Raw genomic sequence first — 108933 nt, 5'->3', positions numbered from 1 at the left:
CGTCAATCTTATTCTTGGCGTCAGTAGCGGCACTATCAATTGCACCGATTGCATCATCATGCGCTTTCTGTGCATTCTTCTGCTGTTCTGGCGTTAATGCCTTAAAGTCGTCTTCAACCTTTTGCTTGGCATCGGCAGCAGCAGAGTCGATATTTTCCTTACTAATTTCCTTAGCAGCTTCAATCTTCGCTTTTTCGGAATTTGCGCCGTCGTTTGCGGCTACAATCGCAGCAATATCACTCTTGGCCTTTTCTCTGATAGTTACCACACTGGTAGTGTCGCCGGCAGCGGTAATATCGGTCTTGGCCTTGTTTACTATGTTGTTAACCTTCGCCTGGTCAGCTGCATCTAATTTCTTATTGGCGTCATTACCAGCTGTAGTAACCTCATCGACTGCTACTACCTTGGCAATATCCAAGTGGCCCTGGGTCTCTGCGGTAGCAATGCTGCTGTTAGCTTCTGCTTCTGCCTGAATAATTGTAGCCTTATTTGTGGCACCAGTGACTTTAGACTTAGCGTCAGTAGCAGCCTTATCAATCGCGTCGACAGCCTGCTTATACTTCGGTCCAACGGTATCCTGCTCAGCAACCGTTAGCTTGTCGTAGTCATCCTGCAAGCGCTTCTTGGCAGCTGCTGCATTCGTGTCGATTGTAGCCGTCTGCTCTTTCTTGGCCTGATCTAAGTCACTGGCACTTGCCGTAGTTACAACGCTATTAATGGCGTTGATACCATCAGCAGCATCCTTATCAGCCTCTGACACAGTAGCTGCCCCGTCAATATTTCCTTTGGCAGCATCTGCAGCAGTAGCAACATCAGTCTTGGCCTTAGTCTTAGCTGCGTCTGTCAAATCGGAATTATCAATTCGCTTATTAGCATCTGTGACGGCGTCATCAACCTTCTTCTTGTCATTGACAATCGCCGTATCCAGTGCTTGGGCCTTGGCTAAGACGTCATCCATCTTCTTGATGCCATCTTTCTTGGCAGCATCAACGTCAGCGAGTGCCTTGGACGGATCAATAATTAGAGCAATTGCGTCATTATAGTACCCATTGACCTCATTGTGCATGCCTTTCTTGACATTGGCACTGACATTGGTCAGGCCGTCAATGGCAGTATTAACCGTGGTCTGCTCAGTCTGCAGAGCAGCCTTGGCGTCATCTCTATATGCATTTACGACGTTGGTCTTACCTGTTGCAATGTCATTCTTAATGTCGCCAGCGACAGTATGACCATCGATGGCGGTATTAGCGTTCGTAACGGCATCATCAATATCCTTGTCCGTCATGACGCCTAAGTAGCCCTTGGCTTCATCAGCAACGGATTGCACCTGCTTCTTAGCGGCAGCCTTGAGCGAATCCTGGACATTCTTCTTACCCGTGGTTAAACCGGTAGTAACGCCAACAATGTCAATGGCATTGTCAATGGCAGTGTTAGCCATGCTTACGGCACGATCAATGTCGCCATCGCTAGTAACGCCCAGGGCGTCCTTGGCCGTCTGCGCAACGTCTGCCAGACTAGCCTTGGCTGTCTTGCGGTAAGCGTCGAGGATGGCTTTGTTAGCGTTAGTAACGTCCTTCTTTAAATCTGCAACCGCGTCGTGGCCGTCGATGACAGTGCCGGCGGCAGTGACAGCGTCGTCAATAGCCTTATCTGTCGTGACCCCGATTGCGGCTTTAGCCTCGGTTGCAGCCGCATTAATCACACCCTTGATAGTAGTATGAACTGCGTCCAGGATGTTCTTCTTAGCGTTGCCCTCATAACCAGTTATGCTGGATGACAAGTCATTGGCAGAGTCAGCGACACTATTAATTAACGACAGACCATTAGTGACTATATTGTTTACATTATTAGCATCAACTGGCGACAGACCCAGGCCATCGATGTAGCCCTTAGCGTAGCCCTCAACCTCAGCCTTGGCTGCAGCTTTATTAAACTTATTGTTTGCCCTTATTATAATGTCCTTAATTTCTCCATCAGTCATACTACCAGAGCCGGTACTGCTCAGGACATTGTTCGCAGAACTGGCTACAGCGTCGATTTCATCCAGGTATTGTCGCTGCTTGGTGTAATCCAGGCCAGCCTGAAGCACCCGGTTCTTTGCGGCATCGGCATTTGCGGTAATGGTTTTAAGGGCTTTATCCTTCTCCTTATTACCATGGATATTGTTGATTATGTTGGTGGCTTTGGAACCATCATCGATACCCGTCAGAATCTCGTGAACACCGTCGTTGAGGGCATTCTTGATATCATCCGCGTCATCGCTGTGACTACTGATTTGGTTAGTGGCAAGCTCTTCCAGTTTTTTGATGGCATCAAGCTTATTCTTGACGGCAGTAATTTTGCCCATAGCCTTATTTTTGTCACCTTCAACGGTGGCTGTTTCTGTGGCCGAACCTTCCTTGGCATCGTTATCAATCGGACCACCATCCTTGGCGATATCCGTGACAGCATCAAGCGCATCCTCAAGAACTTGGTGAATTTCAGTTTTTTCCTTATTGGTAATATTGGCGTCATTGGCTGCAGCATCAATAGTCGGAAGCAAGCCATTGGCAGCATCGTTAATTTCTTTCTTGACGCCGTTCTTGTAGTCCGTGACAACCTGGTCAACCTTGGCAATTCCCGCATTAGTGACTTCATCTAGCTTAGTGGAATCTTGGACATTCTCAATATCATCATATGCCAAGTCGCGAGCTTTATTAATATTATTCGCAAGCGTTGGATAAGAAGTTACCTGCTTTACAGCTTCCAACCTTATCTTTTCTTTTGCACTTTGCTTTGCAGTTCCCAATTGACTATTTCTGATAGCCGATGCTAAAGCAGCTTCAACAAGTTTAAGAGCGATATCTCTACGCCTATTGACTTCTTTAACTGCACCAACGGTATTTTTAGGACCATATACTGATTGTGTTTCATCATAGTCGGTAGATCCTGGCTTCGAAGCAATAGCAGCCGCTTTAGCCAAATCTCTATCAAAAATTGTAGTTTGTTCCGGAGTTAATCCAGTTGGTACTTTTATCTTAGCATCGGCAATTTTATCCTTAATTGCTTTGGCTGCAGCATCCTGTACATCAATTAAAGGAATAATATTTAAGTCTAATCTTGGACGCTCATCATCTTCAGGATTATACCCAACAAAGTTAGCATCAGGTACCAAAGAAATTTCATCGCCCTTGGCTAACTTAACTACTTCATCAGCAGGGATTGTAAAAGTAAAATTACCGCTGGCGTCTACTTCAGCTGCAAACTGTTTAGGCAGTAAATCATCATTTGTTTCACTATAAGGCCCATCAATTCCCGTAACAGGTTGACCTTCTTTAGAGCCATGATATATTGCTTCAACGTAGGCACTTGTTCCAACCGGAAGAAGTTTATGAAACATATTTTGGGGATTATCACCATCAATATCAGGGTTGTAATTCTTTATATGTCCCGTAATAGTACGTGAACCATCATCGTTAGTTGCTACATGAGCATCAGTAATATCCAAAAATCCACTAGGGTTCGCTGGGATCAAATCAATGTCATTGTAACCTACATTTTCTGGGTCTGAAAAAGCACTAGTAATTACATCAGTAAAAATTTGATCATAAGATTTACCAATATATTTGCTTAGATCCAGCTTAGTGAGACTTAAAATAGCTTTTACCGTACCGTCTTGCGCCAATTCATTATATTTGGTCTGCGTAAATTGTCTCGTACCATTCAGCAAAACTAAATTGCTAGGCACAATAGAGTTGCCAGATTTGCTTACCGTCAACCTATGAAATGGGGGTAGCGTCAATTTATACTTGCCTAATGACAGAACTTGCCGAACATTAGTAATTTGAATTGTGTTATTTCCGATAAGACTGGCCTGTTTGTTCAAATGGGCATCTAAGACCAGAGAATTGGGGTTATTAACTAACAAATTACCGCCAGCGGCAGCATCAACTAGCGTGATAGCACCTGTTCCTGCGCCATGTCCTGTACCATCATCTAATAGTTTAATGCTAAAGCTACCATTTTCAATGTCTACCTTACCATTAATTAGGACCATGGTATTTGCATAATTCCCCATCGTCTTGCCAACAACATTCACACTAGCATTAGGATTAATAGTAAAATTACCACCAACATAAATCAAATTATTATTAGCAATGTCACCATTAGTCGTGATGTTCACTGCAGCACCGTCGCCAACATTGACTGACGAAGAAGCCGAATCCAAGCGGATCGCTGTAGCCTGCTTATTATCAAAACTACCATTATAATCAGACTGGCCAACGTTAATATTCAACGTACCCTGAACGTCTACTTTTTGGTTACTTCCAGACATGTAAATGCCATACATGTAAGAGGTATGCTCAGCACCATTGGTACTCGTTAAGGCATCAGAATTTCCTCCCGGTACTAGGGTAACCGTAGCACCATGAGCAATCCTGACAGTATTACCATCACCTTGCATTTCAATTACGTTACCGCCATAGCTAGCACCTGTAAAATTACCGGTAAAGTCAATAGAATTATCTTGTCCACTAAATTCAAACAACTGTTGAGTGTTAAAGCCACCATTATAATAAACAGTACTACAATGGTTAGTCCCCTCAAATTTAATGTGAGTATGCGCAGATGTCCAAACCATTTGCGAACCATTAAAATCAATATCTCTAAAAGTAATGTTTGCACGCTGTGTAGAAACTGCTGGTATATTAGTTCTTATGACACCATAGTAGTCACTACTCTTTAGTGATAAATTTTCATAAGTCAAATCTAAATTGTCAGACGCAGAAGATGGGTGCCAACCTCCAAAGTTAAGGGAGTACTTGCCACCAGCAGCTGACTTAATCAATAACTTTCTGCCTGGTACAATAAATTCATTAGTACCTACAGCAGGTGCAGAGGCAGTGATATCAGCTGCAATATCAATCTCGTCGACTGTGCTATCACTAAGAGCGGCCCTGAAATCCCTCCAACTAGCCACCGTCCGAGAATTAGCTGCATCCCGAGCCTGGAGTCTAGGCTTGTTCATGTCGACCATTGTCTGCTGGTTGACATCATTAACGCCCGTTTGTCCCGGCACATTAATGTCGCTAGCCGAACTTGCCAACCGCTCGACGGTATTAGCCGCAGCAGCAGTCGGCACCGCACCGGTCTCACTGGTCGTTTGGCCAGCATCAGTAATGTTGGTATTAATGTGATCATAGTTAGAGCTTGCACCAGTATCCGAACCCACCTGATTGCTGCTCGAAATACCTGGCGCCGTCGGTGCAACTGGTTGGACAGCATCAGCAGCCTTAGCCTTAAGTGCCGGCGTTGGGTCATTTTTCTTGGCCTTGGCCTTCTTAGCAGCTGCCTCTTCATCGGCGGACTTCAAAAACTGCTTCAACCCTGAATAGGTTGACAACTTATCCTGCTTGCGCGCGTTAGCTGCTACAGTTGGCGGCGTGCTATCTTGGGCAGATTTCTGCTGATTTGCAGCCGGCGCCTTAGTGGGAGTTTCATTCTCTGCAGCTGGCGCAGTCTTGGACATCGTTGGCCGCTCGCTGGCACTTGCGGGTGCTGTGTCCGCTTGGGCAGTTGCTGCCGGCTTAATTACGAGCGTATTCTTATTTTGCAAATCATTTTGCCCGTTTGCCTCATTTTGTTCTTCATTCTTAGGACCAGCAGCTGATGCGTCCGCAGCCTTGACTGCATGTGCGTTCAAACCAAAAAAAGTGAACCCCAGCAACACGGAAGTTGCCCCAATACTTAGTTTACGGATTGAGAAACGGTCCTGCTTAGCCTGCATTTCCATTTTCCGTAAACGTTCATTATAATTATTTTTTCCTAACATATATTTTCACCCCATCGTATTGCTTTTATTAGAAGCAACCATTATAGCTATATCCGTATAGGTAATAGATATAGAGATTTTCTTATAGCCTAAGTATAGTACGCAGGTCCTAATTGTCAATAAAAAAAAGAGCTTATATTAATAAATTAATTATTATCAATTTATAATAATTAATTACGGGATAGTCCAAAACACCATCAAGACAGCGCTTACCCGTCAACCAATAACATAACTAGCCCTTTATGCCGATAAAAATTACCCTTGACCACTTTTATTTAATTTATCCGCTACGGGTCTTCTTAAATCATACATTTGGGAAAAACCAGGGAACATAACTGCGTTAAATATTCACTTAAAAAATAACAGCTTAAAATTTACCTCCGGATTTTACCAAATTACGTCACGTTATTTTATTGTGTCCATTCATGGTTTTGTATGTTGTTTTGTATTAATTTATATCCAGTTACTTGTCAGCTGCCACTGCAGGTAATATATATCCAGCTATAATAAAACCCTTCAGACTGCTCTTACTAGTCTGAAGGGTTTAACTTCATTTTTTTATTTATCTGCTAGTCCGGGTAAGCAGGATTATCTGCTAGCTGCCAGCGGTTCTCACCCAGCTTTTACTAGTCTGTAACATCCTGACACTAGCAATTATTTAAAATTAGCTGCCTTAACAAATTCATGAGGACTAATCGCATAATACCGCTTGCCCGCGATATTAATCCGGCCGCCATATGTTCGGACTGTTTTTCCACGGCTTAGCTTAAAGTCGTTAGCGCGCAGTCCGGCTGTATTATAAATATAGGCATTATGCTTCAACGTGCGCACCCGACCAATCACATTGCTGGCCACAACATACTCGTTACTACCAAAGCGCAGAAACTTTCGGTTGTTGATGGTTACCATTTCTTGAATGTTGATTCTGGTACCAGCGGTTTTCAATGCAGCATTCGTCCGCTGCCCCTGTTGGTCATAAGTATAAGCGTCGTGCATCAGGGTGGTTTCACCCAGTGCAACTACGTCAGCAGTGCCCGTCCCGACCTGCGGCGAATTACCCGGTGTCGACGGCGCGGCATTCGTGTCCCCCGCAGCATCGGCTACTGCACTGGCAGTTTCGCTGGCATCACTGGCCGAAGTCCCTGTAGCCGGTATATCACTGGTGGTACTATTGACAACATTGTCATTCACCACATCAGCGGCAGTTTCACCTGCCTGCAGGTTGTAGTAGTACTTGAGCAGGGCAAAGAAATCATTCATTGAGTAGCCCCACTTGGCAAAGTAGCCATCGGGATCCGTATGGTTGGTTCCACCTAAGAACTTGGAAACGGCATGGTGGGACCAAATGCTGCCCTTACCGGTATTAGAAGCATTGGTTGGCTTGATATTGTAACGGTGCAGGAGTTTGGCAGCGTAGATTGCATCATTGTTGACGCTCTTCGCAAATTTATTACGGGTATTTTCTTGGCAGAGTTCAATCTGAATGAAGCGATTATTAGCCACGGCCCCGGCACCCCAGACCCCATATTGCGGAGTCATCATCTGGATAACTTGCTTATGGTCAACGAAGGCATGCACATAGGAGTACATGTTCATCCAGGCCCGGTTGAAGTAGATTGCCTCATTGTGAGCCGATGCCCCAGGCGTTGCCGTCTCGTGGATAACAATACCCTCGGGACTGCCTTTGCGGTACTTAATCTTATTACCGTGCGCATAAAACTTGTTGTACCGAATGCCCTGTGTTTGCAGCATTTTATACAAATAGGTTATACCGACGTAACTATTCTGCTTGGCTATTTCGTTAATTGATGCAGCCTCAACTACTTGAGCCTGACGCTTAACCCCTATAGGCGCAACTAATCCTACTCCGATAGCAACAGTAGCCATTAGTTTCGTTATTTTCATTTGATGTATTCATTCCTTTAAGTATTCATTTTTAACTATATTTACTTTCTATCAAAAATCAAATACGTTTAAAAATTACCCTTCTTAACGTACTGGTGAATGCCAATCCGGTAATACTTGTGGCCTAATATTGTGATGGCGGAACCAAAGGTAGCAACTGAAGTGCTCTTTTTCAAAACCTTCTTGTTGTCACGGTTACCATAATCATTATAAACGTAAGCATTATGCTTGAGTGACTTGATGGTACCATCGATATTGCTGGCAACAATATATTGATCATCTCCAATACGATAGTAGCGCTTGCCATTAATGGTCATCTGCCCATAAGTGGTAATTACCTGACCGCTAGAACCGGACTTAATGGTCTTTAGTCCCGTGATTCGCTTGCCCTGAGCGTCATACACGAAAGAATTATGCATCAAGGTCTTATTAACTTTTTGTTTTCCGATAGGCTTCTTAGAAGCTGGCGGCAAGGCACCTCCTTCATTGAGAAGGGTATCGTTAACCCAACCCTTGCCGTCGATGTACAACCGCTGCCTGCCATTATAAAAAGTGATGATCTTAGTAACGGTGACTGACTCGCCGCTTACCACCGATCCCGACTTAGCCGAAACAGAATGGTCGGTTGGCCAAGCATAGGTAGGGCCACTCTGCTTAACTAGGTAGGACTTAGTGGTCGACAGCACCTGGGGGTCATACTGGGTCAAATTATAATTATGAATGCGGTTGTTTAAAGTCTTATTGTAGTTGCTATCCGTGGCGTAGGTGCCAGTCAGGGCCTTAGTCGCATCCGTGTAGGAAGCGGCATTCTCCAACCAGGCACCCTGGTAACGATCAGGCTGCCAGGACACACCATTGCGCAGCTTTTTACCGTTATCATCAAAAGACTCTTGAAAGCTTGGATATTTCCTGAACTTAGCAACCACATAGTAGCTCTTGCCGTTCTTATCTTCTTCCCGCGTCTTGGCTGCATAGATTGCACCCGGCCAATTATCATTAGCCTTCATGCCAAAGAGATTGTGGGCACTAACGGCCAGCGTGGACTGTCCCCAATTCGATTCCACAATGGCTTGGGCAATCATTACAGACGGATAAAGACCATATTTTTTCGCCATTTTCTGTGCCTGCTTGGCCGCAGTATCTAGAAAGGCCGTTTGGACCGTGGCTGCTTCTACCCGGTCAGTGGGTATGGGGACAGCCGCACTTAAGTTCGTAATTGGGGCAAGGGTCGTCCCAGCCAGAATAGTCGCCGCAAGTCCCGTGATAAGTCTTCTCTTCATACGTTAAAATTCCTCCTTAACCAACACTTTCATTGTATCGAGCGGTGTGAGTATTCACAAGAGCTTGATCTCAATTGTAGCCAAAAAGTAATATTGTCGGTTTTATATTACAAAAAGTAATCTATCTTGCGAAAATTTTACGCAGGTGGACTAGCAGCAGGTGCTTGCTGCGCTGCAAGTGGCCCCGGCTTATTCCGGTCTTATGCGCAAGTGCCGTGATCGTTTGACCGCAGATAAAATGATCATAAAATAACATCTGGACCAAATGCGACTGGTGGTGCACCTCTTCCTTGACTGCAAGCCAGTCTATGCGGTCATTATCACCTTCATAGTCAATTTTAACTGTTTCGAGGAATTTGACCTGGTGGTCATGGACATTTTGGTCACGCCGCAACAGGTCAAGCGTGTGCCAAATAATCTTGCGAAAACTACGCCGATCAACGACCGCTGGCGACAAATCCCCTGCCCGTGACAGCAATGCAGCGTAAACAATCAGTCCTTCTTGCAATAAGTCTTCATAGTTGCGATAATCGGGGCGCACGTGGGCAGCCTTTAGCGCGCCCTTAACCAGCCGCCGGTTTGTCCATGCTCTTTGCCAGGCTGCTTCACTAATATTCAACTGTAACTTCCTCCTTTTGGTGGTGTCACAAGCGCTTGTGCAACTATAGGTTAACAGTTTGACCTTCATTAAAAAAACCATACCTTAATGCGTTCAAGGCCTAAGGCCAGTGGAACTGTCATTAACAACTACAAGTGCAATTGCCCGAACCGTCAGCCTGCACGGTGACTAAACTCCGGCTTAAAAAACTCCGCAATACCAAAAGCACGAATTGCTAGATTCGTGCTTGGGGTTGGCAAGGCAGCCGATTCAATACAATGAATCCGGGCGCTGACAGAGCCGGTAGATCAGCTGCTGCAGGGCGATAGGCAAGTGCGGCAAGTCGAGGTAGTCAGCCAGACGGTGAACATACCGAATATGCTTTTGTTCCAGCATATCCCGGATAATTTGCTTTAGGGAGAGACGACCAAGTGCCTGGCATGGTTGGTAGTAGTCCGCCTGATCAATCAGAGACCGGCCGCTGGTGCGTTTGATCTGCCAGCCCATTACTTGTTCGAGGTGAGCTAGGCTGAGCTGGTGCAGAACGTGGTTATAAATCAAACTGGAAACGACCCGGCGATGAAGATAACGACTACAGTTATCAAATAAAAAATTGTAACTGGTTTGGCCCCCAGCCAGCGACTTAAAGATGGTGGTAGAAAGATTCACCCGGTGAAAACCCGTCATCTGATGCAGGGCCACCCAGTCAATGTTGCCAACGTTATAGCTCCGAGTGGAAAAATACGCCAGCCGGCCCGTTGCAATGACGTTACACCCCGACTGCTTGATCTTTCGCGCAAAGACTCGTTGAAACTCCAACCCCGCAAGAAGGCAGTTCTTAGAAAAGGCGGTGAAGAGTGCACAGCTACTGTGCAAACTTAAAACAATACCCCGGTGCGAGTCAAAAATCACGCTTTTGTAACGCCCCAGCAAAGGCTCGTGCTGAAACTCATAGAGGGCAATTGTATGCGGGTTGATGCAATAATCACGGTCCACAGTCAGGTAATTGTTAAGCACGGCATCCCGGCCAATCCGTTCACGCAGCAATTTTTTCGACCACACGTGATATTCGGCTTGCGGGGGTAAATTCCACTTTTTACATTTCTGATGTGTCATTTGCTCTTCCTCCTTTTTATTGAGCTGTCACCTTTATTATACGCAAGTGCAAGCGATTACATTTAAAAAGATTACCGGTATCAAAAAAACGGAAGCGATTACTCGTTTCCGTTTCTATTATTAATTATTAACGCGGCTATTAACTAAAAATTAGCTACCTTAACGTATTGCTTAGCCGGGCCGCCAATCCGGTAGTACTTCTTGCCGTTCTTGAACTTGAACGGTGAACCGTAAGTGGTAACAGTTTCGCCCTTTCTCAGGAGGGTGCTGTTGGCACGCTTCTTACCGGTCTTGTAAACGTATGCGTTATGCGTTAACGTCCGCTCAGTACCGTCAATGTTGTCCGCCATGACGTATTGGTTGTCACCAATCTGGTAAACCAGGCTGCCATCAGCAAGCGTAGTAGCCTTGCCAATTACGTCAACAGTAGTGTAAGACATCAGCTTGTTAGTGCCAACACGCTTGTGATCCTTGTCGTAGACGTATGAGTTGTGCATAACCATCTTGCTCTCGGTTGCAGCTGGCTTCATCGAGCCGTCAACGTACTTGGTTTCAACGTACAGGTTTGAGGTAGCACTGTTGATGTGGGTGTATGACTTGTCGCCAACCTTGACCGGGTCGCCGAACGTAGCAATCTGGTCGCCGTTCTTAACCGTTGTCTTAGAGGTGGTTACCGTGTTGCCGGTGATTTCGTAAACCGGAACATCGGTAATATCGGCCTGAATCGTCTTGTAAGTTGCGCCCTTTTCGCCAACAGTCAGCATGAAGGTAACCTTGGTCGTCTTGTTCTCAGCATTGGTTGCAGAAACAACTACCGGGTACTTGCCGGCAACAGCAGTGTTAACCTTGCTGATGTCAACGCTAGGAACCATGACTGTCTTGTCGGTTCCACTAACCGTCGTCTTGAACGCATCTTGGATAGCCTTCGTGTTAACGACGCCATTAACTGGAACGTAGTTGAAGTTAACGCTGTCTGGAAGGTCCTTGATGGTAGCCGAAACGCTCATTGCCTTGCCACCGTTGTAGCCGTCAAGCGTGATGGCCGGGTAGGTTGGGTCACTGGTGTCGGTGCTTGGGGTTGCCGTAACAGTGAACGTGCCCGTCCTGCCGTTAGTGGCAATCAGGTTGATTGTCACTGGGAATGAAGCTACCGGCTTGTCAAACGAGCCATCGGCCTTGACCGTGATGCCCGCTGCCTTCAGGCTGTCCCGAACGTCTTTGTCCAGGTTTGTAAATGATGCAGTTGCAGCCCCAGTGCTTGCAGGAGTATAAGCAGCCTTAATCTTGTTTACAATCGCATTAACGTTGTATTCAGTCGAGGCCAGGTCAATTGCACCTGAAGTTACGACAACGTTGGCCTTAGCGTCCTTAACAAACGGAGCGCCGGTCAGGCTAGCATCAAACAGCTTGAAGCCTTCGCTTGCAACACCCAGGCCAGTAATTGAACCTGTAGGATCTGCAGCAACATTATATACTTTGCCATTAATGGTGATAGCGTATGTCTTATTCGCTTCCAAGCCCATAATGGTTACAGTTGCTGCCAAGTAGTAGGTATCAGTGGTTGAGTCAAGCTGCGGCTTTTCGGTATTTGCAGTTCCAACTGGACCCTTAGCACCAGTAGTATCAAGGCCAGTGTAAACCTTAGCAGCTGAAACGGAAACCGTAGCACCTGTTGGCATAGTTGGCGTTGCAAGTGATGCTTGCACCTTAGATGCAGGATCACCCTTGACCAGACTGGCAACGTTGTTAACGTTCAAGCCCATTGCAATCGTGGCTGCTGAAGCTGGGGTTGTATTCCCGCCAACAACCGTTACATTCGAGTCAGCAAAAACCGTTGACACGCCAGAAGCAGCGACTGGAGCCACAGCCAATAAGGCGGCAGCAGCAGCACTAGCAATTCTTGAATTTTTCTTCATGTGGATTTCCTCCTTGGGTAATATAAAAATAGTAATAGGCTATAGGTCCAGTTGTATGAGCCTACATTGTTACAATACCCTTCAAACTTGAATTCATAAGTCTATAACTCCTATGAGGTAGTCTCCAAATTGAAGAATACACATGCATACAGGATATCGAACTTGAAGCATAGCTATTACTTCCCACATTTAAAATTGTACTTACCTTTGACTTGAATTGCAAGATATGCAGTGTTTATTAAGAAATGTTTACTTTTTCGAAAACAAAATATGTCGTAAGCAAAAAGAGAAAACGAATCATTCGTTTTCTCTTCTAACACTAATTATGCGTTAACAAATCAATTAAAAGTTGACAGCTTTAACGTATTGCTTGTCTGGACCACCGATCCGGTAGTATTTCATACCATTCTTAAACGTGTATGGGTTCCCGTAGGTAACAATCGTTTCACCCCTGTGCAGTACAACGCTGTTGGCACGCTTCCGAGAAGTTCTGTAAACGTAGGAATTGTGCGTCAATACCCGCTTAGTGCCATCGATGTTGTCAGCCATTACGTATTGGTTGTCGCCAATCTTGTAAACCAGGCTGCCATCGGCAAGCTTAGTGGCTTCACCGTACACTTGAATGGTAGTGTAGGACAGCAGCTTGCTGGTGCCAACACGCTTGTGGTCTTTGTCGTAGATGTACGAGTTGTGCATAACCTTCTTGGCAACCTTCTCGGCCGTCTTAATGGAACCGTCAATGTACTTGGTCTCAACGTATTGGGTTGAGTCAGCACTGTTAATGTGGGTGTAAGTCTTGTCGCCAATCTTGACCGGGTCACCAAAGGTAGCGATTTGGTCACCGTTCTTGACCGTCGTCTTCGAAGTGGTTACCGCGTTGCCGACAATGTCGTAAACCGGCACTTCAGCGATGTCGGCCTGAACAACCTTGTAGGTTGCACCCTTGACGCCAACCGTAAACATGAAGGTAACCTTGGTAGTCTTGTTGTCGGCATTAGTTGCAGAAACAGTAACCGGGTACTTGCCCGCAACCTTGGTGTTAACCTTGCTGATATCAACGCTAGGAACCATGTATGCATCAACAAGAATTTTCTTATCCTTGTTATTTGGATCTACCCCAGTCTTACCGCTTACCCGCGCAGTAAATGCACTCTTAATTGCGTCGGTGTTGACAACGCCGTTAACCGGTACGGAGTCCCAAGTGGCCGAAGCAGGCACAGCATCGATAGTCCTCGTACCCTTATAGACGTCTTTTGAGTCTGGTTCGTTGGTACTGCCCAAGATAATGACCGGATAAGTATCATCGGCAGTATTTACGGTCGAGGCGCCAGCCGTAGCATGTACAACAAAGGTCGAGGTTCTGCCGTTATCTGCCTGCAAGTTCAGCGTAATCGGGAATTGGGTTGCCGGCTTGTCAAATGATTCATTGGCATCAGACTTGATGGTAACGCCAGCGTTCTTGAGCGCTTCACGGATATCTTGCTTGATGTCCTTAAATTCTGCACTTGCAACACCCGTAGTCGTAGGCACATACTTATTCATAATTTCAGTGGCAATGCCCTGTACGGTGTATGTACTAAAGCTAATTGAGCCGGCGTCGACAGCGGTGTGATTGCTCTTGTCAACAACATAAGGTGCACCGCCCTTAGTAGTGTCGAAGAGGGTAAAGCCCGGACTCACTACACCGAACTGGCTAATCGTACCAGTGACATCCGACCTAGTTTTGCACTTCGTGCCGTTAACTTCAATTGTATAATCCGTATTTGCCTTCAAGCCTGAGATGGTAACATATGCGGCTAGATAATAAGTTGGGGCTTCTTTACCATCTTTAGGAACCTGATTGCTGAGGGATGGTACTTCTACACCTGATCCAATAAAGCCCCTGCTATTACCATCAGAGTCAGGGGTTGCAGCATTAACACCGGTATAGACCCTGGCCTGTGATATAGCTAACGTTGCGCCGGATGGCAAGCTAGGCGTTGAAAGCGATGCCGTTACTTTTGACGGAAGATCACCATTAACCAAATTAGCCCGGTTGGTGATGTTTAAACTAAGTCCAAAGGACGTTGTCGTAGGGGCAGTAGTCGATCCACCTGTAACTGACACATTTGTATCAGCCTTCACAGGTGCTGCATTCGATGCAGCAAATGGGACCACAGCTAATAAAGCTGCCGCCGCGGCACTAAAAATTCCTAAATTCTTTTTCATATGGTCGTTCCTCCTTATATATGTATAAAACAGCAATAGAGCAGTAGCCCAATCTGATGAACCCACCTAGTTCCAACGTCTTCTAACTTAAATCACAAGTTTATAACTCCTGTGAGGTAGCCTTTAAGCAGAAAATTACGCATGCCGATGGGCTTGTCGAACTTAAAACAAACTATTACTTTACCATACCCACATTGTACCTAGCTTCAGTGGTAATTGCAAGATTTGTCAATATTACACATCGTTAACAGCACTTACAAAAAGATAAGAAAGCAAAAAGTGGGAACGCATATTCGTTTACACTTGTTTCCACTTTTGTCATTAATCGTTCAAATAATTAAAAGTTGGCAACCTTGACGTATTGCTTGGCCGGCCCGCCGATTCGGTAGTAGCGCTTGCCGTTCTTGAACGTGTACGGTGAACCGTACGTAACAACCGTTGTCCCTTTGTAAAGAACGCGCCGGTCAGCACGTTTCCGGGAGGTCTTATAGACGTAGGCATTATGCGTCAACGTCCGGGCGGTGCCATCGATGTTGTCGGCCATTACGTACTGGCCATTGACAATCTTGTAGACCAGACTGCCGTCGGCAAGCTTAGTTGGCGCGCCATAAACGTCGACGTAGCTGTAGGCGGCCAACATCTTGGTGCCAACCCGCTTATGGTTAGCATCATAAATGTATGAGTTGTGCATTATCCGCTTGACCGCAGTAGGTGTTGGCTTGGCCGGTGTTACCGGGTTAGCCGTCTTTTCTACGTACTTGGTCTCGATGAACCTATTGGTGGTTGGCCCGTAGAGCCGGGTGTAGGATACGTCGTTGATGATCACCGTGCCGTAGGTGGCCACCACGGCACCATTCTTGAGAATGGTGTTCGTGGGCGTCACGCTTGCACCGTTAATCTCATAGATTGGCACGTTGCCACTGGCCTGGACAGTCTTGTAAATCGCACTGTTAGATATGATTGTGGTCGGTGGATTCACAACGATGGAGGTGTCAGCGGGGTAAACCGTGACGACAAAAGTGCCCTGCTTGCCGTTACCGGCCACTAGGTTCAGGGTAACCCGAAACGGAATATCGAGTTTAGTGAACTTGCCATCCTTATCCACGGAGATGGCAGCCGCCTGCAGCCCTGCATAAACGTCGCGTTCAATGCTGCTGAAGTCGGCCTGGGCCTTGCCGTCCGTGGTTGCGGAATACTTGTTTGCAATCCTGGCTGCGATTGCGCCGACACTGTTATCCGCAGAAGACAAATTGACGGAGCCCGACGTAACCGTCTGGGTTCCTTCCTTGACGATTGGCTTGCCCGTCAACTTCTCGTCAAAAAAGCTGAGCGGATCGCTGATTACGCCGATGTCAGCGATGGTGCCTTTGCTGTCGGCCTCGAGGCTGTATATCCCGTCGCCCATTGTTATTTTATAAGTCTTATTAGGCTCTAGATGCGAGATGGTTACGTTTGTGCCCACGTAATAGACTTTCCCAGCCGTAAGGCTCTTCTTAACTTCGGTTTTATCTTTGCCCACAAGGCCCTTGCCGTCCGGACCGAGATCAATATCGGTGTAAATCTTGGCATCCTCTGCCTTCACACTGGCACCCGCCGGCAGGACGGGCGTAGCCACCTTCATCTGCAGATCAGCGACCTTGTAGTTGTCAACCAGGTCACCCTTGTTCTCAATGGTCAGCTTCAGCGTGGCCTCATCCTTGTTAGTTGTACCGGGCTGGTCGTCAATGGTGACGCTGGCAGCTAATACGCTCGACACAGACGCCGCACCCACAGGGGCAACCGCCAATAAAGCAGCAGCAATCGCACTAGCAACTCTTAACTTCTTCTTCATATGAATGTTCCTCCTTCTTTATAAACTAGTGACAGCAAATTATCTTAACCTTTCAGCGCTGCCACCCTCTAGTCCCAGAGTACCCGCTTTCATGTGTGAATTCAAGCCGTTTCCATGTTACATCTAGCTAACAATGATTACAAAAAATAAAAAGAGCAAACAAAAAACGGGAACGATTTCTCGTTTCCGTTTCTGTTTAAGCAATTAAGAATTTAATTACTTGAAGTTAGCAACTTTAACGTATTGCTTAGCTGGGCCACCAATCCGGTAGTAAGCCTTACCATTCTTGAATGTGTAAGGTGAACCGTAGGTAACAACAGTTGCGCCCTTGTGAAGAACACGTCTGTCGGCACGCTTCTTAGAAGTCTTGTAGACATAAGCGTTGTGTGACAATACGCGAGCAGTACCGTCAATGTTGTCAGCCATTACGTATTCGTTGTCACCGATTTGGTAAACAAGGCTACCGTCAGCAAGCTTAGTAGCTGCGCCAGTAACTTCAACGTTTGAGTAAGCACCAATCATTCTAGTACCAACACGCTTGTGGTCCTTGTTGTAAACGTATGAGTTGTGCATAACCTTCTTAGTTTCAGTAACTGCAGGCTTAACTGAACCGTCAATGTACTTAGTTTCAATGAACTTAGTTGAGTCAGCACTGTTAAGACGGGTGTATGACTTGCCGTTGATAGTTACAGTACCAAAGGTAGCAACTTGAGCACCATTCTTAAGAACAGTCTTAGTGTCAGTTACAGTGTTGCCGTTAATCTCATAAACTGGAACATCAACATTTGATTGAATGTTCTTGTAAGTAGCACCCTTAGCACCAACAGTTAAGTAGAAAGTAACTGAAGTGGTCTTGCCATCAGTGTTAGTTGCAGAAACAACTACTGGGTACTTGCCAGCAACAGCAGTGTTAACTTTACTGATGTCAACGTTAGGTACCATCTTAGTAGAATTAGTTGCACTTACAGTAGTTTCAAATGCAGCTTGGATGCCACTAACGTTTACACCCGTGTTAAGTGGTACATAGTTGAAACTTGCATCAGCGACATCAACAGTGTTGCTTGCACCCTTGTAAGGAACCTTGTTGAACCAAATTTGTGGGAATGTTGCGTCACCATTAGTAAGTGGGTCTGGGCTAACTGTTACTGGGAAGTTTACATCAACACCATTAGAAGCATGTAACTTAGCATTCACAACAAATGAAGCACTTGGTTTAGCAAAAGTACCATCAGCATTTACTGTAATGCCAGCAGCTTTTAAAGCATCCTTAACATCGCGGGTAAGGTCGTCCCAATCACTATAAGCTTGGTTGGCACTTGGGCGAACATTTGCAACAGTAGTTTCAACTGTGTACTTAGCCTTGATTGCATCAACAATGCTTGAAACATTGTATTTGCCGTTGCCAAGACCAATTTCACCACTAGATACTTGGTTCTTAGTGCCAGTCAATTTAACCGATGGAGCACCATCTTGGGTAGTAGCGCTGATTTGGAACGGCGCACTAACCAAGTTGATTCCATTGATAGAAGCTGTATTAGTGTTAACGTCTGCTTTAACTCCGTTTAAAGTGTAGTCGCTACCATCAATACCAGTTATTGACATGTTTGATATAACAGCTACATAAACAGTGTTTCCTGCAAGAGTATCTACAGATGCGGTAGGAGTACCTGCTTTATCACCATCAACATAAGTCTTTGCATCTTGTCCAGAAACGTACTTAAAAATCTTGATAGGTGCGTTCTTGATATTCGGTGTACCAACAGTACTGTAAATATTAGCCTTTAACTTAGAAGCAGAGTCGCCTACTTTAACAGCACCGTAGTTAGTAACAGTAATACCAGCTAAGATAGCATGTGAACTGCTTACGCCATTAGATGTTACTGTACCTGAAACAGTAGTATCAGCAGAAACTGTTGATACAGCAGATGCAGCAACTGGAGCTACAGCTAATAAAGCAGCAGCAGCAGCACTAACAATTCTTAAATTTTTCTTCATGTGGTCTTTCCTCCTTGTGTATATACAAAATAGTAATAGACTATAGGTTCAGTCGTTTTGAGCCTACATTGTTACAACACCCTTCTAGCTGAAATCATAAGTTTATAACTCTTATGAGGTAGCCTTCAAGCTGAAGAACGCGCATGCGTACAGGCTAGCGAACCTGAAGCATAGCTATTACTTACCACATTTCATATTGTACCTACCTTTAGGCCAAATTGCAAGGACTCGGCGTTTTTAACACACTTTTGTAATAAATAGTTATCTCCTGCACGTGGCCCGTAATTTGAGCCAGGGGCGAGAAAGCCTAATAGCGCAACCAATACACCGTCAAGTCTTCTCAATAAATGTTTAGTCAAGACCTTAAATGATACACAAATTTTACAAAATAATAACGAAACGTTTCTAAGGCACATAAAAAGACCGCACCCACGCGTGAGCACGGTCTTCATGCCCGGCGACTACTTGCGCTTATACAGCCGCCTGACTTGCCTAATCAACTTCTCTAATACGTCCAGAATCTGCAGACTAACTCGGCTGATCTGCAGTATCATCGAACACGCTAGTAACAGTGCGTTCAACGTACGCAGCAGACTTAGGAACCTTATACACATCAACCCCATCTTTTTCGAAGGCGTCTGCCCCCGCAATCTTTGCCATTGCCGCCTTAACTGCGGTCGCCTCTAAGTCAGGGGCCGCATCGGGCAATGATAAGTTGACTTTCCTGTTTCTACCATTTAAGAATACTAATTGCAAACTCGTTGTTGTCGTCATGATGAATCTCCTTTTTACCTATAATATTATTCTTGGTTATTCCTCAACGGTTAGCGGAACCGCGTGCCGCTGAATCAGGGTTGCTGCGCCCAGGACGTCGCCTTGCAGGTCGGCGATTGCGCCGCCGACTTGGGCCAGGCCCGTTGCAGTTGCCCCCTTCTTCACGTTCCGCAGGGTGCGGGAATTGGTGCCGTCCTCGCCGTAAGCGGAATTCAAGAATGTGTACTGGATGGATTGTTCGAGTAATTCAAAGTTCATTTTACTAACCTTCCTTTATAATTAAGCATCTATAATGAAACATCGGGTGGTGTAATCGATCCGCGCGCTTAATCTCTTACACTATTACTAACGAATCGAGCGGGTCGAAGTGTAACATTTTTATGGCAATTTTTTAATTTTAACTAGCTAAATACCCGATTGAGTAGTCAAATGCGCCTAAACCATCTATAATTGATATAAGTATTAGCAAGGAGGATAAATTCCTATTATGAAAAAATCTACGATGTGGACGATTGTGGTCGTGGTGATCATCGCCATCGGCGGCGGTGCATTCTACGCAACGCAAAAATCAAACGGCGATCGCGTTAATGCTTCCTACAATGATGCAATGACCAGCGGCAAGGATGCCGTTGCGGTGAAGAACTACAAGCGGGCAAGCAAGGCCTTCGCCAAGGCTATCGGCATTAAAAAGACGCCTGAGGCGCGGGCCTATAAGGACCAGTCCGACAGCATGCAAGCCGCAATCACCGCTACCAAGGCCGGCCAGTACACCCGTGCGCGCGTGATGGCCGACAACGTCATCACCAAGAGCAGCGGCTACGCCGTCCTGGCGCGGCAAGGACGCAAGCTGAAGGCGACGATTGCCGACGTTCAGGACAATTACGACAGCGAGATCAAGCCCATCTTTACCGCTGCAGCCCAGGCCGAAGCAAGCAAGGATTACGAAAAGGCCATTGACGAGTACCAGAAGGTGATTGACCTGCCGTACATTGACGGCAAGTACTACGCCCAGTACAAGAAGGCCGCGCTAAAGGGCATCAAGGTCAACAAGCAGGCGGCCGCCAAGGGCAACAACGGCACGGCCGCGGGCGTGGACAATTCCACCGCCGCTAAAGACACGGGCAACGCAGGCAAAGTCGGTGAAGGCGCCATGGGCAACCACAAGGTGCACGGCAAGACCGTTACCACCAAGCAGATCAAGCAGCTGCGCAAGCGTGTCGGCAAGCTGATGGGCGACGACGGAATGTCATGGAGTCCGCAGGATTTGATTGACCTGTACCGGAATTCCGGACGCACGAAGCCAAGCAAGATCACCAAGCAGGACGTTGAGAACTACTTGAAGCCGTAAACACCCTATCGGTTTAGCGGCATAGCAAAACGAGCAAGCTTGTCCAGATGGGCACCCCTGACTAAGCAGATTTAGTTAGGGGTGCTTTTTATACGGCTCTTGCTTGTGCATGGCACCCTTTGCATCGACTGGGCTTTAATCCGGGGTGGCAAAGGTGCTATAATTTTACTAATACAATGGTAAAAAGATTAGTGACTGCGTGATAATCGCTGCAATAGTTGCTTTTGCCGCCTAAACTAGGTAAAATGACTATTGACTTTCACGTTTGACGATATTTATTAAAGGGGTGTCTGCTTTGACCGAAAAAGAAAATAACATCAAAGATACTAAAACCGAACAAGAAAAAAAGAAGGAGCAGGAAAAAAAGGAAAGAGAAGAGCTGCTCAAGGTGGTCGTTCCCGAAGCCGAATGGGTAACGATGCCGCAGGAGGACTTCACTGCACAGCCTGAATACCTGCAGCTGTTCACTGACTTCTACATCGCCAAGTTCAACCAGCGTGACCTGGAAATCATGAACACTTACGATACTAGTTCCAACATGGTCGACATCAACCACTACCTGCTTGACAACATCCACTTTTCTCGTCAGGAACTGGTCAACCATGCCCTGCAATACCACGCCCACAACTTCCAGAGCATCGTCGCTGAAATTACCGCTCAAGATGAGATCGACGCTGCCAAAATGACGTCTTACCAAGACTGGGACCACTGGTACGAGCAGCAGCGGAACGAAATTTCGAATTCTTTATCATAATTTGCTTGTACTATAAACAAAAAAGGAACAGAATAGAGACTTAAAAGAGAATGTCGCTTTGACATTCTCTTTTACTTAAAATATTTTACGGTAAGTCTATGGGAGTAAATAAATAACTATGGATCAGAAAAAGAAGCGGATTTCAGCGGCGGGGCTGCTGATTACGGTCGGAATCGTCTATGGCGATATCGGCACAAGCCCGCTCTATGTTATGAAGTCAATTGTTACTGGCAATGGTGGGATTGCCAACATGAACCGCGAGATGGTCTTGGGCTCGATCTCGCTGATTTTTTGGACGGTCATGCTGTTGACCACCGTTAAGTACGTCCTAGTCGCCTTGCGCGCAACTAACCGCGGTGAAGGCGGCATCTTTGCACTGTATGCATTGGTGCGCAAGCGCGCCAAGTGGCTGGTCATGCCCGCGCTGATTGGAGGTGCTGCGCTACTGGCTGACGGTACCTTGACGCCGGCGGTGACGGTTACCACTTCAATTGAAGGACTGAAAAAGATGAGCTTCGGCTCCAGCGTTCCGGTTCCCAACCAGTATGCCGTCGTTATCATCACCATTGTGATTTTGCTAGCGCTGTTTTCTATTCAAATGCTGGGCACTAGCAGTATCGGCAAGGCTTTCGGCCCTATCATGTTTGTCTGGTTTACCTTTTTGGGCCTGATCGGCATCAACAATATGATGCATGATTGGTCGATCATTGCGGCCTTAAATCCATACTGGGCCGTAAAGATTCTTTTTAGTCCTGCCAATAAGGTTGGTATCTTTATACTAGGTTCAATCTTCCTGGCCACGACTGGAGCCGAGGCACTATATTCCGACGTTGGCCACGTCGGCCGGGGCAACATTTACGGCTCCTGGCCCTACGTTTTTATCTGTCTGGCCCTGAATTATCTGGGCCAAGGTGTGTGGATTTTGCAAAATCCGGGCTTCAAGACCAACGGGACGGAACTGAACCCATTCTTTGAGGCGGTTCCAGCTAACCTGCGGCTGTTCGGCATCATTTTGGCTACAATTGCTGCCATCATTGCTTCACAAGCCTTAATTACCGGTTCATTCACGCTTGTTTCCGAAGCCAGTGGCCTGAAGTTCTTGCCGCGGATGAATATCCAGTACCCGACGACTAAGCACGGACAGATCTACATTCCCGCCGTCAATAAGATGATCTGTGCTGCCACTGTAGCCATCGTCATCTGCTTTCAAACTTCTGAGCATATGGAAGCTGCCTACGGGTTATCTATCACCGTTACCATGCTCATGACCACCCTACTTTTATTTGAATACCTAGGCATTAGAAAGCATCCATTAATACTGCGACTCGGCTTTTTAATTGTCTTTGGCTTCATTGAGGGGATGTTTTTGATTTCCAGCTTGACCAAGTTCATGCGTGGGGGCTATGTTACCGTCCTAATTGCTGGTTTCATTGGCATAATCATGTTCATCTGGTACTTCGGTAACAAGGTGCGTGACAAGCATGAGGGCGCTAAAACCTACGTCCGCCTTGATGAATACACCGACATGCTCACCGACCTGAGCCACGATGACGACTATCCGGTCTATGCTACCAACTTGGTTTACATGGCCCCGGTCAAGTACAACAAGTTCATCAAGCGCGAGATTCTCTACTCGATTCTTGATAAGCGGCCCAAGCGGGCCAGTGCTTACTGGTTTGTCACCGTCAATATCACCAATGAACCGTTTACGGCCCGCTACGCCGTCAACACGTACGACACCAAGAACGTCATTAACGTGCAGCTTTTCTTGGGCTTCAAAAAACAAACCAGCGTGAACGTCTACTTGCGGCAAATTGTTCAAGACCTGATCAAAGACGGCACAATCGAGGCGCAGCCACAGGAATACACGACTACGCCGGGCCGCCAGGTCGGCGATTTCTCCTTTGTTCTGGTGAACGATGTGGTTAGTCCCTTGACCAGGCTCAAGGGCTTCGAAAAGTGGATGCTTACGGCCCGTGTCTGGTTGCAAAACCTCTCTTCTAACCCGGCTTCCTGGTTTGGTCTAGAATACACGGACACTGTGATTGAGCGGGTGCCACTGATTCTAGGCAGACCGCACCGCAACCTGCGTATCAAGCGGGTTGCACCCAAGGATTATTCCCACCTAAAGGACGAAGAAAAGGATTAATATTTTGACAAACTAAAGGTGATACCCGTGCGAGCGGTGGAAATGCCGTTTTCGTCCCCTCGCCCTCGCGCTAAAAAGGCATTGCTATAGGTTGTGCTAACTCCCTATGGCAGTGCCTTTCTTGTATAAGCTCATTCAACCGCGAAAAATTTAACACGGACAAAAAAGACCGATTCCATAACTTGCGAAAGTTGTTGGGACTGGTCTATTTTGTTTGTCTGGGGCTGATACTCATTTTGATGCAAAGACGTCTGTCAAAGTCAAGACGACCCCGTAAAGCTGCAAAACGATGCTAAAACTATAATAATTAAATCAGCCAAGAGCAATAATGCCATTTTTTAGTAGCGCCTCTTGCGGAACACTAGATAGCCGAGGATAAAGAAGATGGCAATATAAACCAGTGAGCCACTGAGAATCTGGATGTTATTCAGGTGCGTGGTTTCGACATACATGGAATAATTGCCAAACTGTCTAGTCAAGTCCAGCATGTTCAGCGGATTCCACCTCATTACATTGACAAACCTATTTGAATTCAGCAAATTGCTAGAAACCGTTTGCCCCATAAACACAAACAGGAAACTGACGGTAACAACAATTGCATTGCTGCTAATCAGGCAGGATAGCAGGAACACGAGCGTGATGATTAGCATTGTTGTTACCAAGTCAATCGCAGTTGCCGCGAGCATGTTTTCCCATACCGGTCGGCCGTATAAATAGATTGTCGTCCACTTAACGGATGAACTAAACAGCGTGTAGTGCAGCAGCACAGTGTACATTATTGCCAGCAGGTGTAAAAAGACGTCATAGAGAAACAGCACAACGTACTTTGACAAGTAAACGTCAACCTTGTTTGACGCCTTGTACAATAGAGTCAAAATCGCGTTATTCTGAAATTCCATGGAAAAGGTAGTCGCACCAACCACGACTAGGATAAACATGATCCAATCGGGTGCGTCAAAGCAAAGTGCCAGCAACAGTTTGTTTTCCTTAGCGCCCAGTGCGTACCCGGCAATAATCATCAGTGCAAGCAAAATAATGGGTGCAATCCAGGCAATCTTTTTGTGGCGCAGTTTATAAAATTCTTGTTTAATACTGTAAAGCATATTTTATATTTTCCCTTCTGCAATCTAAACTCTGCGGTGCTTAAACATATAGTAGCCTAGCGCTGCAAACAGAATACCGTAAATAAGCGTAGCTATAACTAGCTGGACATCAGTCAAGTTGGACTTAAGGCTAAGTGAACTTCTGGTTAACTGTTGGGAGATAAAAATCATATTAAGCGGGTTCCACTTGATGATTCCAATCTGGGAGGGCAAGACCGCCATCAGACCACTAGAAAGACTGGCGCCGAAAAAAGCTAAAGCCAAGCCAACACAGATTACCACCGCGTTGACCTTAACCAACATGATGAGCATGAAAGACAAGCCCACGATGAAGAAGGAGTAGATTACTGCACCGCACATATTGAGCAGCAGGTCAACCCACAGGGCATGCCCCATGAAGACAGCAGTCCAACTGAATGCGCCCGGCACGAGTAGCCAATTTAATATCAGGGTGAAGAGGCTAGCGGCTATTACCAGTACGATACCATAAGCAAAAACAACAAGGAACTTGGCCAGGTAGATCTTCAGCTTGCTCGAATTCTTGTACATCAGCGTGATAATCGTATTATTACTGTACTCCATAGCAAAGAAGGCCGAACCAACTGCAATCAGAATAATAGGTATCCACTCAATTGAACCAAAGCCAAAGGCCAGCGTAGATTTGGTAATGTTGGCCGTCAGAGAACTGTAGACCATCAAGACCAGCATGGTTAATATCCCATACAGGGCGATTTTTTCGTGGTAAAACTTATAGATTTCTTCTCTGAGACTAGCGCCCATCATCCTTACCTCTTTCCCGGTCTAGAATGTTAACGACAATTTCCTCAAAGTTAGCCTCCAGCGGCAGCATTTCCTGCAGGTGCACGTTGTTTTCAAAAAGAACGTCCTGAATGGCAAAGATATTCTTCTTATCCACAATAAGATAATTGTCTTTAGACGTCACCGCAATCTTCTGCTTCTGCAGCATCTGCAGTGCTCGACCATTATCTTCCGTAATCACTTTGTATTTTTGACGGCTTACCCGGTTAAATTCATCCGTTGGCTGGTTGACAATGACCTTGCCTGCCGTAATCAGCACCACCTGAGTCATTACCTTCTGCAATTCGCTTAGAACGTGACTCGAAATAAGAAAGGCTGTTCCTTGATCGGCATAACGCTTGATCAACTTGCGCACACCAATGGTGGCCTCGATATCTAGTCCATTCATCGGTTCATCGAGAATTACCAGTTGGGGCTGGTTGAGCAGCGCAATCGCAATCCCCAGCTTCTGCTTCATGCCTAGGGAATAGCCCTTAGCCTTTGTATTAATATAGGAATCCATCTGCAGGGTTGCAACAAGCTGGGCCATGTCGCGTTGGTCGCGGGCATATAGTTCCAGGTTCTGTCTGCCCGTCAAGAACGGATAAATAGCTGGGTGCTCAATCAGGGCCCCCACCCGCTTCAAGGCCTTGTGTTTGGTCTCCGTGACACGGCTTTTGTCCACCGTGATACTACCCGTGAACTTGGTCAGGCCCAAGATGGTCTTCATAATGGTTGTTTTGCCCGCTCCGTTGGGTCCGATTAAGCCCACGACCTCGCCCGGTTCAATTGCAAAAGAAGCGTCCTTAATAATTTGCGTCTTACCGATATATGTATTGATATGGTCAATTTTCAGCATAGCATTGTTTTTCATGATTCACCTTCAATAGTTAAAAAACACAAATACTTACTATCTAATATGATTGTACTAGAATTGTATTACACCATAACTGTAGACGATAATAATTAGTTTGTCAATATTCTTAATAAAACGATGAGAACGCTTTCTGCACAAAAAAAGGAACCTCTCTCTTACGTGAGAAAGTTCCTTTCTAATTTTAACTGCTAATTTTTTTACCAGATGTCAACGCGCTTGTCGGGATCTAGCCACATGCCATCGCCCGGCTTCACGTCAAAGGCCGTATAGAAGTCGTCCTGGCACTGCGACTGCACGTTGGCCCGCAGCGGGCCCGGCGCGTGCACGTCAATGGCCGTCTGCGCCTTGATCGACTCGGTCAGCTGCTTGTTGGCCCAGATGCGGGCGAAGTTTTCAAACAGCTTCTTCAAGTCGTCGTGCTCATTCTTGGCGGCCTCGACCGCAGCGGTCAACCCGCCCTGGTCGGCGATGTTCTCGGACACAATCTGCTTGCCGTTCAATTTCACCGGACCATATTCAATCCCGTCAAAGAGGTCGATCTCGGCCTGTGTGCGCTTTTTGAACTCGGCAAAGTCCTCGTCGGTCCACCAGTTCTTCATGTTGCCGAGCTCATCGAACTGAGCCCCATTGTTATCGAAAGCGTGGGAAACCTCATGCGCAATTACCGTGCCGATGCCGCCAAAGTTGGTTGCACGGTCCTGCTTCAAGTCGTAGAACGGTGCCTGCAAAATGGCTGCCGGGAAGGTCAGGTCGTTTCTCTGCGGGTCATAGCAGGCATTCACCAGGTTGCCTGGCATTGCCCAGACCGTCCGGTCAACTTCCTTGTGCAGCTGCTCAATGTTGTACTTCTGCTCTTCGATGCCAAAGGCCCGGTCGTTAGCGTACAGGCTACCACCCGCGCTAGCTGGAATAACCTTCAGGCGGTTGTAGATTTCCTCAATCTTGTCCGGATAGCCGATCTTGAGGACCAGGGCCTCGAGCTTGACAACGGCCTGCTTCTTGGTTGCCTCGGACAGCCAGCTGTTATTCTGCAGACGCTTTTTATAAACGTCAAGCATCCGGTTAATCATATCTTCAACGTCCTGCTTGGCATCAGCGCCAAAGTAGGTCTTGCCGTAGTACACGCCGATTACTTCACTGAAACTGTCATTGGCAATGTGATAAGCCTGTTTTTCGCCACTCGACAATTCAGGCTGGCCGTACAGGGCGTGGCTGAACGGAAAAGCGGCCTCGCGGAATTCCTGTGACAAGTCGGAAGCGGCACCGTTAATGAAGTTGACCAGCATCCAGCCCTTGATTTCATCAAAGTTAGCAGGGGTGATGATCTCATTGATGTGGTCAAGGTAGCGCGGTTCGCCCACGATGATGCGATCTGGTTCCTCGCCAATTACTTTATTCAGATAATCCTGAATCTTGAAGTCCTTAAACTTAGCTTCAAAGTCAGCCACTTTCATCGGGTTGTAACTGGCAGGATAGTCAGCCCACTCTTCCGTCGACTTGACTACCTTAGCCAGCTTGGCATCGAACTTGATTGCATCTTCAGCATATTTTGCGGCATGCTCTTCATCAACTCCCGCCATGGTCAAAAGCTTGACCGACTGCTTCTGCAGAATAGCCAATAATTTAGGCGCATCGGCAGTCTGATAAGAGGTTGTGTCCGGCAAGTAGGTCCCGGGACCGGCAAAGGACAAGACGTTGACCTTGGTATTCTTCATGTCCGGTTCCACGCTGAATGAGAACGGCATCGAAGCAAAAGTTGCAAGATTCGGCGCCCGCAGGTTGTAATCAGCAAAGTCCTTGATGCCCTCCAGCATCTCGAGGTCGGCCTTGATTGGTTCCGCACCATCGCGATTGCGCTTCTCGAAGTCGCTGGCCAATTTGTAGAGCTTCACCGCTTTATCTAGGTTGGGAACAGCAGGCACGGGCTTTTTACCCGCCGCAAAATCAGCGAAGTCCTGCATCAAATGCTTCTCCACGTTGACGTCAATCCCGTCAAAAGAAGCCATTCGCGACCGGTCGGAAGGAATTGTTGTTGTTTCTATCCACTCGGAATTGACGGCCAGGTACAAGTTGTCCTGTGGTCTGGTTCCTAATTTGGGTGCAATGATATCGCCACTGCCGCCCCGAACTGCAATATTTTTTCTCATTTGGAGGATCCTTTCAATTTTTAAACAGACATTAAAATTAAGCTAAATTAATATTATCATTATAATTATACATCAGATATTAAAAAGCCTTTACAAAATTATTTAAACAGCGTGATATGCTGGCGCAGCTTGGCATGCAAGGGCAGCAGTAAGATAATCATCAAAAAGATGCCCACTGCTGCAACCATGAAGAACGGAATGTAGCCGGCGCGGTCAATCACCAGCCCACCGAAGAGCGGCCCAAAGGCCTGTCCGATACCGCGGGCCACGTTGATCTCGCCCTGATACTTACCCTTGCTGGTGGCCGGTGACAAGTCGTTGATATAGGCGGGCACCGCCGGAAAGGCCGTCCCCTCGCCCAGCGTCAAGATAAGCATGGACAGCGCAAAGTGGCCAAAGTCACGGGCAAAGATCAAGGTAGCAAAGGAGACAGCGAACATCAGTGTCCCGAAGATGATCTGCTGAAAAAGGTTTTTAAAAATATGCGGGAACCGAGCCAAAATCACCTGCACAATCACGATAATCGCACCATTAAGCGTCCACAGTAGGCTATACATGTGAAAGGGAATACCAAGTGACACCATGTAAACGGAAAGGTTCGACTCCCAGTTCATGTACATTAGCCATGTTACCGCCAGTGAAATCAAAAAGCCCACCATCAACATGACGTTGTACTTGGGCATTGGCTGGGCCTGCTGCTTCTTACCGGTTGCGGCCCTTTGGGCCTGGCGCCGCCGGTGGAAGGCCCCAATTGGCTTGTAGTGCAGTAGGGCGTTGATCCAGGCAATCGCAAACAATGAAGCCGCCAAAATGAACAAAAAGACAATTGAAAAGTCGTATAGGTACCCGACCAGCAGCGTGCCCGTTACCGTACCAACGTTTTGAGCAAAGTAAATCAAGTTAAAAACATACCGGCCCGGATACTTGCGTAGACTAGTCGCAATCGAGTTGATCATGGTCGCATCCCAGCCACTGAGAAAGCCAGTAATGGTCAGCCACACCCAGTAGGCGGGCCAGCCATGGAAGAAGGCCATCATAAATAAGACCACGGCATCGAGCCCTAGTCCAAGAACAATCAGCGGGTATGGATTGCAGCGGTCATACAATCGGCCGGCCGCAAACGATCCCAGCACGTTGCTGGCGCAGTTGCAAAAGAGCACCACGCCGATAACAGAAAGACTGATGTGTAACTCTTTATTCAAATAAACGGAGGTCAAGGGCCAAACAAAACTCGACCCAATCCACGTTAGCAATTCCCCTAGCAGCAGCCAGCGCAGCTTGATTTCCATTTCATTATTTGATCCATGTTTGATTCTCATTTAATCAGTCCTTTCTATTAGACTACAACTACCAGTTTAGCAAGAAGTGCAAAAAAAGAACACCCCGAACTCTCAGAGTGCTCGATAGTAGTTAGATATAAGCTAAAGGAGCACTTCACTACTTCAGCTTGGTCTTCGTCAAACTATATCACTCTTATTTTTAAGATCCAATCAGCTTTCAATCCTTCAAATTATGCTGGTATGTAGGCAAGCCAAGAAAGTAACGTATGTTGACGCTTGCAGCTTTTATTTTTCCGAAAAATTTTCGAATCTGTTCTAGCCTCAGTACCTTTTCTTCACCCAATAAACGTTTTCCTGTTTAAAATCGCCGAAACGTACTTTTAGCTTCTCTTCTAACCTGTTTGCGATTTCCATCGTCTCTCAGTATATTTGCTGCTGAAGAAGTATGAAATATTCTTAACTTGCTTGAACAGTCTAACATAAGAGCCTCCTGGTTCAGTGATAATCCTCAATTTCCCGAATTTTAATTAATGTGGTTCTCTCTTTATCAGTCGAGCGCTTATCCATACCAAAAAAGATGATGTGCACTTTTTAATGCAAATCATCTTTTCTATCTGTTAGAATACCTTACTTAGCAGCCTATTTAATTGTTTTTCCTACTTAAAGTTAGCAGCTTTCACATACGTATTTTGTGCAATGATATAGTACTTGATCTTTTTAATTGTTACTGGATTGCCATAAGTTTTGACGAAACGGTTCTTCTTAAACATCCTCTGGCCCAGATGGTTGCCATAACGACCATAAGCGTAGGCGTTGTGCTTGAGCCATTTGTTCTGGGCATCGATATTGGCTGCTGCAACGTACAAGCCATCGGGCAATTCGTAATAATTCTGGTCGCTAATGACGCACTTGCCTGTAGTCCTGACAACCGAACCGGCTGCTAGAATCACACCATTGGCCCGGTTGCCATGCTTGTTGTACAAATAGGCGTTATGCATGATTACTTTTTCTACCAGCTTTTCATTAACTAGCATACCGTTTACACTAGAGCCATTGTCTCCACGTGCTGCTAACGCAATATTGGCAGCCTTAATGAAGCGGTTAAGCGCAATGACGAAGTACTTATGACCACGAATTGTTAGCGCGTTGCCATAGGTCTCAACAGTATCGCCTTTATGCAATAATCGTGCTTGCTTTACCCGCTTGCCGTATCTATTGTAAACAAAGGCATTATGATTGAGCTTCCGTTTAGCTGCATCAACGTTGCCAGCATCAACGTAATACTTTTTATTGTTGGCGCCTTGATCAATCAAAACATAGCAGGTTCTGCCATCAACCTTTTCCTTGCCATAGGTTATTAAAACTGAAGTAAACTTGAGCGTCACTTTATTGGCTCGTTGGCCTTGCTCATCATATAGATAAGCATTATGCATCAACGTTACTTCTTGCGCAACTGTTGGATTAACCGGCTTCGCGTTACCAGGCTGGTCGCTACCTGTCACTACTGATGTAGTACAGCCAGGGTTTGTCGGATTTGTTGGGTTTGTTGGGTTCGTTGGATTCGTCGGATTTGTTGGATTTGTTGGGTTCGTCGGGTTCGTCGGGTTCGTTGGATTCGTCGGATTTGTTGGATTTGTTGGGTTCGTCGGGTTCGTCGGATTCGTCGGATTTGTTGGGTTCGTTGGGTTTGTTGGGTTCGTCGGATTTGTTGGGTTCGTCGGGTTCGTCGGATTTGTTGGATTTGTTGGGTTCGTCGGGTTCGTTGGGTTTGTTGGGTTCGTCGGATTTGTTGGGTTTGTTGGGTTCGTCGGATTTGTTGGGTTCGTCGGGTTCGTCGGATTTGTTGGGTTTGTTGGGTTCGTTGGATTTGTTGGGTTCGTTGGATTTGTTGGGTTCGTCGGATTTGTTGGGTTTGTTGGGTTCGTTGGATTTGTTGGGTTAACTGGAGCTGGTCCATTCTTAATGCAAACATAGGTACCAGCTTTAGAAGCATCATAGTTCTTCATAAGATCCATTGAGCTCCACCCATTAGGCTGTGTGATTTCTGGATGCTCTTCATTAAACCAAATGCGATTATCATTTTTAAGATATGGATAATCATTGGTTTTAACAGAAAGGTTAAGCCCAGTGCCATTGATTTTACAATCTTTTCCAAGCTTAAGGGTATTTAAACTGGACAGATCCTCCAGCATTTCACTTACTGATGCATCTGTAAGTTGCAGCATTTTAAAATTGCTTAAATCCAAGCTCGTTAACTTAGTACAATCTGAAAACATGTACATCATGCCTTTGATCACTTTACTTGTGTCAAAACTCGTTAAATTTAAACTAGTTAAATTAGTACAGCCACTAAACATTCCTGACATATTAGTCACGTTGGAAGTGTCAAAGTTGCTGATATTTAAACTTAATAAATTACTACATTCCAAAAACATGGCCGCCATATCAGTTACCCTAGAAGTGTCAAAGTTGCTGATATTTAAGCTTGTTAAGTTTCCACACTCCTGAAACATTTCTGACATATTTTCAACATTGGTTGTATCAAAGTGACTGACGTTCACATCTGTCAACTCGCCACATGCAGTAAACATGCTCGACATGTCAGTTACTTTTTGTGTATCAAAGTGACTCACATCCAAGCTTGTTAATTTCATACAGCCTTCAAACATATCAGCCATATTGGTCACCTTACCCGTGTCAAAGTGACTCACATCCAAGCTTGTTAATCTCATACAGCCTTCAAACATCCTCTTCATGTCAGTCACTTTGCTGGTATCAAAGTGGCTCACATCCAAACTTGTTAAATGCCCACAGCCTTCAAACATGGTACTCATATTGGTCACGTTGCTAGTATTAAAGTGTCCTACATCTAAGCTCATTAAATTGTAGCAGTCAGAGAACATATTTTCCATACTTGTTACTTTTGAAGTATCAAAGCGGCTCACATCTAAACTTATTAGGTGTTCACTGCTTGCAAACATTTTTGACATATTTAACACATTGCTGGTATTAAAATGGCTCAAATCCAAATTGGTTAGCGTTATACAGCCTTCAAACATGGCATTCATATCTTTCACATTGCTAGTATTAAAGCTACTTAAATCCAGACTTGATAGATCAAAACAGGCGGAAAACATATTTGACATATCAGTCACTTTGCTGGTATCAAAGCCGCCTACGTCCAGGCTTCGTAACTTTGTACAATCGGAAAACATATTTGACATATTGATCACTTTAGCTGTATCAAAATGGCTCACATCTAAACTTATTAAGTTAGTACAACCTATAAACATTCCAAACATGTTTTCGACATTGCTTGTGTCAAAGTGACTAATGTCTAAACTTGCTAAGTTACTACAATTTTCAAACATAGTAACCATCATTGTCACCTTACTCGTGTTAAAGTGACTCACATCTAAACTTGTCAGTTTGGAACATGCAAAGAACATTTCTGACATGTTTTCAACATTGCTTGTGTCAAAGTGGCTAACATCCAAACTTGTTAAATGCCAACAGCTTTCAAACATGGTACTCATATTGGTCACGTTGCTAGTATTAAAGTGGCTAACATCTAGATTTGTCAAATTAAAACAACTCCAAAACATACCCATCATATTCTTAACTTTACTAGTATCAAAGTGACTCACATCCAAACTTGTTAAGCTTGAGCAAGTATCAAATAGTTGTTGCATGTTTGTTACATTAGTCGTATTAAACTGACTCACATCTAAATTCGTTAATTTACCACAAAACTTAAACATGCACATCATATTAGTCACTTTGCTGGTATCAAAATGACTCACATCTAAACTTGTCAAATCCCTTCCTGAATATACAGTTGATGCAAACATGTAACTCATGTCACTAATCTGAGAAGTATTTAAGTTACTGAGGTTATTAATACTTGTTACCTTATCAAGATTACTAAACAGTCCCTTCGCTGATCCTTTAATTATTAATGAGCTTGTTAGCTCTATCTTCCCAACGCTATTAGCACTTTCCAAATCAGTAACTTTGCCCGCATTAATGTAATCAGCGAGGCTAACATTGTAATTACCTAACGTATTATCAACTTCTCCTCCGGCTATCGTTAACGTTTGATTCGTGCTATCATATGACAACATATTGCCCCAATTATATAATTCCTGCCCTTCCTGGTCCGTATCACGGGGAGTCAATTTGCCTTTTTTAGTTTTTTTATTGATATCTGGCTGCTTTTCATCAGCTATTGCATCTGGAATTTGACTATCTTTTGCGGCACTGTCCGGCTTTAATGCAGCATCAGCCGTAACTTGACTACTTACATTATCGTTTTCATTATCTGATATATCCACACTGATAATAGCAGTATCCGCATTCATATCTTGTTTCTGGACATGCAGATTGTTTTGAACAGTCCCACCGTCTTTCAAGCTGTCAGCTTTTACTGTGGTCTGATCGTACGCATTCATCAGGCTCAAGGCTGTAGCTGCAAAACTGCTGACTAAGATTTTCTTGCCGCTATTAAGCATCAATTTTGTTTTTTTCATCTATTCTTATCCTTCTTTGTTATAATTTTTATGATATCATCTAATAAAATAATATGATGTTATCTAATATAATAGCCTTTATTATAGATTTAAATACAAAAAAGAACAATTTATTTTTTTGAAAAAGTAATCAAAAAATAAAGATTTAGATTATTAGTTATTTAATTAATCTACTTCGAATGTGCCATTTTATAGTGTTCGTGCTTGCTAGAATATAAAGTTCCGGATGTAGTTCATTAATACGCAATCAAACCTCTCCATACCAAAAAGATGATCTGCACTTTGATGTGAACCCCAAATTAGGACAGTTTAATAAATTCTAGCTGAGGACTAACTCCCGATATTCAGAAGGAGTCCGTCCTCTTAGTTTTGCTTTGATTCTTTTGGCATTGTAGTAGTCAATATACTTTCTGATTGCTTCTTCCAGTACCGGGTGCTTGTGCCAGGCCTGTCTTAACGTGTCCATGGTCTGCTTAAGGTTGGGACTGCGCGACAAGTGCGGCAGGTTGGGATTGACATTAATAACATCAAGAATAAAAGTTACGCTGACTTTAAGTTCACGCCTCAGCTCTGTAACTGCCCGGGCTATTTCCGCGACTTGCGGTTCTTGGTCCGCTGGTCGACTAAGGCGCTCAATTTTTTTACGAATTCGTTCTCGACGGTCAGCTTCAAGTTCTGCTGGCGTAAGCGTTCGTTTTCTTGTTTGATTAGCTGTTCTCTTTTGGTCATGGGGGTCGTAGTCCTCTCTGTTTGATAACGACATTATACCCATTTTCGCGGTATTGACGCAGTCAATTGACCAACATTCCAGAACCTTTCAGTCCCAGATCAAGCGCTACTTGATAAGCCGCTTCGCCTTTGACCAGCACCCACCTAATGGCCTGCTCCTTAAAGTCAGCAGAATGGCTTGTATAGGGGTTAGGGGCGGTCAAGAATGGTTGTACCATAACGATTAATGAGAGCCAAGAGATAATTAATCCTGGATGGAGTAACCTGATAGCGGCGACTCAATTCTTTAGGATCGATGCCACAATTATGCCAAAGATGAAAGATTTCAATTTTGTCCTGTTTAGATAATTTAGACATAAAAATACGACCCCCGAAATTGTCTTAATTTCGGGGGTCGTATCACTTTTTAATGCAAATCATCTTTTTATTTTTTGAAATTTTTAGTCGAAGAACTGGCCCTTGTTAACCTGGTAGTACTGCTTATAACGCGCGTAGTAATTGTGGAACATATACTTCATGAGCAGCCAGCGCTTGAAGTTGCGGTCGCCATCGTAAAAGACCGTCGTACCGTAACGGCCCTCATGCACCAGCTCTTCCGCCATCCGTTTGGCATCATTGTCTTTAGCATACTGCTTGAAGACCTTCACGGGGATGCCGAGCCATAGGACGTGCTGGGACTTCAATTTGTTGCCGTAGACCGTTTTCGTTTCCTGCAAGGAATCGTAGACGTAGTCATCCACGTACCACTTAGCCAAGTTATAGCCGTTCAGGGTGACGTAGAAGCTCGAGCGGCCCTGGCGCAGGTTGATTTCGAAGAACTTGTACTTACCATCGCGGACATCGTACTTGATGTCGAAGTTGGCCATCCCCACGTAGTTTAATTTTTCTAAAAAGGCCTCGACTTGTTCGTACAGCTTTTCATCATATTCGGGCAAAATCGCCATGTAATTGCCAATCGACTGTGGCGTTGGGTCCTCTAACAAGGGATGCCCCATGCACATCATCTTGATGTGATGGTTTTTGTCGACGTACGCATTTAGAACGCGCATGTTGGAATCATCGCCGGGAATGAAGTCCTGCAGGATCAGGTCGGCTTCGTAACCGTTAGTGTAGATCTTGCCCACAATATCGCGCAATTCAGCTTCGTTATGAATGGTGAACGCCTTTTTGCGCCCCTCAAAGTGAACGTCAAGCCACGACACCGGATCTTCCGGCTTGAGCTCGAGCGGATAGCCGAAGGGCAGTTCCAGGTAGTTTTCCGCCTGGTAATCGGCTTTCGTCACAATCTTGGTTTGCGGATAAGGCAGGCCGTATTCCTCTGCAATCTGGTAGAAGCCCTCTTTGGAAATCAGCTTTTCCAGGAGGTCGTACTCAATGTAGGGCACGACAAAGACTTCCTCCAGCTCCTTCTTATGCTTGGATAAGAGCTCGGCATAGCCATCCCCGCACGCAATCAGCAGTACTGGCTCCTGGTGGCCGCGGTAGAGTTTCATCTGCTCACGCATGACCTCAATAAAGGTCGGATCTTCGCTGAAGCCCTGGTGCAATTCAACGTGGACGATCTTGGAATAACGCGTGGCCGCCAGCTGGCTGTCAGCGAGGGCCTTAACCCGGATTCCATACTCCTCGTTGAAAGAACGCGCCATGCCGTAAACGTTAATGTCGCTGCCGAGTAAAATCGGCGTAAATTGTGGATTCATATAAAATTGCTCCTATTAAACCAGCTTGCCCTGTTCAATCAGGCTAGCCACTTCTGGTTGCACGTGCTGGTACTTGGCCACTGTTTTTTCATAGTCAACAAAAAACAGTTGGTACCAGACGAGGAAAGTATAGATCGTCCATACCTGCCGGCGGTGCGAGCCGTCGCCCTGGTAATTCTCATCAAGCAGCTGCAGAATCTTGTCCTGTTCAAAAATGTCCTGGACAAAGTCCGCGCTGAAGAGCTCCCTAACCTGCTTGTAAAAGCGCGGTTCCTGGAGCCACTCCTTGATCGGCGTTGGAAAGCCTAGCTTGGGCCGCTTTGCCCACTCATCCGGCAGCACTTTTTCCGCTGCCTTGCGGAGTGCGTACTTGGTATCGTATTTATTGACCAGGTAGTCGGTTGGAATAGAATTGGCGCGCTCGGCAATTTTCTTATCCAGGTAAGGCACACGCAGCTCCAGCGAATGCGCCATTGAAATCTTGTCCGCCTTCTGTTCAATGTCATTGACCATAAAGTGGTGCAGGTCAATGTACTGCATCTGCCGAACGTTGTCGAGGTTCTTGACTTTCTTGAAGTCGCTTTGGTAAATCCCGTTGACGGTCAACTTGTTGCGGTAGGACGGCTTCAGAATACTGTTCGCATCGCTTGCACTAAAGATTGTGGGGTAATCCATATCGTAGATCACGGACTGACCCACGTAAAATTCACTCGGTTCAGCCAGGTTGGTGTACAAGTGCACCTTGCCCGGAAAGTTCGGCATCTTCTTGATCGTGCGGGCCAGCTTCACCTTCGTTTTCTTCGGCAATTTTTTGCACTGCGACGTAAAGGCCTTGATCACGCTGTTGTGCGTGTGCATCCCGTAGTTGACGTAGCCGGCGAACAATTCGTCCGCACCCTCGCCCGATAATGCCACCGTGACGTGCTTGCGTGCCAGTTTGCACAAGTACCAGAGCGGAATAATCGAGGGGTTGGCATCGGGCTCGTCCATGTGGTACTGCATTTCCGCAAAGTCGCGCATGGCATCGTCCGCCTTCACCTTGTCCGCAAAAAACTTCCAGCCCTTGATATCCGCTAACGCCTTGGCCTTCGAGGCTTCATCATAGGTTGCATCGTCAAAGGAGATGGAAAAAACGTCGTCCGGGTTCAGGATGCTGGTAATGTAGCTTGAATCAACCCCTTCCGACAAGAAAGCGCCGACGGGTACGTCCGCGTTGTGATAAAGCTTGACCGTTTCCTGCAGGTCTTCGTCGATCCGGTTGACGGTCTCTTCAAAGCTCAAGGTATTCGCCTTATATTCTGCATCCCAGTACTGGTGGGTCGTCATCTCGCCGTTTTTAAATTCAAACCAGTGCCCGGCCGGGAAGCGGTGGATCCCCTTAAAGAAGGTCTCGCCCAGGTCGTTGTACTGGTTCATCAAATACGGCTTAACGGCAGCTGTGTTCAGTCTGCGCTTGAAGCCCGGAAAGGCCAGAAAGCTCTTGATTTCCGATCCCATGATCAGGTGGCCGTTGCTATTAGCATAATAGAGCGGCTTAATGCCAAAGAAGTCGCGCGCACCATACATTGTCTGGGTATTGTCATCCCAGATAATGAAGGCAAACATGCCGCGGACACGCTTGAGCAGCCCGTCCATGCCCCATTCCTCATAACCATGCAGCAGCACCTCGGTATCTGCCTTGGTGGTAAAGGTGTGACCCGCCGCAATCAGCTCTTTGCGCAGTGGCTTAAAGTTATAAATTTCACCATTAAAAATAATTGCTCGGGTTTGGTCTTCGTTGTAAATTGGCTGGCTGCCCCCGCGCAGGTCAATAATCGATAACCGTCTAAACCCGAGAGCGACCTTGTCGTTGGTATAATAGCCGTCTGAATCAGGACCCCGGTGCTTGATTGTTGCCATCATTTTACCGATAGCGGCCTGTTTATCATTTATTTCTGGATTATAAAATGCTACAATTCCGCACATAGCTTATCTTTCCCTTAATAGTTTTTGGTTTAATTTTTGGTCTGATTAACTGTTCTATTATATGCTAAAAGACGGGCAATTACCAAACTGCCCGTCTTTTATTTTACTAAATATAAAAGATTCTGCGCTTGCTTGCCGCCCCGTAGCCGAAGGCCTGAATCAAGTGGCGGTGCAGGTCAACGTTGACGATGTAGCCGGCAAATTCGGTGTGGTGGTCAACCTGCCTGTTCCAGTTTTTGTTGTACTTGGTGGTCAAAATATGGTTGGGTCCCATCAAGGCCGAGCAGTTAAACAAGATATACTGAATGCCGTTGATCCGGTACTGGTCTTCACGGTGCCGGTGGCCGCAGAAGTAGGCGATGATCCGTGCGTCCTTGACGCCGGTAAAGTCGAAGTCATTGGCCAGGCGGAACTCCGGCGGAATGCCGCGAATGGAGTGCATCTGCCCCTTTTCCCCCTGGTTGAAGGCAACCAGCAATTCATGCAGCGAGCGGCCGTTGTACTTCAGGGCGTTTGTGCCCTTGCGGTTAATCGGATTGGCGTGGCTCATAAAAATGATGCGCTTATTGGACGACTGCTGCAGGATTTCGATGATTTCCTGCACCTGGTCCTCCCTAACGGCCAGCGTAATCTTTGCGTCGTATTTTTTCTGGCCCTGTGCATCCAAAATGTAGGGCAGATCCGAGGTGTTGACGGAAATAAAGCGCACGCGCCCCACGTCATAATAACAAACGCCGTGCTGACGCGAGATGTAGTGGATGCCCTGCTGATTATAGAGCGCCGGCCACATGATGCCCTCGAACTCGTTTTCGGGAAAGGACGCCTTCAAGTCGTGGCTTTCATCGTACTTATCATTTTCGTCGTGGTTGCCCTTGATCAGCATGCAAGGCACGCGGTCCGACTTAAAGGCGTTGCGCAGCTTGATTAATTCGCTCTCGCTGATGAAACCCGTATCGGAACCATCAATCCAGTCGCCTAGGTGGACCTTCAGGTCAAGCAGACCCGACTGGTCGAGGTAGGCAAACTCGTTAACATGCGTTAATCCATTCCAGCCGTAGAAGTCTGTACTGTTGCTGTCCTTGTAGTGCGTATCGGTAATCACGCTGACGTTGACCGCATCCGCACCCGTGCTGATATGGCTGTTAACGTTCTGGATAAAGCGGTCAAGGTATTCCTCAACGACATAGCGGCGCCCGGTTTTACGGTTGATAAAGGCGCGGTAGCGCATGAGGTCGGGATTGTACGCACGAACGTATTCTGGCGCCAATTTTTCCGTGCTCTCCGGGCTCAGTGCCTGGTGCAAAACGCCGTCTTCGTCCTTATAAACGGTCAGCGTATACGGCTTGCCGCCCGGCGTGTGCTGCTCGCCGTCAACCTGATATTCCCCCACGGTCTGGTAGTTCTGCATCGGGTCGAGCAGCCGCTCATTCTTATCAAACGGGTTGTGCGGCCGCACGCCACGCACCCGATTCACTAGACCTTTAGTATACTTAAAAACTCTCATAATTCTGCCTCGCGCAAAAGAAAAAGCCGGGCGCAGTGCCGCAGCTTTAATAATTATGCGTTATTTGCCAAAGCGTGCGCTGCTAGACCGATTGACAAAACCGCATCTTTAGACAATACTTCTTGTAAAACTTGGGGTGCAATTGCCTGGACCGCACCGATGACCTTCAGGCTGTAAGTAACAACGTGCAGGTCAACTGACTCATTGTAAAAGTCGTCCTCGTAAGGTTTTTCCAGATTATAAGTCAGGTTGATTTCGTTTTTGTCCGCGAAGCCATCCACGTGGTTAGTCAAAACCCGTTCCTGCAGCGCAGACAGTTTTGCATCCAGGTCTACCAGCGTCAATTTGTGATCGCTCTCGGTTTCGTAGTACTCCTCTTCGGTCATATTAAAATATTCCTTGACTGGCTTGTTTAAGACGTGCAGGCTATCAATCGCGCGGTAAACAGCCTCGGCATCAAAGTCTTTTTCCTTATTCAAAATGACCTCTTGATTTGCGGCCAAGTCATCGGCCAAAGTCATTATCTCTAACTTTTCCATGATATCCTCCTAAAGTTCATTCTATATTATACCAAAAAAGCCACTATTGCACTTTGCGGACCCAAAGTTTTTACTCTTTTATAAGATGGGGACAGGGCTTTAGCGCAAAGCCGGAATATTCGTTGCTTTTAGCGTATATTGACCCAATAAAAAAACAACGACATTCTTGCGTATTTAATAATGACAGGCGATTTTTATCAAAGGAGAAGGGCAATGGAGAAAAATACGCGCTGTGCTTGGGCAACTAAGGGCGACCAGCTGATGGAGCAGTACCACGACCACGAGTGGGGCAAACTGAACCTCGATGACCGCTACCTGTATGAGATGCTCGTTCTAGAATTGTTCCAGTCGGGCCTCAACTGGTCGATCATTCTGCACAAGCGGGCAAATTTTCGCCGGGCATTCAGAAACTTCCGTGCCGAAGAAGTCGCACAGATGACGGAAAATGACGTGGGCCAACTGCTGCAGGATCCTTCAATCATCCGCAACAGACGCAAAATTACGGCGGCAATCAAAAACGCACGGGCCATACTGATAGTTGAGGCCCGGTACGGCAGCTTTGCGCGCTACCTGCAGGAGTTTGTCAAGCGCCCGATTGTGCACCACCCGCAGGTCGATGACGACGTGCCGACCACGTGCCCGATTGCCCAGAAGATGGCCAGGCAAATAAAAAAGGACGGCTTCGTTTTTGTCGGCCCGGTGATTATCTACTCTTTTTTAGAGGGAATTGGCCTAGTCAATGACCACCTGGAAGGCTGCCCCTTCAAGTATCACGGCTAGGTCCGGCATTTACGTGCGGATACGATGGTTAACAGCCGTAATCAATACAAGAGCATCAAGCTATTTAGTAACCTGATACCCGTTCAAAATATTAACAAACTCTATCAACAGATTTTCAAATAGGACAAAATTATTCCAATTAATAAAAAGGACAGTTTCTCATTTATAAATTGAGTAATCATCTACTTTCTTTTACAGGAAATAGAATCTAGCTCAATGCTACTTGAGAATCTGTCCTTTTGAAGCCCTATAGGTAAAATATGACGAGTGTGAACAGAATAGACTTGCTGTTCCAAATAATTTAATTGTGCGTTTTTTAATATCTAGTACGTTAATTATTTACCTAAAGTCGCAATACTGGTTTTACCATAAATCGACTCCCAGTCGGAGGTAAAATCCGCAATTGCATCTGTAATAATATGCGTTTCCAGCCCATCCGCAATCAGTTCAGGTGCAATGGTTACGGCGTGTGCACCACCTGCAATTGCATTCGTAATTTGACTGACTGTATGGAAGCTGGCAGCGAGAATCTTGGTCGACCTATTATCATGACTAATGACCTCACTAAAGTTGCTAATGACTTTTTTCGCCTCAATATTATTGTTGGTCATGCGGTTATAATAAGGCGCAATGTAATCCACATCTGCGGCTATGGCCAGATACCCCTGCAACTCAGTATATATTGATGTTGCCGTAACTTTAACGCCTTCCCCTTTAAGAATTTTAATTGCTGCCAAGCCTGCTTGATTTACCGGTATTTTAACGTACACATCGCGGCCAAGTTCCGTCAAAATTGCGTGAGCATCATCAACTATGCCATCCGTTGTCGTTGCAACGACCTGAATGTGCAAGCTGCGGTCATCACCCAATAACCGTTTTATTTCACGCAAACGGCCAAAGAAGTCGCCTTTACCCTCCTTCTTCATGATAGACGGATTGGTAGTCACGCCCGTCAAGGGGATAATATCACGATATTTTTTAATTGCGGCAATATTTGCCGTATCTAGTAAAAATTCCACTGTAATTTCTCCTGGTAAACTAGAACCATGTTTATCATTATTTTACAATATTTTTAAGCATTTTGCCCACTTCTCCACCAGGATGAATTTTTAAGAATTCTTCCTTGGAATAGTGCTTATCCCTAGCAATAAGAACCGAAATAGAATCAAATACTGAAATAACAGCTAATGTACTTGATGTTGCCATCATATTGAAGTCATCCGATTCTTGGTCAACAATAACTTGTAAAATACAATTAGAATTTTGGCCCAAGTACGAAGCGGCTTTTTCAGTAACACCAATTATTTTTGCACCGCGATTTTTAATGATATCCACCAATTTGTTGATTTCTTCGGTTTCACCTCCTTTAGAAATCAGTATAACCAAATCATCAGTAGTGACAACGCCACTACCACCATGAGGTGCGTCAGCGGGTGACATGTATACTGCTGGTGCTTCAACAACATTAAGGGTATGAACGATTTTTTTGGCTCCCATGCCTGAAGTACCACAACCTGAAACAATGACTTTTCCTCTACAGCTTTTTATCAGGTTAAAAACTTCTAAGACCTGCTGATAATTTATATTATCAGCCACATATTTTAAGGTGTTTGCTTCCTTTATAATCACTTTTGCGAAATCCGCTGCCACTATTTGTTTTTCTGCCATAGCTATTCCTCCTTAACCCGTTTCTCAACTTCTTCATAAACTGCATCAGCATTCATACCAGTCAAAATCGGAACTGCAGAAATCACCTTGTCTTTGATATTGTCTGGCACTACGGTTGTTGTCAAAATAATGTCATAATCATTCAAACTGTTCATTTTATCACTGATGCTAGCATGAGAAACACTTACATTGCTACCTAAATTTTTTTGGTTCAGATAGTCCTTAACCCGATTTGCTACAACGGTTGAGGTTGCTATCCCAGTGCCACACATTACCAAAATTTTTTTCATGAATATAATCTCCTAACAAAATTGCTTTTTATATCTTATTCAGCGTTTAGCCTTTACGGACCGCTTTTCTTTTATTTAAATAGTACAAACCACCAAGAGAAATAAGTAAAATCAGTCCTGTTACAATCCACGGTAAATATTTCGCCCCCCAAACAAATATCAGTGTTGGCCATAAGCCACCTTCAATAAGCGACGTGATGCTTGATGCATGGCCAATATTAAAGTTCGCAGCCTGAGCCATTTTAGTAACCAGAGGAGCAATCCATGAAGTTATGTACAGAATACTGGTCATGTAAATAGCACCACCTACTACTGAGCGGACAATATTTCCGCCAAATACCGGTACCATCAAACAAACGGCAAATGGAATAGTTGAAAAATCACCAAACGGGATAGTCTTGTTACCTGGAAGGATTACGGCTAATAACAGCGTGATTGGAATCATTAACAGTGAAACTGCCAACACAGCCTGATCACCAACCGCTAAAGCTGAATCCATGCCAATGTACAATTCCCGACCGGGAAAACGCTTTTTGATAAAATCATTGGCAGCATCCGAAACCGGTGTTAAGCCTTCCATTAAGACTGAAACCATTTTAGGTAATAAAACCATGATGGCAGCTGTCTGAACGCCTAAGTTAAGAACCTTGCCCACATCGTAACCTGCTAAAACGCCAATAACTAAACCGATTATCAGGCCCATCACAGACGTTTCACCTAAAATACCGAAGCGCTTTTGAATCGTTTGTGGATTGGCCTTTAGTTTATTAAAGCCTGGAATTCGGTCAAACAGCCAATTTAACGGAAGTGCAATTAAGTACCCTGGAGCTGAAGTGCCGTGAGGAAAAGTAATGTTGGGAAAACCGTAATACTTATTTAAAACTGGCGCACTCAGGTCGCCCAGTAAATACAGCAGAGTTTGATACGCAAGCATTGAGAATACAGCTAGCGGAAAACTGCCAGAAATCCCATAAATCAGGCCAGCAACAAATGCAGCGTGCCAAAAATTCCAAATATCAATATTTAAAGTCTTAGTCAAACCAAACAAGAGCAGGAACAAGTCCAGTGCTATTCCAATTGGAATGGCTGAAATTCCCAGAATTGTTCCATAAGAAATGGCTGAAGCAGCCGGCCAACCTATATCAAGGGTAACCAAGGATAAACCGAAGCGTTTAACCATTACCTGGGCAGCCTTGCCCAACGTGTCTCCCAATAATCCGGTAACCAAGTTTAAGCCGATAAAACCAATGCCTACGGTTAACCCGGCAACAAATGATTTTTTAAAGCCTGCTCCTAGAACCATGGCAAAAATCGCAATAATTATCGGTAAAATTACGGGGGCTCCCCAATTAACTATTTCTTGTAAAACCTGTAACATTATTGTTCTCCTTCAATATAAAACCTTATAGACTTATTCACCTATAATGATCACGTTACATTTTCTTGATCTTTTGCGGTTTTGATCCCAATCAACAAAATAAACATACCCTACCGAGCCGGTCAAAATATTACCGTCCTTAACACCAAAAGTTTGGTTAGAACCAAATAGCGAACCCTTAATATGCGCATCACCATTTAAAATTGTGTTCTTTTCATTGGGATAGTTCTTATCAGTTTTTGACAACTCTTCAAGAAACTCTACGTGTTTTGGACCTGGGTACCGGTAATTTGCGTTTTCCGTATATTCACGTGGAATTATCTTGTCCAGAATGTTATTCAAATCAGCCTGTAAAAATTCATCTCCGTTAAAATCATGATCGTGTACGTATTCTTCAAATATTACCGAACAGGTTGTGTGCGCAGTCTGAATTAGGCACAGGCCATTTTTTATTCTGCTCGCTCTAACTGCTTCTTTTACCTGGTTCGTGATATTGACATACGTAACCCGCGCGTCAGTTTCAACTTTTACTTGTTCTTGGTATATCTTCATTTCATATCACCACTTCAATAGTTCTTCATGGGCTCAATCATTTCGATCAGCTTTTCTTCCCAATTATCCGCACAAACGATTCCACTGGTGCCACCCGTTCCATCCGCACCAAGCTGCAAAACCTTGCGGACATCTTCACCCGTGCTTACACCAGCCGCTTCCAGAACTAAAATGTTTGGATTAACCTCTTTAACTGCATGAACTGTATCAGTTACATAGTCATCACCGCTGGTCTTATTTGTCCCAATTAAACTGCTAGGCTCACAAATCATCATATTAGGTGCCAATTCAGCGATTGCTCTGCATTCCTCGACGCTATCGCCGCAAACTATGGTATAGAGACCCACTTCCTTAGCACGCTTGATTGTCTTGGCTAAAGCGGTTAAAGTAAGTGGATTTTCCGCGTGATTTAGCACAACAGCTTGAATGCCAGCACTCATAAGGCCTTCCGGCAATACGTGCCCCATTCCCCGGCCAGGAACTACTGAATCCATATGCTGCGCAGTTAGAATCAAGTGGCTCGTTACAGCCTTAATCGCTGGCAAATCGATCAGTGATCCCGTAAAGAAAACATCGATTTGGTATTTTTTTGCCAGCTTATCAGCAATTTTTGCTAATTCCACCAACTTTTCGCCATACAGGTAAACTTTAGGATTAACCATTAAAAAGGGCTTTTTTACTAATCTCATTTTTGCTCCTTCCTTAGTACGTATATTTTTCTGTTTCAAAAACATCGTAATAATGTTCGGCTAGTTCTTGCACCGCACGTGTCTGTGCAGCTAACAAGTCAAATTCTGCTGAGTATGTTTTTACCTGTGATGCATGCAAAGCAGCATTTGCTAGATCGGTGTAAATATTGATCTTGGCGATTCCACATTCAGCAGCCTGCTTCAAGTTGACATCTCCTGAAGAAGAGCCGCCATGACAAACAAGTGGTACTGGTACTGCATCACGCAATTCTTTAATTCTCGCAAAGTTCAATTTCGGCGTACCTTGCTTGTAGATTCCATGCGATGTGCCAATAGATACCGCAAGGGAGTCAACCTGGGTTTCCCTAACAAATTCTCCTGCAGCTTCAACTTCTGTATAAGTTGTACTGTCCTCAGAAGCGTTTGTCCCCACGTGACCAATCTCCGCTTCCACGACTACACCTAACTTGTGACAAAATTGAACTACATTCCTGGTAATTTGGACGTTATCACGGTATTTTTCATTAGATGCATCAATCATGACAGAGCTGAAGCCATGTGCTGCACCCCACTTAACTAGTTCTGGATCAGTACCATGGTCCAGGTGCAAGACAACAGGAACCTTGGCATTTTTACCGTAAAATTCGCCAAGATTGATAGCTTCTTCAATACTTAACTGTGAACCGTGCTTCTGCGCCCACGCCAGAATAACGGGAAGATTTTTGTTTTCCGCAGCTGCTACTTCAGCCTTGATGGAAAGATTGTCCCAAAAATTAAAATGCGGAAATGAAAAACCATTTTTTTTAGCTGTATTTAGAATATTTTTGGAAGAAATTAACATAGCTTGCTGTCTCCTTTTTTAATTAATTAACTTTAAAAATTCTTCTTCTGTAGTTGAATCCTTAATTTGCATCATCGTGTTGACATCGTTGAACATGTTCATTAAGTTCTTTAACATATCGAGCTGTTTATCGGGACTTTTGAGACACAGAATAAATATCAAAGTGACATTTACCTTGCTGTCCATATCACCCATTTGCTCAAATTCAACGGGTTCATTCAGTGAAATAAAGCCCAATTGTTCTTTTTTGACCTTGTCTGGATCGGTGTGTGGAATTGCGACTCCCAATCCGCCAGGGAGTGCCAAACCAGTAGGATATTGTTCCTCCCTTTTTAAAATAGCCGGCAAAAACTCTGTAGTTACAACACCCTTTTTTTCTAGTTCGTTAGCTAAAATAGTTAGTGCGCTATTTTTACTTTTTGCATCTTGTTGCTGCAAAATTACACGTTCACTAAATAATTCTCTATTGATATACAAATTTAATTACCTTCCTTACAAGAATTGATAGACCTCATTTTTCTTGGCGCCATTCATAATCTCCTTCGGTTCACATTCATAAAACTTTGAAAAGGCCTTAAACTGCTGATTGGCATGGTCAGGATTTACGCAGATAATCATCACCTTATTTATTTGATATATTTTTTTACTATACAGTGATTCCCATTTCCTCAAATCAGGTAGAAATAAGTACATACCAAAAGCTTGCTTTACTTTGTGCCCGTTTACATGGAGTACAATGGTCTTTTTACCAATATATGTGTCACCTATTTTTTCACGGTTAATTATTTTGCTTTTAATGTACCCAGGTAACAGGTATGGTGCCTTTTTTCTGATATATATTTCGGCAAGTTTCAGAATAGTAACGTCTTGTGCGGTAATAGCATAAAACTCACTTATAGATTGCATCTTTGATTTTCTCCTTATCCTGCTTACTGAGTATGGCACTTACCAACACATACTTATTTGACATACTTTTAGGTAACTCAACCGTTGAAATTATCAAATCTGTTTTTGCACTGCTATTTTTGTACAGTTGTTCATCAAGTGAAGAAAGAACTTTATCAACGACGATGTTCCTAAATTCTTTTTGAATTTTTAGTTTTAGCAGTTCAGACGTTCCTACTCCGCTTGCGCAGACAACCCAAACGTGATATTTCTTGGTGATTTCCTCAATATTTTTTTCAAAATACAATGTGATAAATCCTATTTCATTTTCAGAAAGAGGCAGGATTTTCATCTGCTGACACAATCCTCTGCTTTCTTGCACAATAATCTTGAATAGGTATTTATACTCGGCTTTGATATCAGCCAAAAGTTCATTTTCTACTGAAATATTATTTTCAATACGATTCATCATTGGGCCAATGTGGCTGATTAGTTCCTTCTTAAGCACTTGTTCATCAATATCAGCACTGATTTTCCTATTAACGTTTTTAATCAGCTTGGTTGTAAACATTTCCACTTTTTGCGAATATAAAAATTTAGGATCCTGGTAAAACTGTTCGCCGATAAACCTAGAAGAAAGTAAGTATTTAAACAGATAATTGATTTCAAATTTAGAAATGTCTTTGACGATAAATTTCTCAACGTTTTCGATTACAATCTCAGCTATTCGGTATAAATCATGATTTTGTGCTATTTCATTACTTGAGACATAAACCTTATTACTATAATTTTGGTCCATTTGCTTTCTAGATCTTTGAATTAATATATAAATATGTGAACATATATTTATATCGTACGGATATGGTATCTGTGTCCTACTCAGCTGTTCAATAATATTTATTTGTTCCTGTATGAAAGCTAAGTCAATTTCATTAATGCCATCTATTAGCACACGCTTATTCTTTTCTTTGCGCCAATGTAAAAGTGAATTAATTTTTTCGCGAATATCATCTTCTTTTCCTATAACAGATATCTTCTTGTTCTTTTGAAGCAACTTTAAATTTGAACTAAGCAAAGTCTTTTTTATTTTTATTAGATCAGCATTTATCGTCGACTCACTGATGTAATCATTTTTAAATAGATTGTATATATGCATTGGCTGAGGAGAATTAAACAATAGCTTCAGAATTACGGCTTTTCTACGTGCTTGTGGGCTTTTCTCGCCAGAAAAGAACGATTTTCGGTCATCCTTTTTTAAATTAGTATTCTTTACTAGAACGTAACCCTTGCCCTTAGCCGACCTAATTATCGGTTTAGCCTCTTTTTTATTAATACTATCAACATGACGATAAACAGTCTTAACAGATACGTTGAACATGGCAGCAATCTGAGCAGCACTAGTATACGTGGCCTGGTTACTCAAAAAATTTAGTAGTTCATTATTGCTTAACCTATTTTTCAACCAAACACCTCCTTTTCTTATTCACATTTTATTTCTATTTTTGCGTTCAAAAATTATTTAGATGTCCACTTTAACGGACATCTAAATAAAACGCTTTCAATTATAAAGAATAATGCTTATAACGGCATTTAAAAACACAAACACGTTAAATTAGTAAAACCAACTAAAATATTACGGCAACAAAAAAGACGTAATAACAAACTCCACTGAGTTTTGTTCTTACGTCTTTATTTTTAAGTCAATTTATAAGTACCAGGTTGGTCTTTGCGCTTAGACCAGCTTCTTGCGAATCCAGCCTGAGATCCAGTCGATGATGATTACCATAACGATAATCCCGAGCAGGATAATCCCGACCCGGTTCCACTGCCGGTACTGCAGCGCAATAATCAACGGGTAGCCGATGCCACCGGCACCAACCAACCCTAGGATTGAAGCCGACCGAATCGAAACGTCAAACCGGTACAGCGTGTTGGAAATGAGCGCGGGCATCAAGTTAGGCAAGGTTGCAAACATGATAATGTTTGTTTTGGAACCGCCAATGGCCGTAACGGCCTCGTTCGGTCCGTCGTCCAGATTCTCAATCGCCTCGGAGAACAGCTTGGCAAGCATCCCGACCGAGTGGAAGCCCAGTGCCAAGACACCAGCCGCCGAGCCGGGACCGACCGCCTTGATGAACATCAGGGCGAGCACAATTTCCGGAAACGAGCGGATAATGGCCAGCACAACCTTGCCCGTCCGGGACACGTACCAGTGCTTGTGCTTGGTGTGTGCGGCCCAGAAGGCAAACGGCAGCGAGATGATTGCTGAGATAAACGTGCCTAAAAAGGCGATGCAGACGGTTTCCCATAGCTGCGACAGCAGGTCTTCCCCCGTCCCGTTATAAACGTAGGACCAATCCGGGTGGAAGATTCCGGCAAAGATGGCACCGGCAATCTGGGCCGCTGATTCCTTGATCCCGCCAAAATCGATTCCGGTACATGACCACACAACCAGTGCAACCGTGACTACCGCCAGTGTCCAGTGCAGCACCCGCTTTTTCATGTCGACCGGTTTCGGAGGCAATTTTTGCATAGTATTATCCATTATTCCATCAACGCCTCCCTCGATTTAGACGAAACGTAGTCGATCAGGACCACAACCAAAATAATAACGATGATGATTGTGCCCGTCTTGCCGTAATCAAAGACTTGCAGCGTCTGCTGCAGGTACAGGCCGATACCACCGGCCCCAATGTAGCCCAGGACCGTGGAAGCCCGCACGTTTATTTCAAAGGCATACAGGCAATAAGAAATAAAGTAGGTAATAACCTGGGGCAAAACCGCAAAGAAAATGATCTGCAGCTTGCCCGCACCAACGGCAGTCAGTGCCTCAATCGGGCCCGGATCAATCGTCTCGATTGCTTCGTAAAAGAGTTTGACGACTATCCCAAACGTGGTGATGGCCAAGGCCAGGATACCGGCAACGGGTCCGATGCCGACAATCGCAACGAAGATTGCACCGAGCAGCAGATCGGGAACCGTCCGAATGATGTTCATGATTACCCGCAAGATCCCGGTCACGGCCTTATTCTTCACAATGTTGCGTGCAATCAGCAGCGCGTAGATGAAGGCCAGCGCCGAACCGATCACGGTGCCCAAAATCGCCATCTTGATGGTCTCGAGCAGAAGCGGAACGACCGTACTCAGGTACGTCCAGTCCGGGTGCAGCATCTGCACAAAAATATCCGTAAACTGACCAAAGTTGGCGAAGAATGCGCCCAAGCTGGTCTTGGTTTCGGCGGTTGAAACGAACAGTCCGCCAATGAAGATGATGAGCCAGAGCAGATTCAAAAAGTTGAACTTTTTCTTCGGCATCGTCACCAGTTTTTCCCGGTTGGTGTTACTCATCTTGCTCACCACCGCTATAAATCTGCTTGAAGGTCGAGTCCGGCGTTGCGCTCATCTTGCCGTCGTAAATGATCTCACCGTCACGGACGCCAATCACGCGCTTGCCGAATTCACGGGCCAGCTGCACGCTGTGGAGGTTGATGACAACGGTCATGCCATGCTTCTCGTTGAGCATCTTGAGGTCGCTCATCACCCGGCGCGACGTCTGCGGGTCAAGCGAAGCGGTCGGCTCATCGGCCAGGATAATGTCCGGATTTTGCGTCAAAACACGCGCAATCGCCACCCGCTGCTGCTGACCGCCGGACAATTCATCGGCGCGCGCATAGACCTTGTCGGCGAGGTCAACCTGCTGCAAGGCGGCGTAGGCCCGCTGCTTATCCTCTTTGGTAAAAAGGTTCAGGCTGCTCTTCCACGTTGGGTAGTAGCCGACACGCCCGGTTAAAACGTTGCGCAATACGCTCGAGCGCTTAACCAGGTTGAAGCTCTGGAAGATCATTCCGATGTGGCGGCGCAATGTCCGCAGCTTTTTGCCCTTGGCCTTGGTGATCGACTCGCCGTTAATCAGGATGTCACCGGTGGTAATATCAATCAGCCGGTTGACCGAGCGCAGAAGGGTTGACTTGCCGGCACCAGACAAACCAACAATAACGACAAATTCACCCCTATTGATAGTTAGATTGACGTCTTTTAACCCAACAACGTCTTTACCGTAAACTTTCTTAACGTTTTTTAATTCAATTATTGGCCTAATTGAAGAATCTGCCATTATAAACTTCCTTTATATTTTATTTTTTCGTTGATTCGATAATCTTTTCGTACTTGCGAACGACGTTGAAGTCGCTGTCCGTGGTCGTAACGTAACCCTCGTGGGTGTAGATGCTTTCGATAACCTTCTTGCCCTTCTTGGACTTGCCAATTGAGATGAAGGCATTGGCCAGCTTCTTGCGGAATGACTTGGACATCGACGGCACAACCGAAATCGTGTCGTTCGGGATCGGTCTCGTGAAGTAGATCGGCACAACTTGCGTCATGATCTTCGGGTTGTCCTGCTTGACGGTATTGCGCGCATCCTCAAAGGTAAAGGCGGCATCAGTATCGCCGTTCAATACGTTCAGAACCGCCTGGTCCTGACCCGTAACGGTCACCAGCTTGCAGCTCTTCGGCACGTCGAGGCCCTTTTCCTTTAATTCCGCAATTGGGAAAACGTAACCGGCGGAAGAGGTCGGACTCTGGATTGAAATCGACTTGCCCTTCAGATCCTTCCACGACTTGATCTTAGAACCCTTCTTGACCAAAATCTCGGCCCGGTAGGTGTTGACTAAGCTGTTAGTCGCACGGCCCCCCGGCTGCTTAACGCCATAGCGTTGTGCCTGCAGCAGAACATCAGCTGCCCCCTGCTTGTGGGCCAACACGTAGCCGTTAGGCGGCAAAAAGCCAACGTCGACTTTTTTAGACTTCATGGCCTCAACCACGGTGTTGTAGTCGGTTGACATGGAAACATGCACCGGAATGCCCAAGCGGTCGGAAAGCATCTTTTCCAGCGGCTTAGCACGGGACTCCAATTTGGTTGCAGCCTGGCTAGGTACAAATTGAACGTTTAAAGACTTGGGCGTACCACTATTTGCGGTTTTGCCCTTATTCGAGCAAGCAGTTGCCATAGCGGCGACCAACAAAATAGCGGCACCGGCTAATATTTTTCTAAATTTTTTCATCATGCCCTCCCAGACATTAAAAAAGACTTTAGATGGAAACACAAACGTGAATCATCTCAAGCCTTTTAACAACATTTTTGATTAAAAAACGAACAATACTGCTAATTTGTGGGGAACGAAGAGCTTCTTTTGCAAAGATGACAATGAACGCTTCAAATCGCTCAATTTTCCACATAGCCTTTACTCCCCCTCAAAATCTGCATTATTCTATCAAATGATAGCAGAAATATTTTGTTTAGCAAAGTGAATTAGCCAGAAAAGTTGTTTTTGGGCCAAGAAAGTATGATTGGTACGGCTCAATTCCAGCTGGATACGTTATTTTTGAATTGACCTAGCAATTTTGTTGTACTGCCGGATGATGTTGTAGTCGCTATCCTTGGCGTGCACGTAGCCTTCGTGATTGTAAACCCGCTCAATCACCTTCTTGCCCTCTTTCGACTTGCCGATGGCGATAAAGGCCCGGGCCAGCTTGGCGCGAAATGACTTGGACATCGACGGCACCACCGAAATGGTATCGTTCGGAATCCGCTTCGTGAAGTAGATTGGCACCACCTTGTTCATGATGCCCGGCACATCCTTCTTCACGTCGTTGCGCGCGTCTTCATAAGTAAAGGCGGCATCGGTGTCGCCGTTTAAGACGTTCAAAACGGCCTGGTCGGCACCCTTCACGGTAACAAGCCGGCAGCTCTTCGGCACGTTCAGGCCCCTTTGCTTCAGTTCAGCGACCGGAAAGACGTAGCCCGAGTCCGAGGTAATATCGTTGATCGATATGGACTTGCCCCGCAAATCCTTCCACGACTTGATCTTGGACCCCTTCTTGACGAGGATCTGTCCCCGGTAAGAACTGACCAGCTGACCGGTACGCCGGCCGCCCGGCTGCTTGATGAGGTAACGGACCGATTTTAACAACAAGTCGGCTGCGCCCTGCTTATGGGCCATAATGTAAGCGTCTGACGGCAAGAAGCCAACATCCACTTGCTTGGACTTCATGGCCTCGACCATGCCGTTGTAGTCGGTTGACATGGAAACGTGGACCGGAATACCAAGGCGCTTAGACAGTAGCTTCTCCATTGGTTTGGCCCGGGCTTCCAGCTTATTGGCGCCCACGCTGGGAACAAACTGGACCCTGAGCTCCTTGGGCGTGCCCGAACCGGCGCCCGCCTTTTTATCCGCACCACTTGCACAGGCCGTGGTCCCAGCCGTGACTAACAGTATAACTACCCCCAGTAAAAACTTCTTGATTTTACTCATTTGTCCTTTGTACTCCTCCTGCAACTTATTTTTGCGCCTGATAAATATCAGCAGTGCGCACGTGAACGGGTAGCCAAGCAGCAGGGCCAGCAGATGCGAAGTTCATTTGCCTTTGCCCGTGCTCGTGGCGCCCATACGCGCATGACGTTCTTTACAAATGAATAATACCATAATTATTCGTATTATTAAATGATATTTGCGAAATATTTCAATTAAAAACATTATTTTTCACAATAAACACGAACAATTGTGCAAAAGCGTATTGTTAGCAAGGACTTGACCCTGAGACCATAGAAAAAGCACGCAAATACATGCGTGCTTAAAATATCCCCGGCCATCCCGGCGGGATTTGAGGTTAACTTGCGCCTTACTTGAGCGGCTTGTTGTTAATATCCGTTCTAATAATCAAGACGTCGGCCAGCGCGTGCTGGTTGACGTACTCCGTTACCGAGCCCATCAGCATTCTCTCAACCGCGTTCAAACCGGTGGCGCCCATGATAATCAAATTATTCTGGTGGTCCTTGATGAAATCAGACGAAATAATGGCCTTCGGGCTGCCATAGCGAATGTGATAATCAATATCATCAAAATCAAAATTGTCGTGAGCCCAGGACTTCAAACTCTTTAAGTACTTTTCCGCATCTTCCGTCATCTGGTAGACCGTATCGCCGGTAATTAGCGTGTCCTGCATTTCACCCAAAAATTGTCTCGTATCAATCACATTTAATAGATCAATATGGGCCTTTTCCGTCATTGCAATTTTAACGGCTTTATCAAACGACCTTTCAGCTGCTTCGGAGCCATCAACCGGGACTAAAATTTTATCTTTTTCCATAATTATTCCTCATTACTTAAAAAACAGGTCACTGTTTATGTTTATTTATCATCATTGTACCACCAGTTACTTTCTTTAATAATTGTTTGAAGATTAATTTATTGCTAAAATGGTCTTTAAAAGTCAAAGGGCAAAAAGGTGGGAAAATTAATGAGCCAAAAACTAACCAATCAATTAATCGGAATAAAGAGCGGCCGCAATTTTCGGGAATTAGGCGGCTATCATACTACGGATGGCAGAACGATCAAGATGCACAAACTGCTCCGGACAGCCAACCTGGCGACACTGAACGAGACGGACCTGAAGTTTTTACGTGATTACGGCGTGAAGTACATCGTTGACTTCAGAAGCACGGCCGAGGTCAAGCACGAGCCCGACCGCATCCCGGACGGTGCCGTTTATAACTTCGACCCCGTTTTCAGCGAGGACCTGACCAATGCGTCTAAGGGCATCGAGGAAATTATCAGCGCGAAGGAACACGACCCCAAGGCCGGCTACAAGCACATGTTCATCGCCTACGACGACATGATCAACAGCACAGCGGCGCAGAACGCTTACCGGCGCTTTTTTGACACCCTGCTGGCCAACAATGCGGACAACAAGAGCGTAATCTTCCACTGCACCGCCGGCAAGGACCGTACCGGCGTGGCCGCGCTGCTGGTGCTGAGCGTGCTGGGCGTGCCCCTTGAAACAATCAAAGAGGACTATTTGCTGACCAACACTACCACTGCGGATTTTGTCAACAATTTTTTGACCAAGGCTAAAGCCGAAGGGGCAAACGACACCACGCTGAGCATCCTGCACGACTTGCAGACCGTCTACCCGGAGTACCTCGAGCACGTGATTGCCACAATTAATAAAAATTATGGCAGCATTGACAACTACTTACGTGATATCATGAAGTTGACTGATGAAGAAATCAGTTCTTTGCGTGCAATTTATCTTGATTAACAAAAGGAGCAATTAATGAGCAAGACAAAGACCGTTTATTTTGGCGCTGGTTGGTTCAATGACAAGCAAAACAAGGCCTACAAGGCTGCAATGAAGGCCCTAGAGGAAAACTCCACCATTGACCTTGAGAACAGCTACATTCCTCTGGACAACCAGTACAAGGGCATCGACGTCGGCAAGCATCCTGAGTACCTGCACGACCGTGAGTGGGCAACGGCGACCTACCGCGGCGACCTGGTAGGAATCAAGTCCAGCGACATCATGATCGGCGTTTACCTGCCGGAAGAAGAAGACGTGGGGCTCGGCATGGAACTGGGCTATGCCATGTCCCAGGGCAAGTACATTCTCCTGGTCATCCCCGATGAAGATTACGGCAAGCCCGTCAACCTGATGAGCTGGGGCGTCTGCGACAATGCCATCAAGATCAGTGAGCTCAAGGATTTCAACTTCAACCAGCCGAAGTTCAACTTCTACGACGGCGCCGTATATTAAGTTGCTTTGATACTTACCTATAAGAAGCTTTAATCAATTAAGCGTCTCACCTACTGAGGCGCTTTTTTTATTGATTTTCATTTATAACATATAGCTGCTATGAAAGTATTTGTAAATCAATGTTGCATTTTCGCCTTCTTTAGTTTACAGTGTTAACTATGTTTTAGTCGTTAACTAATAAGAGGTATTTTATGCAGGAAGCAATAAAACTTAGCAGTATTTGCAAGAACTACAATAATCAACATATTTTGCAAAATATAAATTTAAACATTTACCCCGGTGAATTAATTGGTTTGCTGGGAGCAAATGGGGCCGGAAAATCAACGTTAATAAAAATTATGACCGGATTGATTCAACCGGATTATGGGTCTGTTCAAATTTTTGGACAAAATCTAAATAAGAATAAATACCATATTAAAAAATATTTGGGTCTAGCCCCGCAAGAACTGGGTATTTATCCCCAGCTGACCGTTAAGCAAAATTTACAAAATTTCGGAGCAATAAATGGTCTAACTTTACGTCAAAACAAGAGGAAATATCAGGAAGTCTGTGCAATATTTGATCTCAACGACATTGCCAATCAAACGGCTGAAAACCTAAGTGGTGGTCAAAAACGTAGGCTGCATTCGGCAATCGCGTTAATGAATAATGCCAAGATTGTTTTTTTGGATGAACCAACAGTAGGAGCAGATGTATCATCACGAAATAAAATTATTCAGGCGTTACAAAAATTAACTAAACGTGGCATAACAATTATCTACACAACTCATTATTTACAAGAAATGGAACTGCTTAACGCCAAGATTGTTTTTTTGAACAAAGGAACAATTCAGGCAGCCGGCGACTTGGATACAATAATCAACAAGTATGCTCATCCGGTCATTGAACTTTATTTTTCCAAAAAAGTCCCCCTTATTCCAAATTGGACGATGGAAAATGACCATTTGAAATCCGCTAAACTTACGAGCAACGAAGAAAAAATCGCACTATTGCAGCAGGTATTTGCCACCCCCCAAGTCAGGGATGCGCAAATAAGCCAGATAAAAATTGTTAAAGCAGACCTAGAATCTGCTTATCACACCATGATAAAATATGAAGGTATTACAAATGCAAATTAAACAAATTATTTCAGTGGTAAAGTTAAATGGTCTTTTGCAGTTAGCTGAACCAATTGTTCAAATTATTATGATTTTAGTACCGCTTATCATGGCACCGTTTATGATACCAGGGGCCAAAACGCAACTTTTTGCGCAAGGTTACTTGCATGCCAATGGTAGTGAACAAGTCGTTCCCGGATTAGCGGTACTTTTTTCATTCCTGTCTGTTCAATTTGTCATCCAAATGTTTTTTGATGAAACTACCTGGAACACCTGGGACAGGTTACAAGTATCTGCCACATCTTTAACAGACATTATTATTGGTAAGGCAATAGTCGCCTATTTTGTGCAATTGGTACAATTGACTACCGTTTTGCTAATAAGCAGTTGGGTATTCAATTTCCATCCTAACGGAAGTTTGTCTGCTTTAATTGCAATAATTTTATCCTTTGCCTTGACGTTGACCTTTATGGGTATTGCATTAACTAGTTGGGTAAAGTCCGCAAACATAGCCCTGTCGCTATCAAATCTACTCGGCATATTAATGGCAGGATGGGCTGGCTCATTATCTCCAATAAGCAGTTTTCCACATTGGGCGCGTACATTGGCTAAGGTTGATCCAGCATACTGGGCACTAGCAGCATTCAAAAAAACCGTACTTAACCATGGCAATTTTAATAGTATTTCAAATAATCTGGTAGTTATTTGGTGCTGTACTTTACTCTTTTGTTTTTTGGCATTTACTGGTTTTCATCATCATTCTTTGAATAAGGGAAATAACTAATATGCATATTGATAAACCCACGAGGGAAACACTAAGCAAAGCCTATATTTTACAAGAAACACTTATTTTAATTGATCAAGAAGGCGTCAATAAATTTTCAATGCGTAAATTGGGTAAAAAAATGAATGTTTCCCCCACGGCGGTTTACCGCTATTTTCCCAATCAAGGGGCACTCTTTGATGGAATCGTCGAATTGGTTTGGCAAAAGGTTGCAGATATAGCAGTTAAAGACTCTGGTAACTGGCAAAAGCAGTTATTTCAAATAATGGCCCAATTACGGAGCATTTTACTGGAACACCCACACGTTTTGCCCTTAATTTCAACCCACCCAATGGTTACTGAGTCAGAGTTTACGTTAGTTGAAAAAATTCTGGCTATCTTGAAAAAAAACGATTTTCCGATGGAAGCAACAACAGTTTTTCTAATCAATACCCTGACGGTCTACACAATTGGCTTTGTTTGGGCAGAAGCAGTTGACCCCGACGATGGGGGCATACCCGACCCAGACCTAATGCAAAAGTTAACCAGTAAGTCACCGCTACTAAGTGATTTTTTGAAGGCAATTCAAAACGAAGAGTACACCAAAAAGCAGCAATTCAAGATGGGCCTTAATGCCATCTTAAAAGGCTGGGATTTCACTGCAAACGCCGGTCCAAAATCATAATGGCCAACTAAAGAGAATTAGCTTCCCTAGCAAACCGATGGGGTTGGAGTTAACTCTCTTTTTATCATGATTAGATTTTTTTAATACTAGCCCAGCTATGAACTAGTTGCTTCGCAGCACGTAGCAATAAAGCAATCAATTCTTCTGGTGGTTCAGGCTCGGCCTTCCCCAGCCAAATTCTTAATATATTAGTAAAGCCCCCCAGTTGAAAAGCCATCACGTAAGCAACTTCTGTCGGACTCCCCTTAATGTGCCACGGTGCAGCAAATTGCTTGTACCGGGGAACCGCCTTTTGCTGCCAAATTTCATTCAAATGATCAAATAGCCCTTGTTTAATTAATAATTGAATCAAATTCCTCTTTTCCCACCAGAATTCCAGAAAAATTTTAAAAGTTGTTTCTAACGTAATCTCACCAATTTGCGAATTCTGCTTCATAGCTTTTTCAAAATACTGATCAAACAACTTATCACACAAGTAGCTGATTACCTCTTCTTTATTTTTAAAATAGTGATAAAACGTTTTCCGAGATAAATCAGCAGTTTGAGCTATTTCAGTGATTGAGATGTCCTGAAAATTTTCTGTCTTCATCAACTCAATTAGTGCATTGCTCAGCCAATGCTTCGATTGTTCGACTATTCTTTGCTTGCCATTCATAGATTACCCCTTTTGTATAAACAGGTTACACTTTATAGCTATTTGTAGCACTTGGCTTTCAACGATTGTTTTACCAACTATTGATGATTATACTAAAAATCGCAGTCATCGGTAACAATTGTTACCGATATTTGCAAATACTATGAAAAGAGAAAAAATTGCTATGTCAAAAACAATTAAAATTATCAGTCTGGTTGGCTTAACAATTGCTATGTTTATGGGAACCCTAGATAGTACAATTGTTAATATTGCCTTGCCTGAAATCATGCATCACTTTAATGCTAGTCTTGCTGATACAAGCTGGATAACAACTGCCTATACTTTAGCCCTGGCTGTATTCATGATTACAGGCTCAAAGATTGCCGATTATTATGGCCGCAAAAAACTTATGTTAACGGGATTAATATTGTTTGGCGGATTTTCAGCTGCATGCATGCTGGCCACTTCGCTAACAGAATTAATTGCATTTCGCTTTTTTCAAGGACTTGGCGGAGCAATTATTACACCGATCGTTTTGCCGATGGGGATAGAAATCCTTGGTAAAGAAAACACCTCTAGGGTTGCTAGCATCGTTGGAGCAGTGACCGCCTTAGCTGCTGCCAGTGGACCAGCAGTAGGCGGGGCAATTGTGGAATATGCTTCTTGGCGCTGGATTTTTGGCATCAACGTGCCCTTGTCCATCGTTGCAATTTTAATTATTGCAATTTGGGTTAACGAGTCTAGGGATGAATCGCTATCAGGTAAAGTTGACTTACCGGGCACATTGCTTTTAACGTTAGGATTAGCCGGATTAACTTTTGGGCTGCTCGAAGGTCGTCAATATGGCTGGCATTCAAGCGTTATCTTAGGAGCTATCATCGGTGGTTTGCTTGCGCTTAGCTTATTTGTTTTTGCAGAAACAAAAAGCAAAAATCCGTTATTGGAATTAAACTTATTTAGAGAAAAAACGCTGACAGCTTCTAGCCTGGTCTATTTCTTAACTGGTTTTGCCTTAGTCAGCCCAACTTTAATCTTAAACTACTTTTTACAAAATGTTTTAAGCTACACGGCACTTCACGCAGCAATGATAATTATTCCGGTTTCATTAACAATTATGGTAGCAATGCCGTTAGGAACTAAGCTTTTTGATCGTATTGGTGCCATTCCTGTTACGCTAATTGGCCTGCTAATCATGGCAGCCAGTTCTTTATTGCTATCATTTATTACTACCTCTACAACTGAAAAAATTATGGTTAGTTTTTTGATTATCGAAGGCTTTGGCTTTGGCTTTTCTTCCGTGTCATTGGTTGCAGCCGTCAAACACTTACCCAAAAACAAGAGTGGAATTGGTTCAGGAATCGTTAATGCAGCGCGTCAGATTGGGACATGCCTAGGCGTTGCCATCTTAGTTACATTCCTTGATAGCAACGTCAACATCGCCAAGCACAACATTCACCAGAATGCTTCACAAATTATTGATGGGCAGCAACTTGCTCCACAAGTAAAACGGTCTGCTCACCAACAATTGAACAAAATATTCACAACTGCAGGTTCTTCTAAACCGTCAACTAAATTTGACCAAGACAATCTTAAAAAAGCAGTTAAAAAGGCAGCCCTATCCACTACTGGTTTGCCTTTACCCCAAAAAGATACCAACCTTTATAAAATATATCAGGCAGAAAAGAAACTTTCTTTAGCTACTCTAAAAGTTAGACAAGACAATCAGCAGCTAACTTTAACTTTAAACAAAGTTGGCAATGCCAACCCTGCTCTTGCAAAAATGGCAGCTGCTGCCAATAAAATTACGGTAGGCAATACCAAAATTAGTTATGGGCAAAATAAGCTCTTAAGTGGAATCAAGCAACTTGCACAAAAAGAGGTTCTAATTAATGCCATTAAGAAAATTAATCATGATAAAAATCGCCAAATCAGTCATGCCTTTAGCCAAACTTATTTATTAGGCGCCGTTGTAATTCTAATATTATCCCCAATTGCTCTTTTCACTGATCGAAGAATTCACGAGTAACACTATTAAAAATTAAGTTTACCGCAATTTTCACACCGTCAGCGCAACCAAAAAATCGTTCCCTTACACGGAAACGATTTTTTTGTTTATTATTTATTTTCTGCTAGGCCTGGTAGCGCGATTCCCCACTTAGGTAGGTCTCGCTCAGGGTCATGTCCGGGTTCAGAACCAGGAAGTCGGCATCCTTGTCGGGGGCAATGGAGCCGCACTTGTCCAGAACATCAGCACTCTTGGCCGGTACGTATGAAGCCATCATGATGGCCTCTTCCGGTGTGGCAATGTTCCAGTCCACCAGGTTCTTCACGGCCGTTTTCAGCTGCAGAATGCTGCCGGCCAGGTTGTCGCCGTCCTTTAAGCGGGCCATGCCATCTTTAACATAAACTGGCAATTCGCCCAGCATGTAGTCGCCGTCAGGCATCATGCCGGCCTCCATGCAGTCCGTGATGAGGCAGATGTGCTCTGGCCCCTTAAGCTTAATCAGCGTGCGCACCATCTCCGGCTGAACGTGGTGACCGTCGCAGATTATTTCATCAGTCACATTATTCAAGGCCATGGCGGCATTAGAAATCGAGGAGTCGTGGTGACCAGGATCCGGCATTCCGTTAAAGGTGTGGTTGAACATCGTCGCGCCCGCTTCCACGCCGGCCTTGGCCTCAGCAAAAGTTGCACTGGAGTGACCAAGAGATACCACTACGCCCTCCTTAACTGCGGCCCGGATAAATTCTTGGGCCCCCTTGCGCTCGGGTGCCATCGAGATCTTGCTTAACAAGTCCCGAGATTCATCCCGCCACTTATTGAACTGGTCGATATCGGGATCGAGCAGGTACTTGGGGTCTTCCGCACCAGCATGTTCGGGCGTAAAGTACGGTCCCTCAAAGTGCAGGCCCTGAATCTTGGCACCGGTGCCCTCGCCCTTGTGTGCGCCAAACATTTGGCAGATCCTGGTCAGGTTGTCAGCAGTTGTGGTGTAGGTGGTCGGCAGCCAGCTGGTCACGCCCGATTGCAAAAATCCCTCCGCTAAGCGATTGATGCCGGCCCAATCGCTCTTGGTCACGTCTTCTTTAAGGGAACCGTGGACGTGCGTGTCAACGAGGCCCGGCGCAATCCACTTGCCGGCATAGTCGACGATCTTCCCCGTGGGCTTTTGTTCTTCGGGATAATAAAAGCCAAACTTGCCGTCATCCTGGACCTCAAGGTAGCCACCCTCTTCGGTCACGTTTTCAAGAAAGAATTTATCTGCATGAATGTAATAAGTCATTGTTTTGCCTTTCCGTTAAAACTTTCTTCTGCTATTTATAAGCTTATTTTAGCTTAATCAACTGGTCTTTACCAGTTCAATCACAAATACTACCGAAACTTTTCGTTTTTTAGTTATAATAAGTAGTAAGTAGACTAAACAGGAAGCAAAATCATGATTAAAGATACGCAAACAAACAGTCATCAATTAGGCGTACTGACCGGTGCCAGCAGGTGCGAAAACTATTACGAGCTGCACTTTGCCACTGGTGAGGTCGCACGCTTTTACGTTTTAGCAGACGGCATTTTCCGCTTTTTACTCGACCCCGACGGCAATTTTGCAGAGGAACACGCAAACTTTGTGCAATTGTCCGCATTTTCGAGCGCGGCCTTTGAACGATCGACCGTCCGGGCAACCAACGACTCGCTGATCATCCAGGCGGGCAACTACCAGGTCATCTTCAGGCAAAACCCGGCAACGATGAGCATCTTCGACGAAACACTGCACAGGACCCGGATGAAGCAGGCCCACCCACTGGAACTGGCAGACGATGCAGCCACCGAGTTTCTCATCCAAAACAAAAATGAGTTTTACTTTGGCGGCGGCTTGCAAAACGGCTACTTCAGCCACAAGGGCCGGCAAATCGAGGTTAAGCGTGACCACATCACCGGCCGGGGCGGCGTTCTCATGCAGGTGCCATTTTTCTGGTCAAATGCAGGCTACGGCGAGGTGCGCAACTCCAACCTAACGGGCACTTACGACTTCGGCAAGCAAAACCGCGGCGAGACCACGATTCGCCACGAGGACCCCGTCTTCGATACCTTTTACCTGGTGGGCAGCACCCCTAAGGCTATCTTGGCGAAGTACTATGCACTGACGGGCAAGCCGTTAATGATGCCCAAGTACACGCTGGGCCTGGGGCACATGGGCAACTTCTGCACGACCCTGTGGCAGCCCAGTCAGGCCAAGCAGCGCAACGCCAGCCGGTTCAACAATAATTATTACACCCGCACCAAGGACGAAAAATGCGTGTCGGGCCGCGCCTCCCTCAACGGCGAGGAGAACTACCAGTTTTCGGCACGGGCAATGCTTGACCGCTACCACGCGCTGCACTTTCCGCTTAGTTGGTTCGTTCCCAATTACGGCGTAGAGCCGGTCAACTTCCAGTCGCTCGACTTCTTCAACGATTACGCCGAAAGTCAGGACGTCCAGCCCGGATTCTGGCACGAGCAAAACGCTGCGCTGCCCGAAAAAATTGCCTTCACCGCAACCGGAAGCGACGCGACAATAGCCGCAGACACGACAAAGCTGCAGGACAAGTTGCAGCAAAAGCGGCCACTGGTTTTAAGCGGAGGCGGCTTCATGGGCATGCAGAAAGACGCCGCCCTGGTCTTTGCAAGCGTGGGGGGCAACTGGGAGAACATTGCCACCCAGGTTGCCGGCCTCATCGGGGCCAACCTCTCGGGGCAGCCGCTTGCAGGTGCCGCCGTTGACGGCGCCCAGGGCGGCGGCAACGCCCAGATTTACGTGCGCGACTGGGAGTGGAAGGTCTTTACCCCCCTGCTGTTTAACCTTGACGACCAGGGCGATTTTAGCAAGACGCCATTTTCTTACAACAAAAAGATAACGGAAATCAACCACGCATACTTGCAGCTGCGTGCACGGCTTGCCAACTACTTGTACACCTTGAACGCACAGGCACGCTACGGCGCCGGCATCGTGCGTCCCCTCTTCATCGCGTTTCCCGATGAGCGGGCCAATTACACGGAACAGTTCGGCAGCGAGTTCATGCTGGGAAGCAACCTGCTGGTTGCGCCGGTCACTAACGGCCGCGAAGACGAAGAAGGCAACACGCGCAAGGACAACCTCTACCTGCCCGGTAAGCACACGGTGTGGGTCGATTTGTTTACCGGACAAAAATATGCCGGTGGCCGCGTCTACAACGATCTGGCCTACCCGCTCTGGCACCTGCCGGTCTTTGTCCGCGGCGGTAGCATTTTTGACTTCGGCAAGCGTGACTACGTGCTCTACCCCCAGGAGAACAGCCAAACGGTCATTTACGACGATGATGACCTGACCGACTTCGCGCACAACCACTGCGAAACGCACATTACTAGCAAAGTCAGCGCCGGAAAATTGACGGTGACGATTGATCCGGTCAAGGGCAGGTACCCGGACCTGGACACGAAGCAGGAGACCGGACTGACGGTCCTGTGCGATTCCTACCCCGACAGGACAACGGTCAAAATCAACGACGAGATTATCCCCATCCAGGAATACGGCTCCCTGGACGCCTTTGAGCACGCCCGCGAAGGCATCTTCTACAACACGAGTTATGCGCTGCCTGAGTTTGACCGCTACCAGGATCACAAGCAAACGGCACTGCAAATCAAGCTGGCCGGACGTGATATCACTGATACCAAGATTGAAGTGACAATTTCAAACTTCAATTACGCCCAAAACACCCTGGTGCATGCGATCACCAGCAGCCTGCTGCCTTCGCCGAAGCTGCCTTCGGTTGACTCAAGCAAGATTACAGCGCACTCGTTCGAACTGGCCTGGCCGCGGCCGAGCAGAGTACAGGTCGAGATTAACAACATCCTTTACGAAGGCATCACCGGCAAGGACTTCACTTTCCATGAATTGACGCCCAACACGCGCTACATCATTCGTATGCGTTACGCCAGCGGCAATAAGGTCTCCGAGTGGTCCGACCTCTTCGGCGTTATCACCAAGCACGCGGCCGAAGACTATGCAGTTACGGATATTGAGGTCACAAGCAACCGGTCCAGCCGCCCGCACCACCCGCTCGCATACCTGGCAGACCTTAAACTGGCCAGTGAGTGGCAAACCGCTGAGGTGGCAAAGCCGGATGATCCCGTGGTACTGTCCTTTGCTTTTCGTCAAGTGGAAAAATTGAGCAGGATGGTGTTCGTGCCCCGCAACCTCGACCACGAAGGCGACCCGGTCGACATCAGCATTGCCGTTTCAAGCGATGGCGAAAATTACACTACGTACGCCGACCACCTGCACTGGAAGGCCGACAGCAAGAACAAGGTTGTGGGCCTGCGCGACGTGCAGGCACGCGCGGTGCAGCTGACAATCTATCAATCCGCCGGCCAGATGGTGGCCGCACGTGAGGTGCTGCTTTACCGGGCCAAAAAATAATCAGCAAAACAAAAAAGTTGGTAAATCACCGTCTTAATTCGACGTGTCTTACCAGCTTTTTGCTTGCTCTTTATATTTCTACGCAAACCTATCCTTTTTAACTATGCGGTAAATGGCGATTGCTAAGACCAAGACGGCACAGAGCATCGCGACGTAGGCCATGGGGCCAATCGTGATTGCGGCTTGGGCCTGGTCGCTTGCCATCCTGTTTTCTACCGCGTATTCCACAATCCACTTGCGCAGCAAATGCGGCGTCAATACTAAGCTGACGGTTGCGACAACCGCGGATACCAGTGCCGTGTTTCTAGCATAAGGCTCCCGGAAAAACTGGGCCAAAACACAAAAGGCCGGCGCAATCATGAGCAGCAGCACCCACATAATGATGAGCCGTCCAGCACTACTATTCATCATCTGTGCGCTGTTGGCCGCATAGCGGTACTTGCCCCATAACTGCCCGCCCGTCAGCGTGTTGAGCAGGCTCAAAAAATACGATCCCCGCTGACCGTAAACACCAGCGCGGTTGGACAAGAGCCCCTGAACAACCTGAAGGCCGTCGGTCGATCCAGCGGTCGAAAAGTTGACGGTAACCACCTTTTTCATGTAGGTCGCCAGGAACATAACGATCGACCCGCCAAACTGAAGTGCACGCAGCATGCTCAGCTTGCGCGAATCCTTCAGTTTGAACTCAAGGCTGAGAACGCGGCTGGGATGGTGGCTGCGACCAATAACCAGGACGCCGAACACAACCAGGATTGCCAAAAGCGCCAGTAGCCACCATTGCTTGGCCATAATCAGAAAAATTGCCAGGACAACAATTGCTACTGCAAGGTACGGTCGGTCCGAGAAGATTTCCCAAAAATTCAGCTTGAGGTGACGGTAATCCGAACGTTTGGGCGGACCCGGCATTTCAAGCGTGGACCTCGTGCTACGCTGCGTGTCCGCATGATTTTTTTGGCGGCGGTATTCACGTCTAGTCATTGGTGAATTTTTCTCCATAAAGCTACTCTTCCCTTCAGAAGCATAATCCTAGCACGTTTCCCGGTGCAATTTCACTGCTTTAGCAAATTCTTAGCAATTTTTGTGTGCTAAAATAAAAAAGATAACGTTTTGCACAAATCACAAAAGAAAGATGAGGATACTTTGCTAAATTCCATTAAATTGCCAGCAGGCTGGCACAAATCTTTTTATACCCTGTGGCTCGGCTGCTTCATCACGGGCATGGGCTATTCAATGACGATGCCGTTTATTTCGTTATTTATTGCTGACCTGGGCCACTACAGCCAGCTGCAAATCAGCCTCTATTCCGGACTCGCATTTGCCGTCACCTTCATTGCCCAGGCAATCGTTTCGCCGTACTGGGGCAACCTGGCCGACCGCAAGGGCCGCAAATTGATGTGCATGCGCGCTTCCGGGGTGATGGCGCTGACGATTACCGCGACCGGTTTTGCCCCGAACGCCATCTACATCATCGTGATGCGCTTCATCCAGGGAGCTTTTTCGGGCTACATCAACAATGCCACTGCCCTGATTGCCGGAGAAACCCCGCACCAAAGAAGCGGCTGGGTCATGAGTCAGATGATGACCGCCGGGACCGCTGGCAACCTGGTTGGACCCCTTCTTGGCGGCGTTTTGTCCAACTTCTTCGGCAACTGGCTGGGGGCCGTCTGGGGCTACCGGATACCCTTCTTTATCACCGGCTTTTTGATGGTGCTGGTCTTCCTTGGTTCGACTTTCTTTGTCAAGGAGGAGTTCACGCCAGTCTCACGTGCTGAGATGAAGCCCATGAAGGAAATCATGCACACCCTGCCAAACATCAAGCTGATTGTCGCAATGTTCATCACTACCCTCCTGGTTCAAGCAGCCAACATGTCGATTGACCCCATCGTCTCGCTTTACGTGAAATCCATGATGCCCAACAGCAAAAACATTGCCTTCGTTGCCGGTATTGTGGCCGCGACGCCGGGCTTAGGAACGCTGCTGGCAGCATCCCGAATTGGCCACAAAATGGATGAGATTGGCCCGTTGAAGATTCTGCGCGTGGGACTTGTTGCTGGTGCCGTGCTCTTTATCCCGATGGCCCTCACGCATTCGCCGTGGACACTCGCCGGGCTGCGCTTCCTGTTGGGGATTGCCAGCGCGGGCATGCTGCCGGCAGCGCAAACGGTGTTAACGCTTAATACGCCACCCGAAAGCTTTGGCCGCATCTTCAGCTACAACCAGTCTTTCCAGGCCATTGGCTCGGTTTTTGGCTCGCTGATGGGCTCTACCATCTCAGGCCTATACAACTACGCTACCGTCTTTTGGTCCACCGGATTGACGCTGCTGCTGAACTTCATCTTAATTGTCTTTTTCAGTTACTCCAAGGCGAAAAACAAGTAAAACTATAAAAACAATACTATCCCATCATCATGGCCGCCGGAGTTTACGCTGCATTTTCTGCAAGTGCAGACCGTGTTGCGGCAGGTCGCGGCTATTCTGGCGGGCGAGGTACAAGTGCCAAAAATAAGAGTGTGCTTTTTGAAAGGCACGCTCTTTATTTATCCGTTTAACATTTTTGGTGACTAACGGCGATTCATGATTTTTTCGTGGTCCTGCTCATTACCACTAGGGTAACGACCAAAACGGCGAGGTTGGTAACAAGCAGCGCCAGAAGGGCATGCGTCACGCTGCTGGCTGCTGCTATCGTTGTGAAAACAGTTGTCATTAGCGGACCGACCACTACCAAAATCGTATTCAGCAGGCCGATAGTTGATGCCAAAATTTTGCGGTCCACCGTCGTCACCATCCACTGGGTTAATTTAGGACTGGCTATCCCACTGAAGAAGCCAAGCAGGCCGTAAGTGAGCAGGCATAAGATGATTTTTTCGCTGCTGGCGGCAATAATTACGCAACTAGCGGCAATCGTTGCCAGAAGGACAACCACATACAGGGACAAGTGCTTAAAGATTTTGGTTCCAACAATACCGCCTAATGCCATGCCACTAGCGGCGCAGACGCCCAGCAAGGCTAACGTGAAGCTGTATGTGCCCAGCACCATTGTTTGCCGGTGGCTAGCCACCACGATTGCTAAGAGCGGCTCAATTGTGCTCAAAATGCCATTTAACAAGGCAATAACCATGACAACCGTCAGTAATCCTTTTGCCTTTTTAACTTGGCGAAAGGCCAAGGCCAGCGTGGCCATAAAGTTCTGGTCATTAACCTCCTCTTTGGCTTTTGCTGTCCCCTTTTCATGCCCGCTGCTCAAAAGATGGAGGTAAATCAGACCGGCCAAGATAAAAGTCAGACCGTTCACGAAGGCTAAAGCTGAGTAAGACATAAACAATAATAGGCCAGACCCCGTAAACTGCGCGATCATGGTAATGAGTTGGGACACGCCGCTCGTAAAGCCCTCGGCAGCGGCGACCTGGTCTTCATCCACCAGGCTGATAACCAGGGGCGTGACCAGCCCCGAGGAGTAGATGCCGGCCGTGTCCGAAATAAAGTTGATGACAATTACCATGGCCACTAAGTTCCAGCCCGCTATGTTTTGGCAGAACAAGACCCCCACTAGCAGGTACAATCCGCCCCGCAGCATTGCCAGCCAGACTGTCTTCTGCAGCTTGTTGGCAGTGCGGTCAGCCAGGTAACCCCCTAAACTCGATAGGAGCCTGGGTACAGATTCCGAAATGGTAATCAGTGACAAGGCGAGGGTGTAATTTTTTAGGTCACTGGCATAGGTATACAGCGCCAGATAGAAGAGGATGTCGCCCGCCGTCGACAGCAAGCTGGCAATTGTAAATCTGCGGTAATTTTTATTTTTTAAAAAGATGTCCATAGTTTTTTCTCCCTTTCCTAATATCCTCAGTATAGCTGCGCTATAATTTTATGTAGCTAAATGTCATATATGAAATTTTTTGAGCAATATTAGCAACAGGAGAAGAGTAAATGACAATTGGGGAGTTATTGAAGCAGTACCGGCTTAAGGCAGGCAAAAATCAAAAGACTTGGATTGGCCCGGTAGTCAGTCCGTCCTTTTATTCAAAAGTTGAGAAAAATGCCAGCCGGATCTCGGCCGCCGACCTCGTTGAAATCTTGCGCTATAATAATGTGGCCATCGCTGACTTTTTTGAGCAAATTGACTACCAGGCAAAACCGGCTAAAGAGGTGGTCAAGGAGCTTAACCAGCAGATCTACCAGGCCTACTACAGGTCTGACCGTGATGCACTCAAGCAAATCCGGCAAATTGTTGCAAGCAGCAGCTTATCCGAAAAAGACGACTTGCTGCTTGATCTTGACGCCTACATTTACCTCGTCGGCTTGCCGAACAGCACTTTGCGTCCAGAAACTAAGCAGCAGCTCAAAAAGCGGTTTTTTAATTCCGAGCAGCTTAACCGAAAGTCACTGGTCATTTTTTGCAACTTCATGTACTTTTACGATTTTGCCAGCAACCTCATCATTACCAAGCGGATCATCAAACAGTTTGCGCGTGCCAATGATAGTGAAATTCAAGCAATTGTTTTGGCGATTGTGATTAACATGCTGATTATGTGCATTGAACACAAAAGCTATGCCGATACTAAGCCGCTGCTCAAGCTGGCCCGCCAAATACCCGCCTCACCCGGAAACTGCTTCCCCAAAATGACCATGGTCATTCTAGAAAATCTGGTCAACTACCACTATGACCGCCGGCGGGAATATCTTGACCGGTGCACGACCATGATTGAACAATTCAGTCTGATTGGGATGAACGAAGGCGCAGACGGTTGGCGAAATTTCGTCGAGCAAAATAAGGGCTAGCAGGACTTATTTATATTTAAATTAAGAGGACAATAATTTTAAAGCAGTTATGAAAAGGCAGCGCAATGACTAAAGAAAAACCAGCACAATCAGTCAAAAGCAAAATCTGGGCCACGATTCGCGTCTTCTTTTTAGCTGCCCTTTTTTACCTGGGCACTGCCCTCATTTTTTTAGGCTCGGGCTTCGGCACCTCTTACCTGGTGCAGGAAAACGCCGAACGCGCCACTAACGGGCTGACGGCCAAGAAGGCGGACCTTAACAAGAAGCGCAGGACCACCTACGACGCCAGCAAAACCGAATCAATCAGCAACACGCGGATATGGCAATCCCGGCAAACAAAGGCTTACGCCATTGGCCGCATTGCTATTCCGGCCGTCAACATTCACAATCCCCTGTTTGCCGGCTACGGCAAGGACAACCAAAATCTGGAATACGGCGTGGTCACCTGCCTGCCTGACCGTGCGATGGGCGGCCACAACAACTATGTTCTAGCGGGTCACTACATGGGCGCGCATGGGCCGGCGGTGTTGGACAACCTGCACCTGGCCAAACGGGGCGACCTCATCTATGTCACCGACCTGCATGATATTTACGCTTATAAGATTAGGCGCATTTCCTTTGCCATCAAGCCCACCCAGGTTGAGGTCGAAAATAACGTCGCAAATAAACGCATAATCACGCTGATCACCTGCTCAGACTTTAACACCTCCAAGTATGGTTACGGCGAGCACCGAACGGTCGTCCAGGGCAATTTGGTCAGCCGCGTTAAGGCCACGCCCAAAAACCTGCTGGCCGCGGAACTGACGGATAGAACGGATAACAGCAAGACCAAACGCGAAGCGGCTTTACCCGCTAAAAAGGGCCACAAGACGATCAACAGAGTTGAACGCGTGCGCCCTGCAGCTCGCTCACAGTTCTTTCAAAGCACCGCTTTTATCAGGGGTGCAATTGCCGTTTTTACTGCTACTATGCTGGTTCTTATTGCCTGGCGCACCACGCGCATCTGGCTGCCCCGACGGCGAAAATAGCTAAGCCAAAACTCCCGGTCAGCAGACGACTGACGGGAAATTTTTTTGCTTGAATACGGGCGGCGAATTTTAAATTTAGATACCGGTAACAACACACGCGCAATCTTTTCGGATGGTATAATTCGCTTATCAGCATAGCGTTTTTGAAAAAAGGAGAATGATTATGACACATTGGTGGAAAAATGCGGTTATTTATCAGATCTACCCCAAGTCCTTTCAGGATTCTAACGGCGATGGCATCGGCGATTTGGCCGGTATCACGCGCCGCCTGGACTACCTGCAAAAGCTGGGCGTCGATGCTATCTGGCTGTCGCCTATTTACCAGTCCCCGGGCATCGACAACGGCTACGACATCTCCGACTACGAAGCTATCGATCCCCAATACGGCACGATGAGCGACCTTGAAAATTTGCTTGCACAGGCACAAAGACGCGGCATCCGCATTATTATGGATCTGGTCGTCAACCACACCTCAGACCAGCACAAGTGGTTCATTGAGGCCCGCAAGAGCAAAGACAACCCCTACCGGGATTTTTACATCTGGCGTGATCCGGTCGACGGCCACGAACCCAATAACCTCAAGTCTGACTTTTCGGGCTCGGCCTGGCAGTTTGATGAAGCTAGCGGCCAGTATTACCTCCACTTTTTTGCCGCCCAACAACCCGACCTGAACTGGCAGAACCCCGACTTGCGGAAGAAAATCTATGACATGATGAACTTCTGGCTAGACAAGGGCATCAGCGGCTTCCGCATGGACGTCATCGAACTCATTGGCAAGGATCCGGACCGCAATATCCGCGCCAACGGTCCCCAACTGCACCCCTACCTGCAGGAAATGAACCGCGCGGTTCTGGCCAAACGGGACGTGCTGACGGTCGGCGAAACGTGGAGCGCGGACCTCGAAAACGTCCATAAGTATTCGGATCCGGCACGACACGAATTGTCCATGGTCTTTCAGTTTGAAGATCAAAATATCGACCAGCAGGAGGGCAAGTCCAAGTGGGACCTGAAGCCAGTAGACAAACACGCGCTTAAGCGAATTCTCATCAAATGGCAGACTGAGCTGGACTATGAGCACGCATGGAACAGTTTATTTTGGGAAAACCATGACGTTCCGCGGGTCATCTCGCGCTGGGGTGACGACGGACAATACCGCGTACAATCCGCCAAGATGTTCGCCATTGCCCTGCACCTGATGCGTGGTACGCCTTACATCTACAACGGCGAGGAAATTGGCATGACCAACTGCCCGGTTAAGGACATCTCCGAAGTCGAAGACTTGGAAAGCATCAACATGTACAACGAGCGGCGCGCACAGGGCCATTCAAAAAAGGACCTGCTCAGAGCAATCAACGCCAAGGGCCGCGACAATGCGCGGCGGCCCATACAGTGGACAGATGGCGAAAAAGCGGGCTTTTCGACCGGTAACCCTTGGCTTGCTGTGAATCCTAACTGCCGCAAAATCAACGTCAAAGCCGCACTGGCTGACCCCAACTCAATTTTTTACACTTACCAAAAACTGATTGCCCTGCGGCACGAAAACGACATTGTTGTTAACGGCGTCTTCATTCCAGTGCCCGCAAGCGACAACGTCCTGGCCTACTACCGTGTGCTGGGCGAGCAGCGCTGGCTGGTTATTGCCAACCTTGGCGGCCAGGATGAACATTTCTCCGCACCCGATCGAATTGACCACGTGCTAATCAGCAATTATGACAAGCCGCAGACGCTGCAGGACCTCACACTCAGACCATACGAGGCCTTTGCGGTAATCGTCAATTAAAGTAAGTTTTAGCCTAATAAGACTCACAAACCATAGAAAATTGTGGTTCTTATTTCAATATAAAAGCTAAAATTTATAATATTTAAAGACTTATCATATTAGTTTCTACTGCAATTAAAGCTTTAATTTAAGTAGTTTGCCTTTTAATTAATGAAACAGGAATTGTGAATTTATGTTCCAAAACTTCCTCTTGTTTTAATATTTTTAAAAGATTTGAGCAAGATACAACTGCAATTTTAGAGGTATCTTGCCTTATAGTAGTCAGCTGCAGTTTGCTTGCAACAGGCGAATCATCAAACCCAACTATACTAAGTTGGTCAGGAATGCTTGCCCCCTCTTCAATTGCTAATTGATAGATATAGCTTGCAACATTATCATTAATTGCAAAAATCCCCAATTTTTTATGACTGCCTAACAATTTTTTTATTTGTTTTACCAGTCTATCTTTAACCAAATATATTTCATCGGAGTTGGTTTCAGTATTAATAATTATTGGTTCTGCTATTCCACGATTTCTTGAGGTTTCTATAAAACCCTTAATTCTGTTCTTATTACTAGAAAATCCATTATCTTTATTGGTAATCATAATTGGGAAACAATCTCGATCAATTAAGTGGTTGGTCGCCGAAATCGCTCCAGCATAGTTATCAGATGATGCTGTTATTGTATTACTGCTTAACTTGGGAGACCGATCTATAAAAACTGTTGGTAAATTGGCTTGTCCTTTAGAAATCTTGCTCTGTGTCGAAATAACGACCAATCCGTCTACCATATGATTACTCAACTTTGATATATATTTTTCCTCAAGGTTCGAGTTTCTCTCCGTATTGCATACGATAGTCAAATAATCTTGCTTAAAGAAGTATTGTTCACACTTTTTTACTATTGAAGCATAATAAGAATTGGTTATATCTGGCACTAAAATACCGATTATTGCTAAACTACCTTTACGCATCCCTTTTGCAATCATATTTTGGGAATAATGATTTTCTTTTGCTATTTTTAAAATTTTATCCCTAGTTGTTTCAGAAAATCTTCCTGTATTATTTAAAACTCGTGAAACCGTCGAAACAGAGAAACCGCTTATACGCGCAATGTCTTTTATTGAGCTAACTACCATTTACATAACCTTTTTGCTTAATTGTTTATCATTTATTTTCTTATTTGTACTTTACATCTTACTAACAACATTATACAATAAAAATGTAATCAGCGGAAACGCTTGCATAAAATAATATAAGTGCCCTAGTATAAGGGCTTATATTTTTTCCGTTTGCGCAAACGTTACCGCAAAAGTATATGAAACTAGGAGGAAATTTCCATGAAAGTTAACGATTTAAATGTTCAGATTTATGCTGACGGAGCAGTTATTGATGACATGATTAAGGCCAAAGAAAGTGGATTTGTTAAGGGCTTTACTACCAATCCATCATTGATGAAAAAAGCTGGTGTAACAGATTATATGAGTTTTGCAAAAGAAGCATTGGCCAAAGTCACGGGATTACCAATTTCTTTTGAAGTATTTGGTGACGACTTTGACACAATGAAAAAGGAAGCTGAAAAAATTGCCACACTTGGTAAAAATGTTTTTGTAAAAATTCCTATTACTAACACAAAAGGCGAGTCATCCGTTCCGTTGATCAAAGAATTATCAGCCGAAGACATCAAAGTCAATGTAACTGCAATGTTTACCCTGCAACAGGTAAAAGATGTTCTGGCAGTTTTAAAGCCGGGCTCTCAAAATATCATCTCTATCTTTGCTGGCCGCTTGGCTGATATTGGCATTAATCCAATCCCTCTTATGAAAGAAGCAGCAAAACTTTGCCATGAAAATGGAAACGGATGGCTTCTTTGGGCAAGTTGTAGAGAAGTAATTAACGTATTCCAAGCTGACGAATGCGGCTGTGATATTATTACTTGCACGGCTCCAGTGATCAGCAAATTCCCATTAATAGGAACAACCCCAGAAGAGCGCTCACTGCAAACTGTTCAAGACTTCAACAAAGATGTTAAAGCCTTAGGATTTTCAATTTTATAGTTAATAGACTTTTTAAAGCATTAAAGAAAGTAGAGGCGTTAAAATGTTTTTATCAGCGTTGCTAGTAGCTTTACTAGCCATTATTTCTCAATGGTGGTTTTTTGCACCGGTAACACGGTGCCTGACTTATCCGCTAACTACCGGTTTATTAGTCGGTCTATTTATGGGCAACCCTATGTTAGGCATGCTTTCAGGTGCAACAATTCAACTAGTTTATCTAGGGTGGATTAACACCGGTGGCGTTATGCCAAGCAATACAATGGTGGCTGGTATTTTTGGTACTGCGTTAACCATATTATCTGGAGCCAATCCAAAACTAGCCGTAACATTTGCAGTTCCGTTTTCGCTTATCGGTTTATTGATGGTTGAAATTTATCAAAGTGTGAATTCGTTTTGGGTTCACCGTGCTGATGCAGAATTAGCTAAAGGCAACGTTAAAGCCATTAGATTTCTAAACTATATTCCTTCATTGCTAGTAGCCACTGTTGTTTATGGTATTCCCGCCTTTTGTTTGGTATTTTTTGGACGTGGCTGGGCACAAGGAATGCTCAGAATGATTCCTAAGAGTCTGACCACTGCACTGGAAGTAGTTGGTGCCATGATGCCTGCTTTAGGTATCGCAATGCTGCTCAACTATCTAGGCAAGAAGTCATTGGTACCATATTTTTTCATCGGTTTCTTTCTAACGGCTTATTTAAAACTGCAAATTATGGCAATTGCAATCTTTGCTGGTCTTATTGCATACCTTCTTTATATCAACCAAAAAGCGGGCAATACGAAGAAAAGCGATGCACCAACCAAGAAGAGAGTTCGCAGGTTAACTCTTAATAACCGTAATGGTGAGCAGGAGACTCTTGCAGCTGCTGCGCCGGCTCAAGAAGATAGCACTAGTCAAACTATTTCTCCAGCAGATTATAAAGTTAAATTAACACACGGTGACCTAGTTAAGACATGGTTATGGGAACAGTCAGACGAAGCAGCATATAACTATGAGCGTCTACAGGCCTTAGGTTTAACCAACATGATGATTTATTCAATTAGCAAGCTCTATCCTCAAAATAGACAAGCTGATGAGTTAAAGAAATATATGGTATTTTTTAACACTGAACCTCATATGGTTGGGCCAGTTATTCACGGTATTGCTCTTTCAATGGAAGAAGCCCGTGCTAACGGTGCCGAAGTAAGTGCTGAAGATATTAATGGTGTTCGTACTGGATTAATGGGCCCTGCAGCGGGTATTGGCGATACGGTTCAGCAAGGTATTATATTCCCTATTCTAGCAAGTATAGGTGCGACCATGGCACTAGATCATAACTATTTTGGTCCAATTATGTTTACAGTCGTATTCGAATTGATCATCTATGCTATCGGTTACTGGATGTTTATGTATGGCTACAAAAAGGGAAAAGCCTCAGTTGTTTCAATCTTAAAGAGTGGTTTACTGGATAAGGTAACCAACGCATTTTCAATTGTTGGATTAATGGTAGTTGGTACGATGGCAGCAACAAGAGTGACTATTAAGACCCCATTAGTTTGGCATGTTGGTCAAAGTGTAATCAAACTTCAGGCTTTATTTAACCAATTAGCCCCAAGTCTAATCCCATTACTATTCACATTACTTGTATGGTGGCTCTTACGGAAGAAGGTCAACGCAAGTATTATTGTAGTAGGCATCTTTGTAGTAGGTATTCTTTGTTCATACTTAGGTATCTTAGCTACTATTTAAGGAGATTTTAAATTGATACAAATCGTTTTAGCCAGTCACGGTGACTTTTGCTCAGGCATTAAGCAAACCGTTGAAATGATTGCAGGAAAAACTGAGAATCTTGAAACAATATCTTTTAGGCCTGGTCAAAGTCCTGATGACTACCGAACAAAATTTGAACAGGCGTTAAAAGATAGCAAGAATATTCCTACACTAGTATTAGCCGATTTAAAAGGTGGAACTCCTTTTAACACAGCAATGTATTTAAAGAAAAACCACAATTTAGAAATAGTTACCGGCGTTAATGTTCCAATGCTTTTGAGCATAATTACTACAAGAACTGATAATAGTTCTATTGAAGATTTGCTAAAAATTTCTTTATCCAAAGAAAACTGGGGCATTCAAAACGCAAAGTTAGGAGGCTCACATCATGCAAAACTTAGTATTAACTAGAATAGATGACCGTTTGATCCATGGTCAAGTTATGACAAAATGGCTTAAAGAAACCGGTGCACAAAATGTTGTTATTGTTGATGATGCGACATCAAATAACGATTTTATGATTAACGTTTTTGAACAAGCCGTGCCGGAAGATATTGGTATTGGTGTATTTAATAAAGAAGATGGTGTCAATTTTTTTTCCCAACCATTAGAAGCACCTACGATAATTTTGGTTAAAGTTCCAGAAACCATTGAATACATGGTTGATCATGGCGTCGATATTAAAGATCTTGACTTAGGTGGCATGGGCGCTAAAGAGGGACGCAGTACGTTATACCAGTATATTTCAACAAGTCCCGAAGAAGATAAATGTTTCTATCGCTTGCTGGATAAGGGGCTCAACGTTTACGTTCAAATTGTTCCACAAAACGAGAAGCAATCAATTAAACCTTTGCTTGATAAGAAAAACAAATAGTAAACAACTTACTTATAAATAAAAAGCTCACAGTAATTAATTAATAATAATTACTATGAGCTTTTTTGTAGTTAAACGGTCTTAATCCACTACTAAATATGGTAATCAATTTCCTACTTCGCTGTGGTAGATGTCAGCCGTTTCATCGTCAAACGCGCACAGAATGACCTGCAGCGGATAATTCAAGTGGCGGCCGAGCCAGTTTCTAACCGTGGTCACGGCAATAACCGCCGCCCGCCTGCGGGGAAAACCGTAGGCCCCCGTTGAGATTGCCGGAAAGGCAATTGAGTGGAACTGGTGGTCGTGCGCCAGATCCAATGAGTTGACGTAGCAGGCCTTGAGCAGCGCATCATCGTGCGCGCTGCCCGCATAAACGGGTCCCACCGTGTGAATCACAAACTTGGCCGGCAACCGGTAGCCGCCCGTAATCTTAGCCGCGCCCGTCGCACAGCCGTGGAGCTTTTTGCATTCTGCCAGCAGCTCGGGGCCCGCAGCCTTGTGAATCGCGCCATCGACGCCCAAGCCGCCTAGCAGCGAATTGTTGGCCGCATTGACAATTGCGTCAACGTGCAGCTTGGTAATATCGCCGTGAACAACCTTGATTTTTGCCATCGCTTCTCCTCCCGTTTTCACTATTATTCTAACCCTAACACCCGTTTCATCCCAAACAAAAAAGTGCGGCCCCGCAAGGCCGCACTTTTTTGTTTACCTATTAGCTAGTGCCTAGCCCTCTTTGCGACATCAAACAAGGTTGCCATGTTAAACGCACCCCTATTCCAAATACATCTGCCTAAATCGCGCCAGGTCGGATGAAGACAAGCCCAGTTCCTTAGTAAAGAAGGTGCTAAAATCGCCCCAGCCGCCACGGATTGTTTCAGTAATGCCCCGGATGGCAACGCCCTCACCCTTAGTGACGTTCATCTTGGCGACCATCTGTGAAATCTCATCATTGCTTGGCAATTGCCGCGCAACCGCAAAGTCGTACAGCTTGTTGGTTAACAAGTAGTCCCGGGCAATCGTGTCGTCATCAACGCCGAGGGCCATCAGGATCAGTGCCGTCACCATGCCCGTCCGGTCCTTGCCGGCGCTGCAGTGGTAAACGAGTGCCTGGTCTCTTGGCAATTGCAGCAGCTCGGTAAAAATCTGCGCAAACATTTTCCGACTGTGACCATTAAGCAGCGTCTGCTGGTAGATGCGACCGATAAAGTTGCCCTGCAAATCGGGAATGTGGTGCAAAAACCGGAAAACCCGGTGGTCCTTCTGGTTGTCACTTGCGTTTTCTGCGTACACGGGGACATCCACCAGCCGGGCGTGGGGCCACAGCATGTCCGGCGCGGAGTGCTTTTCATACTGCGAACGCAGGTCACAGTCAACCGTTATGCGCAGCTTGACCAGGCTGGCCTGGTCGGTCGCCGTTAGCGAACTGAGGGAATCAGACCGGTAGATCTTGTTCCATTTAACCACACGGCCATCCTCATTTTGATAGCCGCCAATGTCCCTGAAGTTCAGTGCGCCGTCCAATTTAATTATGCGTTCATGTGTCACTTTATTCACCTCTTCCTCTCATTATCTCACTTATTCTCTTTGCCGTGTGCAAATAGCTGGGTTGCCTGCACCGCCCGTTTCCAGCCCTGGTAGAGGTGGTTTCGTTCCCCTTGATCCATCTGGCACTCAAAAGTCTTGCCCACCACAAAAATATCTTTCAGTTCCGCCACGTTTTTCCAGTAGCCAACCGCCAGTCCGGCTAAAAAGGCGGCACCCATTGATGTGGTTTCAAGCGTCTTCGAGCGTTCGATTCTGATCCCCAGGATATCGGACTGAAACTGCAGCAGGTAATTGTTGTTGGACGCGCCACCATCAACCCGCAGCGTCGGGATTGTGATGCCCGAATCAACCTGCATTGTGTCAACCACGTCCCTAGTCTGGTAGGCCAAAGACTGCAGCGTAGCCTTGATAAAGTCATTCTTATTTGTTCCACGTGTAACGCCAAAGACCGCGCCCCGAGCCTCCGAGTCCCAATACGGTGCGCCCAAGCCCGTAAAGGCCGGCACAACGTAAACTTCATCCTCAGACCTAGACAACAGCGCCGCTTTTTCGGATTCCCCCGCCGTCTTGATCATCTTCATTGAGTCGCGCAGCCACTGAATGGCGCTGCCGGAGACAAAAATCGACCCTTCAAGCGCATAGGAAACATGTCCGTCAATACCGTAAGCAATCGTCGTCAGCAGGTTGTTGTCGGACTCCGTCGGTTCCTCACCGGTGTTCATCACAATGAACGAGCCGGTGCCGTAAGTGTTCTTGACCATGCCCTTTTTCAGTGCAAGCTGGCCAATCAGAGCCGCCTGCTGGTCGCCGGCAATGCCACAGATTGGCACCTTGCCGCCAAAGAAGGTATAGGACTGCGTGTAGCCGTAGATTTCGGAGTTGGATTTAACCGCTGGCAGCATTATCCGCGGAATATTGAGCAGCTTGAGAATATCTTCATCCCAGCACAAGTCGTGGATGTTGAACAGCATGGTTCTGGATGCATTCGTGTAGTCGGTTACGTGCACCTCGCCGTCCGTTAGCTTCCATAGGAGCCAACTGTCAATAGTACCAAAGAGCAATTCGCCCCTCTCAGCCCGCTCCTGGGCTCCGTCGACGTGGTCGAGAATCCAGCGAATCTTGGTCGCACTGAAGTAGGGATCTACAATCAGGCCGGTCTTTTTATGGATCATGTTGCTGTAGCCGGCTTTTTTGAGCCCCTCGGCGAGCTCCGTTGTCTGCCGCGACTGCCAGACAATCGCGTTATAAACCGGCTTGCCCGTTTTCCTATCCCAAATGACGGTGGTTTCCCGCTGGTTGGTGATGCCGATGCCCTTGATCTGCTCCGGCCGGATTCCTGAATTAATGATTGCATTGGCAATGGTGGTCTGGACAGCATGCCAAATTTCCTCGGCCTTATGCTCGACCCACCCTGGCTGCGGAAAGTATTGGGGAAACTCCCGCTGCGCCGAGGCAACCTTATGCCCCTCGTGGTCAATAATCATTGCCCGGGTGGAAGTAGTTCCCTCATCAATTGCCATAATGTAACTTTTCGCCATAACGTGTCCTTTCTCAAGAAAGCGGTTCATTATAATTTTACTATCTCACTGCGCTTTTACAAGAAATAATTATATCATTGTCCCTATGTTAAGTTATACTGGAGGATAAAATAGACATTAAAGGGAGGAACATAACAAAATGAGCAAAGAAATCATTGCCCTGACAATTGCAGGCAACGACAGCGATGGCAGTGCCGGGATGACCGCGGACCTGCACTCGTTTTACGCCCGCAAGGTCTATGGCATGGGGCTAATGACCGCAGCAGTTGCGGGCAATACGACCGGCATCTACGCCCAGGAGGTCATGCCCGTTGACTTCATTCAAAAGCAGTTTGACGTGCTTAACGCCGACTTTAAAATCAGTGCACTGAAGACCGGCATGCTGGCCACCAAGGACGTGATTACCTGCGTTGCCGCCAACCTGCGCAAGTACGACATGGGCAAAATTGTGCTGGACCCCGTGATTATGACCAAGCACGGCAACACGCTGCTGGACGACGACGCCTACCAGACCTTCTTGGATGAGCTCCTGCCCCTGGCTGATGTCATCACGCCCAACTTTTACGAGCAGCAAAAACTAACGGGGCTAGGGTTAAATTCGCAGGCTGAAATTCACGCTGGGGCCCAGAAATTGCAGGCACGGGGTGCCAAAAACGTGCTGATGAAGGGGCGCCACGATAACGTGCACCAAAAGCAGGTAACCGACGTGCTGCTGACCGCAAACGGCCAGTTCCACGAATTCACCAAGCCCTACATCAACACGAACCGGATCAACGGCACGGGCGATACCCTGTCGGCCGTCATCGCAGCCGAACTGGCCAAGGGCACGTCCGTGGTGGACAGCATTAGCATCGCCAAGAATTTTACCTATGAGGCCATCGCCCACCCCATTGAGGTCGGTTCACAGTATGGCCCCATCAACCACTTCGCCGCCCAGCAGGATACGGAGTGATTTCTCTTTGCCCCCGGGCCACCGTTAAGATATACTTTAACAAGATAAAGGTAGGTGCATGATGGCTGACAAAATGATTAAAATTGCGTACTTATACGAAGATTTGATGAACACGTACGGTGATTCCGGCGACGTCAAAATTATCCAGTTTTTAATGCAGAAGCAGGACTATGAGACGCGCGTGGATAATATCTCCCTGGGCGCTGAATTCAACGCGTTTGACTATGACTTCGTCTTCTTCGGCGGCGGCCAAGACTTCGAACAGACCGTGGTGGCTAAGGACCTGCCCCGTCACAAGGAAACCCTGACCGCCTACCTTAACGCGGGCTGCCCCATGCTCGGCGTTTGCGGCGGCTACCAGCTGGTCGGAACTTACTACAAGACGAGCGCGGGCGTCACAATCAAGGGACTTGACATCCTGCCCTTCCACACGATTTTTAAGGCGGACAAGCGCATGATTGGCGACACGCGCTACATGAGCGAGTGGGGCGAGGTCGCAGCCTTTGAGAACCACTCGGGGCAGACTTATTTTGACGATCAAAACAAGCTCCACCCCCTTGGCAAAATGATAGAGGGCTACGGCAACAACCCGCAGGACCACGTTGAGGGCCTGCGCTATCGCAACTTCATCGGAACCTATTCCCACGGGCCCCTGCTTAAGAACCTCAACGTTGCCAATGCCATTATCAAGATGATTTTGGATTGGCATGAAAAGCGCATCAGCGCGTAGCCAGACAAATACGATAGCAACCAGCAGAACGCGGGCGACTTGAAGATCAGCCACATTCTGCTTTTTGCTTGCTGCTAGCCAAACGTTAAAACTAGTGGGCCGGCTTCAGCCTGTTATAATATAAATACGTACTGGACACCTTGTCAGTCGTCAAAGGAGAGTTTATGAAAGTTTTTGTAGTTGGAGCCAGCGGCCGGGTGGGCCAAAAGCTGTGCCAGGAATTAGTTAAGCAGGGCCACCAGGTCAGTGCGGGCGCGCGCCACTTCGATTCCCTTGAGGGGTTAAAATTAACGCAGGTGCCACTCGACCTGCACTCCGCCGCCGGTGAAATTGCGGCCAAAATTGGCCAGCAAGACGCAATCTACTTTGTGGCCGGATCACGCGGCAGCGATGTTTTAGAAATTGATGCTTACGGCGCAATCAAGACAATGCAGGCGGCCCAAAAGAACAACATCAGTCGCTTCATCATGCTTAGCGGCTACGGCTCCCTGAATCCTGCCTCGTGGGAAAAAACGTCCTTGCGCGAATACTACCTGGGCAAGTACCTTGCCGATAACTGGCTGATGAACCAAACGAAATTATCCTACACGATTCTGCAGCCGGGCAGTCTCACGGAAACGCCGGCCAGTGGCACGATCGCCCTCAATACGAAAGAAGCCGGCGCCAACTCCATTACCGATGTGGCCCACGTTCTAGCCGCCATCTTGGAGCATGACAATACAATCGGCAAGGCAATCCCGATGCACGCGGGAAGCACGCCAATCGACCAGGCCCTGGCCCAGATCTAAAAGCACAAGCGCATAATAATTGCAAAAGAGCTGAATTAGCTTGTTCATCCCTCAAAGTGGATGAAGTTAAAACTCAGCCCTTTTTCTTTTACGCTAATTTAATGTCCCAAAAACAAGCGCTGGTACGCATCCACTATGTCACAAGCCTTTATTCCCATTGTTGCTGTTCATACGCCATCTGCCAGAATTGCAGTTCGTAGTAGCTGCTGCGGACAAAGGCGTTTCTCATCTGCTCCTGCTCCTCTGCAGAAGCACGTTGGGCCAGGATATTGGTTAGTTCCAGGATTTTTACAACGTTCACGCCGTACCAGTCTCCGTCATACGTGTCGATCCATTCCTGATAGATGCGTACGGGCGAGCCCGCCGTTGCCGCCTGTCCGATCTCCTGGTAGAGCCAGTAGCACGGCAGAATCGCAGCGACGGCCGGAGCAACGCCGGCCTCATGCAGCGTCATGTGCAGGTGGTTAACGTAATTGTAGGCGGTGGGCGCAACAGGAACAGCGGCAACTTCTGCAGGCGTAATTGCCAGTTCCTTAAAAAAGTGCTCACGCACCGCTATTTCGGTGTCCTTTAGGTCCTGCGCACGCGCAGCCATAAAAGTGCTAAGCTGCCGATTGTTAGCCTTTTTCCCAATCAGCTTGTGCATCTTGGTAAATTCAGCCAAATAGTAGCGGTCCTGCAGCAAATAAAAGCGAAACTGGGCGGCGGTCAGTTTGTCACTCTGAAGCGCACTTACAAAGGGGGGCTCCCTGCTCTTCTGCCATAAACTGCTAGCCACTTCGTGCAGCTGATTTGTAAATTTTTCCACGTTGTCCTCCTTAGTCGTTTATTGCTTTTGCGGCAAGGTCAACGGGTCAGCGCTTTTGCGGCCCCGCCCCTCGCAACTGCTTTTACAGCCTAAGCTTACCCCAGTCCCGTTTCTAGGGCAAAGGAAAGTTCTACCCGGTGGTCCATTTTTTTAAATAAGTTTTATAAACATGTATTGTATTACTCGCTAAAAGCAGTTATAATGAAAGCGATAACACGAGGGGCGCCTTTTAGGCTGAGATGAAAGATGATTTCAGACCCTTTGAACCTGTAAGCTAATTCTTGCGTAGGAACGTGTCAAATACGATTAGACTTTGGCGCGCATTGTTGTGCCAAAGTTTTTTATTTGCCTGAAGCTAGGGTTGGGTACCTCTTCTATTTTTAAGGAGGAAACAGATGCAGTTAGAGCTTTTAACCAAGTTGCGTGCACAGAACCCCGTTGTTTTGAATATTGCCAACTTTGTCACCGTGCAGGACGTAGCTAATGGCCTGAACGCCATCGGGGCCTCGCCCATCATGAGCAAGGACGTCAACGAGGCAGAGGAAATGGTCACAATGGCGGGAAGTATCGCCATTAATCTGGGCACGCTGACAAAATTACAGACCGCCCAGATGCAGAAGGTCGGCGACCTGGCCGCCCGTTACAAAAAGCCGGTCGTGTTCGACCCCGTTGCGGTTGGTGCCGTCCGCTACCGGTTGAAGACTGCCCTTGACTTGTTGTGGGCTTTTCCAGCAAAAATCATCCGTGGCAACGCCGGTGAAATTGCCGCTTTGGGTGGTTTCGACTGGGATGCGCGCGGCATCGACGCCGGATCGGGTGCCGGCGATCTTGACCACATCACGAAGAAGACGGCAGCCAAACTCCACTGCGTGGTCATCGCTAGCGGTGCAACCGACACAATCAGCGACGGCAAGCGGGTGGTGCACGTCTACAATGGCACGCCGCTCTTTGCCGCCCACGTCGGCTCCGGCGACATGCTGACCAGCATCGTGGCCGCATTTGCCGCGGTCTGCAGCGATCCGTTTGAAGCAGCCCAAACGGCGGCGCTGGTTTTTGCCGCCACGGGGGAACTGCTTGTCAAGGACAATCCTGACCTTGGACCAGGTTCGTTTGGCATGCACCTCATGGACTATTTGGCTCAGGTTCAACCTGCTGATATTGCAAAAATCGCGCACTTTGATTAAGGGTGCTTGTCATGGAAGAAGAAATTAACTCATTCCCGCAGGTGCTCACCATTGCAGGAACCGATTCCGGTGGCGGGGCAGGGATCATGGCTGACCTGAAAACCTTCCAGATGCAGGGCGTTTTTGGCACCGCCGTCGTGGTTGCCGTGACCGCGCAAAACACGCTGGACGTGCAGGACTCCTTTTTGATGCCGCTCGACCTGGTGGATGCGCAATTTGCTTCCCTGGCCGCCGACTTCCGCATTCGAGCCTGCAAGACCGGCATGCTGGGCGACGCGGCCCACGTCCACCGGGTTGCGCTCAACCTGCAAAGATACGACCTCGGTCCCATCACCATCGACCCCGTGATGGTGGCCAAGGGTGGCGCACCGCTACTGGCGGCAGACGCTGTTGCAACCGTCAAAAAGGAGCTGCTGCCCCTCGCCGACCTGGTCACGCCCAACCTGCCAGAAGCAGAAGCCTTAACCGGCATCAGGGCTGCAAATACGGACCAGTACCCCGAATTGGCGCACGCCCTGCAAGCACTGGGCGTCAAAAATGTGCTGATTAAGGGCGGCCACTTGCCAGGCGAGCTGGTCAAAGACTACACCCTCCTTGCAGACGGTTCTAGTTTTTGGACCAGCAGCCCGCGCACGCACACCAAGCGTACACACGGCACTGGCGACACCATGGCTTCCGCCATCACGGCCCAGCTTGCCCTGGGCCACAGCCTGACCGACGCGATTAAAAGCGCCAAAAAATACGTCACCAAGACAATTGCCCAGACCATTCAGGTTGGTCACGGCCACGGTCCGCTCAACCACTGGGCAAAATAGCAAAGGAGAAATCATGTCCCAATTTAACCCCAATATTTTACACGCCTACTTCATCTGCGGCTCCCAGGACGTGCCGGCAGGCAAAACGCTGCCCGGGCTGGTTGAAGAAGCACTAAAGGCTGGCATCACCGCATTCCAGTTTCGCGACAAGGGTCCTAAATCCACGCTGCGTCCTGAAAACCGCCTGGCCATGGCCAAGCAGCTGCACCGCCTCTGCCAAGAATACCACGTGCCCTTCTTCATTGACGATGACGTGGAGTTGGCATTGAATACCCACGCCGAGGGCATCCACGTCGGGCAGAGCGATGAAGCCATCGAACAAGTCGTGGCAGCGGTTGACGGCCAGATGATCGTCGGCTACTCCTGCTCCACCCCGGATGAAATCATGCAAGGCGATCTGATCGCGGGCATCGACTACTACGGCAGTGGTCCCATTTTTGCCACCCAGTCAAAGGACGACGCGGACCCCGAGATTGGCCTTGCGGGCCTCAGCGGATTGGTTGAACAAAGCAAACGGCCGGTTGTGGCCATCGGCGGCATTACCACAGACAGCCTTGGGGCAATTGCCGAGACGGGTGCGGCTGGCGCTTCGGTCATTTCGCTGATTGCCCGCAGTCCCAACGTTGAAAAGACGGTCAAAGCAATGCTTGATGCACCGTGGGATAACTAATTAACTTTTAATTCTTAAATACACTTACGCCAAAAGACCCGGTTTCTGTTTCGAAACCGGGTCCTTATTTTTGATAGCTTTGATTAGGCAACTGCCAATTCAACTTTTTCAAGAACGTTTCGTAGACCGGGCAAGGAGCGAACCCAAGACGGCGATAGGTCCGCCTTGCCAGTGGTGGGATTAGCAGCACCCCTCCAGCCCAGTTTCAACTTGCGTGGATGGTTTTCGAAGGCAAAGCAGCAGGTCAGAATTTTGCCCCGGATGCGAATGCCAGGGTAATTTTCGCCAGCATCCGGCTGATCATTCGCTTTTTTGCTATCTCTTCCAGAAATTCGTCATCCATAATAATGTCCTACCAAAATTAGTTGTGCCCCACCTATTTTTACTTAAACTAAACGTAATTAACGGAAACCTCACCGAATTTGCTTGTACCCTGCAAAATCACGGTTGGGCCATCTCCTCTAGACTCGCCGTTGATTTCCACGTCGCCAAAGACGGCAGACAGATGGTCCTCAAGCCGCCAGGACAGCGGTAGGTAAAGCGCAACCTCGCCCATCGACGCATTGACGGTGACCGTGACGGTATCGCCCGCAGCTTTTGCTGAGTCAAGGTAGACGGCCACCTCGCCCATCGTGGAATTGATCGTGACGCTCTCCAGATTTTGCGAGCGCACGTAGCGGGAAACGTCCGACAGCTTCTGGTTGATTACGACGTTGCGCTCATCCTCGGTTTTAGCGCCAGCCGTAAAGCGGTCCTTAGTCTGGTCCTTAGTCTCAAAGTCGCCGTCCTCCCAGTGATGATTCATTTTATGGTTAATGAAGTACGTGGTCCCGCGGTGCCATCTTTTTGAAAAAATCAGGCACAGCCCCGCATAAACCAGGCAGGCTGCCAGCAGCAGCGTCCACGGCACAATCCTGGTAATGTGCAAGGGACCTGCATACACAATTAACAAAAATGCGCTTGAGAAGACCATGCCAAAAATATTTCTGCCCGCAATGCTGTTAATGAGCGTTGCCCCAAAAATAATGGTCCAGACAATTGTTCCCACTCCTAAGTTAAATGACAAAACGTGCAGCTGATTCAGTACCAAAAAGACCGCTGCCGCAACTAAACCGATGCCCCATAGCATCTCCTTGATTTTCTGCTTTTTCATTATGATGACCCTCTCTCATTTAATCGATCACTTAAACTATGATAATACCGCCGTGAAACATAAACAGTCTTGTATGAATCTTGAAAATGCACCTGGCAGTTTGAAATAGACCGCGTCAAGGCGTAAATTTGCTTTAAGTTCAAAATAGTCGACTTGGACACGCGCATAAACTGGCTGCTGAGCAAATTTTCTAACTCGTACAGCTTGTAATTAACCACAAACGACTCGCGCTGCGTATGGGCAATTACCTGCCTGTCTTCCGTTTCAAAAAATAAAATATTATTTAAATTTAAATAATATGTCATATCATCTTTATAACACTCGAGCTGATCTGGTCGCGTACTCACTTCCTGCAGCTGCCGGTAGATTCGTTCTACTTCCGGCGATAATTCCGGGGCATGGATCGACACGACCGCTTCATCCAAATCAGGGTCAAGCTCAATTTTGACTTTCAAGATTCTCACCTGCCTTTTAATTAATTGCTTTTATTAAACGCTAATTTTTTCATAAAAGCCAGCCTATTTTCCCAAGCGGTCATCCTAGACGTCCAAGCGGTCAATTATCTTGTAGAAAAAGCAGTGCAAAAGTTATTTGAGGCAAGCAAAAAACAGATCACCGTGATCTGTTTTTCATTTAACACTATTCAATCTTATTCAGCGCATCCCTGACCGCGTCCTTTAAGCCGCGCGTCGTATTGGAAGCGCCTGAAACGGCATCAACGTCAACCGTATTTTCTTCAACCATTTTCTTCGGAATCTCATTAATGGCCTTTTGGCCATAATCATCAGACTCAGCCTGCTTTAAGACTTCAACTTTTTTAATGTTTTGCTTTTCGTCGACTGTCACCCTGACAACGATCTCGTCCCCGATACCCTTGTCAGACTTACCAATATACTGATTAGGTGTAGTGGCGTAGTCTTCTTTTTTAATATCTGATCCTAAGTTGGGCGTTTTAGCCGTCTCGCTGCGATCATTCCCAGATGGATCTATCTCTTCAGCATCATCTTTGGGGTGTGCCGCGTTTTGCCCGGCAATTTTGCCGAAAATCAGACAATCAGCCAGGTCTGACCCACCCTGGTACAAGTTGCACATGTTGCTGCCAAGCTCACCGGCACCATACAGATGTGGAATTAGCTGGTGTTCCGGGTTGAGAATTTCAGCGTGGGCATTTCTTCTTGGACCGGCTTCCGACCAGCCAATTGTCTGCACCAGTGGGACCGCATAGTACGGGCCTGATTCAGAAAATGCACTCAGCGTTTCTGGGGCGCGGTGGAAGGCATAGTCATGCTTCTTTTCTGCAAAGAAATTAAATTCATCAATTGTACCCTGCAACTTTTCTACTGAGACGTCGATTTTTTCTGCTAGTTCACTGATTGTAGCGGCCTTAATCACAGAATTTAGCGCCTTGTTGTCAGGAAAGGCATCAATCTCGCTAATCTCATCGTACTTCTTTTGGTCAAAAACAAGGTAAGGATGAAGCGGATTGAGCGGCTTATACCAGGAACCGTGGTTTTCGACATAACCTTCGCGGGCCGCCTGATCTTCCTTGAAGTAGCGGGTGCCATCGTCTCCAACGGTAAAAATGCTTCCCGTGTTAAAAACCGGATTGCCCATGTAAAACGGTGCACGCTTCATACCCGGTTCATAGAAGGCAAAGCTCTGCTGCATTCCGCCGGCAGCATACATCGACATGTGCCACATGTCGGCACCGGCTTCGTGGGCTAAATCAATGCCCTTGCCCTTGTTGTACAGTGTACCAAGCGGAACCAATTTATGTGAGCCAATGTAGTCCTGAATCATCTGGGGGTTGTTTTCGATTCCCCCTGTTGTCAAGACAACACCATTTTTAGCAAAAACGTTTATTAGCATATGATCCCGTTCAATTTGTGCCCCAACGACCTTGCGATTAGGGGTTTGCAAAAGATGAACAACGGGTGAAGAATACCAAACGTCTATCTGGTCGCTGCGGTCAAGCACATTCTGGCGCAACACATTCCACAAGGCAGCATTAAAAATTCCCGGCTTTAGCGTAATCATGTCGTAGCTCTCGGCACCAAGCAGATTAGGATGATCCGCAATGACCGCATCATCTGGCAAGCCCAGGATTGTCTTGTAGCTGACCGGCTGGTCAACACCGAGATACTTTTTAAAGTATTCTTTCATGTGCGTGATGCCGTGAACAACCGTGTCTTCAATTTCTGGATCAATCTTGAATTGTTGTGCCAAATGTTCGTAATACGAACGGTAACCTGCTTCACTGCTGCTGTAGCCAACCAGTTCTGCCGCATACCTGGTGTTGCCGCCTTCATGACCCTCTGGCGCAGAATCCACTAGCAACACCTTCGCCCCGTTATCTGCAGCAAAGCGAGCAGCTGTTGCTCCGGCACCCCCAAAGCCTAAGACAACCACGTCATAACTAGCATCATAATGCGTATCTTTATTTACTATCATAATTTAAAACCTCGACTTAATATATGTTAACCATATCACATTCGTGTGCTCATAGTATCCAATAACTCTTTATTAAGCTAGCTTTCAACTATACAAAAGCCGCCCACCCACAAGGTGAACGGCTTTTAAATATTTCTATTCCAAGCCCACCTGATGGAAAATCTCATCAACGTGGCGCAAGTGATAATGGTAATCAAAGGCATCCGCTATGTCTGCTTCTGACAGGTAATCCATGATTCTGCTGCCTTCAACCAACTTCCTAAAGGAGATGCCTTCGTCCCACGACCTTGTCGTTAATTTTTGAACCATGTCATAGGCCTCTTCACGGGCCAAACCGGCTTCATCAATCAGTTTGAGGAGCACGCGCTGCGAATAGATCAGACCGTAAGTCTTGTCCATGTTTTGGCGCATCCTGTCAGGAAAAACATCGAGCTTGGCCAGATTACGGTTGAAGCGGGTCAACATGTAGTCGATGCCGATGGTTGTGTCCGGCAAGATTATCCGCTCCGCGCTGGAGTGCGAGATATCACGTTCATGCCACAAAGTAACATCCTCATAGGCCGTGACAACATGTCCGCGCAGCACGCGGGCCATGCCGCACAAGTTCTCACAGCCAATCGGATTGCGCTTATGCGGCATTGCAGACGATCCCTTTTGCCCCGCACGAAAATGTTCTTCAACTTCATGGATTTCCGAGCGCTGCAGGCTGCGAATCTCCGTGGCCCAGTTTTCGATGCTGGTTGCAATCAGTGCCAAAGCGGCAATGTATTCAGCATGCAGGTCGCGCGGCAAGACTTGGCTCGTGATGGGCTGCTGGGTTAATTTTAGCTGCTTTAAAACACTGGCTTCAACTGCGGGCGGAACGTTGGCAAAAGTACCCACGGCTCCGGAAATCTTGCCGGACTCCACTCCTCTTGCCGCATGCTCGAACCGGTCAATATCGCGGTTAAGCTCGGCATACCAGCGGGCCAGCTTAAGCCCAAAAGTCGTCGGTTCAGCCTGCACGCCGTGCGTACGCCCCATCTCGACCGTATCCTTATACTTGAGCGCCTTGGCCGCAATCGTCGCCTTTAATTCGACTAGGTCCTGCCGAATGATGGCATCGGCTTGCCCGAGAAGATAGCCCTGCGCGGTATCAACCACGTCAGTTGAGGTAAGACCAAAGTGAACCCATTTTTTCTCCGGGCCGAGGCTTTCCGAAACCGTCCGCGTGAAGGCCACCACATCATGGTGCGTTGCCGCTTCAAGCGCAGCAACCCGCTCAACCGTGAACCCCGCATTTTGCGCGATTTTAGCCGCATCTTCCTTAGGTATTTCGCCTAATTCGCTCCATGCATTTACCGCCGCAATCTCAACCTGGAGCCAGGCCTCATACTTGTTTTCATTTGACCAGATTTTCCCCATCTCTGGGCGTGTATAACGATCAAGCATTGGACTATAGCTCCCATGGATCTTGCAAGACAATTGTCTGCTCGCGGTCAGGGCCAACCGAAACCGTCACGAGCGGGACCCCTACCAAGTCGGAAACACGCTGCAAGAATTTCTGGGCATTGCCCGGCAAATCCGTCCACGTTTTGGCACCCGTAATATCTTCTTCCCAGGCTGGCAGTTCTTCATAAACCGGCTGACAGCGGTCTAATTCCTTCAGGCTTGCCGGATAATAATCAATTTTTTGCCCGTCCAACTCATATGCGGTTGCAATTTTTACCGTGTCAAAGCCACTGAAAATATCGAGCAGGTTAAGGCTCAATGCGTTGATGCCGGCCACGCGCTTGGCGTGCCGCAGAGCCACAACATCAAGCCAGCCAACCCGACGCGGGCGCCCCGTAACCGTGCCGTATTCATGGGCCGTTTCCCGGATGCGGTCACCTGTTTCATCCAGCAGCTCGGTCGGGAAAGGACCGGCTCCAACGCGGGTCGTGTACGCCTTGCAGACGCCGATCACCGTCTGCAGGAGGTTGGCCCCGATTCCAATTCCGCTGGCAATGCCACCGGAAATCGTATTTGATGACGTAACAAAGGGGTAGGTGCCCTCATCAAGATCGAGCATGACGCCCTGCGCGCCCTCAAAAAGCACTCGGTCTTGATTATCGAGGGCGGCGTCAACCAAAACCGTGGTATCAGTCACATACTTCTGCAATTTCTGACCATATTCATAGTACTTGGTAAAGATATCGTCATAGTTAAGTGCAGGCTTGCCGTAAATCTTGGTGAACAACTCGTTCTTTTCTGCAATGTTGGCCCGCAATTTGGCGCTAAAAGTATCTCTTTCAAGCAAGTCGCAAACCCGGATGCCAACCCGCGAAGCCTTATCCATGTAGGCCGGCCCGATGCCATTCTTGGTCGTGCCAATCTTGCCCGCACCCTTGGCCTCTTCCTGATATTCGTCCAGCAGAATGTGGTAAGGCATGATGACGTGCGCGCGGTTGGAAATCTTAAGCTTGCTAGTGTCAATGCCGTTTTGAGCCAAGTTGGCCAATTCAGCTAGAAGCACTTCGGGATTAATCACCACGCCGTTGCCGATCACCGCACCCTTGCGTGATGCAAAAATACCTGACGGAGTCAACCGCATCTTAAAGGTCTTGCCGTCCATTTCAATCGTGTGTCCGGCATTGTTGCCACCATTTGCGCGGACCGCATAGGCAGCCTCCCTGCTCAAAAAGTCGGTAATTTTGCCCTTACCTTCATCGCCCCATTGACTTCCAACAACTGCAACTGCTGTCATACTTTTCACCTCATAAAAATTTTTCCAAATTCACGTTATTAGTCTAGCAACTTCTAATCGCTCCGTCAAGGAAAAACACGAATTATTATGGCGTATATGTTTTAAATAGTTCGATTATAATATTGACAAGCCGGGGATTTTTTATTATAGTTACTGCGCTACAAAAGTTCTTAGTTTAGGAGCGGATTTATCAATGAGCAATTATTTTAACGTAGAAGCCTTCGATTATGATGATATTCAGCTTATTCCCAGCAAGGGGATTATCAAAAGCCGTCACGACGCGGATACCAGCGTTAAGCTAGGAAACCGAACATTCAGGATCCCGGTTGTTCCGGCCAACATGGAGAGCGTGATTAATGCTGACCTAGCCGTCTGGCTCGCCCACAACAATTACTACTACGTAATGCACCGTTTCCAACCGGAAAAGCGCCTTGATTTCATTAAGATGATGCATAAAAAAGGCCTGTTTGCCTCGATTGCTGTCGGTATTAAGCAAGGGGAGTACGATTTTATCAATCAACTGGCCCAAGAAAAAATCATCCCCGAATATATCACCATCGATGTCGCCCACGGCCATTCCGTGTACGTTATTGACATGATCAAGCATATCAAGGAAAAATTGCCGGACGCGTTTTTAACTGCGGGCAACGTGGCAACTCCGGAAGCGGTGCGTGAACTGGAAAATGCCGGTGCAGATGCCACCAAAGTTGGCGTCGGCCCCGGACGCGCCTGCATCACCAAACTCAAAACTGGTTTTGGCACCGGCGGCTGGCAGTTGGCTGCCCTGCGCATGTGCAGCAAGGTGGCCAGCAAGCCGATAATCGCCGATGGCGGCATACGTTATAACGGCGATATTGCCAAATCTGTCCGCTTCGGTGCAACCATGGTCATGATCGGTTCCATGCTCGCCGGACATGAGGAATCCCCCGGCAACGTGATTAAGATCAACGGCAAGGCCTACAAGCAATACTGGGGCTCTGCGTCTGAAGTCCAGAAGGGCGCCTACCGCAACGTTGAGGGCAAACAGATGCTGGTGCCCTACCGCGGACCCATCGCCGACACGCTGCAAGAAATGCAGGAAGACCTGCAGTCATCCATTTCCTATGCTGGTGGCAAGGACCTCAGCGCCATTAGGCACGTTGACTACGTTATCGTCAAGAACACGATCATGAGCGGTGACAAGTAGCCCGGCAACTTTTCTGGCCAAACTTTGAAATTGTTATGGAAATAAAGCGTTTTTTTCGCTAAAATGGTATTTGTCTCAGCATTGTTAGGTAGTCAGTGCTGAGATTTTTTGTGCGCAATTTATAATTAAAAACCAAATTTCGCTGATTCTTTAGTCATTTCAACTTGAATTCGCCCACATGCCCGCGCGGTTTTCTCCCCCTATTTTTACGCAATCAATTTAATTGTGATTGGTAGTACAATGTTAATTAGTAAAGGGCTTTCACAAAAGGAGGAGCACAATGACCAAGATTGATTATCAAAAGCTAGTTGACGAAATGCGGGCCGAGTTTAAGGCCGGCGATGATAAACGTGATGCGGGCTTACCGACACAGATTCCCGGGGTGGAACGCTTCGATGACCTGCCATACGGCGAGGAGCCAACCTACCACAGGCTCGACGTCTACCTGCCCCGAAACCCCACCAGGACAAAATTGCCCGTGATTATCAACATTCACGGGGGCGGCTGGGTCTACGGGACCAAGGAAACCTACCAGTTCTACTGCCTTGCCCTGGCAAAGGAGGGTTTTGCCGTCGTCAATGCCAATTATCGTCTGCCGCTTGATGTTGTCTATCCCAGTGAGCTCGATGACATCAACCGCGTCTTTCACTGGGTCGCACAAGACGAGCACGCCAACCGGTATCACTTCGACCTGGACAACGTGTTCGTCGTCGGCGACAGTGCCGGTGGGCAAATGGGCGAGCAGATTCTGGCCGTCTACACCAACAGTGAATACCGCAAGTACTTTGGCTACACCGTTCCCAACTTGACCATCAGGGCGGCAGCACTGAACTGCGGGGCCTACTTCCTGACCGCAATCAACTCTTACCACGGCGCGCCCGAGGCCTACTTCCGGCCGGAAATTCGCATGGCAAAAAGCGACCAGCTAAACGTTGAGCAGTACCTCACCCACCACCTGCCGCCGCTCTTTTTGGCAACCTCCACCGACGACTTCTTGCGCGATAACGCCTACATGTTGGCCGGCTACCTGCGTGCGCGGGGCATCTACCATGAACTGCATTCCTACGGCGACAAGGACCACCCGCGCGGCCACGACTTCCAGATCAACCAGCGTGACGACCTGGCACGCAAGTGCAACTTGGAGGAGCTGGCGTTCTTCCGCAAGTACATGGGATAGCAATGGGCAATAACGAAACAGCCCCCTTTTAATCTAAAAACAAGCTTCTGCATAGTTACCTTAACGTCTAGCTATCAGAAGTTTTTTCATGATTAAACATTTATTCGCTTTAAAAGACATAATTGTTTATTTATGTATCCCCTTAACTAGCAAATTAGCTATTTTTCCTTGCAAAATCAGCTAATTCAAGGCTCGGTTCAATTCTCTTAACTTGTAGTTTAGGCATTATAATCTTTCATAATACGTTTAAGACTGGCTACAGTCTGTTGAATTAACGATTCAGTTTTTCGTTCGGTCAGGTAAGCAAGGCCATAAGAAAAGTCATCTTGATAATTCAAGTTGTAATAACTAAACCCGGTTTGACCAGAACTGATTGCAAAATTAGGAATGATTGCTGCTGTGGAAGTCGAAGCTAAAACATAGTTGTACATCAAAGAATAATTATCAACCGCTTTGATATTAGCCGTGCCCAGCTTTCTGTATAAGACTTGATTCAATTTAAAGGCACTCGGATAGGATTGATCGGTAAACGGGATTAGCACTTTAAGATTTTTAAGCTCAGATAAGTGAACAAGTGACCCTAATTTATAAGTTGAATCAGAATTGAGCATTACCATGAACTTACCCGCCATTGCCTTTTCAAAACATATCCCGGGTGTGTTTTCAACAACGTCATTTGCCACCATTGCTACGTCAATTTTGCGGTTGGCCAGTTGCGAAACATAATCACCCACGTAATTAACGACAAAGTTAAAACTTCCGGGCACAAATTGTTTCAAAAAAGTTGTTAGCAGGTCACTTTCAAACGGTGAGTAATCCAACCCGACATTAATATTGCTAAGGCTTCGCTTCTGATGCGTATTTTTTATATTGACAATCGCCGCGTCCTTTTCCTTGAGTATGTTTAGCGCAACACCATAAAAGTACTCACCATCCCCAGTTAAGGCGATTTTATGTGGATTACGAATAAGCAGCCTAGTCTTTAGCTCTTTCTCCAGATCATTGATATTTTTAGAGATAGCAGGTTGGGTAAAATTTAACTTCTGAGCTGCAACGGTAAAGCTCAAGTTATCAGCAACATAGATAAAGCAACGTAGTTGGGTAAAATTCATTTTATTATTCCTCTTGGTAATAACCTATTACAATGTCTGAACGGTATATTCACTTTCACAAGCTATCATTAGTATTAGTAATATACGTACTAATGAAAGGAAAACAAGCATGACAAACATATATGATGTTGTAATTATTGGTGGTGGACTAGCGGGCTTTGCAGCTGCAACCGAAGCTGCCGACAAGGGACTCAAGACGCTGCTTTTGGAAAAGGGGCATACAACTGGCGGAACCGGCAATTATGTAGAAGGAATCTTCGCGGTTCAATCACAAATACAAAAAGAAGCCGGTATTAAGATTAAGCCAGAAAGCATTCTTCAAGCTGAGCTTAATTACTCGCACTACCAGGCCGATGGAATGATTTGGAAAAAATACATTCACCAATCCGCCGCAAACGTTAGCTGGCTGCAGGACCACGGCGTTAATTTTACGGGTGTAGTTAACATGGGGACAGGAGTGGCCACGTGGCACTTGTTTGAGGGCTACGGCGATCATGCTATTCACGAGGGCTTGGAACCCTATATTAGAGAAAAGGGCGTTGAGATAAAAACATTAACGCAAGCCCAAGAACTGACCCCAACTGGCTCCGGCGATTTTCTACTAAAGATTGTTAACGTTGCTGATCACTCTACGCAAACCGTCACTGCCAAAAATGTTATTCTGGCTACTGGCGGCTACCTTAATAACAAGGAATTAATGAAACACGCCAACAAGTATAACCCCGAAAAAATTGTTGCCGTCAATTCCGGCAAAAGCACCGGTGACGGCCTGCAAATGGCCTGGAAGCTTGGCGCACGTAAATTTTTCACCGGTATGACCATGAACTTCGGTGGTCAGATCTATGACCAAACCGGGCAAGTACCGACTTACGAACTTTCAGACTGGAACTTGGGCAGCGCGGTCTGTGATGAACCGATTTTATGGGTTAACGAAAACGGTGACCGGTTCGTCAACGAGTTCGACTGCGTAACCAACTGGGCCAATGAAGGCAACTCAATGTTGCGCCAAGACCGCGTTTTTGCGATTTTTGACCAAAAAACAATCGATGACTTTACCAATAAGGCATTCCCGCTAGACCTGCACCCCTTCTATGAGCTGCCAAATTATCCTAACCTTAAAAAGGAAATTAAAACGGCTCTAGATAAGAAGCTTAGCTTCATCACTAAGGCAAATAGCCTGGATGAACTAGCCACTAAAATCGCTGCCCCCAATTTATCCGCAAGTATCAGTCACTACAATGATCTCGCATCAGCTGGCTCTGACGGCGACTTTGGCAAAAATGCACGGTATCTCCTGCCAATTAAACAGGGACCATTTTACGCAATTGAAATGGCGGTTGGCGCTTTTACCACCGGTGACGGACTAAAAGTAAATATTAATAACGAAGTAATTGATCAACAGGGGCGGCCGATTAAGCACTTATATGCAATTGGAAGCGATGGCTCTGGGGTCATCTACGGCGACACTTACGGCGTGGAGGTTAGTGGGACCCATGCCGGCTACTGTATCTACTCTGCCCGAAACGCTGTCGATAGCATTGTCAACAGCCCAGCGGAAGTCGATTAAACTTTAAGCACCTAAAAGGACTGTCCGGTAATTCCGAACAGCCCTTTTATTATTGTGCACTGCCCAGTTTCCAATAACCCCAAGCAATCATCAATAACATCAGTAGCAATAATACAATCCCAACTAAAAACACGATATTCCAATTCAAAAACAGTTCATAAATCAAACTTACAGCGGGTACAGAGAAAGCACCTATTAAGTAAGTAATTGAGTTAATGTAGGAATACCCGGCTGCAAAGTTCTTCCCCAAGATATCTTTGGCAAAAATCTGCTCACCCGGTCCATAAATATCCGTTAAAACGTCAGCACCAATTGAACTGATCAGCGCAAAGGAAACCTCATGCCTCGTTGTAGCCATAATAAGTAGCGGAAAAGTACACAAGCCCAGTAGCGTCCAAAGCGGCAGCACTCTGCGGCCACCAAACTTTTCGGTTGTGATAGCAAAAAGCGGCGTAATCAAAATATCAATACTGGTCATAATGGTCTCCATTAGACCACCAGCTTTAGCACCAAAGCCGACCTTAACCGCATAAGTGGGAAAGAGCTGACTCATATTCGAAGCAAAAGTAATTGCTACAAAGAAAATCAACGTGATCAGGAATTGCCGTGATAAAATAATCTTCTTCGCATTTGCAGACTCATCGGGCTGTTCAATTCTAGTGTTATTTGCTTTTGCGGCTTCAAAGCCGTACGGCCTTAACCCTAGCACTTGCGGACTCGTTTTCATTAATAATGCACAGGGAAGTCCTAAAAGAAGTGTTAGGCCCGCAAGAATCAGCATGGTTTGACGCCAACCAACCGAGCCGATAAGGAAAGTCAAAGTTGGCGTCATAATTAACAAGTAGACGGTCGAAACAAATGAACCCATGGTAAACGCAAGGTTTTTCTTTTTGGCAAACCAATTATTAAGTACTATTCCTTGAACAACGGTACCACAGGTCGCACTACAGGCACCGACGATTATTGCAAGTACATAGAGTTCCCAGACTTCGTTAATTAACGAAAAAGCCCATATGCTAACGGTTCCAACAATCACGGCCGTCAGCGTGATTTTGCTCAGACTAACCCGGTCAACAATCTTGCTAATTATTGGCAGCATAGCAGCAATTGTAAAGCTGATTAGCGTGTAGTAGAGTGCCACAATTGACATTCGGCTATTAAGCGATTGAACTAGCGGATTTAAAAACAGGCTGAACAGTAGCGTGTACGTATATTCCAGCAAGCTCATTAGTAGGCCCGTGGCAATAATAATCAGCCAGGGATAGATCCTCTGCAGTTTTTGTATAACTTCATTATTAGACATTTAGTTCATACTGCATCAATTCAAGCGACTGTATTATAACGCAGCCTGCTGGCCGGCCAACCTGCCAAACGTTTGGGCATGACTTGCGGTCAAGCCCGGGACGTGATCCGGATATGAACCCCAGAAGAAGCCGCCGCTTGCATTGCCAGCTGCAAATAAGTGCGGGATCACTTCACCTTGCGTGTTAAGAACCTGCATCTTAGTGTTGATGCGCAAACCATCGAGTGTTGCCAACAGGCGCCCACCATAAACGGCACCGTAAAATGCACCATCAGTTATTGGCAAAAGTCTGAAGCTTTCCTTGCCAAATTGGGTGTCTTGGCCTTGGGCACACATTTTATTGTAATCAGCAACGCTATCTACAACATTTTGAACTGGCAAATTCAATTTTTTAGCCAGTTCTTCAACAGAATCCGCCTTCTGAATAAAGCCTTCTTTAATCCTAGTGGCAATCTCTTCCTTATTTTCATCCGTATTGTAAAAACCAGGCCAGTTCAAACGTGCACAGCCTAACGTGTGGAACTTCTGCAGATTATTCATGGTCGCATCGTTCCAAATTGCCACTTGCAGGTAGCCCGGCTGCTTAGTTGCCCTGTTCATGTCAAACTCGTACGGCGCACTTTCGTTTCCTACCCGTTCCCCCTTCAAATTCAACTTCAGCAACGGATAGCTGCCCATCCAGAAGTAACCCACGTCTTCCCAAGACTTAACGTAGTACTCGTTCGTGTTAGTGCCAACAGGAACCGAGCCCCGGTCGAAAATAATTTCAGCGGGCTCTTCATCCCGCCAAGCACCAATCTCAACCGCAGCAACCTGGCCTGAACCATCGTCGCGTGGACTGTCTGAATAGACGTTCTTCTTCAAGCCGAGCGGATTCCACTTCTGCATTAGGGCTTCATTTGAGCCGTAACCCCCAGAGCAAATGATGACGCCCTTCTTGGCCTTAAATTCTTTTACTTCAGAAGTCTCCGTGTTTTTGGTAACAACACCAGACACGACACCATTTTCGGTAATTAAGTGTTCTAGCTTGGTTTGCCACATAACCTGCGCTCCAAGCTCCTGCGCCTTTTCAACCACCCACTTACCATAGAAGACATCTTCGTTTTTATCGTTGGTAACATCATGCTCGGTTGGAAAGGCCGTATTAATCAAAGTCTGATAATGAGCATCTGGTTGAGCGTAAAGACAAGCACCATGCGGCTTCAGAACGTTATCTTCAAGCCAGTCAACCGTGGCTGCACTATTATTAACCCACGTCCAAAGCAATTTTTGATCAACATTATCCTGGGCAAAGGCGGATAGATAGTTAATTAATTGGTACTTATCAATTTCTATGCCCGCCTTCTTTTGTGCTTTCGTTCCAACGGCTGCAAGCGAGAGGCGGTACAGAAAGCCCGTGCTCTTCACCTTATCGATAAGCAAAACTTTGGCACCTTTTTCAGCGGCCGCACATGCTGCCATGCCGCCTGAGTTGCTGGCACCCACAACAATTACATCGTATTCGTTTTCATTCATGTTCATAATTATTCTCCTAAAATTATATTCTTTTGCTTGCTCTTCTCTCGCCAACAATAACTGCGATTAAGACAACCAGTTCACACGCAGCTACAATTCCGACGACAATGTTCCAATTATGCGATTTGTCAGCAATGCTACTCAAAACAGGTGTTGCAAACGCGCTAACAACATAGGTGATTGAACTTGCGTAAGAATAACCCGCGTCGAAGTCCTTGCCCAAGATATCCTGGGCAAAGACCTGCTCGCCCGAGCCCATGACAACGGAAATTGCATCAGCGGGTATCGCAGCTGCTAGTGCTAGTGGAACCAGTCTGGTCTGGTTGGCCACAATCATTAATACGGGCGCCAAAATCGTAAGGAACAGCCACCATGGCAAGGCCTTGCTACCGCCGAAATGATCGGTAGTAATACCAAACAGCGGTGTCATTACGAGGTCAGCAACAGTAATGATCGTTGCAATTAATCCACCTACACCGGCACCAAAACCAATACCCTCAGCAAATGACGGCCAAAGTGACGTCATATTGCCGGCAAATTCGTTGAAACAGAAGAAGACGAGCACTAGCACAAACGACAAGGAAAAGATTACCTTGCCAACACTTGAATTAGTGCTGCTGGTTTCATCATCTTCATCATTTAGTTGTTTTAATTCTTCTTGCGAGGACACACCATAAGGTAATAAACCCAGTTTGGCAGGTTCAACCTTTGTAAAGAGTGAACAAGGAATACCAACTACCAGCATGATAATTGCCAATATGATAAAGGCCCTGCGCCAACCATTGCTTTGAATAATCTGGGAAGCAACGGGCGTGATGATTGCTAGAAAAATCGTGTTAAAGAAGGCCCCCGCCGTAAACGCAAAGTTCTTTCTCTTAACGAACCAATTATTGATTACTACACCTTGAACTACATACCCGCTAAACCCGCAGCAGATACCAACGACACCAGCCAAGATATAGAAAGCAATGACGCTATTGGCCATTGAAAATAACCAGGTCGAAACGGCCGCTACAGTAATTGAACCTAAAAGCAACATCGAAACGTTCACTTTATGGATAAATTTCCCTACTAAAGTTGTCCCTATTGCCGTTGCCAAAATCAGGACTGTGTAGTAATAAGACACGGACCCTAACCTGCCGCCGCCAATTGAATTAGCCAGCGGCGTCAGAAAAAGTCCCATTACCTGTGTAAATACCCCCGCAACGACGCCACATAATAAACCGGTAGTGACAATCATCAACCAGGGATACAGCTTTTGCTTTCTACTCATTTCATTTATCCTTTCTCATTTTTTTATTTCCTTTGACACATTTATGGTAGCATTGAGTTAAGCACTTACATCAGACATTAAAGAAAACAGCTTTGCCAAATTGGCAAAGCTGCTCAACACTTTAGGTGACTATTATGAACACTACACAAATAAAATATTTCTTATCACTGGTGAGAACCAAAAACATCTCGCAAACCGCCAATCAGTTGTTTGTTGCTCCTTCAACCGTTTCCAAAAACATCCATAAATTAGAAACCTTTTTAGGAACCAAACTGATTAAGCCTGGACGCCGCGGCATCGAACTAACAACGAGCGGTGAGTTCTTTTACATTAAGGCCAAACGCCTTTACAAAGATATTGATGATACAATAACCGATATTAAAAATAGCAATTTGAAGGCAGACGAACCAATTACCGTTGCTTTTACCGGTTCATTGTTTGAAATAGAATTTTTATCAAATTTCATTCAAGCTTTGGACAGAAAATTGCAGCCAAGAATCAACCTTGAAATTTTTGACCCCAATGATGGCAACGGCATTTCTACTTCCTTAATTCAGGGCAGGTACGACTTTGTTTTATACCAAAATGACTTCTTCATTGACAAAAGAGAAATTACGTTTGAACCCGTTTTTTCAACCGGATTATCAGTCATAATTTCGAAGAAAAATCCACTTAGTAAAAAGACTTCCTTAAATATTAAGGATTTAGCCAAGGAAAATGTCTACATCTGGAACTCTGTTCCACCGCTTCCTTTAATCAATCACTTTAAGTTTGAATTGGCCCTCAAATATCCCGAGTTTAACTTCAAAAGCATCAGCGACGAAGTTGTCCTTGAAATTCTATGCGCTAGCAATCAGTGCCTGGGCATTGTTCCCAGCGTTCTTTATGACAAGGTCAACGAAAATTTGGACTTTGTTTTATTAAATTATCCAATATCATTCGAAAACGGGATTGCTTACCGAAAAGGCTACGAGCAGAAAAAGTATTTCAAGCCCATTTTTACTGCCCTGAAAAATGCGGAGTTAATTGAAAAAGAAAGTTGGATATATTAAAAAGCCCAAGGAAAAATTTCCCTAGGCTTTTTAACTGCATATCTAATTCTTATTACCTATTCATTATCTTGTTCCAGCGCTTAATCCACGAAGACAGGTGGCTGTTAACGTACGCGAAGTCCATCGTCTTGGCGCGCTTGGTCACGGCCCCGTAGGTCTTGTTGGCGGCTTCTGCCGGCGTCAGCTTGACCTGCGTGTTAACCGGTGCGTTGTTGAGCGACTTGGCACTGGCCACGCGCTTCTGAATGACCTTGCTCAGGCGAAAGTCGATGTACTTGTAGGCGGCCTCGACGTTCTTGCTGCCCTTCAGTATGCCGACGTTGTCGTAGTTGACGTAGGTGCCGGAAGCCGGTACCAGATACTTCAGGTTGGGGTTGGTCGCCTGGAGCATGGCAACCGCGTAATCGCCAACGACCGCGGCGCTAACCTCGCCGGTTTTAAACATGTTGCTCAGGTCCGAACTCTGCGTGTACGTCTTCACCACATTGGGCTTCAGCTGCTTCATCGCCTTAAAGGCCACCTCAGCGTCATCGCTGGTCGGGCTGGTCCCCGCGTATTCGCCCGCGACGTAGAGCATCGCCGGACCAAAGGTGGTCACGATGTCCGGAACGGCAATCTTGCTCCTCAGTTTCTTGGACCACAGGTCGCCCCACTCCTTGATGTGGACCTTCTTAGGGTTATAGATGATGCCCACGCTGTTGGCGGTGTACGGGACCGTGTTGGTGTCCCGGGCCAATTTTTGCTCGGCGGGCGTCAGCGTTTTGAAGTTTTTGAGCTTGGAAAAGTCTAGCTTTTTAAACAGCTTCTTCTTGGCACCCGTGGTGGCATTGTTCTGCGCCAGCTCGATGACGTCAATCGAGGAATTGGGGTTGTGCTCAACCTGGATTAACCTGGTTGAACCATCCTCAAACTGTGTAGAGATCTTGACCTTTTCTTGCTTGGCAAACGGATTGAGCACGTCCGAGCGCATCTGCTTGGTCGATATGCCAAAAGTTGAAACCGTTAAATTGCCGCCGCCGGAATTCGCGGAACAGGCGGAAGTAACAAGGGCGGACCACGCAACGATTACGCTGGCTGCCAGCAGACTGATTTTTCTGAATTTCATGAATGGACCTTTCCTAAAAACTAAATTACTTTGACAGTGGGTGCAAGTGCTTGGCCGGGAGGGTGACCGTTACCGGGTCGCCCGGGTCACGCATTTTCTGGCGCGCCTCCTCAACCTGGAGGACGCCCAGGGGCGTTTCAACCGTGTACTTGAAGCTCTGTCCGAGGTATTCGCGGCCGGTAATCGTACCGGCAAGAGTATTTGCGGCCTCCGCCCCCGCGTTCAACTGGATGTTTTCGGGGCGGATTGTCAACACGGTTGCCGCCGCGTTGCTTTCACCGGTGGCCAGGACCTGACCGTGATTTTCAACGTGGTAATCGTCCTGCCGGCTAGTGGCAGAGACGGGAATGAAGTTGTCGTAGCCGACGAAGCGGGCAACGTACTCCGTTTTTGGATGGTGAAAAATATTCTGAGGCGTGTCAAACTGTTCGATGTGCCCCCGGTTCATCACCAGCACCCGGTCGGAAATGGCGAAGCACTCCTGCTGGTCGTGGGTAACGAAGAGCACCGTGATCTTCATCTTCTGCTGCAGGCGGCAGATTTCCTCGCGCATCTTGAGCCGCAGCTTCGCATCGAGGTTGCTGAGGGGCTCATCCATCAGCAGCAATTGCGGGTTGGTGACCAGGGCGCGGGCCAGGGAAACCCGCTGCTGCTGACCACCGGAAAGCTGGGCCGGAAACTTGCTGGCCAGCTGGCTTAAGCCAGTCATTTCCAGCATCGCCTCAACCTTTTCCCTAATCTGGTCCCGGGGGACCTTGCGCATCTTCAGGCCAAACGCAACGTTGTCGTAGACGCTCAGGTGCGGGAACAGCGCGTAGCTCTGGAAGACCATGCCGAAGTTTCTCTTGTAAACGGGCACCTTCGTGATGTCCTTGCCGCCCACCAGAACCTGGCCGCTCGTCTCTTCGATTAACCCGGCGATGATCCGCAGTGTTGTGGTCTTACCGCAGCCTGACGCACCCAGGATCGACACGAGTTCGCCGTCTTCAACCGCGAAGGAAATATCCTCTAGGACATTGGTTTTGCCGTCGTAGGATTTTACTAATTTTCTAACTTCTAGATTTGCCAATGTAGTAACCTCTACTTAGTAATATTTTTGATGCCGATTGCTTTTTCAACCAAAAACATCATCAGTGCCGTGAAAATCATCAAAATCACCGAGATGGCGGACACGGTCGGGTCGTAGTTGTTCTGCAGGTAGTTCAGGATTGCCGGTGGCAGCATGGTCAGCGACGGTCCGTTCATGAACAGTGACAGCGGAATATTATTGAAGGAATTGATGAAGCACATCATGAAGGCGGCAATGATGCTTGCCTTGATGTTGGGCAGAACAATCAGGAAGAAGCCCCTTCTCAGCGAACAGCCGTAAATCCAGCCGGCTTCCTCAATGTGGCTGTCCATCAGCAGCATGCTCGCCGTGATCAGGCGAATAACGTAGGGCAGGCACAGTATGAAGTGGCCGATAATCAGGCTAATGAAAACGGGGATGCGCAGCGTGATCACCGCCGCCTGGTAAAGCGCAAAGCCGATCACTATTTCCGGAATCAGCGTAGGACTCAGGAAGAAGGACTGAAACCAGGAAGCGCGGTGGATGTTAAAGCGGGTCAGGGCGTAAACGGCCGGGATGCCGACCACTAGGGCCAGGCCGCTGGCAATCAGCGCCACAAGCAGGCTCGATTCAAAGCCCGCAATGAAGTCCGGCTGCTGAAAAATATTGGCGTACCAGGAAAACGTGACCCCGGTAAGCGGTAGGGAAATTGAATTTGCGGTATTAAAGGACGTAATCACGACTAAAATCAGCGGCAGCATAATCATGGCCAGGATAATAATCGAAATCACCGTCAGTGTTTTATTTTTACGATCAAGCATAACTCGGCCTTCGATCTAAATGACTAGTAATTCGCCTCATGATCCACATCGAGAGCGCAGAAATCAGGATTAGCACCAGGGCAATTACGCTGGCATTCTGCCAGTTCCCCAGGGTCATCGCCTGCTGGTAGATAAACGTCGACATCACCAAGTGCCGGTTGCCGCCCAAAATCTGCGGCGTGGTGTACGCGGTCATGGTGCCGGCAAAGACCAGGATGCAGCCGGTCAAAATGCCGGTGGTTAGCTGGGGAATGACAACCTTGAACAGTGAGTGCACCGGACTTGCACCCAGAACCGCCGCGGCTTCCTCGATTTCAATGTTTAATTCGGAAATGCTCCCAACGAGGGAATTAATCATAATTGGTAAAAACAGGTAAACCGAGCCGATAATAATAGCGGTATTTGAATAAAGAATATTCAGCGGGGCCGTGATTAAATGCAGCTCGAGCAACACCTTATTAATTATGCCATCATGGCCCAGGATAATAATCCAGGCAAAATTTCTGACGACGGCGTTGGTTAACATGGGGAAAAGTATCAGCAAACTCAAAATTTGCCTAATAACCGTTTTTTGTCTGCCAATCCATAAAGAGATGGGCAGCCGCAATAGCAGGACTAGTGCAACGGTGACGAATGCAATGAACAGTGTGCGGCCAATCACCTGCCAATTATACGAACTCTTCAAAAACTGCACGTACAGTGAAAGGAAGCCGCCCCGACCCTGGAAGGTCGGAACGATAATTTCAATAAGGGGGAAAAAGGTAAAAACTAAGACCCCCAAAAATGCTGGAACTAAGAGCCAGACGGCTGATTTTTGCTTCATAGATTACCTACGATTTGCTTTCCAGAATAGCAGTTTTTGTTTTGCACGTCAACAATTAATACGAACATAATATGTGATTATACGTTATAAAGTTTATAAAAAACTGATAATTAAAGGATTTAATTTTTTAAAATAAATTTTAATGAATAAAAAACGAACATTATTAGTAAATTGCGCTTAAGCATCTATCCTAGCATCCTTCTGACTGTATGAAGAGCAACAAAAAGGCGCTGAGAAAATCATCTCAACGCCTTTTTATTGTAATTTATTAGCAAGTTCCCTAACGGCATTTTGGCCCAAGTAGACGCAGTAACCGGCGCATTTCATCCAGTTGGCATGCGTTACACTTCCTTACCAAAATTATTATTTGGTATTGTTACCTGCTATTTCGTTTATTTCACCCCTAATTCTTTGAATCTCAGCAATCGGCACATTCGGGTCCGTGAGCGCCTGATCCAATTTAAATTTTAGTAGTTCCAGCTGGTTATCTTGCTGGGCATTCTTTTTGCTAACAAAGGTGGTGGGCAAGACCAGCTGCTGCTTCTGAATCTTCCAGGTGGTGAAATTGAGGTTATCCAAAAACTCTTGGTCGTGGGAAACGACGATTACGGCAAAGGGGTAATTTTTTAAAAATTCTTCTAGCGCTGTGATGGCTGATAAGTCCAAGAAGTTCGTTGGTTCATCCAGGATGAGCAGGTTGTGCCGGCCGAGCAAGACTTTAGCCAGCTTGAAGCAGATCAGTTGGCCGCCACTCAGGTTGCGGATTTCGGTTTGCAAAAATGGTCGCAGGTGCAGGTCGCCCAGCAATTGCAAAGTTGCAGTGTTGTCGAAGATACTCGTCCGTTGAATTTCTGCTTGCACGGTCTTGGATGACGTTCTTTCCCGGGACATATTTTGCCGAAAGAAGCCAATCTTCACCTTAGGATTAACCCATTCGTTGACTTTTTGCGTAGCCAATTGGCTTAGGAAGACGGACTTGCCGCTGCCGTTAGGCCCAACGAGCGCAATCTTCATGCCATTCTTGATTTTCAACTGACTGGGTATTGCAAACAAGTTTCGTTTCCCAATCGCAATTTTCTGCGGCTCAATTCGTAAGAGAGTGGTGTTTTTAGGCAATTCAAGGTTATCGAATTGTATATTATTGAGCGTGATTGAATGCCGCACTACCGGCTTTTTCAATTTAGCCGCTTCTTTTTCCATCCGGCCCTTG

91 protein-coding genes, 1 pseudogene and 1 riboswitch (1 of these 93 only partly in view) are annotated in these 108933 nt (G+C 46.5%); of the genes and pseudogenes, 29 read left to right on the top strand and 63 right to left on the bottom strand.

Features of this window, described 5'->3' with window-relative positions; genetic code table 11:
- The 11 genes from AC2JF8_RS05370 to AC2JF8_RS05320 form a co-directional block, all read right to left on the bottom strand.
- Positions 1-5773: pectate lyase-like adhesive domain-containing protein (locus AC2JF8_RS05370; RefSeq protein WP_500761754.1), on the bottom strand; the 5773-nt coding region annotated here is incomplete at its 3' end.
- 693 nt (positions 5774-6466) lie between these two features.
- The gene (locus tag AC2JF8_RS05365) at positions 6467-7717 is read right to left on the bottom strand and encodes an SLAP domain-containing protein (protein WP_500761752.1); all 1251 of its coding nucleotides are present in this window, start codon (positions 7715-7717) and stop codon (positions 6467-6469) included.
- Between the two features lie 68 nt (positions 7718-7785).
- Positions 7786-8997: an SLAP domain-containing protein gene (locus AC2JF8_RS05360; RefSeq protein WP_500761750.1), complete on the bottom strand. Its 1212-nt coding sequence runs from the start codon at positions 8995-8997 to the stop codon at positions 7786-7788.
- Positions 8998-9118: 121 nt separating this feature from the next.
- On the bottom strand, positions 9119-9616 hold the full coding sequence (locus tag AC2JF8_RS05355) for a sigma-70 RNA polymerase sigma factor region 4 domain-containing protein (protein WP_500761748.1): 498 nt from the start codon (positions 9614-9616) through the stop codon (positions 9119-9121).
- A 249-nt stretch (positions 9617-9865) separates the two neighbouring features.
- Positions 9866-10711, bottom strand: a complete 846-nt coding sequence (locus AC2JF8_RS05350; protein ID WP_500761746.1) for a hypothetical protein — start codon at positions 10709-10711, stop codon at positions 9866-9868.
- A 143-nt stretch (positions 10712-10854) separates the two neighbouring features.
- Positions 10855-12627 (bottom strand): SLAP domain-containing protein, encoded by a 1773-nt coding sequence (locus AC2JF8_RS05345; protein WP_500761744.1) that lies wholly within the window; start codon positions 12625-12627, stop codon positions 10855-10857.
- A gap of 342 nt (positions 12628-12969) precedes the next feature.
- Positions 12970-14835 carry an SLAP domain-containing protein gene (locus AC2JF8_RS05340; protein ID WP_500761742.1) on the bottom strand — a complete coding sequence of 622 codons (1866 nt, stop codon included), beginning with the start codon at positions 14833-14835 and terminating at the stop codon, positions 12970-12972.
- Between the two features lie 337 nt (positions 14836-15172).
- Positions 15173-16666 carry an SLAP domain-containing protein gene (locus AC2JF8_RS05335; RefSeq protein ID WP_500761740.1) on the bottom strand — a complete coding sequence of 498 codons (1494 nt, stop codon included), beginning with the start codon at positions 16664-16666 and terminating at the stop codon, positions 15173-15175.
- A gap of 216 nt (positions 16667-16882) precedes the next feature.
- Positions 16883-18661, bottom strand: a complete 1779-nt coding sequence (locus AC2JF8_RS05330) for an SLAP domain-containing protein (RefSeq protein WP_500761738.1) — start codon at positions 18659-18661, stop codon at positions 16883-16885.
- Positions 18662-19189: 528 nt separating this feature from the next.
- The gene (locus tag AC2JF8_RS05325; RefSeq protein ID WP_500761737.1) at positions 19190-19435 is read right to left on the bottom strand and encodes a DUF2922 domain-containing protein; all 246 of its coding nucleotides are present in this window, start codon (positions 19433-19435) and stop codon (positions 19190-19192) included.
- Positions 19436-19471: 36 nt separating this feature from the next.
- The gene (locus tag AC2JF8_RS05320) at positions 19472-19693 is read right to left on the bottom strand and encodes a DUF1659 domain-containing protein (RefSeq protein ID WP_500761735.1); all 222 of its coding nucleotides are present in this window, start codon (positions 19691-19693) and stop codon (positions 19472-19474) included.
- Positions 19694-19922: 229 nt separating this feature from the next.
- Here AC2JF8_RS05320 and AC2JF8_RS05315 point away from each other — a divergent pair, with 229 nt between their 5' ends.
- From AC2JF8_RS05315 to AC2JF8_RS05305, 3 genes are all read left to right on the top strand, one after another.
- On the top strand, positions 19923-20783 hold the full coding sequence (locus tag AC2JF8_RS05315) for a hypothetical protein (protein ID WP_500761733.1): 861 nt from the start codon (positions 19923-19925) through the stop codon (positions 20781-20783).
- Between the two features lie 295 nt (positions 20784-21078).
- Entirely contained in the window at positions 21079-21537 is a 459-nt protein-coding gene (locus AC2JF8_RS05310) for a hypothetical protein (protein WP_500761731.1), read from the top strand.
- Positions 21538-21655: 118 nt separating this feature from the next.
- Entirely contained in the window at positions 21656-23686 is a 2031-nt protein-coding gene (locus tag AC2JF8_RS05305) for a KUP/HAK/KT family potassium transporter (protein WP_500761729.1), read from the top strand.
- Positions 23687-24024: 338 nt separating this feature from the next.
- On the opposite strand, the gene AC2JF8_RS05300 is transcribed toward AC2JF8_RS05305, so the two are convergent.
- From AC2JF8_RS05300 to AC2JF8_RS05245, 12 genes and pseudogenes are all read right to left on the bottom strand, one after another.
- The gene (locus tag AC2JF8_RS05300) at positions 24025-24789 is read right to left on the bottom strand and encodes a DUF2705 family protein (protein ID WP_500761727.1); all 765 of its coding nucleotides are present in this window, start codon (positions 24787-24789) and stop codon (positions 24025-24027) included.
- Positions 24790-24813: 24 nt separating this feature from the next.
- Entirely contained in the window at positions 24814-25572 is a 759-nt protein-coding gene (locus AC2JF8_RS05295; RefSeq protein ID WP_500761725.1) for an ABC transporter permease, read from the bottom strand.
- Positions 25559-26446, bottom strand: coding sequence for an ABC transporter ATP-binding protein (locus tag AC2JF8_RS05290; RefSeq protein WP_500761784.1), 888 nt, complete (start codon positions 26444-26446; stop codon positions 25559-25561). The genes AC2JF8_RS05295 and AC2JF8_RS05290 overlap by 14 nt, the downstream gene beginning before the upstream one ends.
- Positions 26447-26661: 215 nt before the next feature.
- A complete protein-coding gene (locus AC2JF8_RS05285) occupies positions 26662-28611 on the bottom strand; it encodes a M13 family metallopeptidase (RefSeq protein ID WP_500761723.1) in 1950 nt (649 codons plus the stop codon).
- Between the two features lie 98 nt (positions 28612-28709).
- A complete protein-coding gene (locus tag AC2JF8_RS05280) occupies positions 28710-29930 on the bottom strand; it encodes an MDR family MFS transporter (RefSeq protein WP_500761721.1) in 1221 nt (406 codons plus the stop codon).
- 617 nt (positions 29931-30547) lie between these two features.
- Positions 30548-34420 (bottom strand): BspA family leucine-rich repeat surface protein, encoded by a 3873-nt coding sequence (locus AC2JF8_RS05275; RefSeq protein WP_500761719.1) that lies wholly within the window; start codon positions 34418-34420, stop codon positions 30548-30550.
- Positions 34421-34739: 319 nt separating this feature from the next.
- Positions 34740-34847: pseudogene (locus tag AC2JF8_RS05270) on the bottom strand (IS3 family transposase); the annotation flags it as partial.
- A 364-nt stretch (positions 34848-35211) separates the two neighbouring features.
- Positions 35212-35367 (bottom strand): hypothetical protein, encoded by a 156-nt coding sequence (locus AC2JF8_RS05265; protein WP_500761717.1) that lies wholly within the window; start codon positions 35365-35367, stop codon positions 35212-35214.
- A gap of 222 nt (positions 35368-35589) precedes the next feature.
- Entirely contained in the window at positions 35590-36849 is a 1260-nt protein-coding gene (locus tag AC2JF8_RS05260; RefSeq protein ID WP_500761714.1) for a carboxylate--amine ligase, read from the bottom strand.
- A gap of 15 nt (positions 36850-36864) precedes the next feature.
- A complete protein-coding gene (asnB, locus tag AC2JF8_RS05255) occupies positions 36865-38814 on the bottom strand; it encodes an asparagine synthase (glutamine-hydrolyzing) (protein WP_500761712.1) in 1950 nt (649 codons plus the stop codon).
- 106 nt (positions 38815-38920) lie between these two features.
- Complete coding sequence (locus AC2JF8_RS05250; RefSeq protein WP_500761710.1) at positions 38921-40318, bottom strand: metallophosphoesterase family protein; 1398 nt, start codon at positions 40316-40318, stop codon at positions 38921-38923.
- A 53-nt stretch (positions 40319-40371) separates the two neighbouring features.
- Positions 40372-40857, bottom strand: a complete 486-nt coding sequence (locus AC2JF8_RS05245; RefSeq protein WP_500761708.1) for a hypothetical protein — start codon at positions 40855-40857, stop codon at positions 40372-40374.
- A 213-nt stretch (positions 40858-41070) separates the two neighbouring features.
- Here AC2JF8_RS05245 and AC2JF8_RS05240 point away from each other — a divergent pair, with 213 nt between their 5' ends.
- Positions 41071-41637 carry a DNA-3-methyladenine glycosylase I gene (locus AC2JF8_RS05240; RefSeq protein WP_500761706.1) on the top strand — a complete coding sequence of 189 codons (567 nt, stop codon included), beginning with the start codon at positions 41071-41073 and terminating at the stop codon, positions 41635-41637.
- 335 nt (positions 41638-41972) lie between these two features.
- Here the strand turns inward: AC2JF8_RS05240 and AC2JF8_RS05235 are convergent, their stop codons facing one another.
- From AC2JF8_RS05235 to AC2JF8_RS05155, 17 genes are all read right to left on the bottom strand, one after another.
- Positions 41973-42656 (bottom strand): fructose-6-phosphate aldolase, encoded by a 684-nt coding sequence (locus tag AC2JF8_RS05235; RefSeq protein ID WP_500761704.1) that lies wholly within the window; start codon positions 42654-42656, stop codon positions 41973-41975.
- Positions 42657-42693: 37 nt separating this feature from the next.
- Positions 42694-43305: an SIS domain-containing protein gene (locus AC2JF8_RS05230; RefSeq protein WP_500761703.1), complete on the bottom strand. Its 612-nt coding sequence runs from the start codon at positions 43303-43305 to the stop codon at positions 42694-42696.
- Between the two features lie 2 nt (positions 43306-43307).
- A complete protein-coding gene (locus AC2JF8_RS05225; protein ID WP_500761701.1) occupies positions 43308-43595 on the bottom strand; it encodes a PTS sugar transporter subunit IIB in 288 nt (95 codons plus the stop codon).
- Between the two features lie 46 nt (positions 43596-43641).
- Positions 43642-44973, bottom strand: coding sequence for a PTS galactitol transporter subunit IIC (locus AC2JF8_RS05220; RefSeq protein WP_500761699.1), 1332 nt, complete (start codon positions 44971-44973; stop codon positions 43642-43644).
- Positions 44974-45006: 33 nt separating this feature from the next.
- Positions 45007-45525 carry a YjbQ family protein gene (locus AC2JF8_RS05215; protein WP_500761697.1) on the bottom strand — a complete coding sequence of 173 codons (519 nt, stop codon included), beginning with the start codon at positions 45523-45525 and terminating at the stop codon, positions 45007-45009.
- A gap of 14 nt (positions 45526-45539) precedes the next feature.
- The gene (locus AC2JF8_RS05210; protein WP_500761695.1) at positions 45540-46214 is read right to left on the bottom strand and encodes a triose-phosphate isomerase; all 675 of its coding nucleotides are present in this window, start codon (positions 46212-46214) and stop codon (positions 45540-45542) included.
- Positions 46215-46227: 13 nt separating this feature from the next.
- Entirely contained in the window at positions 46228-47055 is an 828-nt protein-coding gene (locus tag AC2JF8_RS05205) for a class II fructose-bisphosphate aldolase (RefSeq protein WP_500761693.1), read from the bottom strand.
- Positions 47056-47073: 18 nt separating this feature from the next.
- Positions 47074-47532, bottom strand: coding sequence for a PTS sugar transporter subunit IIA (locus AC2JF8_RS05200; RefSeq protein WP_500761691.1), 459 nt, complete (start codon positions 47530-47532; stop codon positions 47074-47076).
- Positions 47533-47547: 15 nt separating this feature from the next.
- Positions 47548-47961, bottom strand: a complete 414-nt coding sequence (locus tag AC2JF8_RS05195) for a PTS sugar transporter subunit IIA (protein ID WP_500761689.1) — start codon at positions 47959-47961, stop codon at positions 47548-47550.
- On the bottom strand, positions 47945-49402 hold the full coding sequence (locus tag AC2JF8_RS05190; protein ID WP_500761687.1) for a BglG family transcription antiterminator: 1458 nt from the start codon (positions 49400-49402) through the stop codon (positions 47945-47947). The genes AC2JF8_RS05195 and AC2JF8_RS05190 overlap by 17 nt, the downstream gene beginning before the upstream one ends.
- A 270-nt stretch (positions 49403-49672) precedes the next feature.
- Positions 49673-50485, bottom strand: a complete 813-nt coding sequence (phnE, locus tag AC2JF8_RS05185; RefSeq protein ID WP_500761685.1) for a phosphonate ABC transporter, permease protein PhnE — start codon at positions 50483-50485, stop codon at positions 49673-49675.
- Entirely contained in the window at positions 50485-51288 is an 804-nt protein-coding gene (gene phnE, locus AC2JF8_RS05180; protein WP_500761683.1) for a phosphonate ABC transporter, permease protein PhnE, read from the bottom strand. The genes phnE (AC2JF8_RS05185) and phnE (AC2JF8_RS05180) overlap by 1 nt, the downstream gene beginning before the upstream one ends.
- The gene (phnC, locus tag AC2JF8_RS05175; RefSeq protein WP_500761681.1) at positions 51281-52054 is read right to left on the bottom strand and encodes a phosphonate ABC transporter ATP-binding protein; all 774 of its coding nucleotides are present in this window, start codon (positions 52052-52054) and stop codon (positions 51281-51283) included. Before phnC ends, phnE (AC2JF8_RS05180) begins: the two co-directional genes overlap by 8 nt.
- A gap of 19 nt (positions 52055-52073) precedes the next feature.
- The gene (locus AC2JF8_RS05170; RefSeq protein ID WP_500761782.1) at positions 52074-53000 is read right to left on the bottom strand and encodes a phosphate/phosphite/phosphonate ABC transporter substrate-binding protein; all 927 of its coding nucleotides are present in this window, start codon (positions 52998-53000) and stop codon (positions 52074-52076) included.
- Between the two features lie 28 nt (positions 53001-53028).
- Positions 53029-53175, bottom strand: a complete 147-nt coding sequence (locus AC2JF8_RS05165; protein WP_500761679.1) for a hypothetical protein — start codon at positions 53173-53175, stop codon at positions 53029-53031.
- A gap of 140 nt (positions 53176-53315) precedes the next feature.
- On the bottom strand, positions 53316-54251 hold the full coding sequence (locus tag AC2JF8_RS05160; RefSeq protein WP_500761677.1) for a phosphate/phosphite/phosphonate ABC transporter substrate-binding protein: 936 nt from the start codon (positions 54249-54251) through the stop codon (positions 53316-53318).
- A gap of 367 nt (positions 54252-54618) precedes the next feature.
- Positions 54619-55086, bottom strand: a complete 468-nt coding sequence (locus AC2JF8_RS05155; protein WP_500761675.1) for a universal stress protein — start codon at positions 55084-55086, stop codon at positions 54619-54621.
- 150 nt (positions 55087-55236) lie between these two features.
- Between AC2JF8_RS05155 and AC2JF8_RS05150 the strand changes: the two genes are divergently transcribed.
- The 5 genes from AC2JF8_RS05150 (at position 55237) to AC2JF8_RS05130 (ending at position 59074) form a co-directional block, all read left to right on the top strand.
- Positions 55237-56037: a tyrosine-protein phosphatase gene (locus tag AC2JF8_RS05150; protein WP_500761673.1), complete on the top strand. Its 801-nt coding sequence runs from the start codon at positions 55237-55239 to the stop codon at positions 56035-56037.
- 15 nt (positions 56038-56052) lie between these two features.
- A complete protein-coding gene (locus tag AC2JF8_RS05145) occupies positions 56053-56529 on the top strand; it encodes a nucleoside 2-deoxyribosyltransferase (RefSeq protein ID WP_500761671.1) in 477 nt (158 codons plus the stop codon).
- A 191-nt stretch (positions 56530-56720) separates the two neighbouring features.
- Positions 56721-57647: an ABC transporter ATP-binding protein gene (locus tag AC2JF8_RS05140; protein ID WP_500761669.1), complete on the top strand. Its 927-nt coding sequence runs from the start codon at positions 56721-56723 to the stop codon at positions 57645-57647.
- Positions 57637-58410: an ABC transporter permease gene (locus AC2JF8_RS05135; RefSeq protein WP_500761667.1), complete on the top strand. Its 774-nt coding sequence runs from the start codon at positions 57637-57639 to the stop codon at positions 58408-58410. The genes AC2JF8_RS05140 and AC2JF8_RS05135 overlap by 11 nt, the downstream gene beginning before the upstream one ends.
- A 1-nt stretch (position 58411) precedes the next feature.
- Positions 58412-59074, top strand: a complete 663-nt coding sequence (locus AC2JF8_RS05130; protein ID WP_500761665.1) for a TetR/AcrR family transcriptional regulator — start codon at positions 58412-58414, stop codon at positions 59072-59074.
- A gap of 70 nt (positions 59075-59144) precedes the next feature.
- Here AC2JF8_RS05130 and AC2JF8_RS05125 read toward each other — a convergent pair whose 3' ends face one another.
- Positions 59145-59729 carry a TetR/AcrR family transcriptional regulator gene (locus AC2JF8_RS05125; protein WP_500761663.1) on the bottom strand — a complete coding sequence of 195 codons (585 nt, stop codon included), beginning with the start codon at positions 59727-59729 and terminating at the stop codon, positions 59145-59147.
- A 163-nt stretch (positions 59730-59892) separates the two neighbouring features.
- Here AC2JF8_RS05125 and AC2JF8_RS05120 point away from each other — a divergent pair, with 163 nt between their 5' ends.
- Complete coding sequence (locus AC2JF8_RS05120) at positions 59893-61734, top strand: MFS transporter (RefSeq protein ID WP_500761780.1); 1842 nt, start codon at positions 59893-59895, stop codon at positions 61732-61734.
- Between the two features lie 103 nt (positions 61735-61837).
- On the opposite strand, the gene nagA is transcribed toward AC2JF8_RS05120, so the two are convergent.
- Entirely contained in the window at positions 61838-62992 is a 1155-nt protein-coding gene (nagA, locus tag AC2JF8_RS05115) for an N-acetylglucosamine-6-phosphate deacetylase (RefSeq protein ID WP_500761661.1), read from the bottom strand.
- A gap of 153 nt (positions 62993-63145) precedes the next feature.
- Between nagA and AC2JF8_RS05110 the strand changes: the two genes are divergently transcribed.
- Positions 63146-66139, top strand: a complete 2994-nt coding sequence (locus AC2JF8_RS05110) for a glycoside hydrolase family 31 family protein (protein WP_500761659.1) — start codon at positions 63146-63148, stop codon at positions 66137-66139.
- A 78-nt stretch (positions 66140-66217) separates the two neighbouring features.
- Here AC2JF8_RS05110 and AC2JF8_RS05105 read toward each other — a convergent pair whose 3' ends face one another.
- Positions 66218-67117 carry a cytochrome C5 gene (locus AC2JF8_RS05105; protein WP_500761657.1) on the bottom strand — a complete coding sequence of 300 codons (900 nt, stop codon included), beginning with the start codon at positions 67115-67117 and terminating at the stop codon, positions 66218-66220.
- 162 nt (positions 67118-67279) lie between these two features.
- On the opposite strand from AC2JF8_RS05105, the gene AC2JF8_RS05100 reads away from it, so the two are divergent.
- On the top strand, positions 67280-68518 hold the full coding sequence (locus tag AC2JF8_RS05100; protein WP_500761655.1) for an MFS transporter: 1239 nt from the start codon (positions 67280-67282) through the stop codon (positions 68516-68518).
- Positions 68519-68711: 193 nt separating this feature from the next.
- Here the strand turns inward: AC2JF8_RS05100 and AC2JF8_RS05095 are convergent, their stop codons facing one another.
- Positions 68712-69953: an MFS transporter gene (locus AC2JF8_RS05095; RefSeq protein WP_500761653.1), complete on the bottom strand. Its 1242-nt coding sequence runs from the start codon at positions 69951-69953 to the stop codon at positions 68712-68714.
- A 110-nt stretch (positions 69954-70063) separates the two neighbouring features.
- On the opposite strand from AC2JF8_RS05095, the gene AC2JF8_RS05090 reads away from it, so the two are divergent.
- The 3 genes from AC2JF8_RS05090 to AC2JF8_RS05080 all read left to right on the top strand — a co-directional run bounded on the left by AC2JF8_RS05090 (position 70064) and on the right by AC2JF8_RS05080 (position 73723).
- Positions 70064-70915, top strand: a complete 852-nt coding sequence (locus AC2JF8_RS05090) for a helix-turn-helix domain-containing protein (protein ID WP_500761651.1) — start codon at positions 70064-70066, stop codon at positions 70913-70915.
- A 65-nt stretch (positions 70916-70980) separates the two neighbouring features.
- On the top strand, positions 70981-71943 hold the full coding sequence (locus AC2JF8_RS05085) for a class A sortase (protein ID WP_500761649.1): 963 nt from the start codon (positions 70981-70983) through the stop codon (positions 71941-71943).
- 163 nt (positions 71944-72106) lie between these two features.
- Complete coding sequence (locus AC2JF8_RS05080) at positions 72107-73723, top strand: alpha-glucosidase (protein WP_500761647.1); 1617 nt, start codon at positions 72107-72109, stop codon at positions 73721-73723.
- Between the two features lie 127 nt (positions 73724-73850).
- On the opposite strand, the gene AC2JF8_RS05075 is transcribed toward AC2JF8_RS05080, so the two are convergent.
- Positions 73851-74843, bottom strand: coding sequence for a LacI family DNA-binding transcriptional regulator (locus AC2JF8_RS05075; protein WP_500761645.1), 993 nt, complete (start codon positions 74841-74843; stop codon positions 73851-73853).
- A gap of 201 nt (positions 74844-75044) precedes the next feature.
- Here AC2JF8_RS05075 and AC2JF8_RS05070 point away from each other — a divergent pair, with 201 nt between their 5' ends.
- From AC2JF8_RS05070 to AC2JF8_RS05055, 4 genes are read left to right on the top strand one after another with little or no spacing between them, the layout of a single operon-like run.
- Positions 75045-75761 (top strand): transaldolase, encoded by a 717-nt coding sequence (locus AC2JF8_RS05070; protein WP_500761643.1) that lies wholly within the window; start codon positions 75045-75047, stop codon positions 75759-75761.
- Positions 75762-75804: 43 nt separating this feature from the next.
- Positions 75805-77487 carry a PTS system mannose/fructose/sorbose family transporter subunit IID gene (locus tag AC2JF8_RS05065; RefSeq protein WP_500761641.1) on the top strand — a complete coding sequence of 561 codons (1683 nt, stop codon included), beginning with the start codon at positions 75805-75807 and terminating at the stop codon, positions 77485-77487.
- Positions 77488-77499: 12 nt separating this feature from the next.
- Positions 77500-77919 carry a PTS sugar transporter subunit IIA gene (locus AC2JF8_RS05060; RefSeq protein ID WP_500761639.1) on the top strand — a complete coding sequence of 140 codons (420 nt, stop codon included), beginning with the start codon at positions 77500-77502 and terminating at the stop codon, positions 77917-77919.
- Complete coding sequence (locus AC2JF8_RS05055; protein ID WP_500761637.1) at positions 77897-78382, top strand: PTS sugar transporter subunit IIB; 486 nt, start codon at positions 77897-77899, stop codon at positions 78380-78382. The genes AC2JF8_RS05060 and AC2JF8_RS05055 overlap by 23 nt, the downstream gene beginning before the upstream one ends.
- A 105-nt stretch (positions 78383-78487) precedes the next feature.
- Here the strand turns inward: AC2JF8_RS05055 and AC2JF8_RS05050 are convergent, their stop codons facing one another.
- The 3 genes from AC2JF8_RS05050 to glpK all read right to left on the bottom strand — a co-directional run bounded on the left by AC2JF8_RS05050 (position 78488) and on the right by glpK (position 81465).
- Positions 78488-78994 carry an O-acetyl-ADP-ribose deacetylase gene (locus AC2JF8_RS05050; protein WP_500761635.1) on the bottom strand — a complete coding sequence of 169 codons (507 nt, stop codon included), beginning with the start codon at positions 78992-78994 and terminating at the stop codon, positions 78488-78490.
- A gap of 159 nt (positions 78995-79153) precedes the next feature.
- Complete coding sequence (locus tag AC2JF8_RS05045) at positions 79154-79927, bottom strand: tyrosine-protein phosphatase (protein ID WP_500761778.1); 774 nt, start codon at positions 79925-79927, stop codon at positions 79154-79156.
- Positions 79928-79953: 26 nt separating this feature from the next.
- Positions 79954-81465, bottom strand: coding sequence for a glycerol kinase GlpK (gene glpK, locus AC2JF8_RS05040; RefSeq protein WP_500761633.1), 1512 nt, complete (start codon positions 81463-81465; stop codon positions 79954-79956).
- Positions 81466-81604: 139 nt separating this feature from the next.
- Between glpK and thiD (AC2JF8_RS05035) the strand changes: the two genes are divergently transcribed.
- From thiD (AC2JF8_RS05035) to AC2JF8_RS05025, 3 genes are all read left to right on the top strand, one after another.
- Complete coding sequence (gene thiD / locus AC2JF8_RS05035) at positions 81605-82417, top strand: bifunctional hydroxymethylpyrimidine kinase/phosphomethylpyrimidine kinase (protein WP_500761631.1); 813 nt, start codon at positions 81605-81607, stop codon at positions 82415-82417.
- A 61-nt stretch (positions 82418-82478) separates the two neighbouring features.
- The gene (locus tag AC2JF8_RS05030; protein ID WP_500761776.1) at positions 82479-83147 is read left to right on the top strand and encodes a type 1 glutamine amidotransferase; all 669 of its coding nucleotides are present in this window, start codon (positions 82479-82481) and stop codon (positions 83145-83147) included.
- A 164-nt stretch (positions 83148-83311) separates the two neighbouring features.
- Positions 83312-83935: an NAD(P)H-binding protein gene (locus tag AC2JF8_RS05025; protein ID WP_500761629.1), complete on the top strand. Its 624-nt coding sequence runs from the start codon at positions 83312-83314 to the stop codon at positions 83933-83935.
- A 148-nt stretch (positions 83936-84083) separates the two neighbouring features.
- Here the strand turns inward: AC2JF8_RS05025 and tenA are convergent, their stop codons facing one another.
- A complete protein-coding gene (gene tenA, locus AC2JF8_RS05020) occupies positions 84084-84743 on the bottom strand; it encodes a thiaminase II (RefSeq protein ID WP_500761627.1) in 660 nt (219 codons plus the stop codon).
- Positions 84744-84951: 208 nt separating this feature from the next.
- Positions 84952-85052, top strand: a riboswitch (TPP riboswitch).
- Positions 85053-85138: 86 nt separating this feature from the next.
- On the opposite strand from tenA, the gene thiM reads away from it, so the two are divergent.
- From thiM to thiE, 3 genes are read left to right on the top strand one after another with little or no spacing between them, the layout of a single operon-like run.
- Positions 85139-85927: a hydroxyethylthiazole kinase gene (gene thiM, locus AC2JF8_RS05015; RefSeq protein WP_500761625.1), complete on the top strand. Its 789-nt coding sequence runs from the start codon at positions 85139-85141 to the stop codon at positions 85925-85927.
- An 11-nt stretch (positions 85928-85938) separates the two neighbouring features.
- A complete protein-coding gene (gene thiD, locus AC2JF8_RS05010; RefSeq protein WP_500761623.1) occupies positions 85939-86742 on the top strand; it encodes a bifunctional hydroxymethylpyrimidine kinase/phosphomethylpyrimidine kinase in 804 nt (267 codons plus the stop codon).
- Positions 86743-86752: 10 nt separating this feature from the next.
- Positions 86753-87412, top strand: a complete 660-nt coding sequence (gene thiE / locus AC2JF8_RS05005) for a thiamine phosphate synthase (RefSeq protein ID WP_500761774.1) — start codon at positions 86753-86755, stop codon at positions 87410-87412.
- Between the two features lie 391 nt (positions 87413-87803).
- Here thiE and AC2JF8_RS05000 read toward each other — a convergent pair whose 3' ends face one another.
- The 5 genes from AC2JF8_RS05000 to AC2JF8_RS04980 form a co-directional block, all read right to left on the bottom strand.
- Positions 87804-88565, bottom strand: coding sequence for a LiaF transmembrane domain-containing protein (locus AC2JF8_RS05000; RefSeq protein ID WP_500761621.1), 762 nt, complete (start codon positions 88563-88565; stop codon positions 87804-87806).
- Complete coding sequence (locus tag AC2JF8_RS04995) at positions 88565-89020, bottom strand: LytTR family DNA-binding domain-containing protein (protein ID WP_500761772.1); 456 nt, start codon at positions 89018-89020, stop codon at positions 88565-88567. Before AC2JF8_RS04995 ends, AC2JF8_RS05000 begins: the two co-directional genes overlap by 1 nt.
- Positions 89021-89204: 184 nt before the next feature.
- Entirely contained in the window at positions 89205-91016 is a 1812-nt protein-coding gene (locus tag AC2JF8_RS04990; RefSeq protein ID WP_500761619.1) for an FAD-binding protein, read from the bottom strand.
- 135 nt (positions 91017-91151) lie between these two features.
- Positions 91152-92447, bottom strand: a complete 1296-nt coding sequence (gene purB, locus AC2JF8_RS04985; RefSeq protein WP_500761617.1) for an adenylosuccinate lyase — start codon at positions 92445-92447, stop codon at positions 91152-91154.
- A gap of 4 nt (positions 92448-92451) precedes the next feature.
- Positions 92452-93741, bottom strand: a complete 1290-nt coding sequence (locus AC2JF8_RS04980) for an adenylosuccinate synthase (RefSeq protein WP_500761615.1) — start codon at positions 93739-93741, stop codon at positions 92452-92454.
- 193 nt (positions 93742-93934) lie between these two features.
- Here AC2JF8_RS04980 and AC2JF8_RS04975 point away from each other — a divergent pair, with 193 nt between their 5' ends.
- Both AC2JF8_RS04975 and AC2JF8_RS04970 read left to right on the top strand, forming a co-directional pair.
- The gene (locus AC2JF8_RS04975) at positions 93935-94927 is read left to right on the top strand and encodes a GMP reductase (protein ID WP_500761613.1); all 993 of its coding nucleotides are present in this window, start codon (positions 93935-93937) and stop codon (positions 94925-94927) included.
- Between the two features lie 280 nt (positions 94928-95207).
- A complete protein-coding gene (locus AC2JF8_RS04970) occupies positions 95208-96104 on the top strand; it encodes an alpha/beta hydrolase (protein ID WP_500761611.1) in 897 nt (298 codons plus the stop codon).
- 218 nt (positions 96105-96322) lie between these two features.
- Here the strand turns inward: AC2JF8_RS04970 and AC2JF8_RS04965 are convergent, their stop codons facing one another.
- Positions 96323-97216 carry a LysR family transcriptional regulator gene (locus tag AC2JF8_RS04965; protein WP_500761609.1) on the bottom strand — a complete coding sequence of 298 codons (894 nt, stop codon included), beginning with the start codon at positions 97214-97216 and terminating at the stop codon, positions 96323-96325.
- Positions 97217-97325: 109 nt separating this feature from the next.
- Between AC2JF8_RS04965 and vprA the strand changes: the two genes are divergently transcribed.
- Complete coding sequence (gene vprA, locus AC2JF8_RS04960; protein WP_500761606.1) at positions 97326-98783, top strand: vinyl phenol reductase; 1458 nt, start codon at positions 97326-97328, stop codon at positions 98781-98783.
- 49 nt (positions 98784-98832) lie between these two features.
- Here vprA and AC2JF8_RS04955 read toward each other — a convergent pair whose 3' ends face one another.
- From AC2JF8_RS04955 to AC2JF8_RS04945, 3 genes are read right to left on the bottom strand one after another with little or no spacing between them, the layout of a single operon-like run.
- Positions 98833-100086, bottom strand: a complete 1254-nt coding sequence (locus tag AC2JF8_RS04955) for an MFS transporter (RefSeq protein ID WP_500761604.1) — start codon at positions 100084-100086, stop codon at positions 98833-98835.
- A gap of 33 nt (positions 100087-100119) precedes the next feature.
- Positions 100120-101607 carry an FAD-dependent oxidoreductase gene (locus AC2JF8_RS04950; protein ID WP_500761602.1) on the bottom strand — a complete coding sequence of 496 codons (1488 nt, stop codon included), beginning with the start codon at positions 101605-101607 and terminating at the stop codon, positions 100120-100122.
- Between the two features lie 16 nt (positions 101608-101623).
- Entirely contained in the window at positions 101624-102874 is a 1251-nt protein-coding gene (locus AC2JF8_RS04945; protein WP_500761600.1) for an MFS transporter, read from the bottom strand.
- Positions 102875-103008: 134 nt separating this feature from the next.
- On the opposite strand from AC2JF8_RS04945, the gene AC2JF8_RS04940 reads away from it, so the two are divergent.
- Positions 103009-103926 carry a LysR family transcriptional regulator gene (locus tag AC2JF8_RS04940; protein ID WP_500761598.1) on the top strand — a complete coding sequence of 306 codons (918 nt, stop codon included), beginning with the start codon at positions 103009-103011 and terminating at the stop codon, positions 103924-103926.
- A gap of 52 nt (positions 103927-103978) precedes the next feature.
- Here AC2JF8_RS04940 and AC2JF8_RS04935 read toward each other — a convergent pair whose 3' ends face one another.
- From AC2JF8_RS04935 to AC2JF8_RS04915, 5 genes are all read right to left on the bottom strand, one after another.
- Entirely contained in the window at positions 103979-105031 is a 1053-nt protein-coding gene (locus tag AC2JF8_RS04935) for an ABC transporter substrate-binding protein (protein ID WP_500761596.1), read from the bottom strand.
- A gap of 25 nt (positions 105032-105056) precedes the next feature.
- Positions 105057-106100: an ABC transporter ATP-binding protein gene (locus tag AC2JF8_RS04930; protein WP_500761594.1), complete on the bottom strand. Its 1044-nt coding sequence runs from the start codon at positions 106098-106100 to the stop codon at positions 105057-105059.
- Positions 106101-106111: 11 nt separating this feature from the next.
- Positions 106112-106900: an ABC transporter permease gene (locus tag AC2JF8_RS04925; RefSeq protein ID WP_500761592.1), complete on the bottom strand. Its 789-nt coding sequence runs from the start codon at positions 106898-106900 to the stop codon at positions 106112-106114.
- The gene (locus AC2JF8_RS04920) at positions 106893-107723 is read right to left on the bottom strand and encodes an ABC transporter permease (protein ID WP_500761590.1); all 831 of its coding nucleotides are present in this window, start codon (positions 107721-107723) and stop codon (positions 106893-106895) included. The genes AC2JF8_RS04925 and AC2JF8_RS04920 overlap by 8 nt, the downstream gene beginning before the upstream one ends.
- Before the next feature lie 363 nt (positions 107724-108086).
- Positions 108087-108933: the 3' portion of an ATP-binding cassette domain-containing protein gene (locus AC2JF8_RS04915; RefSeq protein WP_500761588.1), read on the bottom strand. 713 nt of this gene lie beyond the right edge of the window; only the last 847 of its 1560 coding nucleotides appear in the window; its start codon lies beyond the right edge, outside the window; it ends in the stop codon at positions 108087-108089.

The organism is Lactobacillus sp. CA30L (assembly GCF_059900845.1).
Note: the sequence above shows the minus strand (reverse complement) of the source record. Positions and strands in the feature narration are given on the sequence as shown.

Excerpts from the sequence above, each read along its gene's own strand:
- AC2JF8_RS05125 (WP_500761663.1), bottom strand. The coding sequence starts at position 59,729 with ATGAATGGCAAGCAAAGAATAGTCGAACAATCGAAGCATTGGCTGAGC.
- AC2JF8_RS05275 (WP_500761719.1), bottom strand. The coding sequence starts at position 34,420 with ATGAAAAAAACAAAATTGATGCTTAATAGCGGCAAGAAAATCTTAGTC.
- AC2JF8_RS05075 (WP_500761645.1), bottom strand. The coding sequence starts at position 74,843 with ATGGTAGTTAGCTCAATAAAAGACATTGCGCGTATAAGCGGTTTCTCT.
- AC2JF8_RS05245 (WP_500761708.1), bottom strand. The coding sequence starts at position 40,857 with ATGGAAAAGTTAGAGATAATGACTTTGGCCGATGACTTGGCCGCAAAT.
- AC2JF8_RS05335 (WP_500761740.1), bottom strand. The coding sequence starts at position 16,666 with ATGAAGAAGAAGTTAAGAGTTGCTAGTGCGATTGCTGCTGCTTTATTG.
- AC2JF8_RS05330 (WP_500761738.1), bottom strand. The coding sequence starts at position 18,661 with ATGAAGAAAAATTTAAGAATTGTTAGTGCTGCTGCTGCTGCTTTATTA.
- AC2JF8_RS05195 (WP_500761689.1), bottom strand. The coding sequence starts at position 47,961 with ATGCAATCTATAAGTGAGTTTTATGCTATTACCGCACAAGACGTTACT.
- AC2JF8_RS05345 (WP_500761744.1), bottom strand. The coding sequence starts at position 12,627 with ATGAAGAAAAATTCAAGAATTGCTAGTGCTGCTGCTGCCGCCTTATTG.
- AC2JF8_RS05225 (WP_500761701.1), bottom strand. The coding sequence starts at position 43,595 with ATGAAAAAAATTTTGGTAATGTGTGGCACTGGGATAGCAACCTCAACC.
- AC2JF8_RS05300 (WP_500761727.1), bottom strand. The coding sequence starts at position 24,789 with ATGCTTTACAGTATTAAACAAGAATTTTATAAACTGCGCCACAAAAAG.
- AC2JF8_RS05340 (WP_500761742.1), bottom strand. The coding sequence starts at position 14,835 with ATGAAAAAGAATTTAGGAATTTTTAGTGCCGCGGCGGCAGCTTTATTA.
- AC2JF8_RS05155 (WP_500761675.1), bottom strand. The coding sequence starts at position 55,086 with ATGGAAAAAGATAAAATTTTAGTCCCGGTTGATGGCTCCGAAGCAGCT.
- AC2JF8_RS04950 (WP_500761602.1), bottom strand. The coding sequence starts at position 101,607 with ATGAACATGAATGAAAACGAATACGATGTAATTGTTGTGGGTGCCAGC.
- AC2JF8_RS05285 (WP_500761723.1), bottom strand. The coding sequence starts at position 28,611 with ATGAGAAAAAATATTGCAGTTCGGGGCGGCAGTGGCGATATCATTGCA.
- thiD (WP_500761623.1), top strand. The coding sequence starts at position 85,939 with ATGGAAGAAGAAATTAACTCATTCCCGCAGGTGCTCACCATTGCAGGA.
- AC2JF8_RS04970 (WP_500761611.1), top strand. The coding sequence starts at position 95,208 with ATGACCAAGATTGATTATCAAAAGCTAGTTGACGAAATGCGGGCCGAG.
- AC2JF8_RS05350 (WP_500761746.1), bottom strand. The coding sequence starts at position 10,711 with ATGACACATCAGAAATGTAAAAAGTGGAATTTACCCCCGCAAGCCGAA.
- phnC (WP_500761681.1), bottom strand. The coding sequence starts at position 52,054 with ATGGCAGATTCTTCAATTAGGCCAATAATTGAATTAAAAAACGTTAAG.
- AC2JF8_RS04945 (WP_500761600.1), bottom strand. The coding sequence starts at position 102,874 with ATGAGTAGAAAGCAAAAGCTGTATCCCTGGTTGATGATTGTCACTACC.
- AC2JF8_RS04935 (WP_500761596.1), bottom strand. The coding sequence starts at position 105,031 with ATGAAATTCAGAAAAATCAGTCTGCTGGCAGCCAGCGTAATCGTTGCG.
- asnB (WP_500761712.1), bottom strand. The coding sequence starts at position 38,814 with ATGTGCGGAATTGTAGCATTTTATAATCCAGAAATAAATGATAAACAG.
- AC2JF8_RS04925 (WP_500761592.1), bottom strand. The coding sequence starts at position 106,900 with ATGCTTGATCGTAAAAATAAAACACTGACGGTGATTTCGATTATTATC.
- AC2JF8_RS05250 (WP_500761710.1), bottom strand. The coding sequence starts at position 40,318 with ATGAGAGTTTTTAAGTATACTAAAGGTCTAGTGAATCGGGTGCGTGGC.
- AC2JF8_RS05170 (WP_500761782.1), bottom strand. The coding sequence starts at position 53,000 with ATGAAAAAATTTAGAAAAATATTAGCCGGTGCCGCTATTTTGTTGGTC.
- AC2JF8_RS04920 (WP_500761590.1), bottom strand. The coding sequence starts at position 107,723 with ATGAAGCAAAAATCAGCCGTCTGGCTCTTAGTTCCAGCATTTTTGGGG.
- AC2JF8_RS05000 (WP_500761621.1), bottom strand. The coding sequence starts at position 88,565 with ATGAAAAAGCAGAAAATCAAGGAGATGCTATGGGGCATCGGTTTAGTT.
- AC2JF8_RS05320 (WP_500761735.1), bottom strand. The coding sequence starts at position 19,693 with ATGAACTTTGAATTACTCGAACAATCCATCCAGTACACATTCTTGAAT.
- thiD (WP_500761631.1), top strand. The coding sequence starts at position 81,605 with ATGAGCAAAGAAATCATTGCCCTGACAATTGCAGGCAACGACAGCGAT.
- AC2JF8_RS05090 (WP_500761651.1), top strand. The coding sequence starts at position 70,064 with ATGACAATTGGGGAGTTATTGAAGCAGTACCGGCTTAAGGCAGGCAAA.
- AC2JF8_RS05130 (WP_500761665.1), top strand. The coding sequence starts at position 58,412 with ATGCATATTGATAAACCCACGAGGGAAACACTAAGCAAAGCCTATATT.
- AC2JF8_RS05105 (WP_500761657.1), bottom strand. The coding sequence starts at position 67,117 with ATGACTAGACGTGAATACCGCCGCCAAAAAAATCATGCGGACACGCAG.
- AC2JF8_RS04965 (WP_500761609.1), bottom strand. The coding sequence starts at position 97,216 with ATGAATTTTACCCAACTACGTTGCTTTATCTATGTTGCTGATAACTTG.
- glpK (WP_500761633.1), bottom strand. The coding sequence starts at position 81,465 with ATGGCGAAAAGTTACATTATGGCAATTGATGAGGGAACTACTTCCACC.
- AC2JF8_RS05085 (WP_500761649.1), top strand. The coding sequence starts at position 70,981 with ATGACTAAAGAAAAACCAGCACAATCAGTCAAAAGCAAAATCTGGGCC.
- AC2JF8_RS04975 (WP_500761613.1), top strand. The coding sequence starts at position 93,935 with ATGAGCAATTATTTTAACGTAGAAGCCTTCGATTATGATGATATTCAG.
- AC2JF8_RS05220 (WP_500761699.1), bottom strand. The coding sequence starts at position 44,973 with ATGTTACAGGTTTTACAAGAAATAGTTAATTGGGGAGCCCCCGTAATT.
- AC2JF8_RS05120 (WP_500761780.1), top strand. The coding sequence starts at position 59,893 with ATGTCAAAAACAATTAAAATTATCAGTCTGGTTGGCTTAACAATTGCT.
- nagA (WP_500761661.1), bottom strand. The coding sequence starts at position 62,992 with ATGACTTATTACATTCATGCAGATAAATTCTTTCTTGAAAACGTGACC.
- AC2JF8_RS04940 (WP_500761598.1), top strand. The coding sequence starts at position 103,009 with ATGAACACTACACAAATAAAATATTTCTTATCACTGGTGAGAACCAAA.
- AC2JF8_RS05360 (WP_500761750.1), bottom strand. The coding sequence starts at position 8,997 with ATGAAGAGAAGACTTATCACGGGACTTGCGGCGACTATTCTGGCTGGG.
- AC2JF8_RS04980 (WP_500761615.1), bottom strand. The coding sequence starts at position 93,741 with ATGACAGCAGTTGCAGTTGTTGGAAGTCAATGGGGCGATGAAGGTAAG.
- AC2JF8_RS05295 (WP_500761725.1), bottom strand. The coding sequence starts at position 25,572 with ATGATGGGCGCTAGTCTCAGAGAAGAAATCTATAAGTTTTACCACGAA.
- AC2JF8_RS05110 (WP_500761659.1), top strand. The coding sequence starts at position 63,146 with ATGATTAAAGATACGCAAACAAACAGTCATCAATTAGGCGTACTGACC.
- AC2JF8_RS05095 (WP_500761653.1), bottom strand. The coding sequence starts at position 69,953 with ATGGACATCTTTTTAAAAAATAAAAATTACCGCAGATTTACAATTGCC.
- AC2JF8_RS05280 (WP_500761721.1), bottom strand. The coding sequence starts at position 29,930 with ATGAGAATCAAACATGGATCAAATAATGAAATGGAAATCAAGCTGCGC.
- AC2JF8_RS05160 (WP_500761677.1), bottom strand. The coding sequence starts at position 54,251 with ATGAGTAAAATCAAGAAGTTTTTACTGGGGGTAGTTATACTGTTAGTC.
- AC2JF8_RS05165 (WP_500761679.1), bottom strand. The coding sequence starts at position 53,175 with ATGTGGAAAATTGAGCGATTTGAAGCGTTCATTGTCATCTTTGCAAAA.
- vprA (WP_500761606.1), top strand. The coding sequence starts at position 97,326 with ATGACAAACATATATGATGTTGTAATTATTGGTGGTGGACTAGCGGGC.
- AC2JF8_RS05230 (WP_500761703.1), bottom strand. The coding sequence starts at position 43,305 with ATGGCAGAAAAACAAATAGTGGCAGCGGATTTCGCAAAAGTGATTATA.
- AC2JF8_RS05365 (WP_500761752.1), bottom strand. The coding sequence starts at position 7,717 with ATGAAAATAACGAAACTAATGGCTACTGTTGCTATCGGAGTAGGATTA.
- AC2JF8_RS05055 (WP_500761637.1), top strand. The coding sequence starts at position 77,897 with ATGCAAAACTTAGTATTAACTAGAATAGATGACCGTTTGATCCATGGT.
- AC2JF8_RS05140 (WP_500761669.1), top strand. The coding sequence starts at position 56,721 with ATGCAGGAAGCAATAAAACTTAGCAGTATTTGCAAGAACTACAATAAT.
- AC2JF8_RS05240 (WP_500761706.1), top strand. The coding sequence starts at position 41,071 with ATGGAGAAAAATACGCGCTGTGCTTGGGCAACTAAGGGCGACCAGCTG.
- AC2JF8_RS05025 (WP_500761629.1), top strand. The coding sequence starts at position 83,312 with ATGAAAGTTTTTGTAGTTGGAGCCAGCGGCCGGGTGGGCCAAAAGCTG.
- AC2JF8_RS05205 (WP_500761693.1), bottom strand. The coding sequence starts at position 47,055 with ATGTTAATTTCTTCCAAAAATATTCTAAATACAGCTAAAAAAAATGGT.
- AC2JF8_RS05265 (WP_500761717.1), bottom strand. The coding sequence starts at position 35,367 with ATGGTACAACCATTCTTGACCGCCCCTAACCCCTATACAAGCCATTCT.
- AC2JF8_RS05215 (WP_500761697.1), bottom strand. The coding sequence starts at position 45,525 with ATGAAGATATACCAAGAACAAGTAAAAGTTGAAACTGACGCGCGGGTT.
- AC2JF8_RS05315 (WP_500761733.1), top strand. The coding sequence starts at position 19,923 with ATGAAAAAATCTACGATGTGGACGATTGTGGTCGTGGTGATCATCGCC.
- AC2JF8_RS05070 (WP_500761643.1), top strand. The coding sequence starts at position 75,045 with ATGAAAGTTAACGATTTAAATGTTCAGATTTATGCTGACGGAGCAGTT.
- AC2JF8_RS04990 (WP_500761619.1), bottom strand. The coding sequence starts at position 91,016 with ATGATAGTAAATAAAGATACGCATTATGATGCTAGTTATGACGTGGTT.
- phnE (WP_500761685.1), bottom strand. The coding sequence starts at position 50,485 with ATGGATAATACTATGCAAAAATTGCCTCCGAAACCGGTCGACATGAAA.
- AC2JF8_RS05290 (WP_500761784.1), bottom strand. The coding sequence starts at position 26,446 with ATGCTGAAAATTGACCATATCAATACATATATCGGTAAGACGCAAATT.
- AC2JF8_RS05135 (WP_500761667.1), top strand. The coding sequence starts at position 57,637 with ATGCAAATTAAACAAATTATTTCAGTGGTAAAGTTAAATGGTCTTTTG.
- AC2JF8_RS05065 (WP_500761641.1), top strand. The coding sequence starts at position 75,805 with ATGTTTTTATCAGCGTTGCTAGTAGCTTTACTAGCCATTATTTCTCAA.
- thiM (WP_500761625.1), top strand. The coding sequence starts at position 85,139 with ATGCAGTTAGAGCTTTTAACCAAGTTGCGTGCACAGAACCCCGTTGTT.
- AC2JF8_RS05325 (WP_500761737.1), bottom strand. The coding sequence starts at position 19,435 with ATGACGACAACAACGAGTTTGCAATTAGTATTCTTAAATGGTAGAAAC.
- phnE (WP_500761683.1), bottom strand. The coding sequence starts at position 51,288 with ATGAGTAACACCAACCGGGAAAAACTGGTGACGATGCCGAAGAAAAAG.
- AC2JF8_RS05080 (WP_500761647.1), top strand. The coding sequence starts at position 72,107 with ATGACACATTGGTGGAAAAATGCGGTTATTTATCAGATCTACCCCAAG.
- AC2JF8_RS05260 (WP_500761714.1), bottom strand. The coding sequence starts at position 36,849 with ATGAATCCACAATTTACGCCGATTTTACTCGGCAGCGACATTAACGTT.
- AC2JF8_RS04955 (WP_500761604.1), bottom strand. The coding sequence starts at position 100,086 with ATGTCTAATAATGAAGTTATACAAAAACTGCAGAGGATCTATCCCTGG.
- AC2JF8_RS05030 (WP_500761776.1), top strand. The coding sequence starts at position 82,479 with ATGGCTGACAAAATGATTAAAATTGCGTACTTATACGAAGATTTGATG.
- AC2JF8_RS05145 (WP_500761671.1), top strand. The coding sequence starts at position 56,053 with ATGAGCAAGACAAAGACCGTTTATTTTGGCGCTGGTTGGTTCAATGAC.
- AC2JF8_RS05210 (WP_500761695.1), bottom strand. The coding sequence starts at position 46,214 with ATGAGATTAGTAAAAAAGCCCTTTTTAATGGTTAATCCTAAAGTTTAC.
- purB (WP_500761617.1), bottom strand. The coding sequence starts at position 92,447 with ATGCTTGATCGTTATACACGCCCAGAGATGGGGAAAATCTGGTCAAAT.
- AC2JF8_RS05050 (WP_500761635.1), bottom strand. The coding sequence starts at position 78,994 with ATGGCAAAAATCAAGGTTGTTCACGGCGATATTACCAAGCTGCACGTT.
- AC2JF8_RS05150 (WP_500761673.1), top strand. The coding sequence starts at position 55,237 with ATGAGCCAAAAACTAACCAATCAATTAATCGGAATAAAGAGCGGCCGC.
- AC2JF8_RS05305 (WP_500761729.1), top strand. The coding sequence starts at position 21,656 with ATGGATCAGAAAAAGAAGCGGATTTCAGCGGCGGGGCTGCTGATTACG.